The following is a 111710-nucleotide window of genomic DNA, read 5'->3' as shown; positions in this document are numbered from 1 at the left end:
AATAATAATGACGGTATTATCACTGCGAGTTCAGACCCGAGCACAACCGAAATTATAGAGGAAAGTAACTACTATCCATTTGGTTTAAAACATAAAGGGTATAACAATGTTACTTCTTCAATTGGGAATAGTGCTGCTCAGAAATTCAAATATAATGGTATAGAATTTGAAGAATCATTAGGGCTGGATTTATATGAAATGGATTTACGTATGTATGACCCAGCTATTGCTAGATGGAACGCTATTGATATAGTTGACCATTATGAATTTTCTCCATATCAAGCTTTTGATAATAATCCAGCATTCTTTGCAGACCCTAGTGGGGCAGATGCGGAATCTTTTTTTAATAAATTATTTAAAGATTCTAAAAGTGGTGATAAATGGGTTAACAATAACGGTACGTTTACTAATCAGAGAACTGGACAATCAGAAACATGTGATGATTGTGAAGAAGGAGCATCTAGACCTGAAATGGTAGGAGTGCCTAGAGGTGGAGTAGCACCACACAAAACAAGAAAGCAATATTATCATACAGGCGCAGCTGGTAAATCTGGATGGCATTCTGAAGAAAGTTACAATGATATTCTTGATAAGGTTGCATTAACAATTATAAATGGAAATGTATCAGAAGGAACAATGACATGGATTAATAGTTTAGATGACCAAGTATATGAAAAGTTAATGAAGCGTGTTGGTATTGTTGAACAAAGAATAGCCGCGTATAATCACTTTATGATGTCTGGATATACAGGAGAAATGCATTTTAGTTCTCCTATATTTATAGGACTGAGTTTCGTAAGAACACCATCTTTTTCATCAAACAAATTTAATAGTACTGTTGATGATATTATGGCTAACCCTAATTTATTAAAAGGAAATAGTTATATTGATGTTCGAAAAGCATTGAATGGTTCAGATGGTTGGATTAATAGTGTGATGAAAAGGACTAGAGGAACAGATAAAGGATGGGTTTTTAGGCAAGTCAATAGTAAAGGACAACCAACAGGGAAAGTAATACAATACCACCCTGGTTCAAGAAGGCATTTTGGAGGTAACCCATATTGGAAAGTATCAAATGGAACAACAACAACTAGGATTCCTGTTAAATAAAATAGAATGAATCAATACAAAATTTTAGTAGAAAGCTTGAAGTTAATGGCTTTATCATATGAGGAACAAAGAGAGGTTTTACCTGACTTTGTGGAAGATAATATTGAGGAAGATGTAGTGTCTGTCTTTGATAATGCTTTTAAGCTTGTGCCACAGTTAATGGATGAAGAAAAATTATCATATAAAGCAGTAGGCAAGATAATAAGTTGTTTTGTTTTAATGGATTTAAATATTTCTAATACGGATTTAAACGAAGATGCTTTTAAGCATAATGAATTATGGGTGCGTGTCAGAACATTAGCTAAAGAAGCATTAATAGAAATGAATGAACCGTTAACTCGTCCGAATATAGATTTATATTTTGATGATTAAATAAAAGCAGCTAACGGACAAATCATCGGAACAAGTGAAATGTATTCAAGTAAAGATGCCATGGGAAATGGTATAGCTTCAGTAAAAAAGAATGCACCAAATGCTACTGTAGAAGATAATTCTTAGTAGTGAAGTAACATATTAAAATAAGCAAGAAGATGGACTTAAGTTCATCTTCTTGTTTTTTGAGTTTCTTCTAAATAAATATTTTCTAAAACCCTTATTAAAAGATATTTATTTTTTCTTCTTTGAATTATAAAATCACGTATTGTAAACTCAACATAAAGTATCATAAGTAAAGTCAATAAAATTATTCCCCCTATAATTCTAAAACTTTCAAAAAAATCTTTCATGTTTGAAGCATAATTGCTAAAACCTCCTAAAAATGCTCCAAGGTAAACACCAGAAAAAAGAATAATTGAATTAAAAACTACTGCGTAAGTATAATGATTACTCTTGGTTTCTTTTTTTAAGCATTCAATAATGAAAAGTAAATTCTTATCATTAATTTTAATACTCTTTTTCAATTCTTTTTTTATAATTTTTTTTCTAATCTTAATTAAAGTATTACTATCCCATTCTCCTTTATTTGAAAGGGCGAACTTGTAATTTTTCTTGATGATTTTATCATTCTTTTTAGACATGTAAATGCTAGATATTAGCATTAAAATGCCCCCCATAATAGCATAAGAAGAATTTTTTACATCATAGCTTGTATAAATCCAATGAATAATTAGTGTCAAGCCTATTAATGCTAGCACTAGGCTAATTATAGCCCAGTTTAATTTGTATTTTGAATAAACTAATTTCCAAAAAGTTATTTTTTTCTTTAGTTGAATAATATCTTCTATACAATTAACTGACATATTATTTCTTAATTAATCTTTATTAGATTGTTCTTTGTTTGGATAAAAATATCCTTTTAGTTTAAAAAAGAAGGCGTGATACACTACTGAGGCTATATGCAATAAAACAATGAAAGTTATATATAATTTAGAGCAATTATCTGTTTTCATATCCGATATTATACACTGTAAATCAGATATAAATTCAGCTCTTGAAGATTTAGGTATAATAACTAAAAGATACTTAAATTTGTTTATGAAAGGTTTCTTTTTATTCGATATGTTAAATTTGATTTTTTCATTTTCATCACTAAATAACATCTTAATAACTTTAGCATGATTACTATTAGTAATATTATTATCAACAAAGTGAATGAATGTATCGTTATTAATAAATTCTTTTTCTCTTAGTTTTATAAAAATATCCAGTCGATTCATTAAATCTTCTTTATCCTCATTACCATTGATTTCATAAACTTCTAGATAACCTGTTAACTTGACCTTTACTTTAAATTTTAAATTATCTTTTGAAAATAATACAGATTTATTATTAAGGTTTTCAACTACAAATCCTAAGCTCTTAAAATCACTTATATAATCATTTATCGTTTTCAATTAAGCTAATTTTAATATTGAAGCTAATTCAGATTTAGCTTGTTCAAAAACTTTCTCTCCTTGCCCAGTTATTTTGTAGTATTTTCTTCTTCCTCCTTGCCCCGTATCTTCTCCCCATTTACTTTCAACATATCCCTTTCTTTCCATACTTTTTAGAGTGTTATATAAACTTCCTAATAGTATTTTTTTACCTAATTCTTTCAGAATTTGATAGCCGTACATATCATCTATCTCAAGTACAGATAATATTTTTATTTCTTGTAATGTTAGGTTGTGATTTCCCATTTAACAATGTTATTACTCTACTAATATAATTAATTTAATAATAATATACTGAGAATTTTTTATAACTAATTTTTCATTAAAGGAAAATCACAAAATACTATCGAAGCAATAAGTTGTTAATAAACAAGATGAAGAGCGGAGGTTGTAATGATGAAAAAGAATAATTATCTATTAATCTTTCCTGTCAAAAGACAATAGTTCAGAAGTAGTCATTTCAAAAGCATCAGCAATTCTTTTTAGCATAGAAACTTTCATTTCTTGCTTTCCTAGCTCATATTTTCTGAGATTTTGACCATCAATTCCAGCTTTATAAGCTATTTCCCCGCTCCCGCTAGTATTTACTAGTGGCAAGTAAGAGTAAGCAACAAGAAATTAAATTATTAAAATAATAGATAAAGATAAAGCCACAACAGTAATGTTGTGGTTTTGTTGTTTTTAGGAGTATGCTTTTTTGGTTTTAGTATCTCTAATAAAGGCAATGCTATCTACGAGATGTTTTTACGAATAGTTGTTCCTTATAAGGGAATTATTTAAAAATGAAATGATTACTGAGTTTGTTGAAGTAGAGTTATACAGGGTAGTTTGAAATTGAATATTTTAAACTAAATTTAGAAAAGTAAGAGGGAAATTTTCTATCTTACTTCATATTAGAAAAAGAAGTTCTTTGATAGTAATGGCATTTTTAACACTTGATTTTCCTATTTTCTTGAATTCTGATTGTTTTTTGAGCTTGAAATCTTAGTGAGTAGATAGAAAAATCCATAGGTATCCAGATTAGCAGTTAATCTAACTAAGTCTAAATAATTTAGCTAGTAGTATGGTGCATAAAAATAAATGAAGCGATTTCTTTGGTTGATAAAAGACCGTAGTTTTCAGGAAAATATATATAATCACTTGCTTGATTGCAATTAATATTATTATCTATGATTTCCATATAGAAATGTTCGTTTACATCATTATTTCTAATTCTATTCACAATTTCAATTAATTCAAGTTCAGTTATATCTTTAATATTCATTGAAGGTATTTGAGCAGAATCATTTGAAAACTTCGCTATAGATTCATACTTTCTGAAAGTAGAAAAATATTGCAAATCATAATTCCTATTGGTAAATTCATTGAAATCTGCTATTAAATTATCTACGTTGATTTTTTTTAGAATCCCTTCTTCAATAGTCTTTATTTTCTCTGATACTACCTGAATTCTTTCCTGTGTTGCATTTGGCAATAAAGAATTTCTTAATTTCATTTTTTATGAAAAGTAACGGATTAGTAATGTTACAGAAATGAATGAGATTACTCTTTTAAAATTAAAGGCTCCAACATTCTTGAATTTGTATTGTCTACCACTTTCCAATTGTAAATTTTAGAGAGTTGGTAAATCTTCGATAACTCTTCAAATAAACGAGTTTTAGCATCTTTCTGTAATCGAGACACGGTAATTGTCGATTGAATCTTTTCAATCGCTTTAGCGTTGAGTTTATTTAGTTCTTGCTTCGAAAAAGTATTAAACTGACTCTGTTGTAAATCGAAATACTTTATGTCTGGGGAAATGAGTATTTCTTCTTTTGGAATTTTATTGATGATGATTTGTTTTCCTACACTATCTATTTGAATTTCTAATTCCGATAAATCATATCCCACCTCAACCTTAGCATTTACTGAGAGCATTGCTTTCTTTTCAAAGGTAACATATCCATAGAAATACTTTTTTGCATCTGTAAAGCTATACATTTCAGAAAAATTCCCTTGTGAAACTACTAGTTTACTTAAGTTTTGAATTCCGTTTAAAACCACTTGAATCTCTTCTTGTTCGTGCTTTTCTTCTTTCTTTTCGTACCAAAATTTTGCAATTAAAAATCCCAATACAAAAACAGCAACATATCTTAATAAACGCATTGTTCTCTTTTTCTATAAAGATAGGAAAAGTATCTAAAGTGTTTTACGAAACTTGTTTTGTTTCTTTTTCTTCTTTAGGGAATGCTTGTTTATTAAAAACAAACAACAACGCCACTCCTATAGTAATCCAAGAATCTGCTCCATTAAAAATAGCGTTGAAAAAGGTGAAATTTTCACCTTCATAAATAGGAAAATACAGCATATCTACTACTTTCCCATGAAATAGTTCTCCATAAGGATTCTCTGAAAAAAGGGTTGCAACATTATGATAAGAAGAATCAAAAATTACCCCATAAAAAACAGAATCGATGATATTTCCTACTGCACCTGCTAAAATTAATGCAATCGCAATAATAACGGCTGTATGTGCTTTTCGCTTGATAGATTGCCATAACCAATATACAATACCAGTAACCGCAACAACTCTGAATAAAGTTAAAAATAATTTCCCTGCTTTACCACCAAATTCAAAGCCCCACGCCATTCCATTATTTTCAGTAAAATGGATTCTGAACCAATCGTTAAAAACAACTACTTCTTCTCCTAGCTGAAAATGTGTTTTGATGTAAATTTTGCTAATTTGATCAATTAAAATTGCCAGAATTACGGTAAGTATTGCGATGTGTTTTTTAGACATTTTTTTTATTTAATGGAAACAAAAATAAGAAAACTATTTTTATGTTTTCTTTCTGGTTTATAGAAAGAAAAAGACCAATAAACTTTTAGTCATATTGGTCTTATATACAGATAAAAAGAAAACTACCCTTTTAACCAAGCTTTTCTTAGTTCTTTTTGTTGTTGCGTTGCATTCGAGTTATCTTTTAAACTAGTTCCTTTTGTATATGATTGAGTTAAGGTTGTTTTAATAACTACCTCTTTACCATCTCTTTCTAATTTCACCTCAACTTCATTTCCTGGTTGCCACATAAACATTTTAGTAAAAACCTGATTGGCATTTTCCATAGTTACTGGGGTTCCGTCTACTTCTTTAATAGCATCGTTTGACTGTGCTCCGTTTTCTGCCCAAAAACTATTGTCTTTTACTGCTTCTGTAAATCGGATTGTTTTTGTGTCTTTATCTCCTCTAACAATTATAGCCCCATTGTTTTGGATGTAATTTGTTTTTACTTTGGATGCATCTAGTACCAATCCTGCTTTAGCAAAAAACTCATTATAATTAATAGGGGTTCCTTTTACTACATGCGTATTTAAAAATTCACCTATTGACGGATACGTCATTTCAGTAATTTCTTCAATTAACTTATCGTCTTCAAACGGCTTATTTTTTCCGTATTTTAACGATAATTCTTTCATTAATGATAATACTCCTCTGTTTCCATTGCTTTCTTCACGCATTAAAATATCGATACACATCCCTATCAAAGCTCCCTTTTGATAAACATTATAGTACTGAGAAGCATACGGTTCTTCCAATACATTTTCGCTCATCTTTGTAAAACTCATAGCGTCATTCATAGAAGATGCAGTTTTAATTTTACCCATAATTTTACTGTAAAATTCATCTTCTGTTACCAAACCTTGATTTACTTGAAATAATGTAGCAAAGTATTCTGTAATTCCTTCATACATCCATAAATGTTTTGAGAATGTTGGTTGATTGTAATCGAAATAATGTACGTCTTCTGAATGTACACTTAACGGAGTTACGATATGGAAAAACTCATGAGATACTACATCAATCATACTTTTTGCCAATGCTTCATCAGGCATTGCTTCTGGTAACACTACTACTGTTGATGTATGATGTTCTAAAGCCCCAAATCCTTTAGGCGCTTTTTCAGTTCCGTCAGATAAGTATAAATAAATATCGTAGCGTGCTGTACTGTTAATACTTCCTAAATATGCTTTTTGTGCTTGCATCATTTTCTCCATAACTTTCTTAAGCTTTTCAGCTGAGTGCTTCTTATTTGGAGAGTATACACTTAATACAATTTTAATATCACCTACTTTAAACTCTTCAACATCTAATTCTCCATAAAACATAGGATTATCGGTAATATCAAAATAACGTGGTGCAAAATAACTCGACGTTAAAGTTGAACCATCTTCACTTGTTTTTGTTCCTACTTCTTGCAAAGCAGAAGTTCTTTTAAAATTAGCAGGAGAAACAACATCTAACTTATATTGGTTGTTTTTTAACGAATCAAAATACCCTACAAATCCGTGAAGGTTCAGTACATAGTTAGTAGACTCAATATTGGTTCCTGCAGGTGAAAATGGAGTTTCTCCTCCAATTCCTCCTGAAACTTCCATATCAAAAGTATCGTTTACCAAATAAGTTACTTTATCTAATTTTTGGGCATTGGTAATTTCCCATGTATTGGTGTCAACTTTTGTAGCTTCTAATTCGTTTCCTTCATAATCTAAGGCTTTAAAACTATCTACATATTTACCAAAATCACTTACAGAATAAGTTCCTTGAACTACTCTTGGCAATCGATAGGTTACTTTGTCAACTGTAAACCTCCCTGGGTTAATTGTTACAGGTACTTTATCATTATCTACTTTTGTTAAATCTAGAGTTGTTACAATTGGAGCTTGGACAGCTAAATCGTTTGTTGTCTTTTTGGTAGAATTACAGCTTGTTAATAGCAATGCTGCAATGGCTGCTGTGGTTAGTATACTTTTATTCATTTCTTAGTTTTTAATTAACCATTAGACAAAATGATGCTTCATTTGTTACGTCTAATTATTATAAATTTTTGTTAATTACTTTAATTCAATATTCATATTTGCATGAATTGAATTTATGGTAAGTTTTTTAAAAGTTGATGAGTTTTCTTGAGAGAACGGAGATTCTTTTTTTTCTCCATTTATAAGAATTGTTCCATGATTAGTTTTTAAATCTAATTTATATTTTGAAAGAACCTGTGCAAAAACGTTTCCCTGAAAAAGACGGATATTTGAATTTCCTTGAACAGTATTTAATTTTATATTTCCTCTTTCTATATAAATATTTACATCTCCCTTATAACTTTTTGAAGTTACTCCAATAGTTTTTCCATGAATGTCTAAATGCTTGTTTTTAGGAACCTTTATAATAGCCCTAGCTCGTTCTAGCCTCCTCGTTATGTATTTTCGAAAGACTTCTTTTTTTAATGTTGGAATATTTAATTCAAATGTTATTCTAAGAACATCTCCTTGCTTTTTAAACAGTAGGTTATGGGTATGTGGATTTTCATCAAGTAAAATTACTTCTAGCTCGTTACTCTTTGAATTTTCTACTACAAGATCGTCTAAGCCGTAAGTAACGACTTCGAGTTCATTTACGAACATTTCTCTTTTCTGTATTATTTTTTCTTGACAGTAAAGAAGTTGAACACTTATTAGAACAAGTAGTAATAGGATTTTTTTCATATAAAAAAAGCCTCTAAAAGAGGCTCTATTTATTTTAACTTTGAAAGTTATTGTTTTCGTTTTGCTTCAATACTTAAAGTAGCATGTGGTACTAACTTTAAACGTTCTTTTTGAATTAGCTTACCTGTAACTCTACAAATACCATAGGTTTTATTTTCAATGCGAACTAAGGCATTTTTTAAATCGCGAATAAACTTTTCTTGACGAATGGCTAACTGCATGTTTGCTTCTTTAGCCATCGTATCAGATCCTTCTTCAAAAGATTTAAATGTTGGCGACGTATCATCGGTTCCGTTATCAGAACCGTTTTTATATGAGGCTTGTAGCAATCTTAAATCTTCTTCAGCTTTTTCAATTTTCTTTTGAATGATTTCCTTAAACTCTAGTAAATCACTATCTGAATATCTTATTTTAACATCATCCATAATGCTATATTTTTTCAATTAACATTCTACTTTTAATGGTATCAAACTCAATTTCTGTACCATTTTTTAAATCATCAACAAAAACTAATTCATTTGTCAATGTCTCTGCTTTAATGTAGTTTTCATTTGCCAATACCGATTCTCTTAAATCATCAGCCTGTAAAATGGTTAATTTTATTTTATCGGTTACTTCTAAACCTGTGTCTTTTCGTGCGTTTTGAATTCTATTAACTAATTCTCTTGCCACACCTTCTTTGCGTAATTCGTCGTTTATTGTAACATCTAAAGCTACGGTTAACCCTTCTGCATTGGCTACCAACCACCCTTCGATATCTTTCGATGAAATCTCCACATCAGCGGTTCCTAAAGTAATCATTTTATCGTTAATTTCCACAGAAATTTCACCTTCTTTTTCTATTTTAATGATATCCTCTTGTGTAAAGCCTTGTATCTTATTAGCTATCAACTTCATATCCTTACCAAATTTAGGCCCTAAAGCTTTAAAGTTTGGCTTGATTTGTTTTACTAAAATTCCTGAAGCATCGTCTAATAACGTTATTTCCTTAACGTTAACTTCTGATTTTATTAAGTCGGCCACCGCTAAAATTTCTTCTTTTTGAGTAGCATCTAATACAGGAATCATGATCTTTTGTAATGGTTGACGTACTTTAATTTTCTCTTTAGCTCTTAAAGACAATACCAATGAAGAAATAGTTTGTGCATTTTCCATTTTACGCTCTAACGACTTATCTACTAAATCAGCATTATATTTAGGAAACTCTGCTATATGTACGCTTTCAAAACTTTCTTTTCCTGTAGCTTTTATTAAATCCTTATACAAACGATCCATAAAGAAAGGCGCTACTGGAGAACCTAATTTGGCTACCGTTAACATACAAGTATATAACGTTTGGTATGCAGAGATTTTATCTTGTGCATACTCTCCTTTCCAAAAACGTCTTCTACATAAACGTACATACCAGTTACTTAAGTGATCTTGTACAAAATCAGAAATTGCTCTGGTAGCTTTGGTAGGCTCATATTCTGCATAAAATTTATCTACTTTTTGAACTAAGGTATTTAATTCAGATAAAATCCAACGATCGATTTCTGGTCGTTCATGAATCGCTATTTCAGCTTCACTATACGTAAAGTTATCAATATTAGCATATAATGAAAAGAATGAATAGGTATTGTATAAAGTTCCGAAGAATTTACGTTTTACCTCTTCTATTCCTGCCAAGTCAAACTTTAAGTTATCCCAAGGGTTTGCATTTGATATCATATACCAACGTGTGGCATCCGGACCATATTCAGACAACGTGGTAAACGGATCTACCGCATTTCCTAAACGCTTTGACATTTTTTGTCCGTTCTTATCTAATACTAATCCGTTAGACACTACATTTTTATACGCTACAGAATCAAACACCATCGTTCCGATGGCATGTAATGTATAGAACCATCCACGAGTTTGGTCTACTCCCTCTGCAATAAAATTAGCTGGGTAACTTTCTTTATGATCTATGAATTCTTTGTTTTCGAATGGGTAATGCCATTGTGCATATGGCATAGAACCAGAATCGAACCATACATCAATCAAATCACTTTCACGCTTCATTGGTTTCCCTGAAACAGAAACTAAGATAATTTTATCTACTACATTTTTGTGTAAGTCGATGTTATCGTAGTTATCTTCTGACATGTTTCCTACTTCAAAATCAGCAAAAATGTCTTCAGTCATCATTCCGGCTTCAACTGCTTTTGCAATTTCTTCTTTTAATTCAGCTACAGACCCAATACAAATTTGCTCTGTTCCGTCTTCAGTACGCCAAATTGGTAGTGGAATTCCCCAAAAACGAGAACGCGACAAGTTCCAATCATTCGCATTTTTTAACCAGTTCCCAAAACGTCCTTCTCCAGTAGATTTTGGTTTCCAGTTGATGGTTTCGTTTAAATCAAACATTTTATCCTTGACATCGGTTACCTTGATAAACCAAGAATCTAATGGATAATATAAAATTGGTTTATCGGTACGCCAACAGTTTGGATAACTGTGTACATATTTCTCTACCTTAAAGGCTTTGTTTTCTTCTTTTAATTGAATTGCTAACTCTACATCTACCGATTTTTCTGGAGCTTCACCATCAGCATAGTACTCGTTCTTCACATATTTACCCGCAAATTCTCCCATTTCTGGACGAAATTTCCCTTGTAAATCTACTAATGGAACTGGATTCTCATTTTCATCTAACACCAACATTGGCGGCACTTCTGGAGTTGCTTGTTTTGCAACTAACGCATCATCTGCACCAAACGTAGGTGCTGTGTGTACAATACCTGTACCGTCTTCGGTAGTTACAAAATCTCCTGAAATTACTCTAAACGCATTTTCTGGATTTTGATATGGTAAAGCAAATGGTAGTAATTGCTCGTATTTAATACCTACCAAGTCCTTTCCTATAAATTCTTTTACAATTATATAAGGAATTTGCTTATCTCCTTCAACGTAGCTTGCTAATTCCGCTACATCTTCTACTTGATTAAACTTCTTCCCAGCAAATTGTTTTGCTACTAAGTTTTTAGCCAACACCACTTGAATTGGCTCAAAGGTGTATTGGTTGAATGTTTTAACTAAAACGTATTCTATTTTTGGCCCAACCGTTAATGCTGTATTCGATGGAAGTGTCCATGGTGTAGTTGTCCAAGCTAAAAAGTGTACCTCTCCATCAACTTGTAAAAAGTCCGGTAAGGTTTCTTTTATCGTTTTAAATTGAGCTACTACTGTAGTATCTGTAACGTCTTGATACGTTCCTGGTTGATTTAACTCATGCGAACTTAATCCTGTTCCTGCTTTTGGTGAATATGGCTGGATTGTATATCCTTTGTATAACAAATCCTTATTATAGATTTGTTTTAACAACCACCAAACCGATTCCATATATTTTGGTTTATAGGTTATATATGGATCTTCCATGTCTACCCAATATCCCATTTTTTGAGTTAGGTCATTCCAAATATCGGTATAACGCATTACCGCCTTTTTACATGCTTCGTTGTATTCTTCAACGGTAATTTTAGTTCCAATATCTTCTTTGGTAATTCCTAATTCTTTTTCAACCCCCAATTCCACAGGTAACCCATGCGTATCCCAACCTGCTTTACGCTTAACTTGGTATCCTTTTTGGGTTTTATAACGACAAAAAATATCTTTAATGGCACGTGCCATTACGTGGTGAATTCCTGGTAAACCGTTTGCTGAAGGTGGTCCTTCAAAAAACACAAATGGTTCGTTTCCTTCACGTGTAGTAATACTTTTTTCAAAGATGTTGTTTTCCTCCCAATAGTTTAATATTTCTTCTGCTACTTTTGGTAAATCCAATCCTTTGTATTCAGTAAACTTCTTACTCATTTTGTCGGTTTATTAATTGAATGTGCGAAATTACGTATTTTCTTGTAATTGTTGAATTTGAGATATAAAAAAACACCTTGAGATAAGGTGTTTTTTTATCAGTTCTTCATTTTTATTTTTTAGAGTTGTTTAAAATGTAAAAATAAGAACGCCTGTTTTTTTGATGCTCTTTTATAGAACAATTATTTTGATTGGCATCACCACAATTATTCAACAACTGTTCTTCTCCAAAACCAAGAGCACTTTTAATTCTATCAGATGAAATTCCTCGTGAAACAATATAATCTCTGGTCGACCTTGCTCTTTGATTAGAAAGCTTTTTATTGTATGCTTTTGTCCCTCTACTATCGGTATGGGCTTCTATTTTAATAATCATTTCTGGATGATTTTTCATTACCGAAACAATCTGTTCTAGCTCATATTCTGCATCTTCTCTTATTGTATATTTATCAAAATCAAAATAAATTGGATTGATTACAATTTGATCTTCTATAATTAGTGGCTTTAACGATAAGTTTGTTGTAACAAACTGTTTATCCACGTCAAGGGTTTGTAATTGTTTTATATCAGCTTTGTAATCTTCCTTTTCTGCGATAACTACAAAATTTTTCTCACAATCAACTTCAGCAAAAGTATAAGTTCCCTTGTTCCCCGTTATTTTTTGAGCTTGAACCTTACCGTCAGCATCAATTAATTTAACGGTTGCTCCTGATATTGGTTTATTCGTTTTTTCTTCCGATACTATCCCTGTTATATCTTCTTTACAGCTATATAAAATAAAACTGTAAATATCATCATCCCCTTTTCCTCCTTTTCTATTGGAAGAGAAAAAACCATTCTTTTTTACTGTGTTTATTACAAAAGCGAAATCATCATACGCTCCGTTTATGGGAGTTCCTAAGTTGGTTGGCTGCTGATAAATTCCATTTTGTTTTTTTGATTCAAAAATATCAAGAGCACCTAAACCTAGATGTCCGTCTGAAGCAAAATACAAGGTGCTGTCTTTAGCTACAAAAGGAAACATTTCCCTACCTTCCGTATTGATTTCTTTTCCCAAGTTTTCTGGTGTTCCGTAGGTATTGTTTTCTAAAATAGCTACTTTATATATATCTGTCGCTCCAAAACCATGAGGCATATCTGAAATAAAGTATAATGTTTTTTCATCAGCACTTAACGCTGGGTGTCCAACAGAATAGTTATCATTATTAAACGGTAGCTCTTTTATATTTTTCCATTCTCCATTTATATTTTCTGCTTTATATATTTTAAGGTAGGCTATTTTATTAGCTCCTCCTTCTAGTTTTTTACCATTAAAATTTGTTCTGGTAAAATACAGGGTTGTCCCATCGGAAGTAATAACAGCATTAGATTCGTGATACTCTGAGCTTAATGATAAAAGAACTTCTTCTTTTGTTAAATTAACGAGCTGATTTTCGGTATCATAAACTTCGTTTGCTTTGTAGATATTTAAATGAGGTTGGTTGTTCCACTTATACAACTTATCACTAGTTCCAAGCGGTCTAGTCGAGGAGAAATAAAAATTATCTTCATAAATAAACCCTCCAAAATCTGAATACTTAGTGTTTATTGAAAGATTATTTACATGGGTAAATACCTTTTTTATTTGATTGGTATACCTCGTAAAATAGCCTTCGTTTTTCTCTAGCGCTTGTCCCCTAGAATCATCTCCTTTAACCCTACTAAACTTTACAAGCCACTCGTCAGACTCTTTAACTTTACCATTACTTTTTAAAGATTGCGCATATTTAAAAAAGTATTCTGGTGGTACTGTACTTTCATAAGTATCCATTAACCGTTTGTACCATTTTTCGGCTTCTAAAAATTCTGAATTATAATAATGAGAATCTCCTAATCGACTAACTATTTCGTACGAATTATTTCCTTTATCATAAATTTTCTCGTACAATTCTGCTGCTTTTTTATAAGCAAACACTTCAAAATATTTATCAGCAGTATACTTTCTTTGCCCCAAACAAATACTGCTAAAAAAAATAAAGACTATTACTATTTGTTTCCCCACATCTCTTATTTTTTGTAGTTAAAATAAAACTAAAAATACTTATCTTTTTGAATTTTAACTCATTCCTCGTTCTTTTTTTATTTGCTCATATGCTGCCTGTATTTTTTGAAACTTCTCTTTAGCTCCTTCTTTATGCTCATCTCCCAAGTTTTGTAATTTATCTGGATGGTATTTTTTAGCCATTCTTCGATACGCTTTCTTTACTTCGTCGTTCGTAGTTTCTTTTGTTATTTCAAGCATTTTATAAGCACTGTCAGACTCATCATAAAACATTGCCTTGATTGAAGAATAGTCATATTCATTAATATACAAATAGCTTGCTATCTTCCTAATTTCTTCCTCTTCTACACGAGTTACTTGTCCATCTGCTTTGGCTATTCCAAATAAAAAATGCAACAACTGTAATCGTGTAGCATGCGACATGTACTGGCGTATTTGTAAGCAAACCTGACGTGTAGATATTTGTTTTTTTATAATCCCGTTAAACAGTTTAAATGCATGATTTGCTCGCTCTTTACCATACATTTTTACAAAATATGCACGAACATAATCCAGCTCTCGCTTATCTATCTTTCCGTCAGATTTGATAACTACCGATGCCAGTATTAATAAACTTATTTCAAAATCACCAGACGTAGCTCTTCCCCTTCTTGGCTGACCTCCTGTCTTTTTTTGATATTCTTGCTGTTCTTGGACAAAATCTTCTACAGAAATCCCATCAATAAAACTTCCTACAGCAAACCCTATAATAGCTCCTATTGGTCCCCCTAAGGTAAAGCCAGCTCCTGCTCCAAGCCATTTTGCAAATTTTCCCATTGTTTGTTTTTTAAGAGGTCACAAAGATAAAACATTACCAATCTATCTCCATACTTATTTCGGGTTGATTGTTGCCGTGAAAAGAAGTATCTTTGCCTTAAATTTTTAATTCAAAAATATGTATCCAGAAGAATTAGTAAAACCAATGCGCGATCAATTAATTGATGCTGGTTTTGAAGCTTTATATACTGCTGAAGATGTTGACAATGCTTTGGCCAAAGAAGGAACGACGTTGGTAATGGTAAACTCTGTTTGTGGCTGTGCTGCAGGTACTGCAAGACCTGGTGCTATTGCCTCTTTAGGAGCTGAAAAAACTCCTACGAACTTAACTACTGTATTTGCAGGTGTAGAAAAAGAATCTACAGCGAAGGCAAGAGAATATATGATTCCTTTCCCTCCATCATCTCCTGCCATTGCTTTATTTAAAGATGGTAATTTGGTACACATGTTAGAGCGTCATCATATTGAAGGACGTTCTGCACAAGCCATTGCTCAAAACTTAGCAGCAGCATACGACGAGTTTTGTTAAGCTTTTTAAGACACAAGATTTTAGAGTAAAGAATAAAGACAAAAAATCCAGCAGTTTGCTGGATTTTTTTATTTTGAGATTCTTCACACAAAATTCAGATTGACTCTTTGATCTTTCTAAAAAAAGTCTTGATTCTTCTGTCTAACAGCAAAGCAATCTTGGCTCTCTTTTATACTTTCTTAATCACATTGGTAACAATTCCCCAAATGATAAAATTATTTTCTTCTGTAATTTTAATAATTGGATAAGCTGGGTTTTCGGGCTGTAACCATACCTCATTTCCTTCAACTCGTAAACGTTTTACTGTAAATTCTCCATCTAAAAAACAAACGGCTATCTTATTATTTGTAGGTGGAATACTTCTATCAATCACCAGCAAATCATTATCATCCAAGCCTGCACCAATCATCGATTGCCCACTTACACGTGCAAAAAAAGTTGCTTCTTTATTCCTTATAAGTTCTTCATCTAACGAAATACGTGTTTCCTTAAAGTCATCCGCAGGAGAAGGAAATCCGGCTGAAATACCGGTTTCTATTAAAATAGCCCCTTCGCTTTCACTTACCTCTTTTGGCAAGAAAAAAGTCAATGCATCTGATGCTTTTACTTGTTTTAATTTTCGTAACATCTTAATTATTTGTTATTTGTATAAACTTACTTTACCTTGATTATATCGTTAATATTGGTAGTGTATTTTGGCGATAATCGCTCTTGACGCATCTTCCAAGTACGCTGCAAATCTTGATTAGCTAATTTAATCTTATCGGCTTTATACGTCTGATTCATTTTATCAATTGTATTCATTAAAGAAGCATGCTTCGGGTCTTCCTTTACAAACATATTTAATTGATAATTATCTGAAGGCACCAACCCTGTTACAATTACACCTGCTCTTTTATATTTTATTCCTTTTTTAAAAATAGTGGTTACTGCTTGTACCGCACTTTTACTAATAGTTAATGTAGAATTTGTCGGATACGGAAGCACAACTGTTTTACTTACTCGGTGTTGTTCAGTCTCTTTTTTATGATAATCACTACGCAACAACACAATGATCATATGACAACAAGAATTTTGCTTGCGTAATTTTTCTGCACAACTTACTGCAAACGTTGAGATTCTTTCTTTAATATTATCCAAGTCCGAAAACGTGTATTCAAAGCTACGAGTTGTTGCTATTGCTTTTTTGTTAGTAGGCTCATCTAGCTGTATTTTAGACTCTCCTTCTAAATCTTTTTTCAACTTCCAACCTGTTATAGAAAGATTTTTCAACACCCAATCGTCACTTAACTGTGTAAAATCGTATGCTTTTTTACATCCTTTAGCAAGCAACCTCTTTTGTATACCTCTCCCAATTCCCCAAACACTTTCTATGGGCATCCATTTTAATGCTTTACTTCTTTTTTCTTCAGAATCAATTACATACACTCCTCCTGTTTCTCTCAAAAATTTTCGTGCAATTTTATTCGCAACTTTACTCAACGCTTTAGTAGGTGCAATTCCTACGCAGGTTGGAATACCTGTCCATTGTAAAATTCTACTTCTAATTTCGGTTCCGTAAGAATTAAAATTATATTCATCAAACCCTTTGAATTGTAAAAACGCTTCATCAATAGAGTATACTTCCACATCTGGAGAAAACTGTTCTAAAATTTTCATCACTCTAGCACTCATATCACCATACAACGGGTAATTTGACGACAGCACTGAGATGTGATTGTTTTTACAGAACTGATTCCATTTAAAAATAGGAGCTCCAAATGGAAGTTGTAAATCTTTAGCTTCATCACTCATTGAAATAACACACCCATCGTTGTTGCTTAAAATAGCTACGGGTTTTCCTTGCAAATTCGGATTAAAAACCCGCTCGCAAGAAGCATAAAAGTTATTACAGTCTACCAACGCATACATAGTTGTAAAGGTACAGAATATTGAAAAATGAACTCTAACTAACTTTCCTTATTTTTGTTTCATGGTTAGAAAATTAAAAATTGACGGAATTGATAAAATAATTATCAAACGTCTTGTAAAAGATGCTCGTACGCCTATTTTAAGTATCGCCCGAGAAGTTGGAATATCAGGTGCTGCCATTCATCAACGATTGCGAAAACTAGACGAATCAGATTTAATTGATGGTTATAAAATGATATTAAACCCAAAAGCATTAGGATATACTACTACGGCTTTTGTTGGCGTATTTTTAGACTCTTCTAGCTTATACTCTTCAGCAATTAAGCGTTTAAAAGAAATTCCTGAAATTGTAGAAAGTCATTACACTACGGGTAACTATGCCATTTTTATTAAAATTTTGTGCAAAAACAACGAGGACTTAATGCATTTGTTAAATAAGGACATTCAAACCATAAAAGGAGTTTCAAGAACCGAAACTTTTATATCTTTAGACCAACAAATAGATCGACAAATAAAAATTTAAAACCCCGAATGAACGATTTTATCTTCTACTTTAAAATGGGCTTGTTTCACGTACTAGATTTTAAAGCCTATGACCACATTTTATTCTTAATTGTATTAGCTGTTGTGTATCAATTTAAACAGTGGACAAAAGTTTTATGGTTAATAACGTTGTTTACTATTGGACACTCAATAACCCTAGCTCTTTCAGCATATGGAATATTAAATGTACGAGCAGATTTAATTGAATTTTTAATTCCGTTAACTATTTTTATTACGGGATTAATGAATGTATTAACCGCAAAAAAAGCATCGGTAGGAAAAGAAAATCAGAATTTATTTTTTGCTTTATTTTTCGGACTAATTCACGGACTTGGTTTTTCTAATTACTTTAAAATTATGATCGGAAAAACCTCCGATAAATTTTTGCCCTTAGTAGAATTTGCTCTAGGAGTAGAAGTGGCACAACTTATTATTGTGCTAGGTATTTTATTAATTGGAGCCTTAGTACAATCAATCTTTAGTGTAAACCGTCGTGATTGGATTTTAATCATGTCTTCAATCGTAATTGGGTTCGCCCTACAAATGATGTTTGATCGTGTTTTTTGGTAAAAAATTAACGCCTAACTAACTCAAATCTAACTACCTTAGCTTATCTAAGAAAAATCGTACTGAAAATTTTGAAGAAAAAACAATTAAAATATGACATTGCCTATTTAAAAATGGCAAATGAATGGGGACAACTTTCACACTGTATTCGTAAAAAAGTAGGTGCCTTAATTGTTAAAGATCGAATGATTATTTCTGATGGTTATAATGGTACTCCTTCTGGTTTTGAAAACTATTGTGAAGATGAAGAAGGGTACACCAAATGGTATGTATTACATGCCGAAGCCAATGCTATCTTAAAAGTAGCTTCTTCTACGCAGTCGTGTAAAGGCGCTACTTTATACATTACACTTTCTCCTTGCCAACAATGTAGTAAATTAATACATCAAGCAGGAATAAAACGCGTAGTGTACGCACAGGCATATAAAGACCGATCAGGATTAGATTTTTTAGAGAAAGCGGGTGTTGAACTGACCTATTTACCTTATGAACAAAAATAATTTACCTATATATTTATCGATTGCAGTGGTTTTTGGTATTCTTATCGGAACCTTTTTTAGCAACGGAAATTCAAGTAGTCTTATTGGAAAAAGCTCGTCTAGTGAACGAAAAATAAAACGTTTAATTGACTACATTCAAAGTGATTATGTTGATGATGTTAACACAGATGACTTATTAGACGGAGCCATTGCCGAAATGTTGGGTAAATTAGATCCTCATTCTGTATACATACCTAAGGAAAACTTACAATTGGTTACCGAAAATATGCAAGGTAATTTTGTAGGAATTGGTGTTCAGTTTCGTATGATTGGTGATACCATTACTGTTATAGAACCTATTAAGGGCGGACCAAGTATTGAAGCAGGAATTAAAGCAGGCGATAGAATTTTACTTGCCGATAAAGATACGCTGTACGGAAAAAAACTACAAACTTCCCAAATAATGAAAGCTTTAAAAGGGAAGCCAAATACCAAAGTAAACTTACAGGTTTACAGGAAAACCAACGATAGTATTTTTGATATTACTATTAATCGTGGTAAAGTAAATATTAAAAGTGTTGATGTTGCCTATATGCTAAACGATAGTATTGGTTATATAAAGTTAGATCGTTTTGCTCGTAACACCTATCTTGAATTTAAATCTTCTTTAAACAAATTACTCACCAAAGGAATGACTGATTTGGTCTTAGATCTTCGCGGAAATGGTGGTGGCTTTATTGATATTGCTAATGATATTGTAGATGAGTTTTTAGAAAAAGACAAGCTTATCGTATTTACAAAAAATAACAAAGGAGATATTGTAGAATCTTTTGCTACTGATAAAGGCGATTTTGAGCACGGTGGGTTATATGTACTAATTGATGAAAACTCTGCCTCTGCTTCTGAAATTGTAGCAGGTGCTTTACAAGACAATGACAAAGGAATTATTATCGGTCGTCGTTCTTTTGGGAAAGGGTTGGTACAGCAAGAAATGGACTTAGGAGATGGATCCGCAGTACGATTAACTACTGCTAGGTATTATACTCCAACAGGACGTTCTATTCAAAAGCCTTATAAAAAAGACGCTGATTCAGAAGAATACAGTCACGATTTTGAACATCGATTAGAAAATGGAGAGTTATTTACCAAAGACAGTATTAAAACTATTGATAGCTTAAAATACACTACTCCTAAAGGAAAAACAGTATATGGCGGGGGCGGAATTATTCCTGATTATTTTGTAGCGGTAGATACCTCAGCCTATATTCCTACAATTTTCTTCCGTCCTTTAAATGATTTCGCTTTTTCGTATGTAGATGACAATCGTAAAAAACTCGCTTCATTAACCGTTGACGATTTTATTAGTAACTTTGATAAAAGCAATGAGATTTCTGATAAATTCTTAGCAGAGTTGAAAAGCTTTAGACTTTCTGAAAAAACAAAAAATCAACTTCGTAACAACTTAAAAGTATTAATAGCTCGTGAATTGTTTAGTGACGAAGGTTTGTATAAAGTAGACCAGCGAGATGATAAGATGCTACAAAAAGTATTTGAGCTAGAACAGCAACAAAAAGAATAGAAATACTTAAAATAGTCTTGGCACTTAATTCCCTTCGTATTTGCTTTTAAATTCTTCAGTTGCATTCTTGAGAACTTCTTACGCAGATGGAATGCTCCTAGTTAAAAGTTTTTTTTAGTCTAAATCGTAGGCTTAGCATTACTTTGTTATGTACATAATAGTACATTTGTACTACCTGTAAGTTAATAAAGAAAAGCTACAACGAATGAAAAAATCTGTGAACACAAGAGCAACTATTTTACAACAAGCTTTTGAACTTATTTATAAGAAAGGGTATCAATCTACCAGTATTGACGAAATTATAGCTACTACTAAAGTTACAAAAGGTGCTTTTTATTATCATTTTAAAAATAAGAAGCAAATGGGGCTCGCTGTTATTAAAGAGGTAATACAACCCAAAACGATCGATTTTTCTATCAGTTCTCTTACTACCTCAACAAATTTATGTGATGCTTTATATACAATGATTGAAGAATTACTTCTATACAACTCTTTTTTAACCATAGAACATGGTTGCCCACTAGCTAATTTAACCCAAGAAATGTCGCCTTTAGACAATGATTTTAAAGAAGCTCTTGCCGAAGCTAAATCATTATGGACAAATGCTATTGCAACTTCTATTAGCAAAGAACAACAAAACAATACTATTAATACAAATAACAACGCTGAAGAGGTTGCCAACTTTATCATTGCTAGTTATTGGGGAGCCAGAGCCCTTGGTAAATTAAGTAATAAAGCAAACACATATACTCATTATTTAAAGCAATTAAAACTTTACTTAACTATTTTAAAAGAATCTTAAACCAACAAAAAAAACATACTAGTTAGTATGTTTTTATTTTATCTTTGCTTTGTTCTAAAAAAAAAAGCAATGCAAATACATAATAAGTATAGTCCGTCTGTACTCAACAGAAAAGAAATCCAGCAGTTTAAAAAGCTTTTAATAACCTCCAAATTAAAAGAGAGTTTCACTAAAACGCTGTATAAAATTGGTATTAAATCTAAAATAATGTTTGATATTAATACTATAAATATTCCAGATTCCAGATTATCTAAACTAGCTTTAGAAGAGGCAAATGAGTTATGCAACCCTATATTGCTTTACCATTCTTATAGAACCTTCTTTTGGTCTGCAGGTATTGCTCTTTCAGAAAAGCTACATTATGATGAAGAGTTACTATTTGTTTCCTCAATGCTACATGATATTGGTTTAACAAATACCCACAACCACATATGCAGTAAACAATGCTTTGCCAATTACGGAGGTTCTTTCTCAAATGATTTTGTAAAGAAGTACGACAGTGAAAACAAAGCTTCTGCCATTAAAACTGCTATTGACATGCACTTGTATCCTACGGTGAATAAAAAGAGGTTTGGTAACGAAGCTTATCTACTTTCAAGAGGTGCTGCCATGGATGTTATTGGCTCACACTATTTTCAAGTTCCAACTTCTTTTATCAAAGAAGTTCATAAAACCTATCATAGAAATGGTTTTAAAGAAGATATTATTGAAACCATGGAAACATTAAATCACAAAGAAAATACCAGAGCTGATATTTTATACAAAATGGGATTTGCCTCAATGGCTTCAAAAAATATTTTAGATTCTAAAAAATTTACTTCTTAGAGGTAAACTTTGCTTCCCTCTTACTTTTATAAACCTCTTCAATGGTTGGGTTTTGAGGGCAGCTTTTTATTTGTTCAAATGTATCACCAGATGTTACAAAACCTGTTTGAAGTACCTTAAAATATACCCCTGGTGAGTTTTGCTGCCAAAACTGTTTTACAATCTTCATATCGTTAAAACGCACCCCCAATTTCATACAAGGCTGACGCGGTTTGGTAACCTCAATAATAACTTCTCCCACTTTAAAAGTATCTCCCACATGCAATTGACTTTCCGCTAAATCAGAAACCGTTAAGTTTTCACCAAACATTCCATAATTCCAATCTAAATTAGGATACAATTCTTTCCAATACGCATAATGCTTTTCTGAATAGGCATACACAGCTTGGTCTATTCCTCCATGGTGCTCTCTATCACAAATTGCATCATCTTTAACTTTTTCTACACCTAAAAAAAGAGGCTCTTCCACCGGAAACTTAAAAATACCGGTAGTTACTATTTTACCCTTCCAATTTACTTCTTTTCTTTCTCCTATGTTGGTAGCTACAATTTTCATTTTATACTTGTTATTCTACTAAAAAATTTTGCAACACATCTGCAATTTTTCGATTATCAGATAATTGTGGAATTTTATTCTGACCACCAAACTTCCCAATAGACTTCATATATTCATGAAAGCCTCCTTTTTGTACTTTTCTAATGATAAGCGGACGTAAAATCTTCCCTTTAATTAAATCGAAATAATATACATTTTGCTCTTGCATGGAAGCATCGATTTTAGATGCTAACTCATCTATGTTTACAGGTTCTTTTTCAAACTCTATAAACCACTCATGGTATGGCAATCCACTTTCAGGATTTACTTGCGGAGCCACTGTAAATTCACTTATATTTACAGCTGTTCCTTTGATAGCATCATTCAATGCTTTTTCAACCTCTTTACCTATCACATGCTCTCCAAAAGCAGAAATAAAGTGTTTTATACGTCCTGTTACTTTTATTCTGTAAGGTTTTAAAGAAGTGAACTCTACTGTATCGCCAATATTATACCCCCATAAACCTGCTGACGTATTTAAAATAATGACATAATTCACTCCTAGCTGAACGTCTTTTAATGAAATTCTAGTTGGATTCTCCTCAAAAAACTCCTTGGCAGGAATAAACTCATAAAACATACCTGAATTTAATTGCAACAACATTCCTTTTTCTGTTTGTGAATCTTGGTATGCAATAAACCCTTCAGATGCTGGGTACAGTTCTACATAATCTATCTTTTTCCCTATCAACGTTTCGAATTTGTTCTTGTAGGGGTCAAAATTTACCCCCCCATACACAAAGAAATTAAAGTTCGGAAAAATTTCAGCAACAGTTTTTCCTGTTTTTTCTATCAGTTTTTCAAAATACACTTGCACCCAAGATGGAATTCCACTAATAACCGTCATGTTTTCTGACAAAGTTTCTTCAACTACTTTATCAACTTTGACATCCCAATCTTCAATACAATTCGTTTCCCAACTAGGCAACCTATTTTTTAATAAATAGTTGGGAACATAATGTGCTGCTATTCCACTTAATCGCCCTAATTTTACGCCGTTTTTATCTTCTAAAACGGGACTTCCTTGTAAGAAAATCATTTTTCCATCAACAAAACTAGCATCGTTTGTTTCTGTGATATAAAACAACAAAGCATTTCGAGCTGCTGTAATATGCGTAGGCATTGATTCTTTACTTATTGGAATGTATTTTGCGCCTGAAGTTGTTCCAGAAGTCTTCGCAAAATACAAAGGCTTTCCTTTCCATAAAACATTCTCTTCTCCAGCAACCACTCGGTCTACATAGGTACGCAACCCTTCATAATCGTTAATCGGAACCCTTTTTTTAAAGTCTTCATAAGTATTGATTGACACAAAATCGTGATCTTTCCCAAAAGCCGTTTTACACCCTTCTGTAACCAAATATTGAAAAACTTTTTCCTGTGTTTTATGAGGAGTATTTGCCCATTTATATACTTGTTTACGAACAATTTTTGCAAATGGAATTGCTAATATTGATTTTATGCTCATGCTCTCTTTTTATTTACTGAAAATCTATATAATTAGTCGGATTAACAGGAAACCCATTATTCCATAGCTCAAAGTGTAAATGAGGACCGGTGGTTAGTTCTCCTGTAGACCCTACACTTGCAATTGCTTCTCCCGACTTTACAACATCTCCCTGTTGCTTTAATAAGGTTCCGTTATGCTTGTATACCGATATAAATTCGTTAGCGTGCTGTATGGTTAATACATACCCTGTTTCTGCTGTCCATTCTGCTAAAATAACCGTCCCATCAGCTACTGCTTTTACGGGGGTTCCTGTTTTTGCAACAATATCTATCGCATAATGTTTGTCATTGACGTCAAACGGCTGTGATATGCTTCCTGTTAGCGGTGAAAAGAATACGTTTTTCACTCTATTTGCTCCTCCATTATACAAAGGAAACAAATCTCTCCCTTGAATCTTCTCCCTAAACAATGAATCTTCTTTCGATGCTTGTAACTTACCCTCATCAAACGCTATAGTTTTCATTTCATTAGTTATTGAATCTACTTTTTCTGGCTCTATTTGTCCTGTTAAAACAGGTTTTAAAGCTTTCGTATACCTTTCAATAACAGAGAGCCTGTTTTTTAACGAATCTGCTTCGTATGTTAAACGGGTCGCTTTCTTTTTTAGGGCTGTTGAAGAGTATCCTGGTATGTATTCTCGTATCCCCGTAAATGCAATTAACAAAGTGGTAAGTACTATAAGAAGAATAGAAAACACTCCTCCAAATACAAAAACGTTTAATCGTGATAATTTTAAAGAAAACCGTTCTTGAAACGTATCTTCATTTATAATTACTAAGCGATATTTATCAGTAAGTTTTTGTTTGAGCTTTCGCTTTTTTTTATTTTTTGCCACGTTTTATACTTGTTTGGATTTCAAATATACAACGAAAAAATGGCCTAACTATTTTTTATAAAAATTCATCTCATCTATATACTTCCAAACCTTATCAGACAAGAGAGGCTTACAGTTTTTTTCTTCCATTATAGCGTTGCGAACCATGGTTGAAGATATTTGTACAATAGGCGCTTCTACTCTGTGAATTTTCTTGTGATTTTTGAATTGATTTTCTACTTCACCTTTTGAAACTCTTGGGTAAACATATACGTTATAATCTTCTAAAATAGCCTCATAATTCTTCCATTTATGCAAGCTTTTCAGATTGTCTTCTCCCATGATCAAACTAAACTTATAATTCGGAAACTTCTCTGAAATATGAGCCAATGTATTGATGGTATAATTGGGTTGAGGAAGTTTAAATTCAATATCAGAAGGTTGAATTTTCTCATACTCTTCAGTAGCTAAATACACCATTTCTAAACGGTGGTGATTCTCTAGCAATGTGCTTTTCTTTTTAAACGGATTATGAGGAGTAACCACCATCCAAATTTCATCTAAATCTGAGTTTTCAACTAAGTGATTGGCTATAATTAAATGCCCAATATGAATTGGATTAAAAGTACCGAAGTATAACCCGATGTTTTTCATATGAATAGATACTAGATATTTATCTTTCTTCTTACTCTGCTCCTTCTTTAGAAACTCCTAAAAAATCATCTACCAAACCCTCTGCTTCTTGGAGAGCTACTGATAAGTCGTAATTTTTAATGATTTTATCAAACTGAGGAGCTGTTGCTAATTCAATAGGCGCTTTTGCTACCCTTGCAGCAATTTTTTTATCACTCTCTTCTCCTCTGTTTTTTAATCTTTTTATAAGTTCATTGATGTCTGGTGGTTTCACAAATACAGCCAATGTTTGTTCTGGAAATTTTTCTTTAATTCTAAGTCCTCCTCTAACATCAATATCGAAAATCACGTGTTTTCCCTGTGCCCAAATTCGTTCAACTTCTGTTTTTAACGTTCCATAAAAGTTATTCATATAAACTTCTTCCCACTCTAAAAACTCGTCGTTTTTTATTTTCCTCTTAAACTCTCCAATAGAAATAAAATAGTAATCTACCCCATCTTCCTCATTACTTCTCGGTTCACGAGACGTTGCTGAAATTGAAAACTCAAGCTTAAACCGTTTCTGTGCCAATAAATGACGTACGATTGTGGTTTTACCTGAGCCTGATGGTGCTGAAAACACAAATAATTTTCCTTTAAACTCTTTCGACATGTTTATAAAACGTTTAAAATTTGTTCTTTTATTTTTTCTAACTCGTCTTTCATTTGGATGACTAATTTTTGCATTGGTGCAAAGTTAGCTTTCGACCCAGTAGTATTGATTTCTCTTCCAATTTCTTGCACGATAAATCCTAGCTTTTTACCGTTAGAATCTTCAGTTGCTAGTTGCTGTAAGAAATATTCTAAATGATTAGCTAAACGCACTTTTTCTTCGTTAATGTCTAGCTTTTCTAAATAGTAAATTAGCTCTTGCTCAAAACGATTTTCATCAACCTCAACTTTTAAATCAGTTAATGCTTTTTGCAAACGTTCTTTAACGTGCTCAATTCTATCACCGTCTAACTTTTTAACTTCTTCTAAAGCTGATTGAATATTGAATATTCTTGTTTTGAAATCTTCTTCTAACGATTTTGCTTCGTCTACCCTATATTGAATAATTTCTTTTAACGCTTCATCTATATGAGCATTTATTTGCTTCCATTCTTCTTCATCTAACTCTTCACGCTCAGTTTTTAATGCGTCTGGCATTCTAACTGCCATTTTCATTAACTCAACATCATCAGAAGTTCCTACTTGGGTTACATTTCTTAATTGCTGCATATAGTCTCGTACTACCCCAGTATTTACCGTAGTGGAAGTTTCATCTGCAGTCATTTCTACGTAAATAGAAAAATCTACTTTACCGCGCACTAAATTACTTGCTAATTTTTTTCTAACACTCAACTCCTTTTCTCTGTAGTATGAAGGAATTCTGGTATTTAAATCTAAATTTTTACTATTTAAAGATTTAATTTCGATTGTTACTTTTTTAGAGGGTAAATGAAGTACGGATTTACCGTAACCCGTCATTGACTGTATCATAACTTCGGTTTAATAATCTGCAAAGATACGTTTATTTATTGGGAGTTTCAGCTGGGCGTTTAGTAACCAAGAACACCCCTAAAAAAATTAATAATGCTGCGCCTATTTTAACTACATCTAAATGATCACTTCCTACAATCAATGCATAAATTGCTGCCACAACAGGTTGCAAATACATAAACACGCTTACTGTGGTTGGTTTCAGTTTTGATAGTGCAAATAAATTAAACAAGTAAGTTATACAAGTAGTAAACAACACCACAAAACCTGCCTTTAATAAAATTAAAACTGGCATTGTTTGCCACTGCACTTCTAACAATTCAACGAACCCAAAAGGAAGCACCATTATCAATCCAAAAAGGTATAACCACTTTACGAAAACAATCGGATTGTATTTTCCTATAAGCTTTTTTACCACCACCAAATACATACCGTAGGATGCTGCATTAACAAACACTAAAAAGTTTCCTAATACCATGTTTGTTGCACCTTCTTTGAGTGGAGTTCCGTAAGCTATTAAAATTATTGCCCCGATCATCCCAATAATCACTCCTACAATTTTCCTTAAGACTAGTTGCTCTTTTAAAAGAATACTCGCAAAAATTAACACTAAAATAGGAGTAGTGACCATCATAACTGAGGCATTGATTGGTGTAGTATAGCTCAACCCTTTAAAAAAAGTAAGCATATTAAAAGCAATTCCAAAAAAGGCCGCCATTGCTACTCGTTTGTAATCTGCTTTCTCAATCGATGCTCCTTTGACAAAAAGTCCTAATAACCAAAAAATCACAGTAGCCCCTCCAACACGAAGTAATATAAAACCAAAGGGTTGAATATATCCTTGCATTACTTCTTTCGCAATCGTAAAGGTAATTCCGTAAATAAGTGTCGCGATAGATGCTGCCGTTAATGCTAACGCTCTTTGGTTCATTTTTAGTAGTTTTAAAAACAAGTGCAAAGATGATGATAATATTCTTCTTTTCTATTACTTTTTTACCCTGTACTAATCTTAAGATATCTCTTTATACGAACCAAAAAAGCACTGCTAATGCAGTGCTTTTTCTTTGGTTGATTAACTTTTGATTAGTCCACTAAAGGTGGTATTCTTAATACTTGTCCTGGATAAATTTTATCAGGATGTGTTAACATTGGCTTGTTAGCTTCAAAAATTACTGGATATTTCATAGCATCTCCATAAAACTCTTTTGCAATTTTGCTTAACGAGTCTCCGCTTACTACTGTATGGAACTGAGCCATTGCTGCCTCTTCGATAACCTCAACTTCTTTAACGGTCATATTGTCTTCTACAGAAGCAATTCCTTCTGTATTACCAACTACTAAAACTACTTTTTCTTTAGTGGCTAAATCTGCCGCCTCTCCTGTTACTGTAGCTTTATCATCGTCTACACTGACCGCTAAGTTTTCAACGGAAAGCTCTAGTTTATTTACTGCATCTACCAATTTTGCAGCTTTTTCTGTTGCTTCTTCTTCAGTTGTTTTTCCGATACCAAAAACTTTTGCTCCGGCATTTTTAATAAATGAAAAAATTCCCATTCTCTTTTTTGATTTTTTGTTAATATTCTTTTTTTCTGTCTGACTAAGATACAATTTTTATACCAAAATTCGTATTCTAAAAGAATTTAAAAAAGATCTTTTGAAACTAAAAAGCACCCAAGTATGGGTGCTTAATCTATCTTTATTGGACTATTCCTTACTTTTTATCAAAAGAATTCCAACCCTGCGCTTTTAATTCAATCTCTTGGTTGGCACGGGTTACCAAGTTCATCCCTTCATTTTCTTCAGTAATATGACCTATAACTGTTAAATTAGGATTTCCTTTTATTTTATCATAATCATCAATAGAAACTGTAAATAATAGTTCATAATCTTCTCCTCCACTTAAAGCTATCATGGTACTATCCATAGCAAACTCCTCAGAAGTAGAAATTACCTGAGGATCTAACGGTAACTTATCCTCGTATATTTTACATCCTGCTTTGCTTTGCGTACAAATATGCATAATTTCAGAAGACAACCCATCAGAAATATCAATCATTGAAGTTGGCTTCACCTCTAACTCCTCTAATAACTTAGGAACATCTTTACGTGCCTCAGGTTTTAGTTGACGCTCGATTATGTAAGCATACTTATCTAAATCTGGTTGGTTTTGAGGATTTACTTGAAACACTTGCTTTTCACGCTCTAACACTTGCAACCCTAAATAAGCACCGCCTAAATCGCCAGAAACTACTATTAAATCGGTGGGTTTAGCCCCATTTCTGTACACAACATCTTCTTTATTAGCAGTACCAATAGCTGTAACAGAAATTAATATTCCTTTTGTTGAAGAGGTCGTATCTCCTCCTACTAAATCTACTTTATATGTATCACACGCTAATTGTATTCCTGCATATAATTCTTCAATCGCCTCAAGAGGAAAACGGTTAGACACAGCAATAGATACAGTAATTTGTTCCGCATTAGCATTCATAGCATACACATCCGATAAATTAACCATTACCGTTTTGTATCCTAAATGCTTCAAAGGCATGTAACTCAAGTCAAAATGCACTCCTTCTACCAGCAAATCAGTAGTAATTACAGTTTCTTTACCCGCTGTGCTAATTACAGCAGCATCATCTCCAACTCCCTTAACTGTTGACGAATGATACATTTTAAAATGCTTTGTTAAATGGTGTATTAACCCAAACTCTCCAAGCTCAGCTAACGAAGTTCTTTCTTGATTTTTATCTTCTAACATGCTGCAAAGATAACGACTAACGAACAAAAAGAAGTATATTGCATAAGGTAATCTACACAAAATAAATATAGGGTTTTGTTGTTTTTGTATGTTATATAAGTAGTTAATTACCTAATTTAGTGATTTTAAACCCCGATTTATGAAAAACCTTAAGATTCTATTTATTTTAGTTGGGATGTTCATTTTAACTTCCTGTTCTTCCTCTTCTAATGAACCCCCTATAAAGACCAACAAAACCACGTGTTCTAATGGTAAAGCAGGAATGTACCCTTGTAATAATTATGATTTATTATTAAACATCCCTTTAAGCACATTTGATGCTGTTAGTGGAAGCGATTGTTGGGGTTGGACAGACGCGACAACTAATAAGGAATACGCTATTATGTGCGTAGATAATGGAACTACCTTTGTAGACATTACCGATACAGAAAATCCTATTTACTTAGGCAAACTTCCTACTGCAACCGTAAGTAAAGATTGGTGGGATGTAAAAGTATACAACAACCATGCTTTTATTGTTAGTGAGGCAACAAACCATGGTATGCAAGTATTTGACTTAACAAAACTTAGAAATGTGACAAACCCTCCAATAATCTTTACAGCTGATAAACACTTTACTGATTTTGGTAGCGCACACAACATTGTTATTAATGAAAGCTCAGGATATGCCTACCCAGTAGGCACCAATAGGTCTGGAGTTTATAAAGGAGGTCCCTTATTCATCAATATACAAACCCCTCTAAACCCTCTAAGTGAAGGCGGATGGGGAATGGACAACTACAGTCATGATGCACAAGTAGTTACCTACAACGGTCCGGATACAGACTACACTGGTAAAGAAATATTAATAGGTAGTAATGAAAATGAAGTTGTAATTGTAGATATTACCGACAAAGCCAATCCTGTAACCATTTCTAAAATTTCGTATACAAACGTGGGGTACACTCATCAAGGTTGGTTTACTGAAAATCAGAAATATTTTATTTTAGGAGATGAGTTAGACGAACAAAATTTTGGCAATAACACAAGAACAATTGTTTTTGACTTTTCTGATTTAGACAACCCAAAACAACATTTTATCTATACAGGCCCTACCGAAGCTATTGATCATAATGGGTATGTTAAAGGAAGTACTTTTTATTTAGCAAACTATAACGCTGGCGTACGTTTTATTGATATTTCAAACATTGAAAGTAAAACCATTACCGAAACAGGTTTTTTTGACACACACCCAGAAAATGACCAGGCAGATTTTAACGGTGTTTGGAGTGTGTATCCATATTTGAAAAGTGGAAAAATTGTTGTAAGCGACATTAACAGAGGGTTATTTATTCTTAAAAAACAATAAATGCTCAAAACACTTTCATTATTGTTTTTCTCGCTTCTTCTATACAACTGCGGTAAAGAAGAAGGCATACAATTTGACTCCTCTTCTAAGACTCCTGAAGTTGCCTTAATTAAAACTTTTGGCGGCTCGGTAAACGAAAGAGGTAACAGTGTGGTAAATACTTCCGATGGAGGGTATATTGTGGCTGGTTATACTCAAAGTATTGATGGAGATATAGAAACCACTAGTAACACAATTCAATACGATTTTTGGGTCTTAAAGTTTGATGCAAACGACCATCTTATATGGCAAAAAACCTATGGGGGGTCAAAAGACGATAAAGCGCGTAAAATTATCAAGACAAGCGATAATGGCTTTGTTATTGTGGGCCATGGAAAAAGCGCTGATGGAGACTTAGGAACGAATGAAGGGTTTGATGACGTTTGGATATTAAAACTAGATAGCAATGGTACGGTACTTTGGAAAACAACTACTGGTTTCTCTGGAGCTGATCAGGGATTTTCAATAATCCAAACTTCTGATGGAGGCTATTTTGTTGGAAGTATTCTAGATGTTACTGCATCTGGAGGTTTAGGCAACTCAAAACAAGCTTCAAAGCATGCGGGTGGTGACTATTGGGGTATCAAACTCAATACTAACGGAACTATTGAATGGAGAAAATACTTTGGAGGAACAAATACCGATACTTGTTACGACATAGTTGAAGCTACTGACGGCTATTTATTAATTGGTTCTTCTGACAGCAATGATGTAGACATCAAAAATAACAAAGGCTCTTACGACTTTTGGATTGTTAAAACTGACAAAAGCGGAAATTTACTTTGGGAAAAATCTTTTGGTGGTACAGAAATTGATGAAGCTAGAGCAATAACTAAAACCAATGATGGAAATTTCATTATTGTAGGAGATACACGTAGCTCTAATCAGGATATTTCTCACAATAATGGTGGTGCCGATTTATGGGCTCTAAAAATAACGAGTCAAGGAGAATTGCTTTGGCAAAAAAATTATGGAGGTTCTAGCTTTGACGTTGGTCGATCAATTAAAAAAACAGTAAACGGAAATTTTTTAATCTCCGGTAGCTCAAGAAGTGCAGACAACAGCTTTACCAATAAAGGGCAAAATGACGCATTGATTATGAAAATTGATACAAACGGAAATCTCTTATGGCAAAAAACAGTAGGAGGTACAGAAATAGATTTTTGTTACGATGCGGTTGAATTATCAAATGGGAGTATTATTGCCGTAGGTGAAAGTAGCAGTAATAATCAAGACATAACAACTAACAAAGGTTTTTCAGACCTATTAATTATCAAACTAAAATAATAAATGAAATATTTTTTAACTTTCTTTCTTAGTGCATTACTTTTTTCTTGTAGCTCAGATAATGACGAACCTATTAAAGACGTTTCGGTGAAGCTAAAATTTAGTCAAAACTGGGATGGTACTTCAATTGAGAAGTCTGATTTAGAGAACACCGAGTTCACCAACAAAACAGGAAGTAAACTTTCTATAAGCAGACTACGCTATTTAATCTCACGTATTAGTCTTGTTAATGGATTAGGAGACACAACAAAATTTGATAGTTATAAATTAATAGATGTGAGTAAACCAGACAGTTTAACCTATGCTCTTTCTAAAAAAGTATCAGAAGGAAGCTATAAACTACTTTTTACTTTCGGTTTTAATAATAGTGATAACCAAAGCGGAGTATATCCAGACCTAAACTCTGCTGATTGGAATGTACCCGATATGATGGGTGGAGGGTACCACTACATGCAACTAGACGGTAAGTACAAAGACACACTAGGAGTTGAAAACCCTTACAATTTCCATGCGGTAAGAGCTTACAATAAGGAAAAAGATTCTATTCTAGATACTTCTTTTGGAATTCAAACTGGCTCTATCCTCTTAAAAAACAACGCTACAATAGAAATTAAAATGAATGTAGCTGGATGGTTTAAAACCCCTAACGACTGGGATTTAAACGAAAAAAGCGTTGATTTAATGATGGATTTTGAAGCTCAGAAAGATATTTCTGAAAATGGAAAAAGCGGGGTATTTAGCTTAGGTACTATTTCTCAATAAAAATAACATGACACAAAAAAGTATCTATTTTTCTTTACTACTCTCCCTGTTAATCAGTTGTGCTTCAAAAGGAGAAGAAGAGAATGTATACACCCCTATTCCCACTAGTTTAGAAATTCCAGAGCTATTTCAACAAAAATTAATTGCTCCTGTTATTCCTACTAACAATCCTTTAACAGAAGAAGGAATATTCTTAGGTAAAAAATTGTTTTTCGACCCTATTTTATCAAAAGACAATACACAGTCTTGTGCCAGTTGCCACGACCCAAAAAACGCTTTTACCGACGACACTCGCTTTAGCGAAGGTATCGACGGTAAATTTGGAACACGAAACTCAATGCCATTATTTAATTTAGCTTGGAACTTTGACGAACGTTTTATGTGGGATGGAAAAGAACTCAGTATTGAACGTCAAGCATTTTCCCCAGTTCGCAATCCAATTGAAATGCATAGTGATTGGAAAAATGTAGCTAGAAAACTACAAGAACACGCTGAATACCCTACGCTTTTTCAACAAGCTTTCGGCATATCGAAAATAGACTCTACCTTAGTTACCAAAGCAATTGCCCAGTTTGAAAGAACTCTAATTTCAGGAAACTCAAAGTTTGACCAATATCTTTTAGGCAAAATCGAATTAACTCCTGAAGAACAAAACGGATTTAATGTGTTTATGGATGAAACTAGAGGAGATTGTTTTCACTGTCATGGAAGTGACAACAACCCTTTATGGACAGACAATAAATTCCATAACAATGGTTTAGATGAAACTTTTACCGACTTAGGTTTAGGCGCTGTTACTGGTGACCCTAACGATAATGGAAAGTTCAGGAGTCCATCCTTACGAAACTTAAAATTTACCGCACCTTACATGCATGACGGGCGATTTACTACTTTAGAAGAAGTAATTAATCATTATTCTGAAGGATTAAAACTGTCTGCTACTATCGACCCTTTGATGAAAAAAGCGAATCAGGGAGGGGTACAACTCTCAAACAAAGACAAAGCAGATTTAAAAGCTTTTTTGTTAAGTCTTTCTGATGCTAATTTTGTAAACAATCCTAAATTTCAACAATAATCCCCTAACAATCAGCAAATAGTTTTAAGCTATAAACAATTTTTATCGCTTAATAACTATATTCATTTCAAAAAATGATATAAATCATATTTTGTCATTATCTTTGCAGTCACTTAGATTTAATCTATTTAAACGATGATAAAAGTTTCAGACACAGCAAAAAAGAAAGTCATTGAACTAATGACCGATGACGGATTTGATACGACAACCGACTTTGTTCGTGTTGGGGTGAAAAGTGGCGGTTGTTCAGGATTATCATACGACTTAACTTTTGACAAAACCCAACAAGAAAACGATAAGGTTTTTGAAGATAACGATGTAAAAATTGTTGTTGACAAAAAGAGTTTTTTATACCTAGTTGGAACAACTTTAGAATATTCCGGAGGTTTAAACGGTAAAGGATTCGTTTTTAACAATCCTAATGCTAACAGAACTTGTGGTTGCGGAGAGAGCTTCTCTCTATAAGCCTATACATCACAAAAAGAATACAAAAAAACTGATGAGTAAATACACCGAGGACGATTTAAGAGAAGAATTAAAAACCAAAGAGTACGAATATGGTTTTTATACTGATATTGAAAGTGAAAAGTTTCCTAATGGGATAAACGAAGACATCGTTCGTGCCATTTCTAAAAAGAAAAACGAGCCAGAGTGGATGACGCAATGGCGTTTAGAAGCTTTTAGAATTTGGGAACAAATGGAAGAACCAGAGTGGGCCAATGTTACCTATAAAAAACCGAGTTTTCAAGATATTTCTTACTATTCAGCACCTAAAAAAAAGCCTACATTAAACAGCTTAGATGAGGTAGACCCTGATTTACTAGCGACGTTTGAAAAATTAGGAATTTCTTTGGAAGAACAAAAAAAATTGGCAAATGTAGCAGTTGATATTGTAATGGATTCTGTTTCTGTAGCTACTACTTTTAAAGAAACCTTAGCTGAAAAAGGAATTATTTTTATGCCTATTTCTGAAGCAATTCAAGAGCACCCAGAATTAGTAAAAAAATATATAGGTTCGGTTGTACCACCAACTGATAACTTTTATGCTGCATTAAACTCAGCTGTATTCTCTGACGGGTCTTTCTGTTACATTCCAAAAGGAGTTCGTTGCCCTATGGAATTGTCTACTTACTTCCGTATCAATGAAGGAGGGACAGGACAGTTTGAACGTACTTTGGTTGTTGCCGACGAAAGCAGTTATGTTTCTTATTTAGAAGGTTGTACTGCACCACAACGTGACGAGAACCAATTGCACGCTGCAGTTGTTGAGCTAATTGCTTTGGACGATGCTGAAATAAAATACTCAACCGTTCAAAACTGGTTCCCTGGTGACTCAGAAGGTAAAGGAGGGGTTTTTAATTTTGTAACCAAAAGAGGTTTGTGTGAAACCAATGCTAAAATTTCTTGGACACAAGTTGAAACAGGATCTGCAATTACATGGAAATATCCTAGCTGTGTGCTTAAAGGAAATAATTCAGTAGGTGAATTCTATTCGATCGCTGTAACTAACAATCATCAACAAGCTGATACAGGTACTAAGATGATTCACTTAGGAAAGAATACTAAGTCAACTATTATTTCTAAAGGAATTTCAGCAGGAAAATCACAAAATAGTTACCGTGGTTTAGTTCAGGTAAATTCTAGAGCAGAAAATGCACGTAACTTCTCTCAATGTGATTCTTTATTAATGGGTAATGAGTGTGGTGCACATACTTTCCCTTATATAGAAGCTAAAAATAAATCAGCTCAAATAGAGCACGAAGCTACAACGAGTAAAATTGGTGAAGATCAATTATTTTATTGCAATCAACGTGGTATTGATACAGAAAAAGCCATTGCATTAATTGTAAACGGATTTAGCAAAGAAGTCTTAAATAAGTTACCAATGGAATTTGCTGTAGAAGCTCAAAAACTACTAGAGATTAGTTTAGAAGGGAGCGTAGGTTAACCTAAAAAGCAATACAATGAAAAAAATACTTTTATTAGCACTTGTATCTATTGTTGCATTTAGTTGTAAAAATGCTGAAAAGAAACAAACGACAGAAAAAACAGTTGAGAAACCTCAAGTAAACCTTCATGTGTTAGATGGAGGTTCTATTTTAGTTAACAAACTTGAAGTTTTTTCTCAAGACACTACATACACAGGACAGTCTAAACAATTTTCAGATGCTTTTTATGTAATTTCTCACCCTAAAGGAAATTTAATGTGGGATGCTGGTTTACCTGAAGCTTTGATTACTGATGAGCCTTTTACAGAACCTTCTGGTACTTTTACGTTACAACGCAAAGACTCATTAAAAAACCAGTTAAAATCTATAGGATTAACTATTAACGATTTTAAATACATTGCGCTATCTCATCCTCATTTCGACCATACCGGTCATGCTAACTACTTTAAAAATGCAACATGGTTAGTACAAGAAAATGAATATGATTTTATAACGAATGATTCTGCAAAAGTTAAAGACCCGAACACTTACAATGCTATCAAAGAATTAAAAAATGTAGAAAAAATTAATGGTGACTATGATGTTTTTGGAGATGGAACAGTAGTCATCAAGTACATGCCAGGTCATACCATAGGGCACCAAGCTTTATATATTGAAGCAGGCTTAGAAAAACCAATTTTATTAACAGGTGATTTATATCACTTCGAAAAAAATAGAGAAACCAAAGGGGTTCCTTCTTTCAATTACAATGTTGAACAAACTTTAGAAAGCATGAAGAAGTTTGAAGCTTTTGCTAAAGAAAAGAACGCTGAGGTGATTATACAACACTCACCAAAAGATTTCAAAAAATTACAAAATCTATTAAAAAAGTAACCATACAGTAATGTTAAAAATAGAAAACTTACACGCACAGGTAGAAGGTAAAGACATTCTTAAAGGAATTAACTTAGAAGTAAAAGCAGGAGAGGTTCATGCAATTATGGGTCCAAACGGTGCAGGTAAAAGTACCTTATCATCTGTAATTGCTGGTAATGAAACTTACGAAGTAACTTCTGGTTCTATCGAATTAGAAGGTGAAGATATTAACGAATTAGCTCCAGAAGAAAGAGCGCATGCTGGTGTATTCTTATCGTTTCAATACCCTGTAGAAATACCTGGTGTTACTGTTACAAACTTTATTAAAACAGCCATTAACGAATCTCGTAAAGCGCAAGGTTTAGAAGAAATGCCTGCAAAAGACATGCTTAAGAAGATTCGTGAAAAATCAGAATTACTAGAAATCGATCGCAAGTTCTTATCTCGTTCCTTAAATGAAGGATTTTCTGGAGGAGAAAAAAAGCGTAATGAGATTTTTCAAATGGCGATGTTAGAACCTAAATTAGCTATTTTAGATGAAACTGATTCTGGTTTAGATATCGATGCATTACGTATTGTAGCGAATGGAGTTAACAAATTAAAATCTAAAGATAACGCTGTAGTCGTTATTACCCACTACCAACGTTTATTAGATTATATCGTTCCAGATTATGTACACGTTTTACACGATGGAAAAATCGTTAAAACAGGAGACGCTTCTCTTGCTTTAGAGCTTGAAGAAAAAGGATACGATTGGATTAAAGAAGAGGTAAATAGTTAGAAAAGTTGAAAAGTAAAAAGTGAAAAGTTGCCCGTAAAATAAGCAACCTTTCAACTTTATAAACTTTTATGCTTTATAAACTTTACAACTAAAAACAATGGAGTTGAGAGAAAAAATATTATCATCATACGTAGCTTTTGAAGACAGTGTAAACATCAATTCAGATTTACATGAAATAAGAACAAAAGCACTACAAAACTTTGAAAAACTAGGTTTTCCTACTAAAAAACTTGAAGCGTGGAAATACACTTCTTTAAATTCAATTTTAAAAGAAGATTATAGTATTTTTCCTGATAGAGAGGCTTCTGTAGAGTTAGCTGATGTAAAAAAATATTTCATTCACGAAATAGATAGTTATAAAATAGTTTTTGTAGATGGAAAATACAGCTCTTTTTTATCAACTACTACTCACGATGGAAAAGATATTTGTTTATTATCTGCTGCTTTTTCAAAAGAAAAATACAAACCTATTGTTGAAAAATATTTTAACAAAATAGCAAAACAAGACAATTTAACATCTTTAAATACTGCTTTTGCTACTGAAGGTGCGTTTATTCATATTCCAAAAAATATAGAGGTTGAAAAACCTATTCAGATAATTAACTTTACCACTGGTAAAGAACATGCAACCATGCTACAACCACGTAACTTAATTGTGGTTGAACAAAATGCGCATGTTCAAATTATAGAGCGCCACCAAAACCTGAATAACAATGCTGTATTAACCAATGCTGTAACTGAAATTTATACAGATACACATGCTACTGTAGATTATTACAAGATTCAAAATGACAATAATGATGCTTCTTTAGTTGACAATACATACATTGAGCAACAAAAAGAAAGTACCTGCTCTGTACATACATTTTCTTTCGGTGGAAACATTACTCGAAATAACTTAAATTTTTATCAAAAAGGAGAACATATTAACTCTATCTTAAAAGGAATTACTATTGTTGAAGGGAAACAACATGTTGACCACCATACTTTAGTAAACCATATAGAACCAAACTGTGAAAGTCATCAAGACTACAAAGGTATTTATGCCGATCGTTCTACTGGAGTATTTAACGGTAAAGTTATTGTTGAAAAAGAAGCTCAAAAAACCAATGCTTACCAGCAGAACAACAATGTTTTAATTAGTGATAAAGCAACCATTAATGCAAAACCTCAATTAGAAATCTTTGCTGACGATGTAAAATGCTCTCATGGTTGTACTATCGGTCAATTAGACGATCAAGCATTGTTTTATATGCAACAAAGAGGTATTCCTAAAAAAGAAGCTAAAGCGCTGTTAATGTACGCCTTTGCCAATACTGTTTTAGAAAGTGTTAAAATACCAGAGGTTAAAAAAAGAATTACCAAGTTAATTGCTAATAAACTAGGCGTTAACATTGGTTTTGAATTATAAAACAAACAAAAGGCATTATGAAACATAATGCCTTTTTAATTCTTTTACGCTATGAAATCTAAGTTTTTAAAGAACTTGTCGAAACCTTACCCTTATTTATTTCATACCAAAAGAAACCTTATCATTGCTTTTATTTTAAGCATCGTTACACTCTTACTTAATTATTACGTTACTCAAAACACACTTCCAAATAATTTGTCTGCCTGTCTAACAGCCAGCATCGTTACATTTTTAAGTATCTTATTTTTTACTGAATTGGTACCCATCGTTTTTTTTACTGCTGAAATTAAAGAAAACTGGAACACTGTAAGAGAATTTTTCTTTACGCTCGGTATCCTTATTTCTATAGCGCTTTTTCAAAATAGCTTTTTATACCCTTTTAAAAGCCATATGGATAGTAGTTTTTTTTTAAGTTTAATAAACACCTTTTCCTATGTTATATTAGTAGGTACCCTACCTGTACTTATTATTATATGGATTAATTATGTTATTATCTTAAAAGAAAATTTAAGAAGTATTAAAGCATATAACAAAGAGTTAGAAAAGGAATTAAAACAGAAAGACAAAGAAGTTGTTTTATCGATAAAAACGAATAATGTAAACGAAACATTAATTCTTGATCTTACTACTTTTCTATTTGCTAAATCTGAAGGAAATTATGTAGATATTTACACAAAAAATCTTAATTCGGTAGATATTAAACCTTATAGAATATCAATTCAAAAACTGCTTAATGATTTATCTGATTATTCCTTTATTTTAAGTACACATCGTTCATATATAATCAATATTAAAAATATAAGAAGAACCTCTGGAAACGCAAGAAACTATAAAATTTCATTTCCTGATATTTCTCATGAGGTTCCAGTATCTAGAAGTAAGTTTAAATTATTTAAAGAGGAGTTTGACAAGTACTATAAATAGATGTGTTTTTATAACATATACCCTACTCCCATTCCAAAAAACAATCTTGAATCAAGATCCCCTGGTCTAAACCTTCCACTATCAGTAATTCCTTTTAACGAACTCCAAATATCAAAAGTTACTGTTACTCTATTAAAAGTATAGCCTAAAGAGTTTATCATGCCATAATTAAAATAAGAATATGAATTCTTATAGTTCTCATATACGTCTAAATGATCTATATATAGACTCCCTTTAGACTTTAAATTCGTGTATCCTAAGAAGGGTTGAACCGACATATAAAACCTCCTTTTATGAAATGGATAAAAACTAACATCAAACAAACCAACAACAGATAAATCTCTTGTATAACCATCAACATGATCTGTGAACATGTTTTCGCCTTCATTTATAAAACTGTTTTGATACGCTGCTCCAGCCATTACAGTTATTTTTTTACTTTCTAATAACTTCCTTTTTGCTTTAAAAACTAGACCATAATGTTCTCCAAAACTCGCATTGAGTATATCAGTGGTATACCCCAACTCCAATTTCCATTTTTTAGTAGTATTAAATTCTTGAGCGTTCATTATAAAACAACTCAACAATAATGTGTATAAGATATTCTTCATTGTGTCCTTATTCAATAATTTGTAATCCTTTTTTAAACCCTTGTATTGGGCTATTTCTGTGTGAAGTGTTTTCAAGTCTTTCATAACTAAAATCAAAATCACTATAATTTCTTAGCTCTAGTTGCTTGGTTAAAGCATCAAAAGATGCATTCATACCAACTCCTTCTAAGTCTCCCATAGACATATAAATATTTTTCCCTTTCAGTAAATCCAACTCCTTAGCGGCTGCTTCCAAATCGAAAATAAAAGAGTTATACCACATTAAATTGGGACTTACTGCTATTGCATTATCAAAAGGGTTTTCTTGCTCTTTTTGCATCATTACATATAAAGCAAAATAGCCCCCTAAAGAATGTCCATAAATTGTTTTTGTCAAGCTATTTATTTGGTAATCTTCGGCAATCGTAGGTAATAACTCTGAGTTTAAAAAGTCAATAAATTTCTTTGCTCCTCCAGAATCTCCATCAAAACCCCTGTCATACGGATAAGAATAATCTATCCCTCTTTTATTATCACCAGTATAACCTATGCTCACGACTATGGTATGCTCTTTGTTTTTGGAGCGTAGTATTTGCATACACTCATTGTAATAATCGTCTCCATCTAATAAATAAACTACATGATAATCTCTAGCTACGTCAATTTCTTCAAGGCTTCCTATTTTAACATTGTATTTAAAATTTGTGGCGTTTGATGTTACTGTAAATTTTTGCTGTTTAATCCTTGCAGGTAGATCTTCTTCAATACAACTAGCAAAGAAAAAGAGGGTAAAACTTAAGAATAAAAAGGTTTTTTTTTGGTACAAATACATAATCATTTTTGATGTTTTTATTTATTAATCTGTATCAAAAATATCTCACTTACATCCTCTTATGTAATGTGAAAACTCTTATGGTATGAAATGTTCTTTATTTGTGATAAAACGACATTCTTAATTATATAAAAGCCTCCGAAAGCTATTCATATAGCTTTATAAATTATTTTTTTTATCTTTATAAGAAACCTTCTATTATGAATAACTCACTAAAAACAGTTGCTTTAATTTCAGGAATAGTAATTTTAGCGTATGGAGTGTACACTCTTTTTAAACCAGAAACTCAAATTTCTATTGGCGATGTAGATCTAGTAGAAGCTCAAGATAATACCAACTCATACATTACCATTGCTGTTGGAGTTGTTGTTATCGCCTTAAGTTCATTGATGGGTAAAAAATAAAATTACTTTTTTCAATTTATAAACCGCCTTTCACAGGTGGTTTTTTCTTATCTAAAATTTTATGTAATGAATCAAAATTAGCTACGTCAAAAGTACCGTAAACTAATTTATTTACTTAAAATTTAAAAAATGCGAAAAACAATTATCCTCTCTTTTACCTGTTTACTACTTTTCGTTAGTATACAGTCACAAGCACAAACAGATGTATACAATGCTCTTTTAAAAACCTATGTGAGTCCGGAAGGCGATGTAGATTATAAAGGCTTGAGAAAAAATCGCGCTTTGTTAGATATATATATCAAACATTTAGAAAACACCATCCCTAGTGATAAATGGTCTTCAAACAAAGCCAAAGCCTTTTGGATAAACGCTTACAATACATATACTATTAAGTTAATATTAGATAGCTATCCTTTAAAGAAAATTACCGATATAAAACGCAAAGGTAGAAATGCATGGAAAATTCCGTTTGCAACTGTTGGAAAAAAAATGTACTCTTTAGATTATATTGAGCATAAAATACTTAGAAGATGGTATGACGATCCAAGAATTCATGTTGCTTTGAATGCTGCTTCTAAATCGGGGCCAAGATTTGTAAACTTTGCATTTACAAAAGATAACATAGAAAAAGAATTGGAAAATTTAATGAAAGATTTTATCAATGACCCTACAAAAAACAACATAACATTAACGAGTGTTAAAGTTTCAAAAATATTTCAATGGTATCAAGAAGATTTTACTTCTCGCAATACTTTGATAGATTATGTAAACAAGTACTCAAACATTAAAGCCAATGACAATGCTGAAGTTATGTATTTAGAGTACGATTGGAGTTTGAATGGTAAGTAACGACTTTCTTTGTGCAGTATTGTATGAGTAACGGGAACACAATGAGTTTTTCCGTTACTTGTTTTACTTATTACACATGTTGATCTATTAAAATTGTATTTCCATCAGGATCAAAGAAAACAATACTTGCCGGGCCTTCAGTATCTTTATCTGCCTCTCTTTTTAACTTAATATGATTCTCTTTTAACTCTTTTTGAATAGCTCTAACATCGTCAAAATCATCTAATATGTTAGCCTCTTCATCCCAGCCTGGATTAAATGTGAGCATATTATTTTCAAACATTCCTTGAAACAAGCCAATTAACGAGTTTCCGTTTTTCATAATCAAATAATTCTTCTCCAGTGCACCTGCAAAAACAGTAAACCCAAGCATTTCGTAAAAGTCTTTGGATTTATCAATATCCTTTACAGCTAAGCTAATTGAAAAAGCCCCTAATTTCATCATCTTATATTTTTAATTTCTGTCTTCAAACGGTATAATGATTCCTTTTTCTACGTAATTTTTAAGTCCATTTAATAGCAACGCCCAACAATAAGAAGAATGCTTAAAGTGATTGCTTTGTTCGGTCCACCCTTTATGAAAAAAATGTACCCATGTGATTCCATCATCCTTTTCAAACAAATCAAAACCAAAAGTGGTTGGATTCCAATCTTCATCCGACTTTGTCATTTTTATATAAAAAGAGGTGTTTTTTTCGCACTTAATTACTTCTCCATACCAATTGTATGGTTCTCCAAAGAAAAAATTGTACTCTGCACCCAACTTGGGAACACCACTACATTTTAGCGGCCACCAGTGTACCAAATCATCCGGATTAGTTATCGCCTTATAAACTTTGTTAGATAACTCATTTATAGGAAAGTTATGGTAAACGGTAAATCCTTCTTCAGTAACTTTCATAATACCCTAATTTTATAGTTATTAAAGTTACTAAAAAAACAAACAAAAACCCTATACAAAATGTACAGGGCTTAATTTTTATAATAAATTCAATACACTAAAACTTTCCATTTGTATGAGCCATTTGTTCTGGAACTTCCTGTATAACATCCCAATGTTCAACAATTTTGTCATTTTTTAATCTAAATAAGTCGTAAAAGGCTTGCCTTTTTCCATGCCAGGATCCTTCACTCACGGTAAGAACAAAATTACCTTCCCCAAACACCTTATGTAGTTTTTGATATTGAAACATATTATTTTGAGAAACCAAATAACTAATTGCCTCATTTAACCCCTCTAAACCATCTTTTATCATCGGGTTGTGTTGAAAATACTCGGCTGTACTAACATAATCCGTAACCTTCTCTGGAGCTTTCCCAAATAAAATATCATTGACAAAATTCGTTACAATCTTCTTATTTGAATTGGTCTTCTCCAAATCAGTAATCTCTGTAACCCCATCTACTTGTGAACGACCACTAGCCGTTATATCAACTTTTGGAGTAAGGTTATCCCAATGTTCAGCAACTTTACCATCTTCCATTCTCCACACATCAAAAGCTACAACTTCTTTTGCTCCAAAAGCATCTGCATTATGATACGAATTGTGAAAAATAACATACTCTCCATCTTGTAACAACCTATGATTGGTATATCTTGTATTCGCTTCTTTTAAAACAGGGAGAAACCCTAATACTGGTTCAATACCAGTAGGCACCTGTGGGTTGTGTTGAATATAATTGGCTGCGAAGTATGTTTTTACTCCCTCTTCATTGTAATCTGTAAAAAAAGCATCTTGTGCTTTTTGTGCTATAGTTTTTAAATTTTCCATGTTAGTATCTGTTTTAATTTGACCTTGTAGTGTTGAAATACAACTTAATAATGTTGTAAAACCAACTGCTGTAACTATCCTTTTTTTCATTTTTAATTAGCTTTTAACAATGATGATACAAAATTATGATAGATGGAAAGCAGTAAATAGGTCAATCAAAAGAATAAAATGGTAAATATCAAACCTTTATACTTTATTATACTCTTTTTTAAAACTATTTGGGGTAAATCCCGCACGTTTCTTAAAGTATTTTACAAAATTAGTGGGTTCTTCAAACCCCATTAAATAAGCCAACTCTGTACTTTTAATGGTAGAATTAATGAGATTTCTCTTGGCTTCTAAAATTACAAACTCATCAATATACTGCTTGGCCGTCTTAGCAATCACTTCTTTAACAACAATATTCAAGTGCTTATACGTTACCCCTAGCTCTTGTGCATAAAAAGCTGCGTTTTTATTCCTTCTAAAAGTCTTTTTTAACTTTTCCTGAAACTTTAAAAAAAGCCGTAATTTTTCAGAATCTTTAATATCGTCTGTTTCATTTTTTTTAATTTCCTCAACCTTAGAAAAAATGATATTAAATAAAGAATCAACGATGTATTTTTTATTAAAACTTTCAGTAGGTTTATAAAACTCTTCAAAAATCAATTTCACATAGGCTGGTAAATTGGCTATTTGAGCTACGTGAACTTTTGGAGAAAAAAGTAGCGGAGTTAATAAACGAATAGCGGTATCTTTTGGAATTTTTGCTATTTGTTCTTTTAAATAATCTTCAGTAAAAAGTATCAAATAACCTTGCAAACCCTCATTAAATTTAAATGCATTTACCTGTCCTTTTGATACGTAAACTACGGTATTCTTTTGCACTTTGTGCCATACAAAATCTACCAATTGCTCTGATGTTCCTTCAGTATAAAAAACTAATTGATAAAACTCTAATTGATGTGCTTTTTCAGGAGAATGCGTAAAGCTCTCTTTCTCTTCTTTAATTTTTTCTAACCTGATTATTTCAATACCTAAAATTTCTGGTGATTTGGATTTAAATAATATATTAGGAATTTCTCTTTTCATACCTAAAACACATAAACGATATACTTCTTAAAAATAAGAATTCTTATACAAAAAATCCCGCACAAAAGTGCAGGATTTATATACTTATAAGTCGAAATTTTCGACTACATTTCTAAGGCTTTCTTAGGATTGTTATCCATTAATAATTCTACTGGGTTTTCTAAAGCTTCTTTTACAGCTACTAAGAAACCAACAGACTCTTTACCATCGATAATTCTATGGTCATAAGATAATGCTACATACATAATAGGCTGAATTACTACCTCGCCATTTACTGCCATTGGACGATTTACAATGTTGTGCATCCCTAAAATTCCACTTTGTGGAGGGTTGATAATTGGTGTAGATAACATAGAACCAAATACACCACCGTTAGTGATTGTAAATGTACCTCCTGTCATTTCATCCACTGTAATTTGCCCATCACGAGCACGTAATGCTAAACGTTTTACTTCACTTTCAACACCTCTAAATGTTAAGTTTTCAGCATTTCTAATTACTGGTACCATTAATCCTTTAGGACCCGATACTGCAATAGAAATATCTTGGAAATCGTGACTTACTTTATAATCTCCATCAATCATAGAGTTTACATCTGGATACATTTCTAAAGCTCTTACTACAGCTAACGTAAAGAATGACATGAACCCTAAACCTACCCCGTGTTTTGCTTTAAACTCTTCTTTATACTCGTTACGTAAGTCGAAAATAGGCTGCATGTTTACTTCGTTAAACGTTGTTAACATTGCTGTTTCATTCTTTACAGAAACTAAACGTTGTGCCACTTTACGACGTAACATAGATAATTTTTTACGCTCTGTACCACGAGATCCCATCCCTGGAGTTCCCATTGAAGGCACTGCTTTTACAGCATCTTCCTTTGTTACACGACCGTCTTTACCTGTTCCTTTAACATCAGCTGCACTCATTCCTTTTTCAGCTAATACTTTTTTAGCTGCTGGAGACGCTGTACCTGTTGCATATGTTTCTTTTGCTGGCTCAGCTTTAGGTGCTTCTTTTTTCTCTTCAGCTTTTGGTGCTGCTGCTTTTGGTGCTTCAGCTCCTGCTGGTTTTGCAGCATCCATATCAATATGACAAACTACTGCTCCTACCGCTACTGCATCACCCTCTTCAGCTTTTAAAGTGATTATTCCGCTTTCTTCCGCAGGTAATTCTAACGTTGCTTTGTCAGAATCTACTTCGGCAATTGGTTGATCTTTCTCAACGTAATCACCATCTTCAACTAACCAAGTTGCGATTTCTACTTCTGTAATTGATTCCCCCGGAGAAGGAACTTTCATTTCTAAAACCATCAGTTCTAAATTTTATATATCTGAATTATTTTATTTCTTTTATTTGGGCGTTTCCCTATCGGGTCGGGCTTTTTGCGCTACACGGTAGCTTGCTTCAATCCCTAACGCATTTATTTTTTAATCAAAAACCTTATCTATAATAGCTTGATGACGTCTTTTAAAACGTGCACTTGAACCTGCTGCTGGTGCCGAACGATACTCTTCCGAAGCACATTCTAACCTAGCTAATTCAAAACGTTCTAACATATACCCCCAAGCTCCCATATTTTTAGGTTCTTCTTGTGCCCAAACATAACGTTCTACATTTGGATACTTGTCCATTACTTCTTTGATTTTATCATTATGTAATGGGAACAATTGCTCTATACGAACTAAAGCTACGTCTTCTCTTCCTAATTTTTCACGCTCAGCTAATAAGTCATAATAGAATTTACCTGTACAGAACACCATTTTCTTAGCCTTTGACGTATCAATCGTATCGTCAATTACTTCTTGGAAAGTTCCATTGGCTAAATCTTCAATAGGATTTACAGCTTTTGGTAAACGCAATAAACTTTTGGGTGTAAACACAATTAACGGCTTTCTAAAATCACGCTTCATCTGACGACGCAAAATGTGATACATATTTGCTGGTGTCGAACAGTTTGCTATTGTCCAGTTATCAGTTGATGATGATTGTAAGAAACGTTCAATTCTACCTGACGAGTGTTCTGGTCCTTGACCTTCATACCCATGAGGTAATAACATTACCAATCCGTTTTGTAACTTCCATTTATCTTCTGCCGAAGAAATATACTGATCGAACATAATTTGTGCTCCGTTGGCAAAATCACCAAACTGAGCTTCCCAAATAGTTAAAGTGTTTGGAGCTGCCATGGCATATCCATAGTCAAAACCTAACACCCCGTATTCTGATAAGTGCGAATTATAAATAGTCATTTCTCCTTTATTCTTAGGGTTCGTGTTTAATAAATTAACACGCTCTAAGGTTTCTTCATCACGCATAATTGCATGACGGTGAGAAAATGTTCCTCTTTCTACGTCCTCTCCTGAAATACGTACATCATATCCTTCCTCTAATAAGGTACCATATGCTAAGTTCTCAGCCGTACCCCAGTCTAATAAATTATCTTCAAAAACCATTTTTTCACGACCTTTTAAGATACGTTCTGCCTTACGAACAAATTTATGTCCTTCTGGCGTTTTTGAAATAACTCTTGCAATTCCTTTTAAGTCTTCTACCGAATAAGTAGTATCTACAGGTTGTAACATTTCTTGCAATTGCTTGCGTACAAACCCTTCCCACACATCAGGCATGAACTCTTGAATTTTAGACGTTTCTTTCTTTTTAGACTCTGTAAATTCAGCTTCTAAATGCGCCTTAAATTCATCTGTGATTTTTTGTAAGTAGTCTGCTGTTATGCTTCCTTCTTCAATTAATTTATTAGCATAAATTTCTCTTGCATTTTTATGCTTAGAAATTGCTTTATATAGTTTTGGTTGGGTAAAACGAGGCTCATCTCCTTCATTATGACCGTACTTACGATATCCTAATAAATCAATAAAAATATCTTTGTTGAATTTCATACGATATTCAACTGCCATTTCCATTGCGTGACATACTGCTTCTGCATCGTCTGCATTTACATGTAGTACTGGAGATAACGTTACTTTTGCCACATCAGTACAATACGTACTCGAACGTGCATCTAAGTAATTGGTTGTAAACCCTACTTGGTTATTTACCACAACGTGGATAGTACCTCCTGTTTTGTATCCATTTAATTGTGCCATTTGCACAACTTCATATACAATTCCTTGTGCTGCCACTGCGGCATCACCATGGACTAAAATTGGAAGTACTTTATTTTCGTTTCCTTTGTAGTCTTTCTCTATTTTAGCTCTAACAATTCCTTCTGCAACTGCATCAACGGTTTCTAAGTGAGATGGATTGGGAACTAAATTCATCTTCATCTTTTGCCCACCTTGATACGCTTTGCTTAACGTTAAACCTAAGTGATATTTTACATCTCCATCTATATCCTGATCTTCAAAATCTTTCCCTTCAAACTCACTAAACAAATCGCGAATTGGCTTTTTGAAAATATTCACTAAGGTATTTAAACGACCGCGGTGCGCCATTCCTAGTACACATTCTTCCACTCCATATACTTCAGCTGCATCTCTAAGCGCTACACTTACCCCTGGAATTAAGGTTTCCCCTCCTTCAACAGAGAATCGCTTCTGACCTACATACTTCGTTTGTAAAAAGCTTTCGAAAGTTGACGCCTGATTCAGTTTCGCAAGAATATACTTCTTAGACTCTACATTGTAACTAGGGTGGTTTGCATTTTTATTCAACCGCTCGTTCCACCATTTTAACTCTTCAGGATTTCGTACATACATATACTCCACTCCGATACTTTCGCAGAAAACAGACTTTAAGTAGTTTATAATTTCTGCTAAACTTTTAGGTCCTATTCCTAAAATTTCTCCTGCATTAAAAACAGTGGATAAATCTGATTGATTTAGTCCAAAATTTTCAATATCTAATGTTGGGGTATACGTTCTTCTATTTCGTACTGGGTTTGTTTTGGTAAACAAATGACCACGGGTACGGTAACCATTGATTAAATCGATTACTAAAAACTCTTTACGTACTTCTTCAGGGACTTCTACCGAGACTTCTTCATCTGTTAATGAATACTTCTCGTTAGCCAAATCATATCCTTGAAAAAAACTTCTCCAACTTGGTTCTATCGCATCAGGATTTTTTTGATATTGTTCATACAAATCACCTATAAAACCTGCATGTGCTGCGTTTAAGAACGAAAACTTGTCCATATATTTTGTTATACTTTTCTATCAATAAGAATAATGGTGACAAAAGTACAACTTTTACGAAAAATACCATTCCTTTTTAGTCTAATTTTAAACTCTTTAACGAGTATCGTCTTTTTGTTAAATTTCAGTTAAAAGCCTATTTTATTCAAAAAATAAAATACTGAAATTCAGAAACAAAAAAAAATACACTTACTTTTTATTAAAAATAATTTGCAGATATAAAAAAACCCCTTAAATTTGCACTCGCATTTTAAGACAAGCATGTTTTAAATTCCTCCTTAGCTCAGTTGGTTAGAGCATCTGACTGTTAATCAGAGGGTCCTTGGTTCGAGCCCAAGAGGGGGAGCAAAGGCAAGGTAGAAGCCGATAATTTCTACAACACATATATATTGTTCTATACGAACATTCCTCCTTAGCTCAGTTGGTTAGAGCATCTGACTGTTAATCAGAGGGTCCTTGGTTCGAGCCCAAGAGGGGGAGCAGAAATAAAAAAGCCAATCTATAAATAGATTGGCTTTTTATTTTAACTAAACTTAAACTTCACGCAGCTGCCTTGTCTACTTAAAAAATAAATTTGACCGCTGTGTTCTTACATATTTAAAAATTAAAGAAACAATAGTTTTTAATATTATTGAGCACTCCAACCTCCATCTAAAGCAAATGAAGTTCCTGTGATAGTTGAAGAACTCTCTTTCGCTAACAACAAAGCCATATCTGTAATTGTTTCCAACGGAACAAATTCTTTTACCGCCTGTTTTTTTAGCATTACTTTTTCTACAACTTCTTCTTCCGACATATTATGCGCTTTAGCTTGATCGTTTATTTGACCTGCTACCAAGGGTGTTTTTACATACCCTGGACAAATTGCATTGCAGGTTATGTTATAAGGCGCACCTTCTAATGCCAAGACCTTAGTCATACCTATTACACCATGTTTTGAAGCCACATAGGCTGTTTTAAATTCTGACGCTCTTAAACCGTGAACTGACGAAACATTGATGATCCTACCAAATTTCTGAGTTTTCATAAAATTCCATGCTTTTTTGGAAGCATAGAAAGCTGCATTCATATTAATAGCAATAATATTTTCATATTTATTATTCGGAAAGTCTTCAATTGAAGCAACGTACTGTATTCCTGCATTGTTAACTAGTACATGCAATGCTCCAAACACTTTTATTGTTTGCTCAATCAATCCCTCAACCTCATCAGCAATCAGTAAATTTGCATTTGAAAAAGAAACTTTTACACTATACTTCTTCCCAATTTCCTTAGCTATTATAGCGCCATCAGTTTCCAAACCATGAAACATAATATGATAGCCCATCTTAGCAAAACCTTCTGCAATACCTAAACCGATACCACTGGTACTCCCAGTTATTAACGCTACTTTATTCATGATTTAAAAATTTTTCAAGTACTTTATTAAATACTTCTGGCTGATCTATAACTGCTCCATGTCTGGAGTTTTCAATTACCGATACTACTGCATTCGGCATTCTTTTTACATATTCTTCTTTAAAAGACACTGGCGTATAATCCATATCAGATGCCACAACCAAGGTTCTTGTTTTAATTTCTTGTAACTTCTCACCTAAACCCCAATCCATCAAGGTGACAAATGAATTATAATACGCTTCATAATTATTTTTTTTACATCTAGCCTCAAATTCACTTCTCATTTCAATCTGAGTATCTTCAGGAAACATATTATAAGCGATTTCTTTTGCCAAAGGTATCAACCCTTTCGTTTTTAAAAATGCGGTTCTTGAACTCAACAGATCTTCCCCTATTTTTCCCATGTTATTAAAATCTGGACCACTATTTACAATCACCAAATTGTTTATGATTTCTGGATAGTCAGAAGTTAATTGAAAGGCTACTGCTCCTCCCATAGAAAAACCTATAACTGTGGCTTTTTCTATTGTTAAAACACCTAACAGTTGCTTAACATCTTCCGTCATAAATTCAACTCCGTAGTTATCTTTAGAGGGAACAGAAGTTTTTCCATGCCCTCTAAGATCTACTACCACAACACGGTATTTTTCTGAAAAGAAAGGAATTTGCGCATCCCAATCTGCTTTAGTCGACCCTAATCCATGAAGAAACAGAAGGACTTCTCCCTTCCCGTACTCTTCATAATCAAGCTCTATATTGTTTACTGTTACTTTCGGCATACTTTATAAGCTTAACAGATTTGGTTTTTATTTTTTCTTAAATGCGTTAAAGTTGTATTTAAGCTCGAATGAGACTAGTCTTCTTACTTCTGGAGAGGCCACAAACTCTCTGATGCTAGCATTGAAAAGGTTCGTTACATTTACCCCAACAGACACATTGTTGTTCAAGTTATACCCTAGGTTAGCATCGACAGTAAATCCACCTAAAGGACCATAATTCCATGTTCTACCTACCCGTGCATTTTCAACAATTTCATTGATTCCATCTCCATCTAAATCTTGTGTTTTAGCAGCAACATTGATTCCTGAAAAGAAGTCGTAATCTTCTACCCAACGTCCGAAAAGGGCTCCATAAAACTTTTCCCCTCCATAGTGCAACCCTAAACTCAATTTATTTTCTGGTGTATTGATAGGCAATTCACTTTCCAACACAACTCCGTCTAAATTACCATCGTTACTCATGTCGTTTTTATCTAAACTACGTCCGAAATACGAATAGTTTAATGATGTTCGAATTGCATCTGTAAAATAGTAGTTCAATCCAAGATCAAATCCGTAGGTATCTACATTTCCAAAATTGCTATAGGTTAATAAAAGTGGAGATGCGCTAGCTCCTGCCGAAACCTCATCAATAGGTTGATTTCCCATATGAGTTACATAATTACCATTAGCTGCATCAACTATGTTACGCAAAGGACTTATGAAGTTTTCCGACATATTATAATAGGCACTTGCATCGATATAAAACTTATTGGTAAGCTTCCCTTTATAACCAAATTCAAAAGAGTTGATGGTTTCTACCTCTAACTTATCAATCTTAGTTCCATCCGTTAACGTAAACCCTTCTCCGTTCCCTAACACTAATCCTCCAAATAAATTTCCTTGTAGGTTTAATATTGATGGTACTGCCATACCTCTACCATACGTTAATCTAAACGTACCTTCACCCATGGTTTTGGTAATTGCCGCTTTTGGCAAGAAGTTAGTACCGTATAAATCGTGATTATCTGCTCTAATCCCCGCTAAAAAGTTCCATCCCGATTCTAATTTATATTCAAACTGACCATACACTCCTTTTTGAGCAATATCAATTGATCCCTCTTGATCCAACAAATAAGTACCTTTAGAATCTGCCATATCTAATTGGTATTGCGCTCCTGCTGTTACATAAAACTCCCCCCAATTATTGTTGTACTGCGCCTCTGCATTGAATCTTTCAGATGCATCTTTAAAAAGTGCTCCTCTTGGAACTGCTATACCATAAGCAGGAATCCACTGTTCATATAATGCACGACTCCAAGCCTCTTCTTCTGAAAAACCATTTTCAATAAATGATACATAATTTTGTGTACGCTGATTAATTGCATAGGTCTCATCTGTTTTACTCCATGTATAATACGCATTTGCAAAAAAGTTCTTAGATACATATTTTAATTGAGCGATATCTAAAGTCCAATCTTTAATTTGGTTACGACCAGCATTGGTAACCGCTAAATTGGTATTATTACTATGCCCGTAATATGCTGTAATTTCTGAACTACTAGTAGGCTTGTAATATAATGAAGCTCCGTACTTCAGTGCATTAAAATTACGGTCTAAGTTTTTCTCTCTGTACGCTTTTGCTCCTACATATACGCTATCTACATACTCAAATTCTGTTCCTTGCGTACTTTCTAAGTGAATTTTGTATGCAAACTTATCGCTTAACACTTGCGCATGACGCAACCTCCCAGTGACTACATTTTGACTCCCTGCTCCGATTGCAATTGTCGTTCCTTCTGAAGTCCTTGGATTTTTAGTTATTGTACTTACCAAACCGTTATGAGCATTTGGTCCATACAGTGTTCCATTAGGGCCTAATAATATTTCTACTCGTTCAACATCGTCTTTCGTAACTGTTGAAAACGACCCATAAGGCAACCCTGTAGCGATTAACATAGAAACTCTATCGTCGGTCATTTGTAAGTTTTTTGAATTGAATGCCGAATTAAATCCTCTAATATTAATACCCGTTCCTAATACTCCGCTACGTACAAAATCAACTCCTTTTTGTCTTGCGGCTAATTCACCTATGTTAAAACTTGGAAAATCTTGAATATCTTTAGCATTAATTACATTAACCGTTGCGGGCACTTCTGTAATTTTTTGCGGTTTTTTATTTGCTGTTAAAATAACCTCGTCTAAAACACTACTTGCTTCTTTTAAAGAAATGTTTAGTTGTGTGTTTTTTCCTTTTTGAACAGCTACTGTTTTAGTTATACTTTCAAATCCTACAAATGAGATAAGTACATTATAAGATCCTTCTTCAATATTTTCAATTGCAAATTTCCCTTCAAAATCGGTATCAATCCCCTTGTCTATACTTTTAATATACACTGTGGCTCCTGGCAAAGGCACTCCATTGGTATCTGTAACTATTCCTGTAACACCTCCTGTACCTTGAGCACTCATTGTTAAAGAACTAATTAAGACTAAAAAGAAAAATAGTTTTTTCATAATTTTAGATTGTTATTAAGTTTGTTTCTCTCGCAATCTATTGGGAAATAGAAAATAAACTATTTAAAAAACAAAAACTATAAAGTGTGACTTTGAATAACTTTTATTTTTTAACTATAAAAACCACACAAAAAATTCAGCTACAAAAGGGGAGTTACTGTATATGAGACTTTAATTGTAAAAAAGCTTCTGGAAGGTTGTCTGACAGCTTATTTATTACTTTAAACATGAGTTGCTTCTGGTTTATTGTAGGTTGGATATTTCCTAAAGGCTGTTTTATTTCTTCTAGTAAACGAGTCGAATTAATTTTCCCTTCCATATATCTTGACAGTGAAATACTCCAAGATATATTCGGAACATAATTGTTCTTTTTTTGGCGTTCTTTTTCTTTTTCTATCAAGTTAAATTTAGAAGCTAGTTTCAACACTTCATCATATTTTTCTTCTGTGACTAACACGTTAATATATGATGTAAAAAAATGATGCCAACGATGTTTCAACACTTCTTTTTTATGTTTTCTTAAAAAGGCTTTTGCTGTTGCTTCGGCTATTTTATGTTTATGAAGTTCTGAAAGCACCCGAACTTTATAGGAACAATACCCTATTTTTTGATGATAATTATGAATTTCTTTATAGAGCCCCTCATACTTTTCAAGTAAATAATATGCTTCTTCAGGTTTGTTATTTCGCAACAAAATAGCTACTAAATTATTCAAATACATTAAGGTATCATTGTTGTTCTGTCTAATAGAAAGGTGCCCATAGAACTCTGCCTCTTCAAACTCGTTTTGTTTTGAATGCAACAAAACTCGACTCGCATAATAGTTAGAAAGTAGACGCCTTGAATACATTTTTCCTTGACTGAAATACACATCTATTTGATTGAAAAGCAATTTTAACTTATCATTCTCATTATAATTTGTGTACATAAATGCCAACAATACAAATGCTTGATAGCGATTTTTACCATCGATTGATTCATCTTTAAACACATGTAGCAACCAATCTTCTAGATGTTTTGTTTCATTATTATTTAACGTATACTGATTGGTAATTTCTGTGGTTGCTTCATACAACTTTTCGTGTATTTCTTTTGCTGCTATATAATTAGCTTCATAGTCCTTAATAAAGTTAGCCACAATTTCGTGATCTTTATAACGCATCCGCACTAATAAATACGACTTGTACTCTTTGGCAAGAGTATAAAGACTCTGAAAATTATGCTTGATGGATTTGTAAGTGATGATATACTGAAGAAATTCTTTTTCCTCTTGTGAAGTGATGGCATCGGTTAAAATTTTCTTTTTTAACGACATTAACCAATCTATAGTAACATCAACATCTATATTGCTAAGTTTTTTTTGAGTCCAGTTTTTTACATATGAATACTTTCGTTTATCTATAAAAGTATCAAACTCTGTAAAACCATTTTTTGACAATGCATTTTTTATAATAAGATTGCTTATTACACATTTTTCTTCTCCTTTAAATGAATACACTGTTTGAAGATATTTTGCTTCATTTGGCAAAATAGTTTTACTAAACTCTCTGAATTTTTTAAGTTTTGTTTTCATTAATCACTTTCTACAAATTCTTGTATGAGCAAGTTAACTTTTTTAAACTTTTCAAATTGCGCAAAATGTCCACAGTTTTCTATATATTTTACAGTAGCATTTTTAATTTTATCTTTCGCTACATTTCCCACATCTTGAATCGTTAATGTAGGATGTAAATACCTGTTTGGAATTAACTTGTCTTTATTTCCCAAAACAACTAAAGTTTTTGGAGATATTTTTTCTAAATCGTCATACACGGGATCGTCTAACATTCCAAATACACTTTTTACAATCGCATTACAGTGTGCATCAAAATCGGATGCTTGTTTAATTCGAATACGATCTTCAATCATTTTTGAAACCTCTGTTGGTTGTTCAAAAAAGTTGAGTGCATAATTTTTTGCAATTTGGTCGTTTGAGGTGTTCTTTACTACTTCTGCTGTGTATACACTTTTAAGAACATTTCCTTGATCTTTTGTGAATCTTTCCAACCCTGCTGGGGCTATTAACACTAATTTTTGCACCACTTCTGGATGCTGTAATGCTAGCCTCATACTCGCTTGTCCTCCCATAGAATGCCCAACTAAAACCACATTTTTTAATCTTTTCTTTTTGATAAATTTAGATACAATATCAGCAAAAAACGTAGGCGTATAGGCTACTTCTGGTTTTGAAGATTTACCATGACCAGGCAAATCGACGGCAACACAAGTATAATTCTCTTTTAAAGCTTTTATATTTTTAGACCAAGCATCTGCATTACTACTTAAACCATGTAAAAAAAGTAAGGTCTTAGCTCCTTTTCCTTCTTTAATATATGCAATTTCTATAGTATCAATTTGTATACATCTCGTTTTAAATTCATAACCTGAAAGTAGTTCTTTCATTGCTTTTTTTGTGCTTTGTGCTAACGCAATGGTGTTTATTAATGTAAAAATCAACACCAAACTTACCTGTTTCATCTTTTATGTATTAATCGAATTAAAATAGCGTAACAAATCTTTTCTCGATACTTTGCCTACACTTGTTAAAGGTATTTCATCTAAAAAGAATATATATTTTGGATGCTTGTATGACACCAATGTTTCCTTTAATTCTACTCTTATAGCTTCAATCGTAATTTCTTTATTTTCAAGTGTTATGAAAGCCACCCCTATTTCTCCCCATTTTTCATCTTTCATGCTTAACACTACCGCTTTTTTAATTCCTGTTAGTGTTTCTAAATGTGCCTCTATTTCTTGCGGATAAATATTTTCTCCTCCAGAGATATACATCTCATTTTTTCTCCCTTTCATATACAAATAACCATCTTTATCCATATACACAAAATCACCTGTAAACAACCACCCTTTCTTAATAGCATTATTGGTTTTTACAGAGTTATTCCAATACCCAGGAGTTACAATATTGCCCCTTATACATAGTTCACCTACTTCATTGAACTTTACCTCCTCTCCTTCTTTATTTACTATTTTGGTTTCTAAATAAAAATTAGGTTTGCCTATTGAGTTAGGTTTTAACGCTGCCATTTTATGATGAAGTGATGTTATACTAGGGCCTGCTTCTGTTAAACCATATCCTGGACGTATGTATATGTTTTTTTCTTTCTTCCAATACGACACCAATTCAGGTGGGACTTTTTCTCCACCAGAAATAATGTAACGCAGTTCTTGAAGACCGATCTTTTTAAAAACAGGTGTTTTTTGCATCATTAACAACATTGTTGGAAGCGCCATAAACAACGTTGTTTCATTTAACTCTAGCAAGCACAACACCTTTTCCGCATCAAACTTTTCTAGCATCCCAATATGGGCTCCTTTGTGCAATAATGGAGTAACAAAAACATTCCATCCTGATGTATGATAAGGCGGTAAAGTATTTAATGTAGAATCTCTAAATGTTATCCCTAATTGCATAGAGGTATTTAAACTGTTCCAAAACAACATTTTGTTTGTGTACAACACTCCTTTAGGATTTCCTGTAGTACCTGAGGTATAGAAAATAAACAATGGATTTTCTTCCTTAATAGTATAGTCTCTCCTTACAACTTCAACCGTTTTATTTTTATAGAAATATTTTACATCATTCATTAACAGCACAGAAGAACTCACCAATTCCAACCCTTCAAATTTCTCTATAAAACCCTCACTATAAACAACTAATTTGGGTGTACAATCGTCTATTAGTTTTTGTAATTCATTTACAGAAAAGCGGTAATTTAAAGGCACCAAAATACCCCCCATTCTTTGACAAGCTACAAAAAGAACGATATACTCTAAACCGTGTTCTGCTAAAACAGCAACTCTATCTCCTTCTTCTACCCCTATCTTAATGAACTTAGCTACCAATCTATCCGCATAGGTATCTAAATCCTTATACGTATAGTTTTCATGAGTATCATAAGAAGTAAGCGCTACTTTATTGGGCGTATAATCTGCCCACTTAGCTATCCAGTTTAACGTGCTCATTTGTTTTTTTAGCGTCTAATTTATAAAATATATATCCCACTACAAGTGATGCAACTATACCAAAAGCCGCAGAAACTCCCGGGTTATTCACAGGCTCCTGCATATAAGGCGTAAGCCTACCGTAATAAATACCAAAATGCACTACTATAGCAGTAATGCTTGCTAAGAAAACTGACCTTACAGATACATTTCTTAAAAAAGTTCCAAATAAAACTGGCACAAATGCAGCTGCAAAGTAAGCATATACTCCATTTTGCGCGAAGATTGCCACACTTACATCTGGATTTTTAATTTGTTCCCAGCTCAACAAAAAGCTCACAATTGCTAAAATGACAATCACTATTTTATTTATTGCTATGGTATTTTCGCCAATCTTATCTTTAAAAACAGGTTCCAATATATCGGAAGTAATTGTGATTGACAATGACTGTATTAAACTTTCCAACGTAGAAAGTCCTGCTGAAATAAGTCCCACAACTATAATTAAACCTACCCCAACAGAAAACTTAGCTACTACATACGTTGGTATGATTTCATCCATTTTTAGTGCTCTTCCATCAACTGTTAAATCTGGAAAACTAATTCGCGCATACAACCCTACAATAACAACCAAAAAGAACACAACCATAAAAACGATTCCACTAAATAAGTAGTTATTTATTTTTTTGGCATCTTTTAACAGCAGTGATTTGGTAATAATATGTGGTTGACAAACAATAGCCACTCCGATAATTATCTGGGTGACAATGATTTCAAAATAATCTCTAAATAAAAAGCTTGACGGATTTGTAGGCTTCGTTAAATTAGGATCAATACTTGATAATTTATCCATAAAACCACCAAATCCTCCTTTAAAAAACTCAAAACCAGACCCCAATAAAATCAATGCAACTACAAACATTATGATAGCTTGAATAGTATTGGTATATACCATCGAGTTTGCCCCACCAAACATCATATATCCAAAAACAAATGCAACGATTCCCATCAATACATAAAAAGGATTTACATTTAATGCTTTAGAAACAACCTGTGTGAGCCCTACATTAATTAACACAATAAATGTAATGAGTAACAACGCGATGATTCCGAAGAAAAAAGCATAGTTTTTACTTTCGTAACGCTTACCTATCCACTGTGCCATTGTAGTAGCCTTTACAGCACTACCATGTTTAGCAAACCCTTTTGTAAAAACAACTAAAGAAATAAACGCAGCAATTGGTAAAACCACAGCAAAAGAAATTACCCCCGAAATACCATAAAGTGAAATAAACCCTGGATTAATAATAAAAGTTGCAGCACTTGTCATAGATGCAGCTAATGATAAGCCCACCACCCAAGCAGGAAATCCTATATTTCCAACAGCGTAATCTTTTATAGTTGTATTCTTTCGTGCACCACGCACTACGAAATATAAAATCACAGCAGCATATACTGCTAACAAAACATACATGTAAGTTACTAACTTTTCTGATGCTATCATAAATTATAAGATCTGTTAAAAAACAAATAAAAAAACTTTAGGACATTAAAGTTGATAAATTTAACCTTATTTAAGTGAGACTTTATTAAAAAAATAGATCATTTATATTATTTTCTTTTAAAAATAAGAATAATTAAAAGTGAGACTTTGTTAAATTAATGCGTTTACACTTATGTTAAGATTTCTAACCAAAGAATCACAATATTAAAAGCACTTCTTTATTTTTACGTTATGAAATTTCCTAAAAAACTATACCAAAAAATCATACAACGAGAGGCACAGAATTCTTTGAGGAAGCTTGGCAAAAAAAAATCACCTATTGATTTTTCTTCCAATGATTATTTAGGGTTTGCAAAATCTGAAATTTTATTTGATAAGACACATCAGTTCTTAGTCGATAATAATAGTAAGATTAATGGAGCTACAGGGTCTCGGTTACTTTCTGGAAATCACAAACTATATACAGTAGTTGAAAAACAGTTAGCTAAACTTCATAATTCAGAAACTTCTTTGATTTTTAATTCTGGTTATGATGCTAATATTGGTTTTTTTGCTTCGGTACCTCAACGTGGTGATATTGTTTTATATGATGAACTCATTCATGCATCCATAAGAGATGGAATTCAATTATCCAATGCAAAATCTTTTAAGTTCAAACATAATGACACAAAAGATTTAGAAGAAAAAATACTTCGGTTTACTCAGAATAACGATTCAGAAATTTATGTGATTACTGAATCTGTTTTTTCTATGGACGGAGATTCTCCCGACTTGATAGCAATGTCACAAATAATCCAAAAACATGCGAATGTACATTTTGTTATAGATGAAGCGCATGCTTTAGGTGTATTTGATTTTGGGTTGATTCAAAAACTACAATTAGAGAATAATATTTTTGCACGAATTATCACTTTCGGAAAAGGTTTAGGATGTCATGGAGCAGCTATTTTAGGAAGTGAACAATTACAACAATATCTTGTAAATTTTGCCCGTAGCTTTATTTATACTACTGGCTTGTCTCCTCATGCTTTAGCTACCATAAAGATTGCTTACGAAGAATTAGCTTTTAGTAACTCTCTAGAGAAACTACAAGAAAATATTCAGCATTTCATTTCTGAATCAAACAGATTACAGTTAAATTTTATTGAGAGTACTTCTGCGATTCATTGTTGTATTATCTCTGGCAACGAACATGTAAAAAGTATGGCTTTACAATTACAGCAACAGGGTTTTGAAGTGAAGCCTATTTTATCTCCTACCGTTCCTACAAACCAAGAACGTTTGCGTTTTTGTTTACACGCATATAATTCTAAAGAAGAAATTACAAATGTTTTAGAGAACCTTGCTACTTTTGTTTAAAAAATACAATGCGAGATAATTATACCATTTTAGCTGTGTTTGAATACTCTACTGAAGCACAAGTTGTAAAGGCTAAATTAGATTCAGAAGATATCAGAACCATGTTGATGGATGAAAAAACAATTGATTCTGACCCATTGATTAGTCAAGCCATTGGTGGAGTAAAATTACTGGTACACAACAATGATTTAGAAAAAGCTGCTACTATTTATAATGAAATAAGAGAATATACAAAGGATGAAAACGGAAATAACATTCATTGCCCAAAATGTAATTCCTCAAAAATACTAGTTGCCGATTTACAACGTAAAAATATCTTTTTTATGCTCTTTCCTTTTTTTGAAAGTAAAAAATTCATCTGCAACGATTGTAAAACAATTTTTAAATGAAAAAATATTTTATTACAGGAATCTCTACAGAAGTAGGAAAAACCGTTGCTGCTGCTATTGTCACAGAAGCTTTACAAGCAGATTATTGGAAACCTATTCAGTCAGGTGACTTAGAATATTCTGATACTCATAAGGTAAAAAAACTAATTTCTAACTCAACCACTGTTTTTCACCCAAACTCGTATGCACTACAAACACCAATGAGTCCGCATGCATCCGCAGAAATTGACGGAGTGACTATTGAAATTGACAGCATTAAAGAGCCTTCGACTAAAAATCACATAGTTATTGAAGGAGCTGGTGGATTACTGGTTCCTTTAAACGATAAAAACACCTTGTTAGACGTTATTCAACCTGATTATAAAGTTATTGTAGTTTCTCGTCATTATTTGGGAAGCATCAATCACACCTTATTAACAGTTAACTTATTAAAAGAAAAAGGGTTTGAAGTTTCGTTAATTTTTTCAGGAAACGAACATAAAACAACAGAGGACATTATTAAAAAAATGACAGGTGCGTCTGTAATTGGACGTATTGAAGAAGAGCCTTATTTCGATAAAAATGTAATTAAGGAGTACGCTGAATTATTTAAAAGCAATCTATAAATGAAAGCCATTACCGCAAAACATCTTTGGTCTTTTCCGTTACTTTTTGGTTTTTTCGGAGGGATTATAGGGCTGGTTTTGCGCTATGCTTTTACAGGAAGCATTGCTAATTTTCCGTTTAAGTTTGTCTTACACTCCCATTCTCACATTATGTTATTGGGTTTTGTTTTCAATGCTTTAATAACACTGCTTTTTACACGGTTTACGAATGGAATTGATAAAACTTCTTATCGATTATATCTTGCTTTACAAGTTTGTATTGCCATTTTGTTAGTAGGGTTTATTATACAAGGGTATGCATTGGTTACCATTATATTCTCTACCTTACACTTGTGGATTAGTTATTGGTTAGTGATTAGACTGTGGAAACGATTAGTTGGTGGAAAATCAGACCTAACATTAATAAAAGCAGGAATTATCTTTCATTTTATTTCTTCCATTGGCCCCTATGCACTAGGGCCATTAATGGCAATGAAAATGCAAGCTTCTCCTTGGTATCAACAAGCTATTTTTTTCTACTTACACTTTCAATATTTCGGCTCCTTTTTTCTTTGGATGCTTGCTATATTTTTCCAAAAAACAGCAGTTAGACTCTCAAAAAAACAAACCATCTTAATTATTAGTGCTCTTGTACTATTATATGCACACTCATTAAAGTATAGTTTTAATCTTCTTGCTATTCAAATTATTGGAGGTATTGGCTCTATAATCCTGATGCTATTTCTCTTAAAACTAAAAAAATCATTTTCAAAACAAAAACTCACATACCAATTATTTTTGGGGCTGCTACTATTTATCGGAATCATGAATTGCTTTGGCAGTATTCCTTGCTTTTCGAACTTAGTTATAACGAACAGGTTTATGCTCATTGCTTGGTTACATTTCCTATTTTTAGGAATGTACCTGCCTTTTATTTGGATAGAATTGGAGACAAAAATCCATCAAAGCATCTGGATAGTTTATACCTTTTTCTTACTTGCTTCAGAAGCCTTTTTAGTTTTTCCTGCATTTTTTGCTGAATTGTTTTCAACCTCAATTATGTGGCTATTGTTTATTGCCTATTTCGGAGTGGTTTTATGTATTTCTATTGTACATTTGACAGCTCTTTTTCAAAAGAACAAAACCTATGACCCTACAAGAACGCGATAAAAAACATTTGTGGCATCCACTAAAACAACATCAAACACATCCAAACAGTTTAGGAATTGTAAAAGCCAAAGGATGTCTCCTAACCGACGAACGCGGTAACGAATATATCGATGCTATTTCGTCTTGGTATACCTGTATGTTTGGGCATTGTAATGATTATATTACAAGTCGTGTATATAAACAAATGCAAACATTAGATCAAATAATGTTTAGCGATTTCACCCATGAACCTGCCATAAAATTATCGGAAGAATTGATGAATATTCTTCCTAAAAATCAAAATAGAATTTTCTTTAACGACAATGGTTCTACCGCAGTAGAAGCGGGTATTAAAATGGCTTTGCAATACTATTTTAACAAAGGAGAAAAGCGCACTACCTTTATTGCTTTTGAAGATGGTTTTCATGGTGATACGTTTGGCGCAATGTCTGTTTCTGGATTATCTGTGTATAATGGTCCTTTTGAAGATTTTTTAATGGATATTCAGCGTATTCCTGTCCCAAACGGTGAGAATAATGACTTTATAGCAGAACAACTAAAACAAATTATTTCAGAAAACCAAGTTGCTGGATTCATTTACGAACCTTTAGTTCAAGGTGCTGCTGGAATGAAAATTCACAAAGCTGAAGATCTAAACAACATCTTGGAGGTTTGCAAAAGCAATGATATTCTTACCATCGCTGATGAAGTAATGACCGGTTTCGGAAAAACTGGGAATCATTTTGCTTCTGATGAAATTGCTACCAAACCAGATATTATATGCTTAAGTAAAGCGTTGACCGCAGGATTGGTTCCGATGTCAATTACTTCATGTACTGAAGAAATTTACACGGCTTTTTTAGACAACGATATTGCCAAAGGTTTTTTCCATTGCCATACCTATTCTGCGAATCCGATAGCTTGTAGTGCTGCATTGGCAAGTATTGAGCTTTTGAAAACTCAAGAAATTCAGGACAATATTCAGTTTATTGAAAAGTCTAATAAAACTTTTGCTAAAAAAACAGAAAATCATCCAAAAGTAAACTCTACAAGATGTAAAGGGGTTATTTTAGCGATTGATTTAAACACCAATTCTGGTCGTTATGGATCGCTGCGTGACCAGCTTTTAACATCTTTTATGAATGAAGGAGTCTTCTTGCGCCCGCTAGGTAATACTATTTACATTCAACCTCCTTATGTAATTACAAAGGAACAGCTTGATAAAATTTATACAACTATAGAAAAGGTTCTAGATAGTCTCTAGAACTTTTTCCTTTTCTAATAAATTAATTTCTTCTTGAGTTTCTTTAATATGGACGTATAAATCTTCGTAAATCCATTCTCCATCTATCTTAATTCCTCTAACAATAAGAGTTCCTTCTCCTTTATCTCCTCTTATCGGAATAGAAAAATCTACATTTCCATCGTCATTGGTAAGAGAAATATTTCCTGATGGAATCCCATATTTTTCAATAGGCTGTCCCAAGTTTTCAATAACCAACTCGTTTTTAGATGCTTGTTCAATAGCATATTCAACAGGAGTAGAGCTTGTCATTATTTTCGATACTCCGAAAAATGCTGCTCCCACACCTAAAACAATTAATAAAATAAACCCTAAACAACCAGTTAATGGTATAAACCACAACCAGTTTCTTCCAAACCAACTTTTTTGATGTTGCTCACTCATAACTTCAATAATTTTATCCCAAGATAAATATTTTTATTTTCTTTAGAATACTTGATTTTACCTTTATTTTTGCTGAAATTTTATCGTGTTGAAAGAACTTATCTCCATAACATCATTTGCTTCTGTTTCTGCCTTGGGAAGTACTCCTGAAAAAATATGGAAGAACTACCTTAATAAACAGCATTTTTTAAGTTTTAAAGACTTTGAAGATTCCAAAGCATGGGTAGCACAATTACCAGATGAAGATAAACATGCTATTGAAAATGTTAGAAACTCTGACAATAAATACAAAAATTTAGATCCATCTGTTTTGTATACGCTGTTTGTTGCTAGAAAAGCAATGGAACAAACAAACTGGAAAGCTTCTGATAACTTCGGAATTAATATTGGTTCTTCTCGAGGAGCAACTTCTTTATTTGAAAAATACCACAAGGAGTTTTTGGCTACAGGTAAATCATCTACCTTAAGCTCTCCAACCACTACTTTAGGAAATATTTCTTCTTGGATTGCACATGATTTACAAAGTAACGGTCCTGAAATTTCTCATTCTATAACTTGCTCAACTGGACTGCATTCTTTATTAAACGGAGTGGCCTGGTTGCAATCGGGAATGTCAGAAAAATTTATGATTGGTGCCAGCGAAGCTTCACTAACTGATTTTACTATCGCGCAAATGCAAGCCTTAAAAGTATATTCTAAAGAAAATGATGAATATCCTTGTAAGGCTTTTGACCTAAACAAAACCAAAAACACCATGGTGTTAGGGGAAGCTGCTTCGGTATTTTGTTTAGAGAGTGGATGTAAAGAAAATGCCATCGCTTTTATTGAAGGGGTTGGATATGCAACGGAAGTATTAAAACACAATACCTCGGTGACTACCGATGCTGAATGTTTTCAAAAATCAATGAAAATGGCATTGGGCACTATTTCTCCAGATGAAATTGACGCTATTGTAATGCATGCACCTGGAACCATTAAAGGAGATCAATCAGAAATTAATGCGATTCAAAAAGTATTTTCTAACAACATACCATTTTTAACTACCAATAAATGGAAACTTGGTCATACGTTTGGCGCATCTGGCTTGTTAAGTTTAGAGTTAGCCGTATTAATGTTACAGCACCAACAACTCATTGATGTTCCTTTTGCTCAGCCTCAACAAGTACCTAAAAAGCTCACTAAAATATTAGTAAATGCTGTTGGTTTTGGAGGGAATGCGGTTTCTGTTTTAATTACATCAAAAAACACATAAAACTAATTGAAGAAGACAATTCTTCTTCCAGAGAAAAATAAGACTCATAAAATTCCGCTTTCGAAGCGGAATTTTTTATTTTTACCACCACAAACAACTCGAATTTATGACTGAAATTAGACACGATTGGACGAAAGAGGAAATTCTAGAGGTATACAATAAGCCATTAATGGAGCTTTTGTACGAGGCTTCAACTATGCATAGAAAATACCACGACCCAAACACCGTACAGGTAAGTACCTTAATTTCTATAAAAACTGGTGGATGTTCTGAAGACTGTGGATATTGTCCGCAGGCTGCACGTTATCACACCAATGTTGAAGGAAATGATTTAATGACTGTAAACCAAGTTAAGGCACAAGCTTTACGTGCCAAAGAAGGGGGATCGTCAAGAGTTTGTATGGGCGCAGCTTGGAGAAATGTAAAAGACGGACCTGAATTTGACCAAGTGTTAGAAATGGTACGTACTATTAATAAACTAGATATGGAAGTATGCTGTACCTTAGGTATGGTTACCGAAAACCAAGCAAAACGTTTAGCAGAAGCTGGTTTGTATGCTTATAATCATAATATTGATACTTCAGAAGATTATTATGACGATGTAATTTCTACACGTGCTTTTAAAGATAGAGTAGACACTATTGAAAACGTGCGTAAAACAAATGTAACTGTTTGTTCTGGAGGGATTATTGGTATGGGAGAATCATTAGAAGACAGGGCTGGAATGTTAGAAACCTTAACTCGCTTCTCTCCACACCCTGAGTCTGTACCAATCAATGCATTAGTAGCTGTAGAGGGTACTCCGTTAGAAGAGCAGCCACCTGTAAACATTTTTGAAATGGTTCGTATGGTAGCTACTGCTCGTATTGTATTACCAGACTCACAAGTACGTTTATCAGCAGGTAGAACGCAAATGAGTAGAGAAGGTCAAGCAATGTGTTTCTTTGCTGGAGCTAACTCTATTTTTGCAGGAGATAAGTTATTAACTACTCCAAATCCTGACATCAACGAGGATATGAAAATGTTTGAAGATTTAGGTTTAAACACTCAGAAACCTTTCTTTAAACATGAGCAAAGAGAGTCTGTTGAAGCTAAAGATTCTCAATACGAAGCCTTAGGTGAAAAACCAAAATGGACGAGGCCAGATCATAAGATTGAACGTAACGAACAAAAAAAGCAAGAGGCTAAAGAAGTAAGAGCCTAATTAAATAAAAATAACCGTTGAATTAATTCAACGGTTATTTTTTTATCATTTTAATAAATAGTTCCATTCCTTGTCTACCTTCTGATGAATTGTAACAAGATTCCATACTTCCTGTAAAATAGGGTGCGAAGTATCTTTCATATTCATTTTTTTTCCCTCCAAAAGGTGGATGGTCTTCATTTAGTACTGCATCAAACAGCAAACCAACTAGTTTTCCTTTATCAGTTAGTAATTCATGTGTTTTTTCAGCATACTTTGGTCTTAACTCTGGATTGATAGCGCAGAAAAAAGTTTGTTCTATGATTAATTCAAAAACATTTTCTAATTTAAAAAAATCAGCGTGAATTAAATTTTCCTTCGGGAAGCCAGGAACCCTATTTTGAATTCTTTTTAAAGGTTCTTTGGCAATATCAACTACAAAAACATTCTTAAATCCTTTATTAAATAAATACTCCGCTTCGTATGAGTTGCCTCCACCAGGTATTAAAATTCGAAGATTTTTATCTTCTAATTGATCAAAATACTCTTTTAACGGATTAGATATTTTTCCTAAATCCCATCCAGTTTTATTATGTAAGTACTTATTGTTCCAAAATGTTTCTGACAATTCTATCATTTCTTCTTACTTTCATTTTCACAAATTTAGAAATAATATCATGTTTTATGATAAAAGAGCTTAATATCAAAAAAAGCGATGTATAAAACACCGCTTTTTTTATTAAAAGTCAAACCCTATATAAAACTGCCAGACTCTATTTTTGGGTTTATCTTCATCATATATATCATTCAATCCTAAATGGTACCTTACTCCTAAACTTACTCCACTACTTGTTTTAAAACCTCCACCAAAATTCAATCCCCAATCAAAATTTCTAGGATCAAACTCTTTTGAGGTATCATACAGAATAAAGCCACTATCAAAAGTTTCTTTATGTGCTATTGAAAGTCCTATTTGGGGTCCTGCCTCTAAAAAAAAGTTATCAGAAGGATACAGTTTTACCATTAAAGGAAGATTTATATAATCTAACTCTTGCTTATAAGTACCACTTCCATCTATAATTTTATATCCTTGTTGTGAATACAGTAATTCCAATTGAAGTGATACATTATTTCCTATAAATGACTCTCCATAAAAACCTATATGGAAACCATGTAGCTGTTCTGTTTCAGAGTCTCCATTAAAACTCACTGCAGACAAGTTATATCCTCCTTTAATACCAGCTTTGGACTTTTTACTACTATCTTGTGCAACTATAGATGCACTAATCATTGTTATAAATACTATTACTAACTGAATTTTTTTCATTTTTTATCGATTTAATTTTACGATCTACTTTCCACCATTAGCTTGTAAATCTGCTATACATTGGCTATCTAATGTTGGAATTTGATTTGATGAGAATATGTTTCCTATACCTTGACTAGTCTCTGCTGCCCAATACATTAAACAGCTTTCTTCGTTACAATGTTTTGGGTGATCTGCATCTTCATGATCTGTCTGCAAAGGAGTTCCTAAATTTGTAAGCCCTAAAATATGTCCGAATTCATGGTGAATTACACTAGATTCTAATAAGCTTCTTTCTGGTTCAAATGTACCATTACTTAGTTCTCTAATAGTTTCTTCAAAGATTACAAATGACGTATTATAATATGCAGTACCTAAAACAAAAGAAGAATCGGAGTCTTTTGAAGATTTACCATTTACAAACAATGCCCAAACCGCTATAGTATTTTGTGTATTATAATAAGTTCTATACTGGTTCTCAATCGCTACAACATCGTTGATTGTATAGACTTCTTTTCCTGTAGCAGATATTGGTTTCGTATATAATTCTACTCCGTTTGATTTGAAAGTTCTTTCTTCAATAAAGTTTTTAAAATTATTCTTTGCTTCTTCTGTAGGCTCAAAACCTTCAATATAAGCTAGCTCAACAATCATTTTTTTATAACTATTGTCCGATAACAAATCATTTGCTGAGGCTCCTGTAGGCTTTCTGTTCTCTTTTACAGCCTCAACACTATCATTAATTATTGATTCACTTTCTGTTGAGCATGCCCAAAACAAAACACTGAACAGTAAAACTATAAAAAACTCTTTTCTCATTATTATTCCTTTACCTTACTTACGTAATTTTAGTATCATTGGTTTTTAAAACTTTAGGCTACTACTAGCGTAGCCATAAAGTTCCAAAATCAACTAACTTAAAAATATTTAATTTTTTATATCTTTTTAAATGTTAATGTTACTGAAGTATCTGTTGTACTTTGTAATGTTAGTAAAGTACTTGTATAAGTAGTTACAATCCATTCGTTATTTAAAGCACTTACAGCTGTTCCGGCTCCAAACTGAACCTCTAAAAGGACTCTTGTATCTGACTCTACATCATATTCTCCTTCAATGTTTTCTAAAGTTGTGTTTACAATATTTCTTACTATTAATTTTCCATCATTAGTAAACTCTATAGTATATGCAGCATATTCTTCAGCTTTTTCCACTCCTGCCTCAATAAAGCTTTCTACCTTAAATTTAGCTTTACTGATAATGGTTTCTAATTCGTCAGCTGCTGCTTCTGCTGCTTCCTCTTCCTCTTCATAAGAAGTACACTCTTCAACAGCATCTTCAAATTCAGAATCACTATTAATTTCCACAGAACTACCATTACTTAGAGTTACAATTATTGGATACTTCACAGAGAATAACTCGTTTGAATCTAAATTATCCACAAAATTGTACAACTGCTTCTCTGATTCAATTACAACAGTACCTGTTTGCTCTAAGTTAATACCATAGGTTAGCATTGATATTGGAAATTCTATTTTTGCACAAGAGATAGCATCTTCCATTTCATCTGATGCTTCATCACATTTTCTATTTAATTCTTCCAATTCTGTTTGTGAAGTAATAGTTACTTCTGTATAGTTATTTAACTTTACTGTTATTGGAAAATTAAAAACTACGGTATCATCATCATCATTAAACTCGTCCATTATTTCAAGAACTAAACTATAGTCTAGTTCATTTATAATAGTTACTTCTTTACCATTTACAGTTGCTGTCACTGGAAACAATAACTCAGCACATGAATTTCCATCTAAAAAATCATCTTCTGATCCATCGTTCATACCTGTTCTTTTATACTTCTTTGCCGTTTCAGAAGTTGGGGTATTTGCATTTGGATTTGTACCTACTTGTTCATTTTCTTCTGATTGACATGAGGTAAAAATTGTCAAAGCAGCTAATGCAAGTATGGTTATTAATTTTATCGTTTTCATCTTAATAAATTTTAATTTTTTAAACATTTGTTTTTTGAGCTCTTTCTGTCCTTTAGAAAACTATAAATCGTTTTACCCTACCTTTGTTTTCGATTTTTTTTCTATTTTAACTCTATAAAAGCATTCATATGACTAAAAAATCACTGTGTAACGAGGAAGACTTTAACGCGTTTTACAAAGCTAATATTCAATTCGTTACCAACTTCTCATCTTATAAATCTAACGATAAAGATACTGCCCTAGATTTAATACAAGAAGCTTTTTTAAAAATGTGGGAAAAATGTTCAGAAATATCATATGAAAAAGCAAAATCGTACTTATTCACCAGTGTAAACAACCTTTTTTTAAACAAATTAAAGCATGAAAAAGTTGTTTTAAACTATGCTAAAAACGCTCCTTATTTGGATATAAATAATCAAAATCCAGAATATTTATTAGAAGAAGAAGAATTTAAAAACAAATTAAAAAATGCTGTCGAAAATTTAACAGAGGCTGAACGAGAGGTTTTTTTAATGAATAGAATAGACGGTAAAAAATATCGAGAAATTGCTGAGTTACTAAATATCTCGCAAAAAGCCGTTGAAAAAAGGATGTCTTCAGCATTAAAAAAATTGAGATCAAAAATAGAATTATTGTAAGGGTAGGGAAATTTACTTCTTTATTGTCTAAAAGTTAGTTAAGCACAAAATGAAAGATGAACAATACATATTAAAATGGTTAAACGGAGAAATCTCCGATGAAGAACTGTCTCTATTAAAGCAAGATAAAAACTTTAAAAATCTTGAGAAAATAGCACATTATTCTTCTCACATAGAAACTCCTAAAGTGGATATTGAAAAGGCTCTTAAAGAGTTTGAACTAAAAAAAGCTACTTCTAAAAAAAGCAAGGTTATCCCATTAAGTTATAAGAACTTTTATAAATATGCTGCAGCTATTATTGTTTTACTAGTTTCTTCTTATTTCTTACTTTTCAATAATTCAGTAAACTTTAGTACGCAATATGCAGAAACAAAAACCTTTAACTTACCAGACGAATCTGAAGTGATTTTAAATGCAAATTCTACTGTATCTTTCAACAAAAAGGGTTGGAAAAACAGTAGAAACATACAACTTAAAGGAGAAGCTTTTTTTAAAGTCAAAAAAGGAAAATCTTTTACCGTAAATACTTCTGTTGGAAAGGTTACTGTTTTAGGAACCCAATTTAACGTTAAAGAAAGAAAGAATTATTTTGAAGTAAAAACCTACGAAGGTTTAGTTAGTGTAAACTACAACAACTCACTAATTAAATTAGCTAAGGGAAAAATATTTAAGGTTATAAATGGTAAAATTGACACTTTAAATACTTTTAATATTAATCATAAATCTTGGTTACAAGATGAGTCTAATTTTAAAAGTACTCCTTTCCAATTTGTGCTAGACGATTTACAAAACCAATATGGTTATGTTATAAAAACTAAAGATGTTAATTTAGAGCAGCTTTATACTGGTGGTTTTACTCATAAAGACATAAATATAGCGCTGCAAGCAGTTACAATTCCTTTGCAGTTATCGTATAAAATAGAAGGAAAAAACATTACTATTTACAAGAATGGTCAATAAAAAAACTACCTTTTTATTTCTTTTCCTATTTACCTTTGCTATCAAAGCACAGGATGTTATTAGCAAAACTTTACTGAAAGATGTCTTAATTGAAATTGAAAAAAAGCATCAGGTAACTTTTACGTATTCCGATAAGGATTTAGAAAATGTATACATTGCCAAACCTGATAATAGTTTATCATTATCTGAAACCATAAACTACTTAGAATCTGTTACCATCTTTAATTTTAAAATTTTAGATAATCGGTTTATTACTGTATCATACTTGGAAAAGAAAATTCCTATTTGTGGAACGGTAGTAGACAGTAACACACTTGAACCATTGGCTTTAGCTACTATCTTAGTTAATAATACTAGTAATGGAACTACATCTAATACTAACGGTGAATTCAATATCAACTCAGTTCCTGCAAATGCAAACATTATTATTTCTTACGTTGGATACAAACCTATTATACTACCAGCCAAAGATTTATTCTCTCAAAACTTGTGTAAAGAAATACACTTAGAAAGTTTGTCAGAAGAATTATCAGAAGTAATTATTCCTAACTTTTTAACTACTGGTCTTCAAAAAAACATTGATGGAAGTACCGTTTTAAAAACTAAAAAATTCGGAATTCTTCCAGGTTTAATAGAGCCTGACATTTTAAAAACAATTAAAGTACTTCCTGGTGTAGAAAGTGTGAATGAAAGTGTATCGAACATTAATGTGCGAGGTGGAACAAACGATCAAAATTTAATGCTTTGGGATGGAATTAAGATGTACCATACGAGTCATTTTTTTGGTTTAATTTCTGCATATAACCCATATTTAACAGAAAAAGCTACAGTTACCAAAAATGGCACTAGTACAAAGTTTAGCGATGGTGTTTCCAGTACTGTCAACATGCAAACCAACAACAAAATTACTCACACATTCTCTGGAGGAGCTGGTTTTAATTTGTTAAGTGCAGACGCTTTTTTACAGGCACCTATAACTAAAAAACTCGAAATTCATGCCTCAGCAAGAAGATCTTATACCGATTTTTTTAATACCCCAACCTATGACAAGTATTTTAGTAGAAGCTTTCAAGAAAACTCTATAGCTTCCAACAAAGAAAATGAAGCCTCAACTGATTTCTATTTCTATGATTACTCTTTTAAAGTGTTATACGACATCAATAAAAATCATTCATTAAGAGCTAATTTAATAAGTATAAAAAATAACTTAGAATACACAGAAGAATATACAAACAATGACTCAACAGTAGAAGAAAACAGTAATTTAAAACAAGAGAATCTTGGGGCTAATATTAGTTGGAATGCCAATTGGTCGCCCAAATTTTCTACAGAATTCTCTACTTTTATTTCTGATTATAAAATAAATTCATCAGACTTTAATAGAGAGACTGATCAATTTCAAACTCAATTCAACAATGTTTTAGAATCTGAGATTAGGCTTATTACTAATCATCATTTTTCAGCTGTTTTTCAACTTACAAACGGTGCTGTTTTTAATGAAATAGGTATTGCCAACAAAACAACTGTTAATGCTCCTACATTTTCTAAATCTGTAAAAGAAGTTTTACTTAAATCTGCTCTTTTTTCTGAGGTAGTTTATCGTAAAAATAACACTTATGCTAGAGTAGGTTTTCGTGCTAATTATTTTCACGATTTTAATAAACTTATCATAGAACCAAGGATTAACTTAAGACAACAACTTTATAATAGTCTATTTTTAAAATTAGAAGGAGAGTTTAAAAATCAAACAACTGCACAGAAGATAGATTTTCAAGATAACTTTTTAGGTATAGAAAAAAGAAGGTGGGTTTTGGCTGACGATGATCAAACACCTATTATTAAAAGTAAGCAACTATCTTTTGGGGCAGAATATTCAAAAAACAACCTACAAATAGATCTTACTGGTTTTTATAAGTTTGTTAATGGTATTACTGTTGCCAATCAAGGTTTTTATAACAATGTCCAAACACTAAATTCTATAGGAGACTACAAAGTAAAAGGTGTTGAGTTTTTAATTAATAAAAAAACTAAAAAATTTAGCAGTTGGTTGAGTTACACCTTTGCTGAAAATAATTATACATTTAAAACTTTTACACCTGATACTTTTCCTAGTAGTTTAGATATTACACACTCTTTTAGTAGTGCTATTAACTATAACATTACCAACAATGTTAAACTCTCCTTAGGTGCTATTTTACGTTCAGGTACCCCATATACAGAACCTGTTAAAGACAATGAGACCATTCAAGATGGTAATAGAATTATTGTAAACTATGATACTCCAAACAAAGAAAGGCATCCTAATTTCTTCAGAATTAATGCTTCTGGAAGCTATAATTTTAATCTTACAAAAAATCTAAAATCAACTATAAGAGTTGGTTTCACTAATATTAGCAACAGAAAAAATATTATAAACACCTATTATGTTGTTGATGAAAACAACACTGATAATGCTAAGGAGATAACTACTTACGCATTACCCTTTACACCAAATATTAGTTTCAGAGTTAATTTTTAAAATCCACTCATGGTTTGACTTAATTTTTAACATTGTTAACTCAAAAAAACATCATAACATTTTCTTAACTTTGCTTCTCGAAAAAATTGAATGTATGGGATTACAGTTGCAACAAATAGACAGAGTAGAAACCATTACTAAAGAAGACTTTATAAAAAACTACTTTAAACCTCAAAAACCTGTAGTTATTGAGCGTTTTATTGAAAACTGGCCAGCTTACTCTAAATGGTCTTTAGAGTATATGAAAGAAGTAGCTGGCGATAAAACAGTTCCGTTATATGATGACAGGCCTGTAGATTATAAAGACGGTTTTAATGAACCTCACGCAACCATGAAAATGAGTGAATATGTAGATTTACTAAAACGTGAACCTACTAAATTCAGGATTTTCTTATGGAATATTTTAAAAGAAGTACCTCAATTACAAAAAGACTTTACCTTTCCCGATTTTGGTTTGCGTTTAATGAAAGGATTGCCAATGCTATTTTTTGGCGGACGAAATTCTTATACATTTATGCACTACGATATTGACTTAGCTAATATTTTTCATTTTCATTTTGAAGGAAAAAAGAGATGTATTTTGTTTGACCAAAAACAGAATAAATTCTTGTATAAAATTCCGCATTCGTTAATTACTCGTGAAGATATTGACTTTAACGACCCCGATTTTGAAAAATGGCCTGCCTTAAAAAAGGCTAAAGGTCATATTGCTGAATTAGAACATGGTAATGTATTGTATATGCCTGAAGGATATTGGCATTACATGCGTTATGTAACTCCTGGCTTTTCTATGAGTTTACGTGCTATCGCTCGTAACCCTAAAAACTTAGGAAAAGCTGTTTACAATGTATTTATTATGCGTACAATCGATAATATTATGCGTCGTATTAAAGGTCAGAAATGGATTGACTGGAAAAACGAACAAGCCATCGTTAGAACCAATAAAGCAAATAACATTGCATCATAAAAAAAGCGCCAATAGGCGCTTTTCTTTTATCTTTATTTTCCAAAGAGTCTTTGAAAAAAACTCTTGGTTTTGGTTTTGGTTTCTTGAAATCCTTCGTTAGTATCTTCTGCAAAATCGGCCATATGTTCACTCACCTCTCCTGCTACTTCTGAAGCTTTTTCAGTGATATTTTCTAACACTTCTTTGGCTTCGTTTGTTAATTCATTTGCTTTTTCTTTAGCTTTTTGAATTGATTCATCGGAAATAATTTCTTCAACTTTTTCTTTTACATCTTCAACTATATCTACCAAATGTTCACCTGTTTCTCCAACCAACTCACTAGCTTTCTCCGTTATGTTATCCATAACTTCTTTTGCTTTGTTTAAGGTATCCTTTGTGTTTTTAGTGTCAGACATAGTAAAAATATTAAAAAAGAACGTTTAGAACCAACCTCTATGGTTAACTTGATAAGTATCTACAAACTCTTCGTCAGATTTTGTTAAATAGATGATTCCTTCAATAAAAGGAATAATTCCTGCAAAACCACAAGTTATAATTGAAGCAATAATTTGTATAATTCCTTCTTTGGTATACCCTAATACAAATTTATGTATACCAATTGAACCTATTAAAATTGCTAAAATACCTGCTAATACACGTTTACTTTCTTGATTAGGAACAGTATTCCCGTTTTCATCAATTACATTCATTTTTTTATTTTTTATTTATTAGACGGTGCTAAATTTATAAAAAAGCTTCGTCTTTTGGCTCCCATAACTCAATTTTATTTCCGTCTAAATCTACAATCCATCCAAACTTTCCATAATCATACTCCTCTATTTTATCCATCACTGCAACACCATTTTCTTTCAACTCCTCTAACAACTCTACCAAATTTTCTACTCGATAATTAAACATAAAATCTTTTCTAGAGGGTTCAAAATAGTTTGTATCTTTTGCAAACGGACTCCATTGGGTAGACGCCTTTTTCCCTTCGTTATCCTTCCACCAAAACGTACATCCCCAATCATCGGTATTAAAACCTAAGTTATTTTTATACCAGTCTTTCGTTGCTTTCGGGTCTTCTGTTTTAAAAAAAACTCCTCCTATTCCTATTACTTTACCTTTTTTCTTCATTTTATTTCTTTTTTACGACTGATTCATACATAGAAATCCATTCATCTACAGTTATTTTTGTACATAATTCTGCAACTAATTCATACGGAATATCATCCAGTTTTTTAAAACGAATACAGCTTTTTCCCATGTCTAATTTCCTTTTTGAATACTTAGGATACTCTGCCACAAACCAATCATATAACTCTTCATGAGCATAAATTCCGCTATGATATAGGTTTATTGAGTTTTTTTGTGAAGCTAAGTTCATAAAAGGAAGTGGTAATTTAGAATCGCAATGATAACCTTCGGGGTATTTTGAGTGCGGAACATAATACCCAATCATATTATAATTGATTCCTTCTTCAAATCCTTCAGGCAGGTTTTCATTGATTAGCTTGCGAAGCTTTTGTAAAACTTCTTGTCGTTCTTCTGGAACCTGAGAAATATATTCTTCTACTGTAGCTGCTTCATATTTCATGTTACATGATTTAGTAGTATCAAGTTAGCAAAATTTTTCTCGATAATCGAGTATTAAAAATTCTTATTCTCTTTAACTAAAATTTCTCACTGCGATAGTTTTCTTTGATTTTATCTACAATAGTTTGTGCTAGCTTTTCTTTACTTTCTATAGTCCAACCTGCAACATGAGGAGAAAGTAACACATTTTCTGCATTAATTAAATATCGTAATGCTGGTGGCACTACTTCAATTTCTTGATTTGTAAACAGGTTTTCGAACGATTTTTTCTCGTATTCTAATACATCTAACCCTGCTCCTAAAACTTTTCCTAACTGTAAAGCCTCAACCAAATCTTTTGTTACTACCGATTTTCCTCGAGCTGTATTTAACAACCAAAAAGATTTTGAAAAACTATTAATAAAGTCTGAGTTCACCATTTTTATGGTAAGTTCTGTTTGTGGGGTATGTAAACTTAAAACATCCGCTTTTTCTTGTAATTCTTTTAAAGAAACTTGTTGAGCATTTTTATCACCTATAGCTGACTTAATATCATAGCAAATCACTTCAACATCGAAACCTCGGAGTTTTTTGGCAAAGGCTTTCCCCATATTTCCATAACCGATGATTCCCACCGTTTTTCCGTCCAATTCTATCCCTCTATTTTCTTCTCGCAACCATTTACCTTCTCGTACTTCTTTATCTGCTTTGTTAAGCTTATTAAATAAAGAAAGTAACATTCCTAAGGTATGCTCTCCTACTGCATTTCGATTTCCTTCTGGTGCTGATATTAAGTCTACTCCTTTCTTTTCAGCATAATCACAATCAATGTTTTCTAAACCAGCTCCTACTCGTCCTATAAACTTAAGATTTGTTGCTTTATCTAAAAATTGTTTATCTATAGTAAATCGACTACGAATAACAACTCCTTCATACTGATGAATTACCGTTTCTATTTCTAATTTTGAAGAAGTATAGTCTTCATAATTCTCAAACCCCAAATCATTTAATTGATTTATTAAAAGAGGGTGATTGGTATCTAAATGAAGTATTTTCATTAAAATAGATTATTAGATGGTTGGATATTTAAAATTTTTGATAGTTGTATTTAGCTTAATGTTGAATTGAATTCAGACATCATTTTCACTACACTCATTAAAGTTTCTGTATAATTTTCTAAATCAGTTTTAGAGATAAACCCCAAATCATAACTAAGTAACAATTGAGTTTCAACCTCATAACATGGACCTAATGCAATTACCAAAAATCTAGAAAAATCTTTATTGGATATTCTTGAGCAACCTTCAGCTATATTTGAAGGAATAGATATTGATACGCTTCTCAATTGAGATACTAATCCGTATTTTTCATCTTCAGGAAATTTTGATGTGAGTAAATAAATGTCTTTGCAAAAAGACCTGTGCTCACTTGCCAAAATTTAAATTCCTTATATCTATGCATCTCTTAACTTCTAGAAATCGAATAATCCAACTATCTAAAAATTTAAATTAATATTGTTCTTCTTCGTTTGGAAAGTCTTGACTTTTTACGTCAGTAATATACTGCTCAAAAGCATTGGTCATTTCTGTATGCAAATCTAAATACCTACGTAAGAAACGAGGGTTGAATTCATGTGTCATTCCTAACATATCATGCATTACCAATACTTGTCCATCTACACCTGCTCCTGCTCCAATTCCTATCACTGGAATCGTTAAAGCTTCAGCAACTTTTTGTGCTAACTTCGCTGGCACTTTTTCCAACACGATAGCAAAGCATCCTAACTTTTCTAACATTAACGCATCTTTCATCAACTTCTCCGCTTCTTCTTCTTCTTTTGCTCTTACTGTGTAAGTTCCGAACTTATAAATAGATTGAGGGGTCAATCCTAAATGTCCCATTACTGGTATACCTGCATTTAAAATTCGTTTGATAGAGTCTTTTATTTCTTTACCTCCTTCTAATTTTATAGAATGTGCTCCACTTTCTTTCATGATTCTAATAGCAGAACGCAATGCTTCTTTAGGATCTGATTGATAGCTTCCAAAAGGTAAATCAACCACTACCAAACAGCGATCAATTCCTCTAACTACAGAACTTGCATGATATATCATTTGATCTAATGTAATGGGTAAGGTAGTTTCGTGACCCGCCATTACATTGGATGCTGAATCTCCTACTAAAATTACATCTATTCCTGCACCATCAACAATTTTTGCCATGGTATAGTCGTAGGCTGTAAGCATTGAAATTTTTTCTCCATTGGCTTTCATTTCAACAAGAGATTTAGTGGTAATTCTTTTATATTGTTTTTTTGCTACAGACATTTCTTTTGTTTTATGGATTGTAAAAATACATAATTATTCAATGGTTTTATTTATTCTAGACTTAGAAGCATTGTGTTTTTGGCTTTTTAAGCTAGTTAATCTTCTGTTAATTAAACTTTAGCCGTTTATTTTTTTAATAGTTTTACCTAGCCAAACTAAACTAACATGCAAAAAATTTTTACCTTATTAATTGTTTTTGTGCTTACAACTGTGGTAAGCGCTCAAGAAAACTCAGAAGAAAAGGCCATTAAAAAAACGATTGAGACCTTTTTTGAAGGATTACATAAAGGAGACAGTACACTTGTAAGTGCCACACTTAATTCTACAATTAAAATTCAAACTACCTTTACCAACAAAGAAGGTAAGAATGTTCTGGTTACTGAAAGTAAAACCAAGCTACTTACCAATATTGCTAATAAAAAACCAGCACATACTTATTTAGAAAAATTAGTATCCTGGGATATAAAAATTGATGGGAATTTAGCTTCTGTTTGGACTCCTTATGAATTTTACCTAAACGAAAAGTTTAGCCATTGTGGAGCCAATTCTTTTCAGCTTTTCAATAATAATGGGAAATGGGAAATCATATATTTAGTTGATATGAGACGTAGAGCTAATTGCAACGTTCTTAAACAGTAATTACTATGAAAAAAGTTGGATACCTCTTTTTGTTTATTTCTTGTGTTAGTTTTGCACAAAAACCTCAATTATTCCTTCCCGAGTTATTTAATGAGCTACCTAATATCAGGGATATTTCAATCAGTAAAAATCAAAATGAATTTTATTTTACTATTGAAACTTATTTAAAAGAGTATTCTTTTATTGCCTACTCTAAAAAAATAAATGGCAAATGGCAAAAACCGAAGGTAGCGAGTTTTTCTGGTCAATACAAAGACTTAGAACCTTTTTTGACTCCTGACGGATTACAGCTATTCTTTGCTTCTAATAGAAAAAATAATGACTCTGGAGAAGTGAAAAAAGACATGGATATTTGGTATGTAACACGAAAATCCTTGTCCAGTAATTGGTCTGAACCTATAAATATTGGTTCGCCAATAAACACGCCTGCGGATGAATTTTATCCTTCAGTGACAAAAAAAGGGGATTTATTTTTTACAGCAGAATATGAAAACTCTAAGGGTAAAGAAGATATTTATGTAAGTAGGTTTATTAATGGTGTTTACACCAAACCTGTTTCTCTTAATTCTGGAGTAAACTCTGAAAAATATGAGTTTAATGCTTTCGTAGCACCTGATGAAAGTTTTATAATTTTTACTTCGTATGGCAGAAAAGATGATTTAGGTAGCGGAGATTTGTACATTAGTAAAAAAGGGAGTAATAATAAATGGCTTCCAGCAGAACATTTAACAAATCTCAATTCAAAAAAACTGGACTACTGTCCTTTTGTAGACCTTGTAAATAATAAAATTTATTATACAACCAGCAAAAGTAACATTTCAAATAAATTAACTAAAAAGAGAAATTTTAACGAAATAATAGACTTCATTAAAAACAGCCCGAATGGACTAAGTAGAATTTATGTTACTAATTTCCACAAAAAATAACTTATCTTTGATTCAATGAATCTAACAAATCCTTCAAATACTTTAGCCCCCGATAAATGGGTAGACAATTATGCTGATTACTTATTTAATTATGCTGTTGCGCGTGTAAACAACTCCAATGTTGCTAAAGATTTGGTACAAGAAACTTTTTTTGCAGGGTTAAAATCTGCAAAAAATTTTGAGGGAAAGTCTACAGAACGTACATGGTTAGTTTCAATTTTAAAAAGAAAAATAATCGACTACTATCGAAAAATAAACTCAAAAAAAGGGCAGGCAGAAGTACGAATGAGTTTTTATGATAGTGGAGAAAATGAAGGTAGCTGGATTGAAGAACGCGTACCACAAACTTGGGGTAACGATGCTGATAAAGACATTGAAAATGAAGAATTAAAGAGGCAGCTAGATAAATGTATTGATAATCTACCTGAAAAATACGCCATGGTGTTTAAAATGAAAACCATACAACAGTTTGAAACAGAAGACATTTGTAAGGAACTTGATATTTCTCCGTCAAACCTATGGGTTATTATTCATAGAGCCAGAACACAATTGAGAAGCTGTATGGAAAAAAACTGGTTTAATAAATAAAAAAAATGTTTAAATTTTTTAAAATTACATGCGACGAAGCTACCACCATTTGCGACAAAAGTCAATATGGAGAGGCTACTACGTATGAAAAATTACAACTTAATTGGCATTTATTTGTTTGTAAGGTATGTGCTTTATACTCTAAGCAAAATAAAAAAATGTCTCAAATTTTGAACGTAAAAACTCTTAGTTGTAATAAGGATAAAGTTTGCTTATCTAGTAAAGACAAAGAAAAATTAAAAGAACAATTAAGTAAACTTAATTAGACAATTTTGGTTTTTTTAAAAACCATTTTTTGATTTTTTGTTAGATTGAAACGGAATTTATTATAGTGATAAATTCCGTTTTTTTAATTTTGCACACTAAAACGTTTTACATGCATTTTTTACCTGAAAAATTAGACAATTATGTTGTTAACCATTCTCAATCTGAGCCTAAACTATTACAAGAATTAAGTAGAGAAACTTGGCAAAAAGTATTAAATCCTCGTATGTTAAGTGGTGCTTTTCAAGGAAGGGTTTTAGCTATGCTTTCTAAATTAATCCGCCCCAAATCAATTTTGGAGATAGGTACTTACACTGGGTATTCTGCTTTGTGTTTAGCTGAAGGATTATCTAAAGAAGGAAAACTTTATACAATTGATAAAAATGAAGAATTAGAGGAGCTTCAACATAAATATTTTCAAAAATCTGACTATAAAAATCAAATAACACAGTATGTTGGTAATGCTATAGATATTATTCCCACTATCGATTCTAAATTTGATTTGGTATTTATAGATGCTGATAAGTCTAATTATGTAAATTATTTTCATCTAATCATTGAAAAAATGAACAAAGGTGGGGTTATTTTATCTGACAATGTCTTATGGAGTGGGAAAGTTGTTGAAGAACTAGATCCTAAAGATACCGACACTAAAGTTCTTTTAGAGTATAATAGACTTTTAAATGAAGATAATCGCTTAGAAACGGTGTTATTACCCATACGAGATGGCTTAACAATTAGTAGAGTTTTATAAAATAAAAAAGCAACCTTAGTAGGCTGCTTTTTTATTTTATAGCTATGTCCCGTCCTAAAATAGGTTGACTCACTATAAAGAAAGTTTAATTATGAGTTAATCTTTCTACAATAAACAACTCCTTTGTGTAATCTTCAATAAATGCATCTATTTGACATTTTTCTATCCCCGGTACACAAATAATGTGAGCCATATCGTTTTCTGAAGCCAATTGGTATTTTTTACACAAAGCATTGGATGGTTTTTCTAACACCACTGTAAGTGCTTCATTATTTCTCCATGCATTAACTCCTATCTCTCTTAATTTCATCTCAGTATAAGCCGCAAGTTCTTGTGATTTTCTTGCTCTGGCTACCAACCCTTCTTTTCCGTGTTTTTCTATAAAAGCCCATAAGAGTAGAGGTGTTAATCCATTTCTTGAACCTGTAATTGTCGTATCTAAGGTTCCAACATACGAAACCGAATTTACAATTCTATTTCTGTGCTTGCGTTTTGCCAAAACTATTCCACACGGTATGGGGCCTCCAATAAACTTATGTCCAGATATAGAAATACTATCAATTCCTTCTGCAAAATCAAACTTTGGTTTTGGCGTAACAAAAGGAGCAATGCATCCTAAAAATGCCGCATCACAATGAATATAGTAATCTTTAATAGCATATTTTTTAATAATACTTTTTATTTTGTCTAAATCATCTACAGCCTCAGTCATGGTTGTACCTATATTTAAAAAGAAAATTGCAGGTTTATCTCTATGAAGCGTTATTAGGCTTTCTAAGTCATTATAATCGATCTCTCCATTCTCCTGACTTCTTACAACAATATTCTTTAAATTTAATAGATGCAAATTCTTTTTAACACTATAATGTGTAGACTCGCTATAATATACTACTGGATTGTTAAAACTCTCTCTTGCTAAATACAAACCATAAAGATTTCCTTCTGTTCCTCCGTTAGTAACATACCCCCACACATCATTCGTTGAAGATGATAAAATGTTAGCAAAAAAACCAACAACCTCTTTTTCTACATCTTTTGTGTCTATTGACAACGTTGAAGGAGATTCTGGATCTCCCACATTATTAATGCATAAATTTAAAAAAGGCGCAAATTCACTGTAGTTAAAATCTTTGGCTAAAGGATAACCTAAAAAGTTAGATGAAGCCTCACTAATTCTGTCATAAATTTCTTTTATTCTACTCATACTTACCTAGTTTAAATATTATTAAGTTACTTAACAAATATACTTTTAAAGAATAAAAAACCAGACAACACGTTATAATAAAGAAAAAATAACTATTTTTAAATCATTAACAGGAACAAAATCTATTTCCTGTCTTAAAACTATTTTAAAACAGAAAAACTTACCATGAATCAGCTAGATAATGTAGATAAAAAGCTATTAGAAGAATTACAAAAAGATTGTAAACAATCTATAAAACAACTAGCCAACAAAGTAAACCTTTCTATTACTCCAACTCATGAGCGAATAAAAAAAATGGAACTAAATGGAATTATAGATAAGTATGTTGCTTTGTTAAACTTAGAAACTATTGATAAGAGCTTAATTGTATATTGTCAAGTAACTCTTGTTAAGCATCAAGAAACCGCTTTTAAAGAGTTTGAAGAGTATATGTTTAAAATAGATGAAATTGTAGAAGTTTCATATATAGCTGGAGTTTATGATTTTTTATTAAAAATTGTTTTAAAGGACATGAATGAATACCAGGATTTTGTATTAAAAAAATTGTCGCAATTAGAAGTCATTTCAAACATTCAAAGTTCATTTGTTATGAAACAGGTAAAAAACACCACAAAAATAAAAATGGTGTAGTTTTATATAAAACTACACCATTTTTATTTATTCTTAACGGTTTCTTTTTATCGGCCCAGTGAAATCGTCAATATTGTCTTTTACTTCGTTTACTTCCTTGTTTATATCTCTAACAAAGTCTGTGTCTATACCTTGTTTTTTTGCACTGTCATTAATCTCTCGTTTAATATCATTTGTAGCATCTTTAATTTGACGCATACCTTTGCCTAGTCCTCTAGCTATTTCAGGAATTTTATCTGCCCCAAATAACATGACTACTATTAACAAGATTACAAAAATCTCAGGTCCACCAATAAATAAAAATATTCCATTCATTACTGCAAAGATAATTAAATTCGACTTCCTATACTTTGTTGAACTAAAAAAAGCAACCAAAATTTGGTTGCTTTTAATTTTATAGTGGTAAGTGCATATTAATCTGCAAGAATAATTGCTTTATTATCTTTCATTTCTATAGTTCCAGATTTAATTTTTAAAGTTAGTACTTTATCATCTTCTGGTAATCTTTCAATACTTCCATGTAAATCATCAAAAACTAAATGCTCTTGAGTATGTACGTGTACCTTTACTCTTCCTTCATTTAAAATAGACACCACAGGGGCGTGATTATTTAACATTTGGAACTCTCCATTTACACCTGGTACGACTACTGAGTCAACTTCTGATGAAAACAAGATAGCTTCTGGTGTTACAATTTCTAAATACATATTTTAATGCTTTAGGGCTTTAAGCTAGTGCTTAAGGCAATTAATTATGCTTCTGCTAACATTTTCTCTCCAGCATCAATCGCTTCTTGAATTGACCCTTTTAAGTTGAATGCTGCTTCAGGATATTTATCTAATTCACCATCCATAATCATGTTAAATCCTTTGATAGTATCTTTAATATCTACCAATACACCTGGAATTCCTGTAAATTGCTCTGCTACGTGGAATGGTTGAGATAAGAAACGTTGCACACGACGTGCTCTGTGAACTACCAATTTATCTTCCTCAGATAATTCTTCCATACCTAAGATGGCAATAATATCTTGTAATTCTTTATAACGTTGTAAAATTTCTTTTACTCTTTGTGCACAATTATAGTGCTCATTTCCTAAAATATCAGCAGTTAAAATTCTTGAAGTAGAATCTAACGGGTCTACTGCTGGGTAAATACCTAACTCGGCAATCTTACGAGATAATACTGTAGTTGCATCTAAGTGAGCAAATGTTGTAGCTGGTGCTGGGTCTGTTAAATCATCCGCAGGTACGTAAACCGCTTGTACAGATGTAATAGATCCTTTCTTTGTAGAAGTAATACGTTCTTGCATTGCTCCCATCTCTGTTGCTAATGTTGGTTGGTATCCTACTGCTGATGGCATACGTCCTAATAAAGCTGACACCTCAGAACCTGCTTGTGTAAAACGGAAGATGTTATCTACGAAGAATAACACATCTTTTCCTTGTGCTTCACCAGCTCCGTCACGGAAATACTCGGCAATTGTTAATCCAGATAATGCTACACGAGCACGTGCTCCTGGTGGCTCATTCATCTGACCAAATACGAAAGTAGCTTTAGAATCTCTCATTCCTGGTTTATCAACTTTAGATAAATCCCATCCTCCATCTTCCATAGAGTGCATAAAATCATCACCGTACTTGATAATTCCAGATTCTAACATCTCACGCAATAAATCGTTTCCTTCACGAGTTCTTTCACCTACACCAGCGAATACAGATAAACCTCCGTGTCCTTTTGCAATGTTGTTAATTAACTCCTGAATTAATACAGTTTTTCCTACTCCTGCACCTCCAAATAATCCAATCTTACCTCCTTTAGCATAAGGCTCAATTAAATCGATTACTTTAATCCCTGTAAATAGTACTTCGGTAGAAGTTGACAATTCTTCAAATTTTGGTGCTTGACGGTGAATTGGCAAACCTGCTTCACCTTCTTTAGGTAAATCTCCTAATCCATCAATCGCATCACCTGTTACGTTAAATAAACGACCGTAGATATCATTACCTATTGGCATTTGAATTGGGTTACCAGTAGCAATTACTTCTTGCCCTCTTTGTAAACCGTCAGTTGCATCCATAGAAATGGTACGAACTGTATCTTCACCAATGTGTTGTTGAACTTCTAAAACTAAAGTTGAACCGTCTGCTTTTTTAATTTCTAACGAATCATAAATCTTTGGCAATTCAGCACTTTCTGTATTAAACTCAACATCGATTACTGGACCAATAATTTGAGAAACTTTACCTGTTATTGTAGACATTACTATATGTAATTAAAGTTATTTTATTTACTATATGAGTTTTAACTCCTTTTTTCAAGGTGCAAAGGTAATTTTTTTAGCGGAATTTAAAAAACCTTTCGAAGTATTTTTCCATAAAAAAAAGCCTCACATTAGTGAGGCCTTTATTGATGTTATGATTGTAATTAAATTACTTTACTAATTTAATCTCAACACGTCTGTTTTCAGCTCTACCAGCTCTTGTTTTGTTATCAGCGATTGGGTAGTCTTCACCAAATCCAGCAGAAGTTAATCTTTTTGAATCAATTCCTCCTTTTACAACTAAGTAATCTAAAACAGCTTTAGCTCTTTTTTCAGATAATCTTTGGTTTAAAGAATTAGATCCTGAACTATCAGTATGTCCTTGGATGCTAAAGTTAGCTTTAGGATATTCCTTCATAATTCCAGCGATTAAATCTAATTTACCAGTAGTACCAGTTCTAAAAGTAGATTTTCCTGAGTTAAAGTAGATAGCTCTTGCGAACTCGTTTAATTTCTTAACCGCTTCTTCTTTGATTACTACTTCAGGACATCCGTTGTTAGATGCTACACCTGCTTCGTTTGGACATTTATCGTCTTTGTCTAATACTCCGTCTCCGTCAGTATCTGGCCAAGGACATCCGTTGTTAGCAGCTGGACCAGCAGTGTTTGGACACTTATCTTTTCCATCTACAACACCGTCTCCATCAGCATCAGGACAACCGTTGTTAGCTTTAGTTCCTTTTTCAGTTGGACAAGCATCATCTTTATCAGCGATACCATCACCATCAGCATCAGGACAACCATTTAATGCAGCTAAACCAGCAACTTCTGGACATGCATCATCAGAATCTTTGATTCCGTCTCCGTCTGTATCAGGACATCCGTTGAATTCTTTTAAACCAGCAACTTCTGGACATGCATCATCTTTGTCATATACTCCGTCTCCGTCAGTATCTTTTCCTCCGAACTTAAATGTTAAACCAATTGAGTGTTGGAAGTGATCTCTTACTTTATCAGCAAATTCTTTCTTTCCACCTGTTTGGAAGTTTAAACCTAAGTTTTCGTTGAACCATACGTTGAATCCAGCACCAGCATTTAACATACCTTCTCCTTCATCAGCTAATGAAGTATAACCTCCACCAACGTATACATAAGGATCCCACCAACCAGTGTTACCAATAATGTTGTTAACGTCATACTTTACGTTAGCATCGATTGCCCAGTAAAGCTCATCCATATCATCTTTTGTACGGAAAGTTTCAATTTTATTTAACGATCCTGCTAATTGTAATGTAAACCCATCGCTTAAGTATCTATCAACAGTTACTCTTGAAATTGATGGTAAGATATTCCAGTCACTAGTACCGATGTAATCTTTAGCATAATCTCCAAAATCTGAAGGGATCCTAACGTCTACTGCGTTAACCCCGAAACCAACCGCCCAAGGGTTGTCTGAATCCTGTGCGCTAACGTTTACAGCAGCAAACGCAAATAAAGCCATCACAGCTAATTTTAATTGTTTCATTATTAAAAATTTAAATTAAAAGTTCGTTTATATATTACGCAAATGTAAGTTGTTAAAACTTATTTACAAAAACAAATCTACAAAAACTTACAACAAAAGCAAGTTTTTGAACAAGATATTTATATCACTTTTAGTTCCTTTCCTACCTGAATAAATGCGTTAATTGCCTTGTCTAAATGTTCTTTTTCATGAGCAGCTGATAATTGTACTCGAATTCTTGCTTGCTCTTTTGGAACCACTGGATAGAAGAATCCAATTACATAAATACCTTCTTCTAACAACTTATTCGCCATTACTTGAGACAGCTTAGCATCATACAACATTACTGGTACAATAGCCGCATCAGCTCCCACCAAATCAAACCCTGCTTTTTCCATTTCTGTACGGAAATAATTGGTGTTCCACTCTAATTTATCTCGTAAAGTAGTGTCGTTTGACAACAAATCAAACACTTTTAACGATGCTCCTACAATAGCAGGTGCCAATGAATTTGAGAATAAATACGGTCGAGAGCGTTGGCGCAAAATTTCAATGATTTCTTTCTTTCCTGTCGTATATCCTCCCATAGCTCCTCCGAGTGCTTTTCCTAAAGTTCCTGTAACTATATCTACTCGATCCATTACCTTTTTAAGCTCTACAGTTCCTCTACCAGTTTTTCCGATAAATCCTGCTGCATGACATTCATCAACCATAACCATGGCATCGTACTTATCTGCTAAATCACAAATTTCATCTAACTTAGCTACGATTCCATCCATAGAAAAAACACCATCAGTTACAATAATTTTAAAACGATGTCCTTGCTTATTTGCTTCAATTAATTGCGCTTCTAACGATGCCATATCGTTATTATCATAACGATAACGCGCTGCTTTACATAAACGCACTCCATCAATAATAGACGCATGATTTAAACTATCGGAAATAATTGCATCTTCTTTCGTTAATAAGGGTTCGAAAACACCTCCATTGGCGTCAAAAGCTGCTGCATATAAAATAGTATCTTCTGTCGTATAAAAATCCGCAATCTTTCTTTCCAGTTGCTTATGAATATCTTGCGTACCACAAATAAAACGTACAGATGACATTCCAAACCCATGCGTATCCATAGTATCTTTTGCTGCTTGAATTACCTCTGGATGATTAGACAACCCTAAGTAATTGTTGGCACAAAAATTAATTACCTCTTCTCCTGTAGAAATTTTAATCACCGCATCTTGTGACGAGGTAATAATTCGTTCTGATTTATACAATCCAGCATCTTTAATATCCTGAATTTCCTGTTGTAATTGTTCTTTTATTTTTCCGTACATAATTTATGTTTGAAAGTTGTTTGCTATAAAAGGTCAAAGTTAGTTGTTAAACTTCTTCAACCAAAATTTCTTCGTTAATATATACCAGTAGTTTTTTAACCACCTTAAAATTCATTGTTTGTAGTACTCTCTGGTATCGTAATAATTGTTGATGATATGCTTTAGAAGGCTTGCCTGTTTTGTAATCAATAATTACGACTTCGTTATTCGAATTAAAAACCAACCTATCTGGAATTATAATTTGACCATCAACATCTACAATTTCTCTCTCATTAAATACCACAAACGCTCCAGAAAAATAGTTTTTCAATTCAGAATGATTCACTATTTGTTGAATGTTTTTTATTACTTCAAATGATTTTTCTTGTGGTAATACTCCTTGCTGCTCATAACGATAAACCACCTTCTCGACCTCTTCTTTTGTACTAATTTCTGCCATCATTCCATGAACCAAATTACCAAACTCAATCGCTTTTCCTTGTTCTGTATCCCACAATTTTGAAGCGCTTGCTAACATGCGAATATTATGTTCCTTCCAAGGTGTAGATATGAACCCTTCCTGTAGTTGAATTCCTGATGTTTTCTTTTTTAAAACACTTACTCTTTCTTCATCTCCAATAGCATAGTTTAAAACCTCATCGCTCCACTTACCTAACTGTTTTAAGTAGCTGATAAATACTCCTGAGTAAAAGTTTGTATTTTCTTCCCCTTTGGATGATATTTTATACTCTGTTACAACATGTAGTTGCTCTACAGCTCTAGTAAGTGCTACATATAACAGATTAAAATTGTCTAATTCTAACTCTTCTCTTTGTTGTTGATAAATCTCAGCTCCCCTATCATTCACATAGCTCAAATCTTTATTGAAAGAAACGAGTAGTTCTTTAAATCCTTCATAATTTTCTGGCAGTTTATTTAGCCAAACTTTCGGGTTTATTTGTCGGTATACCTCTAAATCATACGGAAAAATTACTACGGGAAATTCCAACCCTTTTGATTTATGAATTGTCATCACTTGCACTGCATTTCCGCTTTCGGGGGCCACGATACTCAACTTGTCTTTTTTTTCTGACCAGAAATCTAAAAACTCTTGAATACTTGTTCCTCTTCGTTGTTGCTCCAATACCACATCTAAAAAGAATTGTACATAAGCATCTGACGAAACTATTAACTGAAAACCTCTAATAATCTCCTCTATTTTCTCGTAAAAAGGCAACTGATGAAATGTGGATAACTCAAAAGATGTTCCGTACTTTTTCAATTCTAAGAAAAGTTTTTCGTTTGGTTGATGTAGTAACTCATCAATAAACGAATGGGTATCTTTGGTTACTTTCAAATGTTCATACAAAAAATAAAGTACCTCTAAACAAGTTTCCTTGTCTTTTGAATGTTGAACTATTTGTAAAACGTTGACAATAAAATTAACTTTTGAGCTGTTTTCTAACAATAGCGTTTCTGAAGAAATGATATCCACCCCGTTTTCAGACAAATAGTTTGCCACTGCAATTCCATCTTTCTTTTTACGAACTAAAATACAAATCTCATTCAGCAAAAAATTAGCTTCTAAATTTTTAACAAGTTCTAGAACTTTCTTAGGGTATTTGATTTTCTCTTTTTCCTTATCTTCTTCTTTTCTCAAAAAAGAAAGCGAAACAAATCCTCCTTTTTTAGCTGTTGTTAACTGTTTATTCCCTTCGACAAACAACTGCTTATACGACTCGTTTTGTAAAAAGGTTGCTACGTGTTGAAAAAACTGATTATTAAAATCTATCACCTCAGCATAACTTCTAAAATTAGTTTCTAAAGTTTTTATGCTTTTAGAAATTTGAAATGGATTATCCTCTCCTGAGCCAAGACCTATAAATTGCTCTGACTTTCCTCCTCGCCAACGGTAAATTGCTTGTTTCCCGTCACCTACCAACAACAAATTACTGTTTTCTTGTGCCAATGCATTGTCGATTAACGGAATTAAATTTTGCCATTGCAAAGACGATGTGTCTTGCATTTCATCAATAAAATAATGCATAAATCGCTGCCCTATTCGCTCGTAAATAAACGGAGCAGGTTGGTCTTTGATATTTTCAGAAATTAACTGATTAAATTCTGCATTTAATCGCAGGTTATTTTCTTCTTTTAAATGTGTTAATTCTTGATTGATATTATTTAAAACTGCTAAAGGAATAATACTTTTCAATGCTAGTTTATTCATTGAAAATTGTTGATACAATTGCTCTGATTGCATATACAACTTTAAAAGTTCTGGCAAAACTCCTTCAATAGCTGATATGATATCTTCTGATTTTGATTTTGAATAAAAAGCACCTTCTTCAATTCGTTCTCTTAATTTACTTTGGTCGAAAAACTTTGCTTTTTCTGGATTTTCAGCTAGTGCTACAAAATGATTTGGCAGCATCGATCGGTAAAAATCGCTATGTGTTAATTGCCTATCTTCAATTATTTGTAGAGCTGTTTCTCCAATTTCTTTCCAGCGTTTTTTTATCTCTTTTTGATGTTGAAATAACGTTCCTTTTAAATTGGTAAAATCAGCAAGTTCTTTATCGGCTAGTTTTTTAAAGTGTTTTGTATCGTCTTCATTCAACAAGATTTTAGCAAACTCATTTAATTCACGAGAAATATCCCACGATTTATCTTCATCTGCTTTATCTAAAGAAAAATCAATCAACAATTTAGTCAATGCCTCATCACTTCCTATTTTAGAAACTAGTACATCTACCGCCTCATTTAGTAGTGAAGCAGCATCCATTTCTACTTCAAAATTAAGTGGTAGTCCTAAATCATAAGCAAAGCTTTTAATAATTTTATGGGTAAAACTATCGATTGTTGTTATTGAAAATGCAGAATAGTTCCGAAGGATTTCGTTTAATATTTTACTACTTCGTTCTTTTATTACGACTCTATCCAGTGAAGTTTCTCCTAAAATAATTTCCAGCAAGTCGTTTGTTTCTCCAGCTGTAAAAGTTTGTAAATTATTCAATACTCGCTCTTTCATTTCCCCTGCTGCTTTATTAGTAAAGGTAATTGCCAGTATTTTTTGAAAACGAAAAATATCTTCAGATTGCAGTAATACCTTGAGGTATTCTTTTACTAATGTAAAAGTTTTACCACTACCAGCAGAAGCATTGTATACTTGAAAAGTTGACGAATTTTCTAACAAAGTAAAATATAATTAGGCAAGCAATTTAACCAAAAAAAGATTCCCGCTTTTGCGGGAATTGTACTTTTATGTTTTATACGAGAGTTTTTCTATCCTAAACCAACATCTAACGACATCATCACTATAAATCCACCAATAAAACCTAAGGTAGCGATATCGGTATATTTATCTCGTTGGGTTTCAGGAATTACTTCTTCAACAACTACAAAAATCATCGCTCCTGCAGCAAACGCTAATGCATAAGGTAAAATCGGTGTAAAAAAAGATACGGCTACGGCTCCTAAAACTGCTGCCATTGGCTCTACGATAGCAGATAATTGTCCATACCAAAAACTTTTAAAACGACTTACTCCTTGCCTTCTTAATGGCATTGCTACTGCAAATCCTTCTGGGAAATTTTGAATCCCAATACCAATAGCCAACGAAATAGCAGCGATAATCATTTCGGTTTGCTCTACTCCAACCATCGTAGAAGCAGCACCAAACAAAACACCTACTGCCAAACCTTCCGGTATATTGTGTAAGGTAATTGCCAAAACCAACAAAGTTGTTTTATGCCAATTCGTCTTAACTCCTTCAACTTCGTGCTCTTTAAAATTAATATGCAAGTGTGGCAACCATTTATCCATACCAAAAAGCACCAAAGCCCCCAAAGCAAAACCTATTGCTGAAGGAAGCACTTTTACAAACCCTTCACCCGGACTGTTATCAATTGCAGGCGACAACAAACTCCAAAAACTTGCTGCTACCATTACGCCCCCTGTAAAACCAAGCATACCATCTAAAACAGCTCGATTCATTTTCTTAAAAAAGAATACTAACGCTGCCCCTAAAGCCGTTAACCCCCAAGTGAATAGCGATGCATATAATGCTGCTTGAATTGGGTGTTCTTTACCAAAATTCACTAATTGATTGAATACATTCATTTATAAAAATATTATGTGTTTATCGTGGTTTTTGAATATATAAATTACTTGCTATTTTATTAGACACCGAAAGTATTTTCCCATCCATTTCAATAACTAGAGAACCATCAAAGGGTTCTTTTTCTACTACTTTTATTTGCTTTCCTAATGCTATTTCCTGTTTATCTAAAAAACGTAAAAACTCCGAAGAACTATCATCAACCCCTACACAAACTCCAACTTCATTTTTCTTCAAAGTAGACAACAAACTTTTTTCTATTACCTGCAAGTTTCCTTCTTTGTCAGGAATAGGATCTCCATGTGGGTCTCTCTTAGGATAACCTAAAAAAGCATCTAACTCATTAATTAATTTGGGAGACTTTATATGTTCTAACTGCTCGGCTACCTCATGCACTTCATCCCAAGAAAAATTAAGCTTGTCTACCAAGAAAACTTCCCACAACCTATGCTTTCGAACTATGTTTGCCGCTACTTTTTTTCCGAAATCAGTTAATGTGACTCCTTGGTATTTTTTATAACTCACTACGTTTTTTTCTGATAATTTTTTAACCATATCAGTTACTGAAGATGCTTTTGTATCTAACTTTTTCGCAATCGCATTCGTGCTAATTCCTTTTTTGTAATCAGCTGCTAAATGATACATAGTTTTTATATAGTTCTCTTCAGATTGACTAAACATTGTGCTTTTTTTAGATATGCAAATATATAGTTTTTGATTTAATTAAACATATTTTTAGTCTAGACTAAAAATTAATTTATATTTGCAAAAATTATGTTGATTTAAAACCATACAATAGCAAATCATTTTAACATGAAAAATCACATTGCCCTAGTACTACTACTCTCAAACATTGTAAACGGACAACTAATAAAAGGAAAAATCACCTCTTCTTCAGGAGAAACAATTCCTTATGCTAACATATTTATAAAAGGAACAAAAAAGGGAACTACTACAAATGAATTTGGAAACTATACATTAGAAACATCCAAAAACAAACTCGTCTTAGTTGCATCTAGTATTGGTTTTTTATCTGAAAGAAAAACAATTACACTAAACAAAAACGAGGAGAAAACAGTTCATTTTACATTAACCGAAACAGCAGAGATTTTAGATCAAGTTACTGTTACTGGAACACGTACTGATAAACGTAGAACCAACAGTCCAGTAATCGTTAATGTTATCAATAGTCAAACCTTGGCAGATGTACAGGCTTGTAATTTGTCTGAAGGATTGAAATTTCAAACTGGTTTGCGTGTAGAAACAGACTGCCAAACATGCAACTACACACAACTTCGCATGAATGGTTTAGCAGGTGGCTACTCACAAATTTTAATTAATGGACGCCCTATTTTTAGCCCTTTAACTGGTTTATACGGATTGGAACAAATACCCACCAACATGATTGAACGAATAGAAGTTGTTCGTGGGGGCGGATCTGCTTTGTATGGCTCAAGCGCAATTGGAGGAACGGTAAACGTCATCACTAAAATTCCTAAAAAGAACAAGTATAGCATTGGTTATACCTATCAAAATATCAAAGGGACTTCTGATCATATTATTACGGGGAATGCCACCCTAGTAAATGAAGATAACAATGCTGGTGTTTCCTTTTTTATAAATAACAGAAAAAGAGAGTTGTACGATGCTAATGATGATAACTTTTCTGAACTCCCTGAATTAAAAAACAATTCATTTGGTACTAACTTGTTTTTCCTTCCTACAGAAAACCAAAAAATAGAAGTGAATTTTAGCAAAATGAACGAATATCGCTACGGTGGAGAAATGGTTGATAAAGTTCCTCATTTTGCACTGCAATCGGAAGAACGCATACACGACGTTTACGTAGGGAATATCGATTATCAAATCAACTTTAACAATGATAAAAGCGCTATAATTTCTTATTTTGCCACACAATATACCAATAGAGAACATTATACAGGGATTCGTCCAGATATTAATACTCCTGAGTACACAGAACATTTAACCAACCCTCCTTATGGTAATTCAACAACTACTACTTTTCAAGGTGGATTACAATTCAATCATCAATTAGAGAAGTTTTTAGGAGGAAACAATGTACTAACTTTAGGCGGTGAATTTGTACAAGATGATGTTTTTGATGCTATTGAGGCATATGATTACAAGGTAGATCAATTAACTCAAAACTTCGGATTCTTTTTTCAAAGCGACTGGGAAATCAACAAACAATTAAACTTATTAACAGGTATTCGTTACGACAACCACAAGCTACATACTTTAAAACAAGACCAAACTGAAAAAACGATTGTAAACAATGTAGCTAGTCCTCGAGTATCTTTATTATTTACCCCTTTTGAAAACACACAAATCAGGGGTACGTGGGGAACCGGATTTAGAGCACCCCAAGCTTTTGATACCGATTTACATATTGCCTTTGCTGGTGGTGGAATTTCTCGAGTTGTATTGGCCGATAACCTAAAAAGAGAACGCTCAAATAGCTACACTCTATCTTTCAATTACGACAAACCTACCGAACATTATATCTACGGATTTACTTTTGAGAGTTTTTACACCAATTTAGAAGATGCTTTTTATTTAGAATCTGTAGGAGAAGATGAATTTGGTGAAGTATTTGAAAAAAGAAATGGTGATGGTGCCATAGTAAAAGGGATCACCTTAGAAACACGTTTAAACTATGATGGCATCTTACAACTAGATGCGGGTTTTACCTATCAGTCGAGCCAATATAATTCAGCCGTTAACAATTCAGACGAACTTCCTTTAAAAAAAGAGTTTTTACGCACACCTAGTACCTATGGATATGCTACCGCAACTTATACTCCAAACCAAAAATTTAAAACAGCTTTAAACTTAGTGTATACAGGAAGTATGGAAGTACTGCATTTAGCTTCTCCTCAAAACCTATCTGTAGATGAATACTTTACTTCTCCTTCTTTTTTAAACTTAGGAATTAACACTAGCTATACTTTTAGTTTAGAAAAACTAAACACTAATTTAGAGTTTATTGCTGGTATCAAAAACATTTTTGACGCATATCAATCAAAATTTGATGTAAGTAAAGGGCGTGACAGCAATTTTATTTACGGTCCTGCTACACCCAGAACCTTTGTTTTTGGCTTAAAATTTACAAACAATTAATACTTTAATAACATATCAAAAGTTCGTTAACATTAACGAAACATTCTAATAATACAAACGTAATTCCTACATAACATTAGCTTTACTATTTAACTTGAATTTTGCGGGATAAATAAACAGAATTCAAAGATTAGAATGAAAAAAATATTATTTATAGCTTTTTTAAGCTTATGTAATCTAGCATTTTCTCAAAGCAAAGGTACTGTTACTGGTACAGTTACTGACAAAGAAATGAGCGGAGAGGCGTTACCTTTTGCGAATGTCTTTATTAAAGGAACTTCTATCGGGGGGACAACCGATATGGATGGTAAGTACACGCTTAGTGTGCCTGCTGGAAACCAAACTATTGTATTTAGCTTCGTTGGTTATCAAACAGTTGAAAAACCAATATTAGTAAAAGCAAACGAAACTATTACAGTTAATCAAGAATTAGGTGCTAATGAAGGAGTGGCTTTAGACGAGGTTAAAATTAATGCAACTGTTAGTAGAGAAAAAGAAACGGCCTTATTATTAGAGCAAAAGAAAGCTACAGTAATTAAAGAAAGTATTGGAGCACAAGAGCTAGCTAAAAAAGGAGTTAGTGACGCTGCTGCTGCAACTACAAAGATTTCTGGTGTTAATAAAAGTGAAGGTTCTGGTGACATCTACATTCGTGGTTTAGGTGACAGATATTTATCTACTACTATGAATGGATTACCAATTCCTTCTGACGATGTTAGTAATAAAAATGTTAATTTAAGTTTATTCAACACTAATGTTATACAAAACGTAGGTATTAGTAAAACCTATGCTACGTCTAGTTATTCAGATCAAGCATCAGGAAATGTAGATATTGCTTCTAAAGAATATACAAAAGACATGTTTGCTATAGGTATAAGCGGAGGTGTTAACACAAACGCTATTGAAGTCGACAATTTTAGAAGAACTACCATTAGTGATGATGTAACTTTTGGATTTCACCAAAAGAAATTTGCTCTTCAAAACCAAATGACCCTACAAGGATGGGATACTAAAAAAGGAGAGACTCCAATTAATTACGGAATTTCTTTATCAGGAGCCAAAAGATTCAATTTATTCAATAAAGAGTGGAAAATCTTAGCTTCTGCTTCACATTCAAAATCATCTGAATATAGAAATGGTTTATTTAAAGCATACAGATCTAACGTATTAAACAACTCGTTTACTGATGTTGAAAACTTCATTGCTAAAACAAACTCTACTGGTTATATAAGAGTTGATTTAAAATTAAACGACAACAATAAATTAAAGTACAACACTTTATTTGTGAACAAAGGTGAAGATGGATTATATGAACAAGGTAGGAATGGAGAAGGGTATGTATTTGATCAAGACCCACAAGAAGAAGGAGCTTTTGTAAGAGACCAAAACTTTAAACAAACGACTATGTTTGTTAACCAATTAATGGGAGAACATAAGTGGAATAAAAACAATGAATTAAACTGGGCTGCTGGTTATAATTTTGTTTTGGCAGAAGAACCAAACCGTATTAGAAATGAAGTAAACATTTTAGATATCAATTCTAGTCCTTTAATTCAATTTGCTCATGTTGGAGATTACCAACAAAGAAAATCTTCCCAAAAAATTGAAGATACTGAATACAATGCTTTTATTGAAAATCACTGGTCTTTAGGTAATGTTGCTGATGAATACGAAGAAAAACCTTATACGTTAAACTACGGATTAAACTTCCGTAAGAAAGAAAGATCTTTTAATTCTTTATTTATAGGATTTAGAGCAAAAGATTTTACAGCTCCTTCTGTTGATCAAATTTCAGAAACGTTACAACAAGGAACGAACGCTGGTTTAATTTTAAGAGAACAACAACCAGATTTATACCAAGGTGAGTTATTGGTTTTAGCTGCTTATACTAACTTTGACTTCAAATTTGACAACAAATTATCTGGTAATATCGGTTTGCGTTTTGAGAGAGATGAAATTGACATGGCTTGGAATGTAGCAAACCGCCCTGGTAGATTTGGATCGACCAATAGAGTTTATGAAAGTTTGTACCCAAGTGTAAACTTAAAATATGAATTAAACGATAGAAACTTTATTCGTTTTGCATCAAGTGTAACTCAAACATTACCTGAATTTAAAGAATTATCTCCTTTCGAATACGTTTCTCCAACGGGTCGTGTTATTGGAGGTAATGAAGACTTAGAAAAATCTGACGTATATAATATTGATTTAAAGTGGGAGTTTTTCCCTAGTAGAAGTCAGTTAGTTTCTGCTACTGCTTTTTACAAACAAATCAACAACCCTATCAACTTAACACAAGACCAGGGTTCATCAGGTTACTTTAAATTCTTCAATACAGGTGAACAAGCTGATATTCTAGGTTTTGAAGTTGAAGGTAGATTGAATCTTTTAAAGAACGAAAACGAAGAAACTGTATTAAATGCTACAGCTAACTTAACTAAAATGTGGTTTAATCAAGATTTATCTCCTAGATACCAATTTAAAGGAAAATCTGAATCTGAATTACAAGGAGCTTCAGACTTTATTGTTAACGGTTCTTTAAGTTATTCAAACAATAAAGAAAACGAATTCATTGCTACTTTAACAGGTAACTATGCTTCTGATAAAATTTATGCATTAGGTGCCCCTGAAGATTTTGACAACAGTGCTACTCTTTACAATGATGAAATTATTGAAAAAGGTTTTGTAACCCTAGACCTTGTATTAAGTAAACAAATTTTTAAAGGATTTACGGCAAAGTTAGTTGGTAAAAACCTATTAGATCCAAAAATTGAGCAAACTCAATTAGTTCGTGATTTAAACACTTTAATTGAAACTAACCAAACTGTACTGTCTTACAAAAAGGGAAGACAAGTTTCTTTGAGCCTAAATTACACGTTTTAAGCTTCATTAACCTTAAATTAATATTCATTGTTTTATATAACAATCAATTAATATTCAGTTAAAAGAAACGAAAAACACAGGTTCTTAATTTGCAGAATAAAATTAAACTAAAGAACTCAAAATGAAAAGATCATTCAAATTATTAAGTATAGCAGCTCTTTCTGCTGCAGCTTTAACTTTTACAAGTTGTGGTAGTGATGACCCAGCTATTTTACCTCCTGATGTTTCTGATGTTGTAGAAAAATTACAAAACGGAATCATGAGTGGTGAGCTTTCAGAAGATTATACATTATCAAATGCCTCTTATTCTTTAACTAGCTCTTTCGTTATTAAAGACGGAGCTACATTAACCATTCCTGCAGGAACTAGTATTGTTGCTGATGCTAAAGGAACAGATGTTTATATCGCTGTTTTACAAGGTGGTAAAATTAACATTAACGGAACTAACAGCAACCCTGTGGTTATGAGTTCTAGTGATGGTAAGCCTGGTGATTGGGGTGGTTTAACTATTTGTGGTAAAGCAACCACTACTGCAGGAACAAATGTTACTGCTGAAGTTGGAGGGTTTATTTACGGTGGTACTCAAGATGATGATAACTCAGGTGTTATTAAAAACTTAGTAATTAAGGGTACCGGAGCACAAATTAATACTGAATCTCAATACAACGGAGTTTCTTTCTATTCAGTTGGTTCAGGAACTACAATTGAAAATATCGCTGTTTTTGATGGGGCTGATGACGGAGTTGAATTCTTCGGAGGAACAGTTTCTGCTAAAAACTTATACTTAGAAAACTTGGAAGACGATGCTATAGATTGGACTGAAGGGTGGAATGGTACAGTTGAAAACTCTTATGTAATTAATACCAAAGCTGGTTTCTCAACTGTTGTAGAAGCTGACAAAGACAACAAAAACCCTAAATTAATTAACTTAACAGCAAAGTCTATTGTTGGTGGTACTGCTTTACAATTTAAAAAACAATCAGGTGCTACTATTACAAACTTATTCTTAGACGGGTATGATGACAATGTTGACATGAAAGATGGAGGTCCGTTAGCAAACGTTATTATTGACGGTGAGGCTGCAAAATTAGACACTGAGTATACCGCAGGAACTAAAGTTGATATCTCTGCTTGGTCTTTCATTAATGGAGAAATTGTTGAGATTACTCCTTTAGTAGGTGAGGTTACTGGAAACGTAACATTAACTTCTGATAAAACTTATAACTTAACTGGTTCTTATATCGTAAAAGATGGAGCTACTTTAAATATTGAAGCGGGGACAAAAATTATTGTTGATCCAAAAGGAACAGATGTTTATATCGCTGTTTTACAAGGTGGTAAAATTAACATTAATGGTACTGTTGATGCTCCTGTAGTAATGGCTTCTGCTGCTGGAAAACCAGGAGATTGGGGTGGTTTAACTATTTGTGGTAAAGCAACAACTTCTGCAGGTGTAGATGTTACTGCTGAAGTTGGAGGATTTATCTACGGTGGTACTCAAGATGACGATAACTCAGGGGTTATTAAAAACTTAGTAATTAAAGGTACTGGAGCACAAATTAACACAGAATCTCAATATAACGGTGTTTCTTTTTATTCTGTAGGTTCTGGAACTGTTGTTGAAAACATTGCTGTAATTAACGGTGCTGATGACGGAGTTGAATTTTTTGGAGGAACCGTTTCTGCAACTAACTTATACCTAGAAAATAACGAAGATGACTCTGTAGATTGGACTGAGGGATGGAACGGAAAAGTAACGAACACTTACATTTCTCATACCATCGCTGGTTTCTCAACTGCTTTCGAAGGAGACAAGGTGAACAACAACCCTCAGTTTGAAAACTTAACAGCTATTTCAACTGTTGGTGGTACTGCTTTACAATTTAAAAAGACTTCTGGAGCTACCATTACTAATATCTGGTTAGAAGGATATGACAAAAATATCGATATGAAAGATGGAGGACCTTTAGCAAACGTTGTAATTGATGGAGAAGCTGCTTCTACTACAGCTGATTACAAAACAGGAACTAAAGTTGACATCTCTACTTGGTCTTGGAAAGAAGCTGGGTTATAATAGCTTATCCAATATATAATTTATGAAAAAACCGAGCAATATGCTCGGTTTTTTACTTATTCATTTACATTGGAAAGCTTGTATAAAAAATCTTCTAGCTTTTTTAATTCTTTAGGCGGATTACCCGCATCAAAAGTGATTGACTTGTATTCTTTGTCGGCTATTTTAATGGTAAATTCGGCATGCAACGCTCCATCTGTTATTCTTTTATCACTAGGTGCCTTTAAATTGCTTATTTCTTCTAAATTTATCTCATTAACCACAGCGTTTAATTCTTCTAATTTTTCTTTTGCTATTTCTATACTCCCTTCCTTTTCATAGGTTTTGTATGATAGTTTATTTCCTTCAATAGTTAACTGTACCATACTGCCTCTTGTTTGAGCTTCATAAGCTACTTTATCAAACCCTTTTGTTTTATTTTGTGCAGCACAATTCATCATTAATAAAAACATTACAGGAGCTATTATTTTTAGGTATTTCATTTATTCTTGTATTTTTAGTTGATGATAATAAAAAGACGCTCTTTAAAATAAAGAACGTCTTGATATGTGAATTTCGTATTAAAACAGACTAGTCTGCCATAGTAGCTCTAAATCCTCCTGGAGCAAATACCGCATCCATTCTGGCTTTTTGCCCTTCAGTAAACATATACATACAGCTATCGTCTGAGTAATCCATAAAGTTCATAGTCATGTTAGCACTTCCACACTCAATTACTGGGTAAGTAGGACATCCTCTACTATTACCATCAGCATCTGGAGTATCAGCAACAAAGTCGCTAGCACCACATCCACCATCACCCCAAATGTGACGTAAGTTTAAGTAGTGACCTACTTCGTGTGTAGCAGTTCTTTGATTACGACCAACAAAACTATGTGCTAAAACTACCCCATCTGTAGACCAGCTACCTCCTGGGAATTGTGCATATCCTAAAATTTGTCCTCCTCTATATGGCATAACATTAACAATCCAGATGTTTAAAAACTCTTGTGGATTTACAACATCACTACCTCCTGAAGAAGTAAACTTCATTGAATCGTCTGGTCTCCAACTTCTCTTTTTTGTGTTTTGAACTCTAATTACGTCTTCAATAACAAAATCAATATTTACATTAGCTTCAACTCCAGCAAACTCAGCAGGCATTGCTCCTCTATTAGGGTTTTGCAAGTTAAAATCTTCGTTTAATGCATCTATTTGGTCTTGTAATACTGATAACGATAAGTTTTCACTCGCTTGACGGTAGATTACGTGGTATACAACAGGTATTTGTATTTTTCCATTTACTAACCTAGCTTGAACCTCGCCAGACTTAACTTTTTGTACATAAGATGCTGTAAAACTTTCAATATTTTCCATTTTACTTTTTAAGCTAGGATCGTTAGCCATATTTGCTTCTAGAACATCGTTAGCAAAACATTGTTTTTCTGCTTTTTGTAAAGTTGATGCTTCAACTTCTGGTTCTAAATCTGGGTTTTGTTCATTTGTTTGACAACCTACTAAAATTCCAGCAGCGATTGCCATGGTAAGAAAAATTCTTTTCATGTTGTGAATGTTTAAAAATTAATTTTAAGAACACTTAACAGTGTTGTTTGTTTTGTTAAAAAACAGGAAACAAAACTTATCTAGAAAGAAATTGTTAATTTTTTATTATTAAAATAAAAATTTGAAGGGTTTTTTAACGATATGCAATGTATGGTTTTAAATACACAATCAAAAATTTTTTTCTTAACTCATTTACAACGGTTTAATCTCTCTAAACATCACTTGCGAACGATAATGGACAATAATATCTTTTTTGAAAACTCTACCAATCAACTGGGTAAAAAAAGTCATTTGTAACCAATTAACATAAAAAAAGGAGCCTAATTAGGCTCCTTTTATATGCTATAAAACAAAAAGATATTACTATTACTTAAGTTTTTTCTTAACTGCAACTTCAGTATAAGCTTCTAATGTATCTCCTTCTTTAATATCGTTGTATCCTTTTATTTGAAGACCACAATCGTATCCTTTGGTTACTTCCTTAACATCGTCTTTAAAACGTTTTAACGATGCTAATACACCATCATGAACGACAATTCCATCTCTAATTACACGAACCTTAGCATCTCTTGTAATTTTCCCTGTCATTACCATACATCCTGCAATGTTACCAATTTTAGAAATTTTATAAACCTCTCTAATTTCTACATTCCCAAGAACTTCTTCTTTCATTTCAGGAGATAACATTCCTTCCATTGCATCTTTCAGATCGTTAATAGCATCATAGATAATTGAATATGTTCTGATATCAACTTCTTCTCTATCTGCTACCGAACGTGCGTTTCCTTGAGGACGTACATTAAACCCAACAATAATAGCATCAGAAGCAGTTGCTAATAACACATCAGATTCAGTAATTGCTCCAACTCCTTTGTGAATAATATTTACTTGGATTTCCTCTGTAGATAATTTTTGGAACGAGTCTGTTAATGCTTCTACCGAACCATCCACATCTCCTTTTAAGATGATATTTAATTCTTTAAAGTCTCCTAAGGCGATACGACGACCAATCTCTGCAAGTGTTAATGTTTTTTGCGTTCTAACTGATTGTTCACGTTGTAATTGAGAACGTTTTGCTGCTATTTGCTTAGCTTCACGCTCATCTTCAAATACATTGAATTTATCACCAGCTTGAGGTGCCCCATCTAAACCTAAAATTGATACTGGTGTAGAAGGTCCTGCTTCTTCTACTTTTCTTCCTTTATCATCAAACATAGCTCTTACTTTACCACTATGTTTTCCTGCTAAGATATAATCTCCAATTTTTAATGTACCTGCTTGTACTAAAATTGTAGATACATATCCCCTACCTTTATCTAATAAAGCTTCTACTACGGCTCCGTTTGCATTTTTATTAGGGTTCGCTTTTAACTCTAATACTTCTGCCTCCAATAATACTTTTTCTAATAACTCATCAACCCCTTGTCCTGTTTTAGCAGAAATTTCTTGTGATTGAATGTTACCACCCCAATCTTCTACTAATAGGTTCATAGAAGAAAGCTGTGTTTTAATATTATCTGGATTCGCGTTCGGCTTATCTATTTTGTTTATTGCAAAAATAATTGGCACTCCTGCTGCTTGTGCATGAGAAATTGCCTCTTTTGTTTGTGGCATTACATCATCATCGGCAGCTACTACAATAATAACTAAATCGGTTACTTGAGCTCCACGAGCACGCATTGCTGTAAAGGCTTCGTGACCAGGTGTATCTAAAAAGGCTATTTTGTGGTCTCCTACCTTCACGGCATAAGCACCAATGTGCTGTGTGATTCCTCCTGATTCACCTTCAATAACATTTGCGTTACGGATATAATCTAACAATGATGTTTTACCGTGGTCTACGTGTCCCATTACAGTAATAATCGGTGCACGAGTGATTAAGTCCTCTGGTTTATCTTCTACCTCTTCAATTGACTCTTCAACTTCAGCTCCAACAAACTCTACAGTATAGTTAAACTCTTCGGCAACAATTTGCAATGTTTCAGCATCTAAACGTTGATTCATTGTTACCATCATTCCTAACATCATACAGGTAGAAATAATTTGAGTAACAGGAACATCCATCATGGTTGCTACTTCACTTACCGTAACAAATTCTGTTACTTTTAACACCTTGCTTTCTGCTTGTGCTGCTTGCAATTCAGCTTCACTTTGCTGACGGTGTGCATCTCTTTTGTCTCTACGGTATTTTGCACCTTTTCCTTTTTTAGATTTACCTTGAAGTTTTTCTAAAGTTTCTCTAACTTGTTTTTGAATTTGTGCTTCTGTTAGCTCTTCTTTTGGAGCCGTAGCTGGTCTTCTACCTCTTTGACCTCCTCGGTTACCACCTCTTTGACCTCCTCGGTTTTGACCTCCTCTATTATTATTTCCTTGAGGTTTAGCTCCAGTTCCAGGAGTTCCTGGCTTGCTAATTCTCTTACGCTTCTTTTTATCTCCGTCAGCTTTATTCGCTTCAGGTTTTTTCTTTTTGGGTCTTTCAAATTGTTTTAAATCAATTTTTTGACCTGTAAAATTAGGGCCGTCTAATTTTTTGTACTGAGTTTTAATTTTCTCAGCATTCTCTGGAGTTATCTCCACCTCCTTTACTGGTTGCTTCACCTCTTTAACCTTATTTTCAACAGTCTTTTTTACTTCTTTAGGCTGTTCTTTTTTCACTTCCTTTTTAGGAGTATTAACTGTTTGTTCCTTTGGTTTTTCAGTTTTAGGAGGTTCTGGCTTTTTCTCTTCAACCTTAACTGGTTCTTCCACTTTTTTAGTTTCTTGAACTGGTTGAACAGACTCTTCTTTCTTCGGTTCCTCTACTTTCTCCTCTTTTTTAGTAGGCTCTGGTTTTACTTCTTCAGCTATTTCTTCAATAGCCTTACCAGTTTCAACATCTATTTTACCTACTGTTTTAAGTTCTAACTTTTCAGCTTTGGCTTTTAAAACTTCTTGTTTTTTAGCTTCCTCTTCTAATCTCTTTCTTTCTTGCTCTTGTTCTAATTGCTGACGAATTGCCTCTTTCTCTTTTTTCTTTTCTTCGCTCACTTCTTTAGAGGCCACCTTTTTAGATTTATCAGTTTGAAAACCATCAAATAAAATTTGATATTCAGCATCTGATATTTTGGTAGTAGGGCGAGCTTCGATCTCATAGCCATTTTTAGCTAGGTGTTCAACAGCTCTATCTAAAGAAATGTTTAGTTCTCTTAAAACCTTATTTAGTCTTAATTTTTTGCCTTCAGCCATATATTATTTTATACTTTTTATTGAAAAAACACACTTTACACGCGCAGTACGTATAGTTATGCTTTTTTTCTTCTTTTTGCTAGATTTTGTATAGTTTTCCACACAGGATACCAGCTTCCTTTTTATTTTATATTAATCTTCGAATTCTTCTCTTAAAATTCGTTGAACATCTAAAATTGTTTCTTCCTCTAAATCGGTTCTTTGTACTAACATTGATACGTCTTTTTCTAAAACACTCTTTGCTGTATCTAAACCTATTTTCTTGAATTCTTCAATTACCCAAGCTTCAATTTCATCAGAAAACTCTGTTAACTCAACATCTTCTTCTTCGATACCTTCTCTTTGAACGTCAATTTCGTAACCTGTTAACTCACTTGCCAAACGAATATTTACTCCAGCTCTACCAATTGCTTTTGATACTTCTTCTGGCTTTAATAAAACATTGACACGTCCTTTTTTACCATTCTTCTCTTCATCAAACATTTCAATATCTACTGAAGTTACTTTAGCTGGACTTAGTGCTCTAGCTACAAATAGCTGCTCGTTTTTTGTATAGTTGATCACATCAATATTTTCGTTTCCTAGTTCACGAACAATACCGTGAATACGAGAACCTTTTACACCAACACAAGCTCCAACAGGGTCAATTCTATCATCGTAAGAATCTACGGCTATTTTTGCTTTATCTCCAGGAATTCTTGCAACACCTTCAATAGTAATTAAACCGTCGAAAACTTCAGGAATTTCTTGTTCAAATAATTTCACTAAGAACGCTGGCGAAGTTCTTGATAAAATAATAGCTGGTTTGTTACCCCTTAACTCTACTGATTTTATCACTCCTCTAACTGCATCTCCTTTTCTAAAGAAGTCAGAACGAATTTGTTCACTCTTAGGTAAAACAATCTCATTTCCTTCGTCATCCAACAAAATTACAGCATTATGACGAATATGGTGCACTTCAGCACTATAAATTTCACCTTCTAAGTCTTTAAATTGTTTAAAGACGTTTGTACTATCGTGTTCGTGAATTTTAGAAATTAAGTTTTGACGCAATGCTAAAATAGCACGTCTTCCTAAATCTACTAACTTTACTTCTTCAGAAACATCTTCCCCGATTTCAAAATCTGGTTCGATTTTTCTTGCTTCTGAAAGTTCAATTTCTTCATTATCGTCTTCAGACATTCCATCTGCCACCACCACACGGTTTCTCCAAATTTCCAAATCTCCTTTATCTGGGTTGATAATGATATCAAAGTTCTCATCAGACCCAAACCTACGTTTTAAGGCGGCACGAAATACTTCTTCTAAGATAGACATTAAGGTTACTCTGTCTATACTTTTATTATCTTTAAACTCCGAAAATGACTCTATTAACGCAATATTTTCCATTTCATTCTCTAATTAAAATATGATCTTCACTTTTGCTTCTTTAATATCTTGATACGCTAGCGTTTCTGTTTTTTCTACCGTATGCTTTCCTTTGCCTATCGGCTTAGGTTCTCTTGCTTTCCAAAACAAGGTAATAGTGTCTTCTGTTACCTCTGTTAAGGTTCCTTCAAATTCTTCAGTTGCTGTTTTAACTTTTAGAATTCTGTTAATATTCTTTTTATACTGGCGCTTTACGGTTAATGGCTGAGCAATATCTGGCGTTGTAACTTCTAATGAAAAGTCTTCTTCTTCTCTATCTAAATTATGCTCTATATTTCTACTAATACGAATACACTCACTCAAAGGTACTCCAGAATCACCATCTACTATTACTTTTATTTTATTATCTGCCAAGAACTGTAAATCTATTAAATATAATGATTCATTTTCTTGTAAGGCTTCTTGTAATAATTCTTTAACTCGTTCTTGATTCATCTTAGGTATAAAAAGAGGGGACTCTCGTCCCCTTCATCTATCTGATTAATAAATTTGCTGCAAATATAGTAAGTTATTCACTAACACACAAATATCTTTTATTTGTTAATTGTTTTTTCGTATATTTAAGTGACTATCTCTCTTTAAATCTTCTTATTATGAAAAAAATACTAGTACCAATCGATTTTTCAAAACCTTCGGAATACGCTTCTAAATTAGCTTCAACAATAGCTAAAAAAGCGAATAGCGAAGTTCACCTACTTCATATGGTTGAGCTTCCTACTGGATTTGTAGACATGGGAGCAGGGACCAATTTTAGTATCCCTGAGAGCATGTTGTATATTAGAAAAGTTCGCGATAGAATGCTTGATTACAAAAAACAGTTTTTTTCAAAAAACGAAAATGTCATACATGCAATACGGTTTCAAAGTCCTTTTGAGGGAATTCAAGATTATTCTAAAAAGAATGCACCCGATCTTATTGTCATGGGGTCGAAAGGGCATACAAATTTAGAAGAGATTCTTATTGGTTCTAACACCGAAAAAATTGTAAGAAACTCTGATATCCCTGTAATTGTCACCAAAAAAAACGGAGATCATTTTACTCCTAAAAACCTAGTGTTTGCTTCTAGTTTCAAACCTGAAAAAACTCAACCTTTTGAGCGCTTTTTAACCTTTGCTGAAAACTTTGACAGTAAAATTCACCTACTAAAAATAAACACTCCTCAAAAATTTGAAAATACTCAAGAAACCAACAACCGCATTAAACAATTTATCGAAAAATATGGTTTAAAAAACTACACTATTAATGTTTACAACGATTCTTCAATCGAAAAAGGAATTTTAAACTTTTCTAACAAGATTAATGCAGATATTATTGCGTTAGCAACCCACGGAAGGAGTGGATTAGCTCATATTTTTAATGGAAGCATCACCAAACACTTATCTAAAAAATCAATAAAACCCATGCTTACTTTTAAAATTTAAAACCTCTAAACTGAAGGTAAAAAAAACGCTAAGACCATGGTCTTAGCGTTTTTATTTAGTTTCTTTTAATTTTAAGGTCATGTTTAAAGAAGCTTTGTTTCCTAGGCTCCTTTAAACAATTCCTGTTCATAATTCAGATTACTTTCTTTTCTTAGGGCGCATTGCTATAATTTTCTTATTAACAACACCTCTATTTGTAATCATTCTTACAATTAAAGCTTGATTTTGCACATTTGATAAATCTATTATCATCTGCTCCTTGGTTCCTTTGATATAAGCATTGTTTTCAACTCTTTTAATCAAAATACCATTCATAGTATAAATCTCAATAGCCACATTGGTATCAAACTTATAATTATACTCTACTGTCAACTCATTTTCAAACGGTACAGGATAAGCACTAAAGTTTAATGGTTCTTGTTGAACTGGATCTAGCACTTCTTCCTTACAAGGTTCTACAGAACCATTTGGAGTAAACGTTCCACCATTATCAACCGACTCGTGACATCTACAAACCTCTTCACAAGTTACAGCATGAGCAATGACATATATTGGTCCACTAGCTTCAATAGGTCCCACAGTATAATTAGACACATAATCCAACGTACTTGTATTAAAATTATACTGTCCTGGAGCTACTGTTTCTTTACCATTTTTTGTAGGATATTTTTCACATCCTATGTACACATGTGCTACGCTCATTACATAACCTTCGAATAAATTATATTCTACCGTTACATATCCATCCAGATACGTAACTACAACCTCACCTGATTGAACTCCCTTAGAAATATCACATTGACCTGCTCCCGAATACAAAGGAAGTGTATATGTACCTTCTTCTGCAAAATAATTTGTCCAACCCCAACGGTTAAAGCCATCATCTAAGAAACACGTATAATTATCAGCTCTTGCAAATGCTGTTTCGCAGTTTTCAAATAAATCAGTTTTATTTGACATTGTCACTGTTTCTGTAATACTATTACCACAATCATCCGTTGCTGTGAACACATAATCTGCGTACTGAACACAGCCCTCTTCTCTTATGTTTGTAGGATACGCTACTAAATCTCCTCCAGCTGAACAATTGTCTGTCCATCTTGCATTCAACATTTCTGGCAATCCTTCATCACATAATTCAAGACTTTCAGGTAAATCAACTATTACCGGAGCAGTTTCATCGTACATTCTCGTTACACGGATGACCACTGTTGCTGCTGGGTTGCCACAGTCGTCCGTTGCATTGAACGTATAATCTCTGTATTGGGTACAACCGTCTTCGCCTGCCATTACTTCGCCTGCGACTCCGTTGATACTACCTGATTTCTCTCCGCCAATACCACAGTTGTCTGTCCACGTAGTGCTTACCACTTCTGG

The 111710-nt window shown here is 32.9% G+C and carries 107 protein-coding genes, 2 tRNA genes and 1 pseudogene; 44 read left to right on the top strand and 66 right to left on the bottom strand.

Features of this window, described 5'->3' with window-relative positions; all coding sequences use genetic code 11:
• The 3 genes and pseudogenes from V1T75_RS15795 to V1T75_RS15785 form a co-directional block, all read left to right on the top strand.
• A partial coding sequence (locus tag V1T75_RS15795) for an RHS repeat domain-containing protein (RefSeq protein WP_330489459.1) occupies positions 1-1110 on the top strand: 1110 nt, incomplete at its 5' end.
• A gap of 6 nt (positions 1111-1116) precedes the next feature.
• Entirely contained in the window at positions 1117-1482 is a 366-nt protein-coding gene (locus V1T75_RS15790; RefSeq protein WP_330489462.1) for a hypothetical protein, read from the top strand.
• Positions 1483-1608, top strand: a pseudogene (locus V1T75_RS15785) (YegP family protein); the annotation flags it as partial.
• A 44-nt stretch (positions 1609-1652) separates the two neighbouring features.
• On the opposite strand, the gene V1T75_RS15780 reads toward V1T75_RS15785, so the two are convergent.
• The 13 genes from V1T75_RS15780 to V1T75_RS15720 form a co-directional block, all read right to left on the bottom strand.
• Complete coding sequence (locus tag V1T75_RS15780) at positions 1653-2348, bottom strand: hypothetical protein (protein WP_330489458.1); 696 nt, start codon at positions 2346-2348, stop codon at positions 1653-1655.
• Positions 2349-2360: 12 nt separating this feature from the next.
• Positions 2361-2942 (bottom strand): hypothetical protein, encoded by a 582-nt coding sequence (locus tag V1T75_RS15775; RefSeq protein WP_330489457.1) that lies wholly within the window; start codon positions 2940-2942, stop codon positions 2361-2363.
• Positions 2943-3227 (bottom strand): PadR family transcriptional regulator, encoded by a 285-nt coding sequence (locus V1T75_RS15770; RefSeq protein ID WP_330489456.1) that lies wholly within the window; start codon positions 3225-3227, stop codon positions 2943-2945. It lies immediately after the preceding gene.
• Between the two features lie 171 nt (positions 3228-3398).
• A complete protein-coding gene (locus V1T75_RS15765; protein WP_330489455.1) occupies positions 3399-3578 on the bottom strand; it encodes a helix-turn-helix domain-containing protein in 180 nt (59 codons plus the stop codon).
• A 454-nt stretch (positions 3579-4032) separates the two neighbouring features.
• Positions 4033-4455 (bottom strand): hypothetical protein, encoded by a 423-nt coding sequence (locus tag V1T75_RS15760; protein ID WP_330489454.1) that lies wholly within the window; start codon positions 4453-4455, stop codon positions 4033-4035.
• A gap of 68 nt (positions 4456-4523) precedes the next feature.
• Complete coding sequence (locus V1T75_RS15755; protein ID WP_330489453.1) at positions 4524-5126, bottom strand: DUF4230 domain-containing protein; 603 nt, start codon at positions 5124-5126, stop codon at positions 4524-4526.
• A 43-nt stretch (positions 5127-5169) separates the two neighbouring features.
• Positions 5170-5763 (bottom strand): lipoprotein signal peptidase, encoded by a 594-nt coding sequence (locus V1T75_RS15750; RefSeq protein WP_330489452.1) that lies wholly within the window; start codon positions 5761-5763, stop codon positions 5170-5172.
• A gap of 122 nt (positions 5764-5885) precedes the next feature.
• Complete coding sequence (locus V1T75_RS15745; RefSeq protein ID WP_330489451.1) at positions 5886-7781, bottom strand: M61 family metallopeptidase; 1896 nt, start codon at positions 7779-7781, stop codon at positions 5886-5888.
• Between the two features lie 75 nt (positions 7782-7856).
• On the bottom strand, positions 7857-8504 hold the full coding sequence (locus V1T75_RS15740) for a hypothetical protein (protein ID WP_330489450.1): 648 nt from the start codon (positions 8502-8504) through the stop codon (positions 7857-7859).
• A 47-nt stretch (positions 8505-8551) separates the two neighbouring features.
• Positions 8552-8929 carry a TraR/DksA family transcriptional regulator gene (locus tag V1T75_RS15735; RefSeq protein WP_121148680.1) on the bottom strand — a complete coding sequence of 126 codons (378 nt, stop codon included), beginning with the start codon at positions 8927-8929 and terminating at the stop codon, positions 8552-8554.
• Positions 8930-8933: 4 nt separating this feature from the next.
• Positions 8934-12341 (bottom strand): isoleucine--tRNA ligase, encoded by a 3408-nt coding sequence (gene ileS, locus V1T75_RS15730; RefSeq protein WP_330489449.1) that lies wholly within the window; start codon positions 12339-12341, stop codon positions 8934-8936.
• A 112-nt stretch (positions 12342-12453) separates the two neighbouring features.
• On the bottom strand, positions 12454-14382 hold the full coding sequence (locus V1T75_RS15725) for an OmpA family protein (protein WP_330489448.1): 1929 nt from the start codon (positions 14380-14382) through the stop codon (positions 12454-12456).
• Between the two features lie 54 nt (positions 14383-14436).
• The gene (locus V1T75_RS15720; RefSeq protein WP_330489447.1) at positions 14437-15198 is read right to left on the bottom strand and encodes a TerB family tellurite resistance protein; all 762 of its coding nucleotides are present in this window, start codon (positions 15196-15198) and stop codon (positions 14437-14439) included.
• 118 nt (positions 15199-15316) lie between these two features.
• Here V1T75_RS15720 and V1T75_RS15715 point away from each other — a divergent pair, with 118 nt between their 5' ends.
• Complete coding sequence (locus V1T75_RS15715) at positions 15317-15727, top strand: BrxA/BrxB family bacilliredoxin (RefSeq protein ID WP_330489446.1); 411 nt, start codon at positions 15317-15319, stop codon at positions 15725-15727.
• A gap of 169 nt (positions 15728-15896) precedes the next feature.
• Here the strand turns inward: V1T75_RS15715 and V1T75_RS15710 are convergent, their stop codons facing one another.
• Both V1T75_RS15710 and V1T75_RS15705 read right to left on the bottom strand, forming a co-directional pair.
• Complete coding sequence (locus V1T75_RS15710; RefSeq protein ID WP_330489445.1) at positions 15897-16355, bottom strand: LexA family protein; 459 nt, start codon at positions 16353-16355, stop codon at positions 15897-15899.
• A gap of 26 nt (positions 16356-16381) precedes the next feature.
• A complete protein-coding gene (locus V1T75_RS15705) occupies positions 16382-17638 on the bottom strand; it encodes a Y-family DNA polymerase (protein WP_330489444.1) in 1257 nt (418 codons plus the stop codon).
• A 61-nt stretch (positions 17639-17699) separates the two neighbouring features.
• Here V1T75_RS15705 and V1T75_RS15700 point away from each other — a divergent pair, with 61 nt between their 5' ends.
• The 6 genes from V1T75_RS15700 to V1T75_RS15675 all read left to right on the top strand — a co-directional run bounded on the left by V1T75_RS15700 (position 17700) and on the right by V1T75_RS15675 (position 22433).
• Positions 17700-18161, top strand: coding sequence for an Lrp/AsnC ligand binding domain-containing protein (locus V1T75_RS15700; RefSeq protein WP_047789927.1), 462 nt, complete (start codon positions 17700-17702; stop codon positions 18159-18161).
• An 8-nt stretch (positions 18162-18169) separates the two neighbouring features.
• The gene (locus V1T75_RS15695; RefSeq protein WP_330489443.1) at positions 18170-18751 is read left to right on the top strand and encodes a HupE/UreJ family protein; all 582 of its coding nucleotides are present in this window, start codon (positions 18170-18172) and stop codon (positions 18749-18751) included.
• A gap of 65 nt (positions 18752-18816) precedes the next feature.
• Positions 18817-19248 carry a deoxycytidylate deaminase gene (locus tag V1T75_RS15690; protein ID WP_330489461.1) on the top strand — a complete coding sequence of 144 codons (432 nt, stop codon included), beginning with the start codon at positions 18817-18819 and terminating at the stop codon, positions 19246-19248.
• On the top strand, positions 19235-20806 hold the full coding sequence (locus V1T75_RS15685; RefSeq protein ID WP_330489442.1) for a S41 family peptidase: 1572 nt from the start codon (positions 19235-19237) through the stop codon (positions 20804-20806). Before V1T75_RS15690 ends, V1T75_RS15685 begins: the two co-directional genes overlap by 14 nt.
• Positions 20807-21011: 205 nt before the next feature.
• A complete protein-coding gene (locus V1T75_RS15680) occupies positions 21012-21608 on the top strand; it encodes a TetR/AcrR family transcriptional regulator (RefSeq protein WP_330489441.1) in 597 nt (198 codons plus the stop codon).
• 69 nt (positions 21609-21677) lie between these two features.
• A complete protein-coding gene (locus V1T75_RS15675; RefSeq protein WP_330489440.1) occupies positions 21678-22433 on the top strand; it encodes an HD domain-containing protein in 756 nt (251 codons plus the stop codon).
• Here V1T75_RS15675 and V1T75_RS15670 read toward each other — a convergent pair.
• The 9 genes from V1T75_RS15670 to thiL all read right to left on the bottom strand — a co-directional run bounded on the left by V1T75_RS15670 (position 22423) and on the right by thiL (position 30267).
• Positions 22423-22989 carry an MOSC domain-containing protein gene (locus tag V1T75_RS15670; protein WP_330489439.1) on the bottom strand — a complete coding sequence of 189 codons (567 nt, stop codon included), beginning with the start codon at positions 22987-22989 and terminating at the stop codon, positions 22423-22425. The genes V1T75_RS15675 and V1T75_RS15670 overlap by 11 nt on opposite strands.
• A 10-nt stretch (positions 22990-22999) precedes the next feature.
• Positions 23000-24496 carry a GH3 auxin-responsive promoter family protein gene (locus V1T75_RS15665; protein ID WP_330489438.1) on the bottom strand — a complete coding sequence of 499 codons (1497 nt, stop codon included), beginning with the start codon at positions 24494-24496 and terminating at the stop codon, positions 23000-23002.
• A gap of 13 nt (positions 24497-24509) precedes the next feature.
• The gene (locus V1T75_RS15660; protein WP_330489437.1) at positions 24510-25373 is read right to left on the bottom strand and encodes a M23 family metallopeptidase; all 864 of its coding nucleotides are present in this window, start codon (positions 25371-25373) and stop codon (positions 24510-24512) included.
• A 48-nt stretch (positions 25374-25421) separates the two neighbouring features.
• Positions 25422-26006, bottom strand: coding sequence for a nicotinate (nicotinamide) nucleotide adenylyltransferase (gene nadD, locus V1T75_RS15655; RefSeq protein ID WP_330489436.1), 585 nt, complete (start codon positions 26004-26006; stop codon positions 25422-25424).
• Positions 26007-26037: 31 nt separating this feature from the next.
• Entirely contained in the window at positions 26038-26637 is a 600-nt protein-coding gene (gene gmk / locus V1T75_RS15650; protein WP_330489435.1) for a guanylate kinase, read from the bottom strand.
• Positions 26638-26639: 2 nt separating this feature from the next.
• Entirely contained in the window at positions 26640-27506 is an 867-nt protein-coding gene (locus V1T75_RS15645) for a YicC/YloC family endoribonuclease (RefSeq protein ID WP_330489434.1), read from the bottom strand.
• 31 nt (positions 27507-27537) lie between these two features.
• Positions 27538-28437, bottom strand: coding sequence for a DMT family transporter (locus V1T75_RS15640; RefSeq protein WP_330489433.1), 900 nt, complete (start codon positions 28435-28437; stop codon positions 27538-27540).
• 152 nt (positions 28438-28589) lie between these two features.
• Positions 28590-29060: a peptidoglycan-binding protein LysM gene (gene lysM, locus V1T75_RS15635; protein ID WP_330489432.1), complete on the bottom strand. Its 471-nt coding sequence runs from the start codon at positions 29058-29060 to the stop codon at positions 28590-28592.
• 157 nt (positions 29061-29217) lie between these two features.
• On the bottom strand, positions 29218-30267 hold the full coding sequence (gene thiL / locus V1T75_RS15630; RefSeq protein ID WP_330489431.1) for a thiamine-phosphate kinase: 1050 nt from the start codon (positions 30265-30267) through the stop codon (positions 29218-29220).
• Positions 30268-30406: 139 nt separating this feature from the next.
• Here thiL and V1T75_RS15625 point away from each other — a divergent pair, with 139 nt between their 5' ends.
• From V1T75_RS15625 to V1T75_RS15580, 10 genes are all read left to right on the top strand, one after another.
• Positions 30407-31615, top strand: a complete 1209-nt coding sequence (locus V1T75_RS15625; RefSeq protein WP_330489430.1) for a choice-of-anchor B family protein — start codon at positions 30407-30409, stop codon at positions 31613-31615.
• Positions 31616-32941, top strand: coding sequence for a hypothetical protein (locus V1T75_RS15620; RefSeq protein WP_330489429.1), 1326 nt, complete (start codon positions 31616-31618; stop codon positions 32939-32941).
• A 3-nt stretch (positions 32942-32944) separates the two neighbouring features.
• Entirely contained in the window at positions 32945-33703 is a 759-nt protein-coding gene (locus V1T75_RS15615) for an MbnP family protein (protein WP_330489428.1), read from the top strand.
• A gap of 7 nt (positions 33704-33710) precedes the next feature.
• A complete protein-coding gene (locus V1T75_RS15610; protein WP_330489427.1) occupies positions 33711-34778 on the top strand; it encodes a cytochrome-c peroxidase in 1068 nt (355 codons plus the stop codon).
• 135 nt (positions 34779-34913) lie between these two features.
• On the top strand, positions 34914-35243 hold the full coding sequence (locus V1T75_RS15605) for a HesB/IscA family protein (RefSeq protein WP_099214669.1): 330 nt from the start codon (positions 34914-34916) through the stop codon (positions 35241-35243).
• A gap of 34 nt (positions 35244-35277) precedes the next feature.
• Positions 35278-36726 (top strand): Fe-S cluster assembly protein SufB, encoded by a 1449-nt coding sequence (gene sufB / locus V1T75_RS15600; RefSeq protein WP_330489426.1) that lies wholly within the window; start codon positions 35278-35280, stop codon positions 36724-36726.
• Positions 36727-36742: 16 nt separating this feature from the next.
• Complete coding sequence (locus tag V1T75_RS15595) at positions 36743-37600, top strand: N-acyl homoserine lactonase family protein (protein WP_330489425.1); 858 nt, start codon at positions 36743-36745, stop codon at positions 37598-37600.
• A 10-nt stretch (positions 37601-37610) separates the two neighbouring features.
• Entirely contained in the window at positions 37611-38363 is a 753-nt protein-coding gene (gene sufC, locus V1T75_RS15590; protein WP_330489424.1) for a Fe-S cluster assembly ATPase SufC, read from the top strand.
• A 97-nt stretch (positions 38364-38460) separates the two neighbouring features.
• Positions 38461-39774, top strand: a complete 1314-nt coding sequence (gene sufD, locus V1T75_RS15585) for a Fe-S cluster assembly protein SufD (protein ID WP_330489423.1) — start codon at positions 38461-38463, stop codon at positions 39772-39774.
• 51 nt (positions 39775-39825) lie between these two features.
• Complete coding sequence (locus V1T75_RS15580) at positions 39826-40698, top strand: LytTR family DNA-binding domain-containing protein (RefSeq protein ID WP_330489422.1); 873 nt, start codon at positions 39826-39828, stop codon at positions 40696-40698.
• 8 nt (positions 40699-40706) lie between these two features.
• On the opposite strand, the gene V1T75_RS15575 is transcribed toward V1T75_RS15580, so the two are convergent.
• Together V1T75_RS15575 and V1T75_RS15570 are read right to left on the bottom strand one after the other, a co-directional pair.
• Positions 40707-41309 carry a hypothetical protein gene (locus V1T75_RS15575; RefSeq protein ID WP_330489421.1) on the bottom strand — a complete coding sequence of 201 codons (603 nt, stop codon included), beginning with the start codon at positions 41307-41309 and terminating at the stop codon, positions 40707-40709.
• A gap of 7 nt (positions 41310-41316) precedes the next feature.
• Positions 41317-42126 carry an alpha/beta hydrolase gene (locus V1T75_RS15570; RefSeq protein ID WP_330489420.1) on the bottom strand — a complete coding sequence of 270 codons (810 nt, stop codon included), beginning with the start codon at positions 42124-42126 and terminating at the stop codon, positions 41317-41319.
• Positions 42127-42320: 194 nt separating this feature from the next.
• Here V1T75_RS15570 and V1T75_RS15565 point away from each other — a divergent pair, with 194 nt between their 5' ends.
• Together V1T75_RS15565 and V1T75_RS15560 are read left to right on the top strand one after the other, a co-directional pair.
• On the top strand, positions 42321-42524 hold the full coding sequence (locus V1T75_RS15565) for a hypothetical protein (RefSeq protein WP_330489419.1): 204 nt from the start codon (positions 42321-42323) through the stop codon (positions 42522-42524).
• Between the two features lie 129 nt (positions 42525-42653).
• Positions 42654-43373: a DUF547 domain-containing protein gene (locus V1T75_RS15560; RefSeq protein ID WP_330489418.1), complete on the top strand. Its 720-nt coding sequence runs from the start codon at positions 42654-42656 to the stop codon at positions 43371-43373.
• A gap of 70 nt (positions 43374-43443) precedes the next feature.
• Here the strand turns inward: V1T75_RS15560 and V1T75_RS15555 are convergent, their stop codons facing one another.
• The 6 genes from V1T75_RS15555 to V1T75_RS15530 all read right to left on the bottom strand — a co-directional run bounded on the left by V1T75_RS15555 (position 43444) and on the right by V1T75_RS15530 (position 50373).
• Positions 43444-43815: a VOC family protein gene (locus tag V1T75_RS15555; protein ID WP_330489460.1), complete on the bottom strand. Its 372-nt coding sequence runs from the start codon at positions 43813-43815 to the stop codon at positions 43444-43446.
• Between the two features lie 12 nt (positions 43816-43827).
• On the bottom strand, positions 43828-44274 hold the full coding sequence (locus tag V1T75_RS15550; RefSeq protein WP_330489417.1) for an SRPBCC family protein: 447 nt from the start codon (positions 44272-44274) through the stop codon (positions 43828-43830).
• Between the two features lie 97 nt (positions 44275-44371).
• Positions 44372-45235: a nuclear transport factor 2 family protein gene (locus tag V1T75_RS15545; protein ID WP_330489416.1), complete on the bottom strand. Its 864-nt coding sequence runs from the start codon at positions 45233-45235 to the stop codon at positions 44372-44374.
• Positions 45236-45331: 96 nt separating this feature from the next.
• Entirely contained in the window at positions 45332-46216 is an 885-nt protein-coding gene (locus V1T75_RS15540) for a helix-turn-helix domain-containing protein (RefSeq protein WP_330489415.1), read from the bottom strand.
• 104 nt (positions 46217-46320) lie between these two features.
• The gene (gene odhB, locus V1T75_RS15535) at positions 46321-47529 is read right to left on the bottom strand and encodes a 2-oxoglutarate dehydrogenase complex dihydrolipoyllysine-residue succinyltransferase (protein ID WP_330489414.1); all 1209 of its coding nucleotides are present in this window, start codon (positions 47527-47529) and stop codon (positions 46321-46323) included.
• A gap of 117 nt (positions 47530-47646) precedes the next feature.
• On the bottom strand, positions 47647-50373 hold the full coding sequence (locus V1T75_RS15530; protein ID WP_330489413.1) for a 2-oxoglutarate dehydrogenase E1 component: 2727 nt from the start codon (positions 50371-50373) through the stop codon (positions 47647-47649).
• A gap of 272 nt (positions 50374-50645) precedes the next feature.
• On the opposite strand from V1T75_RS15530, the gene V1T75_RS15525 reads away from it, so the two are divergent.
• Together V1T75_RS15525 and V1T75_RS15520 are read left to right on the top strand one after the other, a co-directional pair.
• Positions 50646-50719: transfer RNA gene (locus V1T75_RS15525), tRNA-Asn, on the top strand.
• A gap of 60 nt (positions 50720-50779) precedes the next feature.
• Positions 50780-50853, top strand: a tRNA-Asn gene (locus tag V1T75_RS15520).
• 148 nt (positions 50854-51001) lie between these two features.
• Here V1T75_RS15520 and V1T75_RS15515 read toward each other — a convergent pair.
• The 7 genes from V1T75_RS15515 to V1T75_RS15485 all read right to left on the bottom strand — a co-directional run bounded on the left by V1T75_RS15515 (position 51002) and on the right by V1T75_RS15485 (position 60552).
• Entirely contained in the window at positions 51002-51772 is a 771-nt protein-coding gene (locus V1T75_RS15515) for a 3-hydroxybutyrate dehydrogenase (protein ID WP_330489412.1), read from the bottom strand.
• Positions 51765-52550, bottom strand: a complete 786-nt coding sequence (locus V1T75_RS15510; RefSeq protein ID WP_330489411.1) for an alpha/beta fold hydrolase — start codon at positions 52548-52550, stop codon at positions 51765-51767. The genes V1T75_RS15515 and V1T75_RS15510 overlap by 8 nt, the downstream gene beginning before the upstream one ends.
• 27 nt (positions 52551-52577) lie before the next feature.
• Complete coding sequence (locus V1T75_RS15505; RefSeq protein ID WP_330489410.1) at positions 52578-55046, bottom strand: TonB-dependent receptor; 2469 nt, start codon at positions 55044-55046, stop codon at positions 52578-52580.
• A 154-nt stretch (positions 55047-55200) separates the two neighbouring features.
• Entirely contained in the window at positions 55201-56619 is a 1419-nt protein-coding gene (locus V1T75_RS15500; RefSeq protein ID WP_330489409.1) for a hypothetical protein, read from the bottom strand.
• Positions 56619-57563 (bottom strand): alpha/beta fold hydrolase, encoded by a 945-nt coding sequence (locus V1T75_RS15495; protein WP_330489408.1) that lies wholly within the window; start codon positions 57561-57563, stop codon positions 56619-56621. Before V1T75_RS15495 ends, V1T75_RS15500 begins: the two co-directional genes overlap by 1 nt.
• 3 nt (positions 57564-57566) lie before the next feature.
• Positions 57567-59069 (bottom strand): class I adenylate-forming enzyme family protein, encoded by a 1503-nt coding sequence (locus tag V1T75_RS15490; RefSeq protein ID WP_330489407.1) that lies wholly within the window; start codon positions 59067-59069, stop codon positions 57567-57569.
• Complete coding sequence (locus V1T75_RS15485; protein ID WP_330489406.1) at positions 59044-60552, bottom strand: sodium/pantothenate symporter; 1509 nt, start codon at positions 60550-60552, stop codon at positions 59044-59046. The genes V1T75_RS15490 and V1T75_RS15485 overlap by 26 nt, the downstream gene beginning before the upstream one ends.
• Before the next feature lie 231 nt (positions 60553-60783).
• Here V1T75_RS15485 and V1T75_RS15480 point away from each other — a divergent pair, with 231 nt between their 5' ends.
• From V1T75_RS15480 to bioA, 5 genes are read left to right on the top strand one after another with little or no spacing between them, the layout of a single operon-like run.
• Complete coding sequence (locus tag V1T75_RS15480) at positions 60784-61911, top strand: aminotransferase class I/II-fold pyridoxal phosphate-dependent enzyme (protein ID WP_330489405.1); 1128 nt, start codon at positions 60784-60786, stop codon at positions 61909-61911.
• A gap of 8 nt (positions 61912-61919) precedes the next feature.
• Positions 61920-62300, top strand: coding sequence for a putative signal transducing protein (locus V1T75_RS15475; RefSeq protein ID WP_330489404.1), 381 nt, complete (start codon positions 61920-61922; stop codon positions 62298-62300).
• On the top strand, positions 62297-62905 hold the full coding sequence (gene bioD / locus V1T75_RS15470) for a dethiobiotin synthase (protein ID WP_330489403.1): 609 nt from the start codon (positions 62297-62299) through the stop codon (positions 62903-62905). Before V1T75_RS15475 ends, bioD begins: the two co-directional genes overlap by 4 nt.
• Positions 62906-64054: a hypothetical protein gene (locus tag V1T75_RS15465; protein WP_330489402.1), complete on the top strand. Its 1149-nt coding sequence runs from the start codon at positions 62906-62908 to the stop codon at positions 64052-64054.
• Positions 64032-65297: an adenosylmethionine--8-amino-7-oxononanoate transaminase gene (gene bioA / locus V1T75_RS15460; RefSeq protein WP_330489401.1), complete on the top strand. Its 1266-nt coding sequence runs from the start codon at positions 64032-64034 to the stop codon at positions 65295-65297. The genes V1T75_RS15465 and bioA overlap by 23 nt, the downstream gene beginning before the upstream one ends.
• On the opposite strand, the gene V1T75_RS15455 is transcribed toward bioA, so the two are convergent.
• Complete coding sequence (locus V1T75_RS15455) at positions 65283-65720, bottom strand: cytochrome c oxidase assembly factor Coa1 family protein (RefSeq protein ID WP_330489400.1); 438 nt, start codon at positions 65718-65720, stop codon at positions 65283-65285. The genes bioA and V1T75_RS15455 overlap by 15 nt on opposite strands.
• Positions 65721-65808: 88 nt before the next feature.
• Between V1T75_RS15455 and V1T75_RS15450 the strand changes: the two genes are divergently transcribed.
• Positions 65809-66972 carry a beta-ketoacyl synthase N-terminal-like domain-containing protein gene (locus V1T75_RS15450; protein ID WP_330489399.1) on the top strand — a complete coding sequence of 388 codons (1164 nt, stop codon included), beginning with the start codon at positions 65809-65811 and terminating at the stop codon, positions 66970-66972.
• 106 nt (positions 66973-67078) lie between these two features.
• Positions 67079-68176 (top strand): biotin synthase BioB, encoded by a 1098-nt coding sequence (bioB, locus tag V1T75_RS15445; protein WP_330489398.1) that lies wholly within the window; start codon positions 67079-67081, stop codon positions 68174-68176.
• A 34-nt stretch (positions 68177-68210) separates the two neighbouring features.
• On the opposite strand, the gene V1T75_RS15440 is transcribed toward bioB, so the two are convergent.
• From V1T75_RS15440 to V1T75_RS15425, 4 genes are all read right to left on the bottom strand, one after another.
• Positions 68211-68792 (bottom strand): SAM-dependent methyltransferase, encoded by a 582-nt coding sequence (locus V1T75_RS15440; RefSeq protein WP_330489397.1) that lies wholly within the window; start codon positions 68790-68792, stop codon positions 68211-68213.
• Positions 68793-68894: 102 nt separating this feature from the next.
• On the bottom strand, positions 68895-69482 hold the full coding sequence (locus V1T75_RS15435) for a porin family protein (RefSeq protein ID WP_330489396.1): 588 nt from the start codon (positions 69480-69482) through the stop codon (positions 68895-68897).
• A 24-nt stretch (positions 69483-69506) separates the two neighbouring features.
• Positions 69507-70280 (bottom strand): membrane metalloprotease, encoded by a 774-nt coding sequence (locus tag V1T75_RS15430; RefSeq protein ID WP_330489395.1) that lies wholly within the window; start codon positions 70278-70280, stop codon positions 69507-69509.
• A gap of 116 nt (positions 70281-70396) precedes the next feature.
• A complete protein-coding gene (locus tag V1T75_RS15425) occupies positions 70397-71449 on the bottom strand; it encodes a hypothetical protein (RefSeq protein ID WP_330489394.1) in 1053 nt (350 codons plus the stop codon).
• 128 nt (positions 71450-71577) lie between these two features.
• Here V1T75_RS15425 and V1T75_RS15420 point away from each other — a divergent pair, with 128 nt between their 5' ends.
• The 4 genes from V1T75_RS15420 to V1T75_RS15405 all read left to right on the top strand — a co-directional run bounded on the left by V1T75_RS15420 (position 71578) and on the right by V1T75_RS15405 (position 76533).
• The gene (locus V1T75_RS15420) at positions 71578-72087 is read left to right on the top strand and encodes an RNA polymerase sigma factor (protein WP_330489393.1); all 510 of its coding nucleotides are present in this window, start codon (positions 71578-71580) and stop codon (positions 72085-72087) included.
• A 49-nt stretch (positions 72088-72136) separates the two neighbouring features.
• A complete protein-coding gene (locus tag V1T75_RS15415) occupies positions 72137-73048 on the top strand; it encodes a FecR family protein (protein WP_330489392.1) in 912 nt (303 codons plus the stop codon).
• Positions 73038-75566, top strand: coding sequence for a TonB-dependent receptor (locus V1T75_RS15410; protein WP_330489391.1), 2529 nt, complete (start codon positions 73038-73040; stop codon positions 75564-75566). Before V1T75_RS15415 ends, V1T75_RS15410 begins: the two co-directional genes overlap by 11 nt.
• Positions 75567-75660: 94 nt before the next feature.
• A complete protein-coding gene (locus tag V1T75_RS15405; RefSeq protein ID WP_330489390.1) occupies positions 75661-76533 on the top strand; it encodes a cupin-like domain-containing protein in 873 nt (290 codons plus the stop codon).
• A 32-nt stretch (positions 76534-76565) separates the two neighbouring features.
• On the opposite strand, the gene V1T75_RS15400 is transcribed toward V1T75_RS15405, so the two are convergent.
• From V1T75_RS15400 to panB, 7 genes are all read right to left on the bottom strand, one after another.
• Positions 76566-76928 (bottom strand): hypothetical protein, encoded by a 363-nt coding sequence (locus V1T75_RS15400; protein WP_330489389.1) that lies wholly within the window; start codon positions 76926-76928, stop codon positions 76566-76568.
• Positions 76929-76952: 24 nt separating this feature from the next.
• Entirely contained in the window at positions 76953-77222 is a 270-nt protein-coding gene (locus tag V1T75_RS15395; RefSeq protein WP_330489388.1) for a TM2 domain-containing protein, read from the bottom strand.
• A 34-nt stretch (positions 77223-77256) separates the two neighbouring features.
• Entirely contained in the window at positions 77257-77649 is a 393-nt protein-coding gene (locus V1T75_RS15390; protein ID WP_330489387.1) for a VOC family protein, read from the bottom strand.
• A gap of 1 nt (position 77650) precedes the next feature.
• On the bottom strand, positions 77651-78109 hold the full coding sequence (locus V1T75_RS15385; protein WP_330489386.1) for a DUF1801 domain-containing protein: 459 nt from the start codon (positions 78107-78109) through the stop codon (positions 77651-77653).
• A gap of 76 nt (positions 78110-78185) precedes the next feature.
• Positions 78186-79145 (bottom strand): 2-hydroxyacid dehydrogenase, encoded by a 960-nt coding sequence (locus V1T75_RS15380; protein ID WP_330489385.1) that lies wholly within the window; start codon positions 79143-79145, stop codon positions 78186-78188.
• A gap of 50 nt (positions 79146-79195) precedes the next feature.
• Complete coding sequence (locus V1T75_RS15375) at positions 79196-79522, bottom strand: four helix bundle protein (protein WP_330489384.1); 327 nt, start codon at positions 79520-79522, stop codon at positions 79196-79198.
• 73 nt (positions 79523-79595) lie between these two features.
• On the bottom strand, positions 79596-80414 hold the full coding sequence (gene panB / locus V1T75_RS15370; RefSeq protein ID WP_330489383.1) for a 3-methyl-2-oxobutanoate hydroxymethyltransferase: 819 nt from the start codon (positions 80412-80414) through the stop codon (positions 79596-79598).
• 165 nt (positions 80415-80579) lie between these two features.
• Between panB and V1T75_RS15365 the strand changes: the two genes are divergently transcribed.
• From V1T75_RS15365 to V1T75_RS15350, 4 genes are all read left to right on the top strand, one after another.
• Positions 80580-81053: a nuclear transport factor 2 family protein gene (locus V1T75_RS15365; RefSeq protein ID WP_330489382.1), complete on the top strand. Its 474-nt coding sequence runs from the start codon at positions 80580-80582 to the stop codon at positions 81051-81053.
• Between the two features lie 5 nt (positions 81054-81058).
• Positions 81059-81979, top strand: a complete 921-nt coding sequence (locus V1T75_RS15360) for a TolB family protein (protein WP_330489381.1) — start codon at positions 81059-81061, stop codon at positions 81977-81979.
• A 15-nt stretch (positions 81980-81994) separates the two neighbouring features.
• Positions 81995-82567 carry a sigma-70 family RNA polymerase sigma factor gene (locus V1T75_RS15355; protein ID WP_330489380.1) on the top strand — a complete coding sequence of 191 codons (573 nt, stop codon included), beginning with the start codon at positions 81995-81997 and terminating at the stop codon, positions 82565-82567.
• 376 nt (positions 82568-82943) lie between these two features.
• Complete coding sequence (locus V1T75_RS15350; RefSeq protein ID WP_330489379.1) at positions 82944-83585, top strand: O-methyltransferase; 642 nt, start codon at positions 82944-82946, stop codon at positions 83583-83585.
• Positions 83586-83670: 85 nt separating this feature from the next.
• Here the strand turns inward: V1T75_RS15350 and V1T75_RS15345 are convergent, their stop codons facing one another.
• Entirely contained in the window at positions 83671-84789 is a 1119-nt protein-coding gene (locus V1T75_RS15345) for a histidine decarboxylase (RefSeq protein ID WP_330489378.1), read from the bottom strand.
• 165 nt (positions 84790-84954) lie between these two features.
• On the opposite strand from V1T75_RS15345, the gene V1T75_RS15340 reads away from it, so the two are divergent.
• The gene (locus V1T75_RS15340; protein WP_330489377.1) at positions 84955-85419 is read left to right on the top strand and encodes an Lrp/AsnC family transcriptional regulator; all 465 of its coding nucleotides are present in this window, start codon (positions 84955-84957) and stop codon (positions 85417-85419) included.
• Between the two features lie 33 nt (positions 85420-85452).
• On the opposite strand, the gene V1T75_RS15335 is transcribed toward V1T75_RS15340, so the two are convergent.
• The 8 genes from V1T75_RS15335 to V1T75_RS15300 all read right to left on the bottom strand — a co-directional run bounded on the left by V1T75_RS15335 (position 85453) and on the right by V1T75_RS15300 (position 95300).
• Positions 85453-85734: a Sec-independent protein translocase subunit TatA/TatB gene (locus V1T75_RS15335; protein ID WP_330489376.1), complete on the bottom strand. Its 282-nt coding sequence runs from the start codon at positions 85732-85734 to the stop codon at positions 85453-85455.
• A 98-nt stretch (positions 85735-85832) separates the two neighbouring features.
• Entirely contained in the window at positions 85833-86126 is a 294-nt protein-coding gene (locus V1T75_RS15330; RefSeq protein WP_099214712.1) for a FoF1 ATP synthase subunit delta/epsilon, read from the bottom strand.
• 44 nt (positions 86127-86170) lie between these two features.
• Complete coding sequence (atpD, locus tag V1T75_RS15325) at positions 86171-87682, bottom strand: F0F1 ATP synthase subunit beta (RefSeq protein WP_330489375.1); 1512 nt, start codon at positions 87680-87682, stop codon at positions 86171-86173.
• Between the two features lie 169 nt (positions 87683-87851).
• Positions 87852-89207, bottom strand: a complete 1356-nt coding sequence (locus tag V1T75_RS15320; protein WP_330489374.1) for an OmpA family protein — start codon at positions 89205-89207, stop codon at positions 87852-87854.
• A gap of 119 nt (positions 89208-89326) precedes the next feature.
• Positions 89327-90520: a glycine C-acetyltransferase gene (gene kbl, locus V1T75_RS15315; protein WP_330489373.1), complete on the bottom strand. Its 1194-nt coding sequence runs from the start codon at positions 90518-90520 to the stop codon at positions 89327-89329.
• A gap of 46 nt (positions 90521-90566) precedes the next feature.
• The gene (locus tag V1T75_RS15310) at positions 90567-93695 is read right to left on the bottom strand and encodes a UvrD-helicase domain-containing protein (protein WP_330489372.1); all 3129 of its coding nucleotides are present in this window, start codon (positions 93693-93695) and stop codon (positions 90567-90569) included.
• Positions 93696-93784: 89 nt separating this feature from the next.
• On the bottom strand, positions 93785-94621 hold the full coding sequence (locus V1T75_RS15305; protein WP_330489371.1) for a ZIP family metal transporter: 837 nt from the start codon (positions 94619-94621) through the stop codon (positions 93785-93787).
• 19 nt (positions 94622-94640) lie between these two features.
• Positions 94641-95300: a metal-dependent transcriptional regulator gene (locus V1T75_RS15300; RefSeq protein ID WP_330489370.1), complete on the bottom strand. Its 660-nt coding sequence runs from the start codon at positions 95298-95300 to the stop codon at positions 94641-94643.
• A 132-nt stretch (positions 95301-95432) separates the two neighbouring features.
• On the opposite strand from V1T75_RS15300, the gene V1T75_RS15295 reads away from it, so the two are divergent.
• The 3 genes from V1T75_RS15295 (at position 95433) to V1T75_RS15285 (ending at position 102717) form a co-directional block, all read left to right on the top strand.
• Entirely contained in the window at positions 95433-97760 is a 2328-nt protein-coding gene (locus V1T75_RS15295) for a TonB-dependent receptor (RefSeq protein WP_330489369.1), read from the top strand.
• A 135-nt stretch (positions 97761-97895) separates the two neighbouring features.
• A complete protein-coding gene (locus V1T75_RS15290) occupies positions 97896-100643 on the top strand; it encodes a TonB-dependent receptor (protein WP_330489368.1) in 2748 nt (915 codons plus the stop codon).
• Positions 100644-100764: 121 nt separating this feature from the next.
• Positions 100765-102717 carry a hypothetical protein gene (locus tag V1T75_RS15285; protein WP_330489367.1) on the top strand — a complete coding sequence of 651 codons (1953 nt, stop codon included), beginning with the start codon at positions 100765-100767 and terminating at the stop codon, positions 102715-102717.
• A gap of 56 nt (positions 102718-102773) precedes the next feature.
• Here the strand turns inward: V1T75_RS15285 and V1T75_RS15280 are convergent, their stop codons facing one another.
• From V1T75_RS15280 to rimP, 5 genes are all read right to left on the bottom strand, one after another.
• A complete protein-coding gene (locus V1T75_RS15280; protein WP_330489366.1) occupies positions 102774-103199 on the bottom strand; it encodes a hypothetical protein in 426 nt (141 codons plus the stop codon).
• Positions 103200-103287: 88 nt separating this feature from the next.
• Positions 103288-104259: a zinc metalloprotease gene (locus V1T75_RS15275; protein WP_330489365.1), complete on the bottom strand. Its 972-nt coding sequence runs from the start codon at positions 104257-104259 to the stop codon at positions 103288-103290.
• 366 nt (positions 104260-104625) lie between these two features.
• Entirely contained in the window at positions 104626-107484 is a 2859-nt protein-coding gene (gene infB, locus V1T75_RS15270) for a translation initiation factor IF-2 (RefSeq protein ID WP_330489364.1), read from the bottom strand.
• Between the two features lie 132 nt (positions 107485-107616).
• Positions 107617-108873: a transcription termination factor NusA gene (nusA, locus tag V1T75_RS15265; protein WP_330489363.1), complete on the bottom strand. Its 1257-nt coding sequence runs from the start codon at positions 108871-108873 to the stop codon at positions 107617-107619.
• A 12-nt stretch (positions 108874-108885) separates the two neighbouring features.
• A complete protein-coding gene (gene rimP, locus V1T75_RS15260) occupies positions 108886-109347 on the bottom strand; it encodes a ribosome assembly cofactor RimP (protein WP_330489362.1) in 462 nt (153 codons plus the stop codon).
• Positions 109348-109505: 158 nt separating this feature from the next.
• Between rimP and V1T75_RS15255 the strand changes: the two genes are divergently transcribed.
• Positions 109506-110333 carry a universal stress protein gene (locus tag V1T75_RS15255; protein WP_330489361.1) on the top strand — a complete coding sequence of 276 codons (828 nt, stop codon included), beginning with the start codon at positions 109506-109508 and terminating at the stop codon, positions 110331-110333.
• 138 nt (positions 110334-110471) lie between these two features.
• On the opposite strand, the gene V1T75_RS15250 is transcribed toward V1T75_RS15255, so the two are convergent.
• Positions 110472-111710: hypothetical protein (locus V1T75_RS15250; RefSeq protein ID WP_443082053.1), on the bottom strand; the 1239-nt coding region annotated here is incomplete at its 5' end.

The sequence above is a fragment of the Tenacibaculum sp. FZY0031 genome (assembly GCF_036350695.1).
Lineage (GTDB): Bacteria > Bacteroidota > Bacteroidia > Flavobacteriales > Flavobacteriaceae > Polaribacter.
Note: the sequence above shows the minus strand (reverse complement) of the source record. Positions and strands in the feature narration are given on the sequence as shown.

Excerpts from the sequence above, each read along its gene's own strand:
- V1T75_RS15790 (WP_330489462.1), top strand. The coding sequence starts at position 1,117 with ATGAATCAATACAAAATTTTAGTAGAAAGCTTGAAGTTAATGGCTTTA.
- V1T75_RS15780 (WP_330489458.1), bottom strand. The coding sequence starts at position 2,348 with ATGTCAGTTAATTGTATAGAAGATATTATTCAACTAAAGAAAAAAATA.
- V1T75_RS15770 (WP_330489456.1), bottom strand. The coding sequence starts at position 3,227 with ATGGGAAATCACAACCTAACATTACAAGAAATAAAAATATTATCTGTA.
- V1T75_RS15755 (WP_330489453.1), bottom strand. The coding sequence starts at position 5,126 with ATGCGTTTATTAAGATATGTTGCTGTTTTTGTATTGGGATTTTTAATT.
- V1T75_RS15750 (WP_330489452.1), bottom strand. The coding sequence starts at position 5,763 with ATGTCTAAAAAACACATCGCAATACTTACCGTAATTCTGGCAATTTTA.
- V1T75_RS15745 (WP_330489451.1), bottom strand. The coding sequence starts at position 7,781 with ATGAATAAAAGTATACTAACCACAGCAGCCATTGCAGCATTGCTATTA.
- V1T75_RS15740 (WP_330489450.1), bottom strand. The coding sequence starts at position 8,504 with ATGAAAAAAATCCTATTACTACTTGTTCTAATAAGTGTTCAACTTCTT.
- V1T75_RS15735 (WP_121148680.1), bottom strand. The coding sequence starts at position 8,929 with ATGGATGATGTTAAAATAAGATATTCAGATAGTGATTTACTAGAGTTT.
- ileS (WP_330489449.1), bottom strand. The coding sequence starts at position 12,341 with ATGAGTAAGAAGTTTACTGAATACAAAGGATTGGATTTACCAAAAGTA.
- V1T75_RS15720 (WP_330489447.1), bottom strand. The coding sequence starts at position 15,198 with ATGGGAAAATTTGCAAAATGGCTTGGAGCAGGAGCTGGCTTTACCTTA.
- V1T75_RS15715 (WP_330489446.1), top strand. The coding sequence starts at position 15,317 with ATGTATCCAGAAGAATTAGTAAAACCAATGCGCGATCAATTAATTGAT.
- V1T75_RS15710 (WP_330489445.1), bottom strand. The coding sequence starts at position 16,355 with ATGTTACGAAAATTAAAACAAGTAAAAGCATCAGATGCATTGACTTTT.
- V1T75_RS15705 (WP_330489444.1), bottom strand. The coding sequence starts at position 17,638 with ATGTATGCGTTGGTAGACTGTAATAACTTTTATGCTTCTTGCGAGCGG.
- V1T75_RS15700 (WP_047789927.1), top strand. The coding sequence starts at position 17,700 with ATGGTTAGAAAATTAAAAATTGACGGAATTGATAAAATAATTATCAAA.
- V1T75_RS15695 (WP_330489443.1), top strand. The coding sequence starts at position 18,170 with ATGAACGATTTTATCTTCTACTTTAAAATGGGCTTGTTTCACGTACTA.
- V1T75_RS15685 (WP_330489442.1), top strand. The coding sequence starts at position 19,235 with ATGAACAAAAATAATTTACCTATATATTTATCGATTGCAGTGGTTTTT.
- V1T75_RS15680 (WP_330489441.1), top strand. The coding sequence starts at position 21,012 with ATGAAAAAATCTGTGAACACAAGAGCAACTATTTTACAACAAGCTTTT.
- V1T75_RS15675 (WP_330489440.1), top strand. The coding sequence starts at position 21,678 with ATGCAAATACATAATAAGTATAGTCCGTCTGTACTCAACAGAAAAGAA.
- V1T75_RS15670 (WP_330489439.1), bottom strand. The coding sequence starts at position 22,989 with ATGAAAATTGTAGCTACCAACATAGGAGAAAGAAAAGAAGTAAATTGG.
- V1T75_RS15665 (WP_330489438.1), bottom strand. The coding sequence starts at position 24,496 with ATGAGCATAAAATCAATATTAGCAATTCCATTTGCAAAAATTGTTCGT.
- nadD (WP_330489436.1), bottom strand. The coding sequence starts at position 26,006 with ATGAAAAACATCGGGTTATACTTCGGTACTTTTAATCCAATTCATATT.
- gmk (WP_330489435.1), bottom strand. The coding sequence starts at position 26,637 with ATGTCGAAAGAGTTTAAAGGAAAATTATTTGTGTTTTCAGCACCATCA.
- V1T75_RS15645 (WP_330489434.1), bottom strand. The coding sequence starts at position 27,506 with ATGATACAGTCAATGACGGGTTACGGTAAATCCGTACTTCATTTACCC.
- V1T75_RS15640 (WP_330489433.1), bottom strand. The coding sequence starts at position 28,437 with ATGAACCAAAGAGCGTTAGCATTAACGGCAGCATCTATCGCGACACTT.
- lysM (WP_330489432.1), bottom strand. The coding sequence starts at position 29,060 with ATGGGAATTTTTTCATTTATTAAAAATGCCGGAGCAAAAGTTTTTGGT.
- thiL (WP_330489431.1), bottom strand. The coding sequence starts at position 30,267 with ATGTTAGAAGATAAAAATCAAGAAAGAACTTCGTTAGCTGAGCTTGGA.
- V1T75_RS15625 (WP_330489430.1), top strand. The coding sequence starts at position 30,407 with ATGAAAAACCTTAAGATTCTATTTATTTTAGTTGGGATGTTCATTTTA.
- V1T75_RS15620 (WP_330489429.1), top strand. The coding sequence starts at position 31,616 with ATGCTCAAAACACTTTCATTATTGTTTTTCTCGCTTCTTCTATACAAC.
- V1T75_RS15615 (WP_330489428.1), top strand. The coding sequence starts at position 32,945 with ATGAAATATTTTTTAACTTTCTTTCTTAGTGCATTACTTTTTTCTTGT.
- V1T75_RS15610 (WP_330489427.1), top strand. The coding sequence starts at position 33,711 with ATGACACAAAAAAGTATCTATTTTTCTTTACTACTCTCCCTGTTAATC.
- V1T75_RS15605 (WP_099214669.1), top strand. The coding sequence starts at position 34,914 with ATGATAAAAGTTTCAGACACAGCAAAAAAGAAAGTCATTGAACTAATG.
- sufB (WP_330489426.1), top strand. The coding sequence starts at position 35,278 with ATGAGTAAATACACCGAGGACGATTTAAGAGAAGAATTAAAAACCAAA.
- V1T75_RS15595 (WP_330489425.1), top strand. The coding sequence starts at position 36,743 with ATGAAAAAAATACTTTTATTAGCACTTGTATCTATTGTTGCATTTAGT.
- sufC (WP_330489424.1), top strand. The coding sequence starts at position 37,611 with ATGTTAAAAATAGAAAACTTACACGCACAGGTAGAAGGTAAAGACATT.
- sufD (WP_330489423.1), top strand. The coding sequence starts at position 38,461 with ATGGAGTTGAGAGAAAAAATATTATCATCATACGTAGCTTTTGAAGAC.
- V1T75_RS15580 (WP_330489422.1), top strand. The coding sequence starts at position 39,826 with ATGAAATCTAAGTTTTTAAAGAACTTGTCGAAACCTTACCCTTATTTA.
- V1T75_RS15575 (WP_330489421.1), bottom strand. The coding sequence starts at position 41,309 with ATGAAGAATATCTTATACACATTATTGTTGAGTTGTTTTATAATGAAC.
- V1T75_RS15570 (WP_330489420.1), bottom strand. The coding sequence starts at position 42,126 with ATGATTATGTATTTGTACCAAAAAAAAACCTTTTTATTCTTAAGTTTT.
- V1T75_RS15565 (WP_330489419.1), top strand. The coding sequence starts at position 42,321 with ATGAATAACTCACTAAAAACAGTTGCTTTAATTTCAGGAATAGTAATT.
- V1T75_RS15560 (WP_330489418.1), top strand. The coding sequence starts at position 42,654 with ATGCGAAAAACAATTATCCTCTCTTTTACCTGTTTACTACTTTTCGTT.
- V1T75_RS15555 (WP_330489460.1), bottom strand. The coding sequence starts at position 43,815 with ATGAAATTAGGGGCTTTTTCAATTAGCTTAGCTGTAAAGGATATTGAT.
- V1T75_RS15550 (WP_330489417.1), bottom strand. The coding sequence starts at position 44,274 with ATGAAAGTTACTGAAGAAGGATTTACCGTTTACCATAACTTTCCTATA.
- V1T75_RS15545 (WP_330489416.1), bottom strand. The coding sequence starts at position 45,235 with ATGAAAAAAAGGATAGTTACAGCAGTTGGTTTTACAACATTATTAAGT.
- V1T75_RS15540 (WP_330489415.1), bottom strand. The coding sequence starts at position 46,216 with ATGAAAAGAGAAATTCCTAATATATTATTTAAATCCAAATCACCAGAA.
- odhB (WP_330489414.1), bottom strand. The coding sequence starts at position 47,529 with ATGGTTTTAGAAATGAAAGTTCCTTCTCCGGGGGAATCAATTACAGAA.
- V1T75_RS15530 (WP_330489413.1), bottom strand. The coding sequence starts at position 50,373 with ATGGACAAGTTTTCGTTCTTAAACGCAGCACATGCAGGTTTTATAGGT.
- V1T75_RS15515 (WP_330489412.1), bottom strand. The coding sequence starts at position 51,772 with ATGAATAAAGTAGCGTTAATAACTGGGAGTACCAGTGGTATCGGTTTA.
- V1T75_RS15510 (WP_330489411.1), bottom strand. The coding sequence starts at position 52,550 with ATGCCGAAAGTAACAGTAAACAATATAGAGCTTGATTATGAAGAGTAC.
- V1T75_RS15505 (WP_330489410.1), bottom strand. The coding sequence starts at position 55,046 with ATGAAAAAACTATTTTTCTTTTTAGTCTTAATTAGTTCTTTAACAATG.
- V1T75_RS15500 (WP_330489409.1), bottom strand. The coding sequence starts at position 56,619 with ATGAAAACAAAACTTAAAAAATTCAGAGAGTTTAGTAAAACTATTTTG.
- V1T75_RS15495 (WP_330489408.1), bottom strand. The coding sequence starts at position 57,563 with ATGAAACAGGTAAGTTTGGTGTTGATTTTTACATTAATAAACACCATT.
- V1T75_RS15490 (WP_330489407.1), bottom strand. The coding sequence starts at position 59,069 with ATGAGCACGTTAAACTGGATAGCTAAGTGGGCAGATTATACGCCCAAT.
- V1T75_RS15485 (WP_330489406.1), bottom strand. The coding sequence starts at position 60,552 with ATGATAGCATCAGAAAAGTTAGTAACTTACATGTATGTTTTGTTAGCA.
- V1T75_RS15480 (WP_330489405.1), top strand. The coding sequence starts at position 60,784 with ATGAAATTTCCTAAAAAACTATACCAAAAAATCATACAACGAGAGGCA.
- V1T75_RS15475 (WP_330489404.1), top strand. The coding sequence starts at position 61,920 with ATGCGAGATAATTATACCATTTTAGCTGTGTTTGAATACTCTACTGAA.
- bioD (WP_330489403.1), top strand. The coding sequence starts at position 62,297 with ATGAAAAAATATTTTATTACAGGAATCTCTACAGAAGTAGGAAAAACC.
- V1T75_RS15465 (WP_330489402.1), top strand. The coding sequence starts at position 62,906 with ATGAAAGCCATTACCGCAAAACATCTTTGGTCTTTTCCGTTACTTTTT.
- bioA (WP_330489401.1), top strand. The coding sequence starts at position 64,032 with ATGACCCTACAAGAACGCGATAAAAAACATTTGTGGCATCCACTAAAA.
- V1T75_RS15455 (WP_330489400.1), bottom strand. The coding sequence starts at position 65,720 with ATGAGTGAGCAACATCAAAAAAGTTGGTTTGGAAGAAACTGGTTGTGG.
- bioB (WP_330489398.1), top strand. The coding sequence starts at position 67,079 with ATGACTGAAATTAGACACGATTGGACGAAAGAGGAAATTCTAGAGGTA.
- V1T75_RS15440 (WP_330489397.1), bottom strand. The coding sequence starts at position 68,792 with ATGATAGAATTGTCAGAAACATTTTGGAACAATAAGTACTTACATAAT.
- V1T75_RS15435 (WP_330489396.1), bottom strand. The coding sequence starts at position 69,482 with ATGAAAAAAATTCAGTTAGTAATAGTATTTATAACAATGATTAGTGCA.
- V1T75_RS15430 (WP_330489395.1), bottom strand. The coding sequence starts at position 70,280 with ATGAGAAAAGAGTTTTTTATAGTTTTACTGTTCAGTGTTTTGTTTTGG.
- V1T75_RS15425 (WP_330489394.1), bottom strand. The coding sequence starts at position 71,449 with ATGAAAACGATAAAATTAATAACCATACTTGCATTAGCTGCTTTGACA.
- V1T75_RS15420 (WP_330489393.1), top strand. The coding sequence starts at position 71,578 with ATGACTAAAAAATCACTGTGTAACGAGGAAGACTTTAACGCGTTTTAC.
- V1T75_RS15415 (WP_330489392.1), top strand. The coding sequence starts at position 72,137 with ATGAAAGATGAACAATACATATTAAAATGGTTAAACGGAGAAATCTCC.
- V1T75_RS15410 (WP_330489391.1), top strand. The coding sequence starts at position 73,038 with ATGGTCAATAAAAAAACTACCTTTTTATTTCTTTTCCTATTTACCTTT.
- V1T75_RS15405 (WP_330489390.1), top strand. The coding sequence starts at position 75,661 with ATGGGATTACAGTTGCAACAAATAGACAGAGTAGAAACCATTACTAAA.
- V1T75_RS15400 (WP_330489389.1), bottom strand. The coding sequence starts at position 76,928 with ATGTCTGACACTAAAAACACAAAGGATACCTTAAACAAAGCAAAAGAA.
- V1T75_RS15395 (WP_330489388.1), bottom strand. The coding sequence starts at position 77,222 with ATGAATGTAATTGATGAAAACGGGAATACTGTTCCTAATCAAGAAAGT.
- V1T75_RS15390 (WP_330489387.1), bottom strand. The coding sequence starts at position 77,649 with ATGAAGAAAAAAGGTAAAGTAATAGGAATAGGAGGAGTTTTTTTTAAA.
- V1T75_RS15385 (WP_330489386.1), bottom strand. The coding sequence starts at position 78,109 with ATGAAATATGAAGCAGCTACAGTAGAAGAATATATTTCTCAGGTTCCA.
- V1T75_RS15380 (WP_330489385.1), bottom strand. The coding sequence starts at position 79,145 with ATGAAAATACTTCATTTAGATACCAATCACCCTCTTTTAATAAATCAA.
- panB (WP_330489383.1), bottom strand. The coding sequence starts at position 80,414 with ATGTCTGTAGCAAAAAAACAATATAAAAGAATTACCACTAAATCTCTT.
- V1T75_RS15365 (WP_330489382.1), top strand. The coding sequence starts at position 80,580 with ATGCAAAAAATTTTTACCTTATTAATTGTTTTTGTGCTTACAACTGTG.
- V1T75_RS15360 (WP_330489381.1), top strand. The coding sequence starts at position 81,059 with ATGAAAAAAGTTGGATACCTCTTTTTGTTTATTTCTTGTGTTAGTTTT.
- V1T75_RS15355 (WP_330489380.1), top strand. The coding sequence starts at position 81,995 with ATGAATCTAACAAATCCTTCAAATACTTTAGCCCCCGATAAATGGGTA.
- V1T75_RS15350 (WP_330489379.1), top strand. The coding sequence starts at position 82,944 with ATGCATTTTTTACCTGAAAAATTAGACAATTATGTTGTTAACCATTCT.
- V1T75_RS15345 (WP_330489378.1), bottom strand. The coding sequence starts at position 84,789 with ATGAGTAGAATAAAAGAAATTTATGACAGAATTAGTGAGGCTTCATCT.
- V1T75_RS15340 (WP_330489377.1), top strand. The coding sequence starts at position 84,955 with ATGAATCAGCTAGATAATGTAGATAAAAAGCTATTAGAAGAATTACAA.
- V1T75_RS15335 (WP_330489376.1), bottom strand. The coding sequence starts at position 85,734 with ATGAATGGAATATTTTTATTTATTGGTGGACCTGAGATTTTTGTAATC.
- V1T75_RS15330 (WP_099214712.1), bottom strand. The coding sequence starts at position 86,126 with ATGTATTTAGAAATTGTAACACCAGAAGCTATCTTGTTTTCATCAGAA.
- atpD (WP_330489375.1), bottom strand. The coding sequence starts at position 87,682 with ATGTCTACAATAACAGGTAAAGTTTCTCAAATTATTGGTCCAGTAATC.
- V1T75_RS15320 (WP_330489374.1), bottom strand. The coding sequence starts at position 89,207 with ATGAAACAATTAAAATTAGCTGTGATGGCTTTATTTGCGTTTGCTGCT.
- kbl (WP_330489373.1), bottom strand. The coding sequence starts at position 90,520 with ATGTACGGAAAAATAAAAGAACAATTACAACAGGAAATTCAGGATATT.
- V1T75_RS15305 (WP_330489371.1), bottom strand. The coding sequence starts at position 94,621 with ATGAATGTATTCAATCAATTAGTGAATTTTGGTAAAGAACACCCAATT.
- V1T75_RS15300 (WP_330489370.1), bottom strand. The coding sequence starts at position 95,300 with ATGTTTAGTCAATCTGAAGAGAACTATATAAAAACTATGTATCATTTA.
- V1T75_RS15295 (WP_330489369.1), top strand. The coding sequence starts at position 95,433 with ATGAAAAATCACATTGCCCTAGTACTACTACTCTCAAACATTGTAAAC.
- V1T75_RS15290 (WP_330489368.1), top strand. The coding sequence starts at position 97,896 with ATGAAAAAAATATTATTTATAGCTTTTTTAAGCTTATGTAATCTAGCA.
- V1T75_RS15285 (WP_330489367.1), top strand. The coding sequence starts at position 100,765 with ATGAAAAGATCATTCAAATTATTAAGTATAGCAGCTCTTTCTGCTGCA.
- V1T75_RS15280 (WP_330489366.1), bottom strand. The coding sequence starts at position 103,199 with ATGAAATACCTAAAAATAATAGCTCCTGTAATGTTTTTATTAATGATG.
- V1T75_RS15275 (WP_330489365.1), bottom strand. The coding sequence starts at position 104,259 with ATGAAAAGAATTTTTCTTACCATGGCAATCGCTGCTGGAATTTTAGTA.
- infB (WP_330489364.1), bottom strand. The coding sequence starts at position 107,484 with ATGGCTGAAGGCAAAAAATTAAGACTAAATAAGGTTTTAAGAGAACTA.
- nusA (WP_330489363.1), bottom strand. The coding sequence starts at position 108,873 with ATGGAAAATATTGCGTTAATAGAGTCATTTTCGGAGTTTAAAGATAAT.
- rimP (WP_330489362.1), bottom strand. The coding sequence starts at position 109,347 with ATGAATCAAGAACGAGTTAAAGAATTATTACAAGAAGCCTTACAAGAA.
- V1T75_RS15255 (WP_330489361.1), top strand. The coding sequence starts at position 109,506 with ATGAAAAAAATACTAGTACCAATCGATTTTTCAAAACCTTCGGAATAC.